The sequence below is a fragment of the Microbacterium sp. PF5 genome (genome assembly GCF_004794315.1).
In the GTDB taxonomy this organism is placed as follows: Bacteria; Actinomycetota; Actinomycetes; order Actinomycetales; family Microbacteriaceae; genus Microbacterium; species Microbacterium sufflavum.
On sequence record NZ_SSDQ01000106.1, the window covers coordinates 1 to 102127 of the forward strand.

Sequence of the window (102127 nt, forward strand, 5' to 3'; positions counted from 1 at the left end):
GAGGGCGGCTTCAACCGTGATGGCGGCGGTCAGCGTCGTGAGGGTGGCTACAGCCGTGATGGTGGTCAGCGTCGTGAGGGTGGGTACAGCCGTGACGGTGGTCAGCGTCGCGAGGGCGGCTACAGCCGTGACGGTGGCCAGCGTCGTGAGGGTGGGTTCAACCGTGATGGTGCTCCGCGTCGCGAAGGGGGCTTCAACCGTGACGCGGCTCCTCGTCGCGAGGGTGGGTACAGCCGTGATGGCGGTCAGCGTCGTGAGGGTGGCTTCAGCCGTGATGGTGGGCAGCGTCGCGAAGGGCGGACGGAGCGTGAGCGGGGGAGTGACCGGTCCCGGTCGTTCCCGCAGCGCGGCGGTGCCGGGCGTGAGCGTCCGGCCAACGCGTCGAACGAGCGTGCCCGGTTCGACGAGCCGACCGTTCCGGACGAGGTCACGGCCCGGGATCTGCACTCTTCCGCGCGCAACGAGCTGAAGACGCTCAGCAAGGAGAACGCGGAGCACGTCGCCCGACACCTGGCGATGGCCTCGCGTCTGATCGACGAAGACCCCGCGCTGGCACACGAGCATGCGCTGGCGGCGTCGCGCCGGGCCGGTCGCATTGCGATCGTCCGCGAGACGCTCGGCATCACGGCCTATGCGACAGGTCACTTCGCCCTGGCTCTTCGCGAGCTGCGCACCTATCGCAGGATCTCCGGGAAGGACGACCAGATCGCGCTCATGGTCGACAGCGAGCGCGGAATCGGCCGTCCTGACCGAGCACTCGAGACCGGTCGTGCCGTGGACCGCTCCACCCTCGACACCGCGGTGCGCGTGGCTCTTGCGATCGCGATGTCGGGCGCGAGGCTCGACCAGGGCGACCTGGAGCTGGCTCTCGGTGAGCTCGAGATTCCCGAGCTCGATCCCGATCGTGCGTTCGAGTGGAGCCCAGCACTGTTCTCCGCGCGGGCAGCGGTCCTGGAAGACCTCGGACGCACCGACGAGGCAGAATTCTGGGCCCACCGCGCCGACGTCGCGGCGGAGGCGCTCGGCGTCGACGAAGCCGGCGACGAGGAGATCTACGTCGAAGACGGCCTCATCGACGACGAGTTCCTCGACGATCACGGTGACGGCACTGCTACGCCTGACGGCGACGCCGTTGGCGGCGGTGACGGCACCCGCGACGGTGACGGCACCCGCGACGATGCCGCCCGCCTCGACGGTGACGCCGTGGACGGTGGCGTGGACGGTGGCGTGGATGCTGACGGTGGCGTGGATGCTGACGGTGTCGTGGATCGCGACGCGGACCTCGACGTCGAGGCGGGCCGAGACCTGGACAGCGACGACGATGCTGCCTCTGGACGCGACGGCGACAGCGATGGTGCCGGGACCGAGCTCTTCGGTGAGGACGGCGAGGCCGAGCCCACGATCGAGGACGAGGTTCGCGAGCTCCTCGGCGAAGACGTCGACGAGGTCGGCGAAGACGACGAGTCCGGTTCCTCGAAGCCGGAGGCGTGATGGCGCTCTTCACGCGCAGGCGTCAGACGCCCCGCACTCCGCTGGACGGCGTCGACACGATCCTCGCCGACCTCGACGGAGTCGTGTATGCCGGGCCCGGCGCCCTGCCGCACGCCGTGGAGAGCCTCAACGCCGCAGCCGCCACGGCGCGTCTGGGGTACATCACCAACAACGCGGCGCGGACCGACGCATCCGTCGCGGCGCACCTCACGAGCCTGGGCCTCACGGTCGCGCCGGACGACGTGGTCACGAGCCCGCAGGCGGCCATGCGACTGCTCTCGGGGATCGTTCCCCCTCCCGCGACGATCCTCGTCGTGGGAGGCGACGGTCTCGTCGATGAGGTGCAGAAGGCCGGGTACACGGTGACCCGCAGCGCTGACGCCGACCCACAGGCGGTCGTGCAGGGCTTCGCCCCCGAGGTCGCGTGGACCGACCTCGCCGAAGCGGCCTTCGCGCTCAAGGTCCCCGAGGAGGAGGGCGGCATCCCCTGGATCGCCACCAACACCGACTGGACGATCCCGCGCGAACGCGGCGTCGCCCCCGGCAACGGCACCCTCGTGTCCGCGGTGCACACCGCCGTCGGGCGGCTGGCCACGGTCGCGGGAAAGCCGGAGACCCCCATCTTCCAGGAGGCCCTGGACCGCTTCGGCGCGTCCAGGGCGCTGTTCATCGGCGACCGCCTCGACACCGACATCATGGGAGCGAGCCGAGCCGGCATCGACTCCGCCCTCGTGCTGACCGGGATCGACCGCCCCAAGCACGTGCTCGCGGCGCCCGAGGGGTCGCGCCCGACCTACATCCTCGGCGACCTCCGCGGGTTGCACGAGCCGTACCCGGTCCCGACGGTGACGGACGGCGTGTACGACGTCGGCGGCGCGGCGGTGCGGGTGCACGGCGCGGACGTGGAGATCGTCGCGGAGTCCGGGAACCAGCTCGACCTGCTGCGGGCCGGAGCTGCCGCGATCTGGGCCTCGGGCACTCCGGTGTTCGTGCTGCGCGTGCCCGAGCGGCTGTACGACGACCCGTTCCACCGCCCCTGACCACACGCGTGGCTCCGTCGGCTGTCCGAGGAGCCGCGTACAGTGGAACCCGTGAGCGATGAGACGACCGGTGCGCCGACGGACGGCCTGTGGAGCCGCCTGCGCCTGATCGAAGGGCAGCCGCTTCCGGCTCGTGCCGACGCTTACTCCGCGCTCCACGACGAGCTCTCGCGGCGGCTGGAGAGCGGATCACGGCTCGACCAGCGGGAGACCCCGGGAACACGATGACGCGACTCGACGCCGCCCTCGCCTCGCGGGGACTCGCCCGGTCGCGCAGCCATGCCGCCACCCTCATCGCGGAGGGCCTCGTGAGCGTCGACGGTCGCCCCGTCGTCAAGGCGTCCACGCCGGTCCAGGACGACAGTGAGCTCACCGTGGCCGGCGCCGACCACTACGTCGGGCGCGCCGCGCACAAGCTCGTCGCCGCCCTTGATGGCTTCGGCGTCGCGGTCGCCGACCGGCTCGCGCTCGACATGGGCGCCTCGACCGGCGGATTCACCCAGGTGCTGCGCGAGCGCGGTGCGCGGCGGGTGCTCGCGGTCGACGTCGGACACGGACAGCTGGCTCCCGTCATCGCCGCGGACGACGGGGTCGTGTCGGTCGAGGGCTTCAACGTGCGGTACATGACACCGCAGAGCCTCGCGGACGCGACGGGCGAGCCCGCGGCGCCCGACCTGATCGTCGGCGACCTGTCGTTCATCTCGCTCGAACTCGTCCTCCCGGCGATCGCCGCCGTTGCCGCGCCGGGCGCCGACGTGCTGCTGCTCGTGAAGCCGCAGTTCGAGGTCGGGCGCACCGCGGTGCGCGGGGGACTGGTCACCGATCCGGCCACCCGCGCCGACGCCGTGGCCCGCGTCGTCTGGAGCGCGTGGGACGCGGGGTTTGGGATGCTCGGCATCCTTCCCTCCCCGATCCTCGGCACGCACGGAAACGCGGAGTACCTCGTGCACCTCGCGCCGGGACGCGGCAGCAATCCGACAGAATGGATGGACACCATCAACCGGCTGGCAGGGGGACGATGAACGAGCGCTGGATCCTGGTGGTCGCGCACGCCGGCCGCGTCGAGACGGTGGAAGCGGCCCGTCGCGTGACCGATGCCCTGCGGGGAGCGGGTGCCCGCCCGGTCCTCGCGCCCGACGACCACGATGCGCTCTCCGCCGTCGACCCGTTCTTCGCCGACGTCGACGTCCTGGGCGTCTCCGCCGACCCGACCGCGCTCGAGTTGGCCATCGTCCTCGGCGGTGACGGCACGATCCTGCGCGCCGCGGAGCTCGTGCGCGACAGCGGTGCCCCCGTGCTCGGCATCAACATGGGCCACGTCGGCTTCCTCGCCGAGATCGACCCCGACGATATGGACGACGCGGTGCGCCGTGTCATCGCCCGCGACTACGACGTGGAGGAGCGCCTGGCGCTCTCGGTGCGGGTGAAGGACGCCGCCGGCGACGTCGTCTACGAGACCTGGGCCCTGAACGAGGCGACGGTCGAGAAGGCCAGCAGGGAGCGCATGATCGAGGTCGTGCTCGAGATCGACGGCCGGCCGCTGTCGAGCTTCGGCTGCGACGGCATGGTCGTGTCCACCCCGACGGGATCCACCGCCTACAACTTCTCCGCCGGCGGGCCCGTGATCTGGCCGACCGTGGAGGCCATCGCCGTGGTGCCGCTCTCCGCCCACGCGCTGTTCGCGAAGCCGCTCGTGGTGAGCCCCGACGCGGCGGTCGCGATTGAGATGCTCGAGCGCACGGACGGCTCCGGCATCCTCTGGTGCGACGGCCGACGCTCGCACGAGCTACCGCCCGGAGCGCGTGTGGTGGTGCGACGGTCCTCGCGGCCGGTGCGCCTCGCGCGCCTGCACCCGACCGCGTTCACGAACCGGCTGGTGCGCAAGTTCCAGCTGCCGGTCGAAGGGTGGCGCGGACAGGACCGGAGGAACCAGCCGTGATCGAGGAGATGCGCCTGCGGGGCCTCGGTGTGATCGCCGACGCCGTGCTCCCGCTCGGACCGGGGTTCACCGCCATCACCGGCGAGACCGGTGCGGGCAAGACGATGGTCGTCACGGGGCTCGGGCTGCTGCTCGGACAGCGCGCCGACTCGGGCGCCGTGCGCGCCGGAGCCGGCCAGGCCTCGGTGGCGGGAGTCTGGGTCGTGCCCGAGACCGGGGACGTGGCAGACATCGTCGCCGACGCCGGGGGCGAACTCGAACCGGTCGGTGGCGGCAGCGCCGAACTGTACGTGTCGCGCACCCTCAATGCCGAGGGCCGAAGCAGGGCGAGCGTGGGGGGTCGCGCCGCTCCGGCCGGCGTGCTGTCCGCCCTCGCCGACGAGCTGGTGGTCGTGCACGGCCAGTCCGAGCAGTTGCGGCTGCGGTCCGCCGCTGCGCAGCGCGACGCCCTCGACCGCTTCGGCGGTGACGCGATCGCCCGGGCGCTGGAGCACTACGGCACGGCCTTCGAGCGCTGGCGCGGCCTCGACGCGGAGATCGCCGAGATCACGGGCAACCGCGACCGCCGGGCGGAGGAGGCCGCGCGACTGCGGGAAGATCTCGCGCTGATCGAGGCGACCGCACCAGAGGCGGGTGAAGACGCCGAACTCGCGGCCCGCGCCGAACGGCTCGCGAACGCCGAGGAGCTGCGACTGGCCGCCTCGCTCGCGCACGGGGCGCTCTCGAACGAGGAGGGCGAGCCGGATGCGTCGGCACTGGTCGCGGAGGCGCGGCGGGCGCTCGAACGGGTCTCGGACGCGACGCTCGCGGAGGTCGCCGAGACGCTCGCCGACATCGGCTACCGTATCGCCGACGCCGCCGGGCAGCTGTCCGGCTTCCTCGCCGACCTCGACGAGTCGGGCCCGCACGAACTCGCCGCGGTCGAGGAGCGACGGGCGGCGCTGGGCGTGCTGATCCGTGCGCACGGGTCCCTCGACGACGCCATCCGACTGTGGCAGACGGGCTCGACGCGCCTCGCGGAGCTCGACGACGACGGCGAGCGATTGCAGCGTCTCACCGCCGAGCGGGAGGAGGCGCGTACCGCGCTCGACGCCGAGGCGGACGCCCTGACCGCCGTCCGCACGGAGGCCGCCGTCCGCCTGGGCGACGCCGTCACCGCGGAGCTCCACGCGCTCGCGATGCCCGATGCCCGCCTGGAGGTCTCGGTCACCCCCGGCGCCGAGAGCACGCACGGGCGCGACGACGTGGCGATCCTGCTGGCCCCGCACCCCGGAGCCGAACCGCGGTCGGTGGCCAAGGGTGCCTCGGGCGGCGAGCTGTCGCGCGTGATGCTCGCGATCGAGGTCGTCATCGCGGCGACCGACCCGGTGCCCACGTTCGTGTTCGACGAGGTGGACGCCGGCATCGGCGGGGCCGCGGCCATCGAGGTCGGCCGGCGACTCGCCCGGCTGGCGGAGAAGTCGCAGGTGATCGCGGTGACGCATCTGGCGCAGGTCGCCGCGTTCGCGAACAACCACCTCACGGTCGTCAAGTCCAACGACGGGGCCGTCACCGCCTCGAGCGTGCGGCGTCTGGAGGGGGAGGAGCGGGAGGCCGAGATGGCGCGGCTGCTGTCCGGCCTCGCCGATTCCGACGCCGCGCTCACCCATGCCCGCGAACTTCTCAGCCTCGGCGTCTGAGGGAACTGTTAGGATAGAAGCCCGTGATGAACTCTTCTTCTGCGGGGCCCAAGAACGACACGACCAAGCACATCTTCGTGACTGGTGGTGTCGTTTCGTCTTTGGGCAAGGGCCTCACCGCGGCCAGCCTGGGCAACCTGCTCACCGCCCGCGGACTCCGCGTGGTCATGCAGAAGCTCGACCCGTATCTGAACGTGGATCCGGGCACCATGAACCCGTTCCAGCACGGCGAGGTGTTCGTCACCGACGACGGCGCGGAGACCGATCTCGACATCGGCCACTACGAGCGCTTCCTCGACATCAACCTGTCGCAGGCGGCCAACGTGACCACCGGCCAGATCTACTCGCAGGTCATCGCGCGCGAGCGTCGCGGTGAGTACCTCGGCGACACCGTGCAGGTCATCCCGCACATCACCGACGAGATCAAGCGCCGCATGCGCCTGCAGGCGACCGAGGACCCGCGCCCCGACGTCATCATCACCGAGGTCGGCGGCACGGTGGGCGACATCGAGTCGCAGCCATTCCTGGAGGCCGCGCGTCAGCTGCGTCATGAGCTCGGCCGCGACAACGTGTTCTTCGTGCACGTGTCGCTCGTGCCGTTCATGGGCGCCTCCGGCGAGCAGAAGACCAAGCCGACGCAGCACTCCGTCGCAGCTCTCCGTCAGGTGGGCATCCAGCCCGACGCGCTGGTGCTGCGCAGCGACCGTCCCGTGAGCGCGAGCAACCGCAACAAGATCGCCCTGATGTGCGACGTGGACGTCGAGGGCGTCATCAACACGGTCGACCTCCCGAGCATCTACGACATCCCCTCCACGCTGAACGAGCAGGAGCTCGACTCGTACATCGTGCGGCGCCTCGGTCTGGACCAGAAGGCGGACGACGTCGACTGGACGCGGTGGAACAAGGTGCTGCACGCGGTGCACAACCCGAAGCACGAGGTCACGATCGGCCTCGTCGGCAAGTACATCGACCTCCCCGACGCGTACCTCTCGGTGACGGAGGCCCTCAAGGCCGGCGGTTTCGCGCAGGAGACCAAGGTGCACATCCGCTGGATCCCCTCCGACCTGTGCGAGACCCCGGAGGGCGCCCAGGAGCAGCTCGCCGAGCTCGACGGCATCTGCGTGCCGGGCGGCTTCGGCATCCGCGGCATCGAGGGCAAGCTCGGCGCGCTGAAGTTCGCGCGCGAGCAGGGCATCCCCACGCTCGGACTGTGCCTCGGCCTGCAGTGCATGGTGATCGAGTTCGCCCGCGATGTGGCCGGCATCGAGGGCGCATCGTCGAGCGAGTTCGACCCGGAGACGAAGGAGCCCGTGATCGCGACCATGGCCGAGCAGGTCGAGATCCTCGACGGCGGCGACCTGGGCGGCACCATGCGGCTGGGGCTCTACCAGGCCGCCCTCGCGGAGAGCTCGCTGGCGCGGGAGCTGTACGGCACCGCGGAGGCGTCGGAGCGGCACCGCCACCGCTACGAGGTCAACAACGCGTACCGCGACCGGCTGTCCGAGGCCGGACTGGTGTTCTCCGGCCTGAACCCCGAGCTGGACCTGGTCGAGTACGTGGAGCTGCCGCGCGACGTGCACCCGTACTACATCGCCACGCAGGCCCACCCCGAGCTGCGGTCGCGCCCGACCGACCCGCACCCGCTGTTCCGCGGACTGGTGGGTGCGGCGATCGAGCGGCACCGCGCGAGCGAGCTGTTCGACGTCAGCGCCGATGAGTGACATCGGCGCCCTGTCCGACGGCGGTCCGCTGCGCGACGAGCCGCTCGACCCCGAGGTCCTGTCCTCCGAGCTCGTGTACGAGGGGCGGGTGTGGGACGTGCGCTCCGACCGGGTGCGCTACGGCGACGGTGAGATCGTGCGCCAGTACGTCGCCCATCCCGGCGCGGTGGCGATCGTCGCGCTGGACGACGAGGGGCGGGTGCTGCTGATCCAGCAGTACCGGCACCCGATCCGGCACCGCGATTGGGAGCTGCCCGCCGGTCTGCTCGACGTGCCAGGGGAGGACCCTGCCGCGGCCGCGCAGCGCGAGCTCGCGGAGGAGGCCGACCTGGTCGCGGCGCACTGGGAGCCCCTGGTGTCGTCGTGGACCACACCGGGCGGGAACGACGAGCTGATCCAGCTGTTCCTCGCCACGGGGATCACGGCCGCCGACGCCGCACACTCCCGGGAGGACGAGGAGGCCGACATCCGGCTCGCCTGGGTGCCCCTCGACGACGCGGTGGCCGCGGTGCTCGACGGTCGCATGCGCAACGGCATCCTCGCGATCGGTGTGCTCGCGGCCGCGCAGAGGCTCCGCGACCGGGGCTGACATGCTGCTCGATCGCGCCCTCGACGCGTATCTGCGTCACGTCACGATCGAGCGCGGACTGAGCGCGCACACGATCGCGGCGTACCGGCGCGACCTCGACGGCTACCGGGGGTGGCTCGCCGCCGAGGGCATCACCGACACGACCGAGGTGACCCCCGCGGTGATCGACCGCTTCATCGCCGAGCGTGCGTCTGCCGAGCCCGCCCCCGCGGCCACGAGCCTTGCCCGGTTGCAGTCGTCCGTGCGCGGGTGGCACCGCTTCCTGGCGCGCGAGGGGATCGAGGCCGACGACCCGAGCGGCCGGCTGCGTCCGCCCAAGGCTCCGCGGAGGCTGCCGAAGGCGCTGACGATCGAGCAGGTCGAGCGCCTGCTCGCGGCGCCGTCGCCGGAGGAGCCGCTCGGCATCCGTGACCGCGCGCTGCTGGAACTGCTGTACGCCACGGGCGCCCGCGTGTCGGAGGCGGTCGGGCTCGACGTCGACGACCTCGCGCACGGGGAGGTGCTGCGGCTGCGCGGCAAGGGGTCGAAGGAGCGCATCGTGCCGGTGGGCTCGTACGCGCGTAACGCGGTCGACGCGTACCTGACGCGGGTGCGTCCCGGGCTCGCCGCGAAGGGCAGGGCCTCGGCGCGCCTGTTCCTCGGCGCCCGCGGTGCGCCGCTGTCCCGGCAGAGCGCGTGGCTGGTGATCCGGGCGGCGGCGGAGCGGGCGCAGATCACGGCCGAGGTGTCGCCGCACACCCTGCGGCACTCGTTCGCGACGCATCTGCTGCAGGGCGGCGCGGACGTACGCGTCGTGCAGGAGCTGCTCGGGCACTCGTCGGTCGCCACGACTCAGATCTACACGCACGTGTCGGTCGACGCGCTGCGCGACGTGTACGCCACGTCGCACCCGCGGGCCCGCTGACTCGCGCGGTCGCCTGGGTCCGCCGCCGCGCGCCGGGACGGCCCGTGACCGGCCCGGCCGCTACAATCGAGCAAGCACGAAGGAGCAGGAGAACCGGTGGCTGAGAACGCGGCGAAGTCCAGGGCGAAGGCGAAGAAGGCCGACGACACCCCCATGGGACCCACCGGCCGCCCCTACCGCGGCTTCCCGATCCCGGCGCCGCTGAAGTCGCACGGTCCCGCGCGCATCATCGCCCTCTGCAACCAGAAGGGCGGCGTCGGCAAGACGACCACCTCGATCAACCTCGCCGCGTCCCTCGCGGAGTACGGCCGCAAGGTGCTCGCCGTCGACTTCGACCCGCAGGGTGCGCTGTCCGCGGGCCTGGGCATCCAGACCCACGACGTCCCCACCGTGTACGACCTGCTGCTGGACACGAAGCGCGACGCGCACGAGGCGATCGTCCACTCCAACGTCGAGGGCCTCGACGTGCTGCCCGCGAACATCGACCTGTCGGCCGCCGAGGTGCACCTGGTCAACGAGGTGGCCCGCGAGACCATCCTCGCGCGGGTGCTCCGCCAGGTCGCGGGCGAGTACGACGTCATCCTGATCGACTGCCAGCCCTCGCTCGGCCTGCTCACGGTCAACGCCCTCACTGCCGCGCACGGCGTGATCATCCCGCTCGAGTGCGAGTTCTTCGCCCTGCGCGGGGTGGCGCTGCTGATCGAGACCATCGACAAGGTGCGCGACCGCCTGAATCCGTCGATCACGATGGACGGGCTGCTGGCGACCATGTACGACCCGCGCACGCTGCACTCGCGCGAGGTGCTGGAGCGGGTGGTGGAGGCCTTCGGCGACGACGTGCTGGAGACCGTGATCGGCCGCACGGTGAAGTTCCCCGACGCCTCGGTCTCCGGCGTGCCCATCACCGAGTTCGCGCCGGAGCACGCCGCCGCGCAGGCGTATCTGCGGCTGGCGCGGGAGCTGGTCGCCCGTGGCGCCGTCGCCTGAGCACGCCGAGACCGATCCGACCGCCGAGGCCGTCGCCCCCGCGGAGGGCGACACGGGGTTCCGGGTCTCGCTGTCGAACTTCGACGGACCGTTCGACCTGCTGCTGAATCTCATCTCGAAGCACGAGATGGACATCACCGAGGTGTCGCTGAGCGCGGTCACGAACGAGTTCATCGCCTACCTCGCCGAGCTGGAGGACGAGGAGGAGCTCGACCAGGCATCGGAGTTCCTCGTGGTGGCCGCGACGCTGCTCGACATGAAGGTCGCCGGCCTCCTGCCGCAGGGCGAGCTCGTCGACGCCGAGGCCGTGGCGCTGCTGGAGGCGCGCGACCTGCTGTTCGCGCGCCTGCTGCAGTACCGGGCGTTCAAGGAGGTGTCGGCGTGGTTCGCGCGGTGCCTGCAGCGGGAGGACCGCCGTCACGTGCGGGCGGTGCCGCTGGAGGAGAAGCACCGCCGCAAGACGCCGGAGCTGGTGTGGTCGCTGAGCGCGGACGACTTCGCGGCGCTGGCACTGCTGGCGTTCGCACCCAAGGAGATGCCGCACGTCGGGCTCGATCACCTGCACGCACCGCTGGTGAGCATCCGCGAGCAGGCGGCGATCGTCGTAACGCTGCTGCGCGGCACCGAGTCGATCAGCTTCCGCGAGCTGGTCGCCGGGGTCACCGAGCCGGGGATCGTGGTGGCGCGCTTCATCTCCGTCCTGGAGCTGTACCGCCACGCGGCGCTCTCCTTCGAACAACTGGAACCGCTCGGCGAGCTGACGCTCCGCTGGGCCGCCGACACCTGGTCGGACGAGACACTCGCGACCCTGGGGGCCGACTATGACCGATGACGTGACCGAGACCGAGACCGCGCCGGAGGTCGAGCCCGTGCCGGAGGTCGCACCCGGGCCGGAGGTCGAGCCCGGGGGTGACGACGCCGCGACGGTCGTGGGCTCCGAGCTGCCGCTGAGCGAGCGCGTCGAGGCGATCCTCTTCATCGTGGACGAGCCGATCGGCCTGGTCGCCCTCGCGGCCGCGGTCGGCGCGCCGGTGCCGGCCGTGCGGCAGACGCTGGAGGCGCTCGGGGACGACTACGACGGACGGGGCCGAGGACCGCGGCGCGGCTTCGAGCTGCGCGAGGTCGGTGGCGGGTGGCGGCTGTACGTGCGCGAAGACCTCGACCCCGTGGTGGCGGAGTTCGTGGGCGGGCAGGCGCCCGCGCGGCTGTCGCAGGCGGCCCTGGAGACGCTCGCGGTGATCGCCTACAAGCAGCCCGTCACCCGCAGCCAGGTCGCGTCGATCCGCGCCGTGAACGTGGACTCGGTCGTGCGCACGCTGCTCGCCCGCGGCCTCATCACCGAGCTCTTCGCCGACTCCGAGACCGGGGCGATCAACTACGGCACCACCGACGCGCTGCTGCAGCACCTCGGCATCAACTCGCTGGACGAGCTGCCGCCGATCTCGCCGTTGCTGGACGACGGCGCCGACGGCTTCGACGAAGGGACCCTCCGATGAACGCTGCCCACGACGACGCCACCGCGCCCGAGGGCGTGCGGCTGCAGAAGGTCCTCGCGGCGGCGGGCGTCGCCTCGCGCCGTGTCGTCGAGCAGTACATCGTCGAGGGGCGCATCCGGGTGAACGGGCAGACCGTGACCGAGCTCGGCCGTCGGATCGACCCCGAGCGCGACCTGGTCGACGTGGACGGCACCGCGGTGCAGCTCGACGTCACCAAGCGCTACGTGATGCTGAACAAGCCCACCGGAGTGGTCAGCAGCATGCGTGACGAGAGCGGGCGGCCCGACCTGCGTCGCTTCACGAAGGACTACGAGGAACGGCTCTACAACGTGGGGCGCCTCGACGCCGAGACCAGCGGGCTGCTGCTGCTCACGAACGACGGCGAGCTCGCGCACGTGCTGGCGCATCCGTCGTTCGGTGTGACCAAGGTGTACATCGCCAAGGTGGACGGCACGGTGACCCCGCAGACGATCTCCACGCTCACGAAGGGCATCGAGCTGGAGGACGGCCCCATCGCGGCGGACAAGGCGCGGCTGCTGGACACGTCGCGCGGCTCGAGCCTGGTGGAGCTCACGCTGCATTCGGGGCGCAACCGCATCGTGCGTCGGATGATGGCCGCGGTCGGCCACCCCGTGACCGAGCTCGTGCGCCGGCAGTTCGGCCCGCTGCACCTGGGAACCCTCCCGGCAGGGAAGACGCGTGACCTGAGTAAAATCGAACTCGGTGCGCTGTTGACCCTCGCGCGCCGTGAATCCGGTGTCGCCGCGGCGCCAGGCGAGCAGGAGACCGAATGACCGACACGACGAGTGCGCCCACGGCGCGGAAGACCGGTGCCGTCGCGCCGCGTCTGTCCGGCACCGTCCGCATCGTCGGTGCCGGCCTGCTCGGCGCGAGCGTCGGTCATGCGCTGCGGGCCAAGGGTGTCGACGTGGCGCTCACGGATGCCTCCCCGGCGCAGCTGCGACTGGCGGTGGACTACGGCGCCGGTCGACTCGCCGCCGCCGACGACGCCCCCGCGCTGATCGTGGTGGCCGTGCCGCCCGACGTCACGGCCGACGTGGTGCAGGCCGAGCTGGAGCGGTACCCGGACGCGGTCGTGACCGACGTCGCGAGCGTCAAGCTCGAACCGTTCCGGACGCTGCGCGACCGCGGCGTCGACCTCGCGCGCTACATCGGCTCGCACCCGCTCGCGGGGCGTGAGCGCGGCGGCGCCATCTCCGCCCGCGCCGACCTCTTCATCGGGCGGCCCTGGGTGGTGTGCCGCGACGAGGACACGAAGGCCACGGATCTCGCGCTGGTCGAGGCGCTCGCGCTCGACGTGGGCGCGATGCCGCTGGAGATGACGCCGGAGGAGCACGACCGTTCGGTCGCCCTCACCTCGCACGTGCCCCAGGTCGTCGCGAGTCTGCTGGCCGCGCGGCTCGCGGGAGCCGAGGAGGGCGCGCTGCGCCTGGCGGGTCAGGGCGTGCGCGACACGACGCGCATCGCCGCCTCCGCGCCCGAGCTGTGGGTGCAGATCCTCGGCGCGAACGCGGGGCCCGTCGTGGAGATCCTCGACGCGCTGGCGGCCGACCTGGGCGATGTCGCGGAGGCGCTGCGGGCGCCGGCGGCCCCCGGCGCGCGCCGTGTGATCGCGGAGACCATCCGGCAGGGCAACGACGGCGTGGAGCGTCTGCCGGGCAAGCACGGCCAGAACCGGCGCTTCGAGACGCTCGTGGTGATGGTCGACGACACCGCCGGACAGCTTGGCCGCCTGTTCGGCGAGCTCGGCGAACTCGGCGTCAACGTCGAGGACCTGCGTCTGGAGCACTCGCCCGGCGCACAGTTCGGTCTGGCCGAGATCAGTGTCGACCCCGCGGCGCTGCACGGCGCGATCACCGGGCTCCAGGAACGCGGCTGGCGCATTGCAGGGAACACGAATGACTGACACCTCCACCGTCTCCGCCACGAAGTTCATCGCCATCGACGGGCCGGCCGGTTCCGGCAAGTCCAGCGTCTCCAAGGCGGTCGCGCGCCAGCTCGGCTACGGCTACCTCGACACCGGCTCGGCGTACCGGGCGCTCGCCTGGCATGTGCTGGAGCAGGGCGCCGACACCGATGACGCGGCCGCCGTGCGCGCCGCCGCAGCCGACTTCCCGGTCCGTCTCGGCCTCGACCCCGACGACCGCACGGTCCGGGTGGGCGACACCGACGTGACCGACGCCATCCGCGAACCGCGGGTCTCCGGCGCGGTGAGCGGCGTCGCCCGCGTGCCCGAGGTGCGCGCGCAGGTGAACGAGCTGTTCCGCGCGCTGGTCGCCGACGCTCCGTACCCCGCCGTGGTCGTAGAGGGACGTGACATCACGACCGTGGTCGCACCGGATGCCCCCGTGCGCATCCTCCTGACCGCCGCGCCCGAGGTGCGCGCCGCACGCCGTGCCGGCGAGCTCGCGGGGGAGAACGCCGCCGCCGTCGCCGCGGCCCTGCACCGGCGCGACGCCTCCGACAGCGCCGTCGTCGACTTCCTCAACGCCGCCGAGGGCGTCGAGGTCGTCGACTCGACCGAACTCGACTACCCCCAGACCATCGACGCCGTCCTCACGGTGATCGAACGACTCCGAGGAGCACACCGTGGCTGACGACGAATACGAAGGCGGCCCCGACCAGCTCGCCGAGAAGATGGAGAACCTCGACGAGCACCTCGCCGAGCAGCGCGCCGAGACCCTGCGCGCCGGTCTCGCCGACTACGAGCTGGACGACGAGGATGCCGCGCTCCTCGCGGGCGTCTCGCTGGGCGAGGACGGCATCGAGTTCCTGCCCGCACTGCCGGTCGTCGCGATCGTCGGACGGCCGAACGTCGGCAAGTCGGCGCTCGTGAACCGCATCCTCGGTCGTCGTGAGGCCGTGGTGGAGGACACCCCCGGCGTCACGCGCGACCGCGTCACCTACAAGGCCGAATGGAACGACCGGCGCTTCACGCTCGTCGACACCGGCGGCTGGGAGCCCGACGCCCGCGGCATCGACCGCTCGGTCGCCGCGCAGGCGGAGGTCGCGATCGACCTCTCCGACGTGGTGCTGTTCGTGGTCGACGCGATGGTCGGCGCCACCTCGACAGACGAGCACGTGGTCAAGCTGCTGCGCAAGAGCGGCAAGCCCGTGTTCCTGGTCGCGAACAAGATCGACGACGCCCGGCAGGAGCCGGAGGCCGCCGCGCTGTGGAACCTCGGTCTCGGTGAGCCCCACCCGGTCTCGGCCATCCACGGCCGCGGCGTGGCGGATCTCCTGGATGCCGTGCTGAAGAAGCTTCCCGAAATCTCGGCGGTCGCGAAGCAGGAGATCGGCGGGCCGCGACGTGTCGCGATCCTCGGTCGCCCCAACGTGGGCAAGTCCTCGCTGCTGAACAAGGCCGCGGGGGAGGAGCGCGTCGTCGTGAACGACCTGGCGGGTACCACGCGCGACCCGGTCGACGAGGTCGTGGAGCTCGGCGGCAAGATGTGGCGTCTGGTCGACACGGCCGGTATCCGTCGCCGCGTGCACATGGCGCAGGGCGCGGACTTCTACGCCTCGCTGCGCACGTCGGCCGCGCTGGAGAAGGCCGAGGTCGCCGTCGTGGTCCTCGACGTGTCGGAGACGATCAGCGAGCAGGACGTGCGGATCATCGACCTCGTGCTGGAGTCGGGCCGCGCGCTCGTCCTCGCGTTCAACAAGTGGGACCGCCTGAACGACGACGACCTGGAGAACGCCGACCGCCGCCGGTACCTCGAGCGCGAGATCGAGCAGGACCTCGCGCACGTGGCGTGGGCTCCGCGGGTGAACATCTCCGCGAAGACCGGGCGACACCTCGACAAGCTGGTGCCCGCGCTGGAGACGGCGCTCGAGAACTGGGACCGCCGCATCCCGACCGGCAAGTTCAACGCCTTCCTCGCCGAGCTCGTGGCCGAGCACCCGCACCCGCTGCGCGGGGGCAAGCAGCCGCGCATCCTGTTCGGCACGCAGGCCTCGACGCGTCCGCCGACGTTCGTGCTGTTCACGACTGGGTTCCTCGACCCGGGCTACCGCCGGTTCATCCAGCGGCGCCTGCGCGAGCTCTACCCGTTCGAGGGGACGCCGATCGTCATCAACATGCGCGTGCGGGAGCGCCGCCAGCGCTGACGCGTTCCGGCGTGTGTCGCCGGGTGGCACCGCGACCCCGATGCTGTGAAAAGCTGAGGGGGTGACAGTCGTACCCCCCGCGCCCGGCGAACCGCGTCGCCCCGAAGGACCGCGCAACCCTGGCGACGCCTGGGTGGTCGCAGACACGGGGGAGCGCTACTGGGGGCGGTTCGGCGCGGCCGGTCTGCTCGCGGTCGACACGACGCGCGGGATCCTGCTGCAACACCGCGTGTCGTGGAGCCACTTCGGCGGCACGTGGGGGTTGCCCGGCGGTGCGCTGCACGAGGGCGAGTCGGCGATCGTCGGAGCGATCCGGGAGGCGCAGGAGGAGGCGGGCGTGCCGGACGGCGCCGTGCGTCCGCGCTTCACGAGCGTGCTCGACCTCGGCATCTGGTCGTACACGACGGTGGTCGCCGATGTGCGCAGCCCGTTCGACCCGGTGATCAGCGATCCGGAGAGCGTGGCGCTGGAGTGGGTCCCGGTCGACCGCGTGGACGAGCTGCCGCTGCACCCGGGGTTCGGGGCGGCGTGGCCGATGCTGCGTGCTCAGCTCGATGTGTTCCCGGCCGTGGTGGTCGACGGGGCGAACGTGGTCGGGTCGGTGCCCGACGGCTGGTGGAAGGACCGAGCCGGTGCGGCCGCGCGCTTGCGTGACCGGCTGGCCGGGCTGGCGGTGCCCGCGGACGACCTGGGGCTCGACGGAGACGACTGGTACCCGGAGGTGGCGCTCGTGGTCGAGGGTCGTGCCCGCGACATCGGGACCGAGGCCGCGGAGACCGGTGCCGCCGAGGCCGGAGTCGCGGAGCCGGCGCTGGCGGTCGTGCGGGCCGAGGCCGCGGGCGATGATGCGATCGTGGCCGAGGTCGAGCGTCGGGTCGCGGGGGCGCAGCGGGTGCTGGCGGTCACGAGCGACCGGGAGCTGCAGGCGCGGGTCGAGGCCGCGGGCGCGCAGGTGCGGTCGAGCGGGTGGCTGCGGAGGCTGCTGGACGCCTGACGCGTGCGGACGAGCGGATGCCGCGGGGTCAGTCGGACGGGGTGTCCCGGCCGCGGAGGCGGTCGATCTCGCGGCGCTCGCGTTTGGTCGGGCGACCGGCACCGCGGTCGCGCAGGCCGAGCGCGGCCTGCGGTTCGCGTTCGGGGGTGCGGTCTTCGTAGGCGAGGGCGGCGAGTGGGGCGCCGACGCGTTTGACGAGCAGCTGCCGGACGATGAGGATGCGGTCGAACCCCGAGATGCGGATGCGCAGCTCGTCGCCGATGCGGACCGTCTGGGCGGCCTTGGCCTTGTCGCCGTTCACGCGCACATGCCCCGCACGGCATGCGGTGGTCGCGGCCGACCGGGTCTTGTACACGCGGACGGCCCACAGCCAGCTGTCGACGCGGACGCTGTCGACCATCACGCGGCCTTCCGTGCGAGGACGACCAGGGTGCCCGCGATGAGGAGCCCCTGTCCGAGCGTGTAGGTCGCCATCACGGCGGGGCTGCTCCAGGCCGGGAGGGCATCGGGGAGGAAGAGCCGGAACGCGAGGATCGTGTCGCTGGCGAGGAAGAACGCGCCGCCCACCGCGACGAGGGGGTGGCAGCGGGCGGCCATCGCGGCCGTGCCGCCCAGCAGCAGCCCGTAGGCGGCGACGCCGATCAGCAGGGGGCCGGTGTGCGGCCCGAGCATGAGGATCATCGCGACCCACCACGCCGCGTACACCAGCGTCCACCAGGGCAGCCGACGCCGGGCGAGGTGCCGCGCGAACAACACGATGTACGCCACGTGCGCGAGGCCGAAGAACCCGAGCATGAGCGGAAGCTCGGGGGCGGCGGGGAACAGCGCCCCCGCGCCGTCGCCCAGCCAGGAGAACAGCAGCGCCGCGAGCACGAGCACGAGGGCGGAGCGCGGCCGGAGGCGTGGGGCGGCCACGAGCACCGGTACCGCGAGCAGCGGCATGAGCAGCAGCTTGGTCGGAGCGGCCAGGTCGTGGTCGAGCGCGAGCAGCACGACGTGCAGCAGCGACACCGCGACGTAGGGCGCGAATGCCCACACGATCGGGCGGGAGAGGGTGCGGCGGCGCATCCCCTCATCGTATGGCCGCGGCGGTATATCCGGGGGTGCGGGGGTGTGCCGCGGGGTGGCGGTCATGCGTCGGTGCGGGAGGACAGGTCGAGCGTCACGAGAACCCGCCCCGGCTTCATGACCGTCTGCTCCGTGAAGCCTGCGCCGAGGAAGGTGTTCAGCGTGCCGTGGAACAGGTCGTTCGCGCGCTGCTTCTCGCCGCGGGTGTCGACCGGGTACCCCTCGACCAGTCGCGCTCCGGAGGCCGCGGCGTAGTCGACCGCCGCCCGCAGCAGTGCCGCGTTGAGTCCGGTGCCCCGGTGCTCGCGGCGCACCACGAAGCACGTCACCGCCCACACGGACGGGTCGTCGAACGGCTCGGCGGACGACGCGGCGATGATGCGTGTGCGGGGGATGCGGGCCTGGGCGGTGCGTGGTCCGACGCGGATCCAGCCCGCGGCCTCGCCGTTGACGTAGGCCACGAGCCCGGGCGGCGGACCCTCGTCGATCTCGGCCCGGAACATGTCGGTGCGCTGCGGCGTGGTGGTCGTGTTCCAGTCCTTGTTGCTCAGCATCGGCCAGATGCACTGGCAGCTCGCCCCGTCCCCTCCGCCCGTGAGAGCGTGCTGCACGTCGTCCCAGCGGTCGGACGTGGCGAGTTCGGTGGTGATCGTCGGCATGACCGCGACGGTACGCGGTGGGTCCGACACCCCGCAACGCCCCGGTTCGCGAGAGGGCCCCGGGTACGGCTAAGATAGGGGAGTTGCCTGCGCGAGAGTGCAGAACAACGGGCTGTGGCGCAGCTTGGTAGCGCACTTGACTGGGGGTCAAGGGGTCGCAGGTTCAAATCCTGTCAGCCCGACAGAAAAGCCCCGGTGAGAGCATCCTTCTCACCGGGGCTTCGTCGTCTTCGCACGCGATCGCTGCGAGCTCTTCGTGCGCGGTGGCTCGGGCGTTGTGCTCGTGTTCGCGCTGTCAGCTCTTGCGACGGTTGCTCATCGTCTGGATGCCCCAGGCGATGAGCCCGCCGACGGCGCCGATCACCGTTCCGACGATCAGCCCGCTGGGGATGGCCGCGATGCGTGGGATCAGGCGCGCCCCGGCACCGTCACCGAGGGACGGCGGAGTGCCGCGATAAGCGAAGTCCCAGAGGAGTTGGTGCGTGATGACGAGCATCACCCCGAAGATCACCCCGATGACCAGCACCGTCAGGAACGGCTTGGGGACGCGCGCTACGACAGCGACGACGATCCACAGCACGACCGGGCCTATCGCGAGCACCCACGTGATCGGGCTGCCCTCTTCGATCACATGCAGGTCGTGGAGGATGACCCTGATGAGGGCGACGGCCGCGAGTCCGACGAGTGCCAGAGCCGACAGCCCGAGAGGGTTTCGTCGTGCGGTGGGAGAAGGAGGAGGTGGGTTCTCGGAGATCATGCGCCAACGGTAGGGGCGGGTGCCGCGGCGGATGGTCCGTACGGGGGCGACAATCGTGGTCGCATCAGGGCGACGTCCGGCGCGACGGACGGTTCCTCCGTCGCCGGCGACGGGCCCTCTGAATCGACTCGGCGACCAGGCCGCTGAGCGCACCGAACCCAGCGGATCGCCCGATCTCGATGGTGGCGGCGACGAGATTCAGGCCGATGCCGTGGTCGGGCCAGTCGCCGATGGCCACGGTGGTCGCCCCGAGGAGGAGGGCGAAGAGAACCCCGGACAGAGTGAGCGTCAGAACCGGTCGCGGAACATGGCCGAAGCCGGCGCCCAGGACCCAGATGACGAAGGTGGCGAGGAAGGCGACCATCACGGTCGTCACCCCGCCGACGACCGCTTCGAGACCGATCAGTCGCAGGAGCGGCCACAGAAGCCCCAGGACACCGAAGCCCATGACGGCAGGCCAGCTCAGTCGGGGACGTGGGCCGGGGATCTCTGGTGGCTGCGACGGCGTCGATGACTCGCTCATCCTGTCAAAGTAGGCAACGGGCCCCCGGGGTCGCGTGCGCTCTGGATCAGTTGTGCTGTCGCTCTCGGACGACCGGGTCCTGCTCCTCCTGTCGCGCATCGCGACGGCTATCACCTCGAGCGGCGCGGGGGATGCGGGTCACCGTGCGAGGACAGCGGGGTCGTCACGGGGCGATCCGAGAAGTCGATCGAGGCGAGCATTCGGCGACATCACCGTCGCGCCACCGTGGGGTGATGACCGCTCGATGACGAGGACTGCACCGATGAGACATCGCGAACCGTACCTTCACCTTCGTTCTCTCGACCGCGCCGATGTGGCGGAGGTCGCGGCGCTGCTCGGGCGTGGAATGGCCGACAACCCGCTCCACGTCGCGGTGTATGGCGGCGATGAAGCGAGGCGGACTCGTCGCCATGAGTCGCTGATGAGTGTGCTCCTCTCCGGTTCGCCCTCGATGCGGATCGACGGCGTCGAGCAGGGTGGGTCGCTGATCGGTGTCGCCGCGGCGGTACCCCCGGCGCGCTGCCGGCCCCCGGCGCAGACCCGGCTGCGGCTCCTCTCCCGTGCGCTGACCTTCGGCCCAGGCGCCGCTGCGCGCCTGCTGGCCTGGAACCGAGCATGGACAGCGCGGGACATCTCAGAACCGCACGTGCATCTCGGGCCGGTGTCGGTCGATCGGCACCTGCGCGGGCGGGGGATCGGCACTCTCCTGATGCTCAGACACACGAGCCATCTCGACTCCATAGGCGTGCCCGGCTACGCCGAAACGGATCGCCCGGAGGCAGTCGGCTTCTACCGGAGGCACGGATACGCGGTCATCGGAGAGGCAGATGTTCTCGGCGTTCCGAACTGGTTCCTGCGGCGCCCGCCTCGATGAGAGCTCACGACGTGACGAGCCCGGAACGGTGAGCGATCACCACGAGCTCTGGACGGTCACGCGCACCCACCTTCGCGAGGATCCGACTGACGTAGGTGCGCGCGGTCGCCGGGCTGAGGTGCAGGATGGCAGCGATCTCGTCGTTCGTGTCGCCGTGTCCGATCCGCGCAAGGACCTCGATCTCCCGGGCGCTGAGGACGGCGAGTCGAGGGTCCGGGGTCGCGGCGGCCCGACCGGACGCGACCATGCTCATCAGTCGTTCGACGATCGCCGGTGAAAGCAGTCTTTCTCCCTGGCCGGCCCGCGTCACGGCGTCACGCAGGTCATCCCGCGGCGTGTTCTTCAAGAGGTAGCCGACCGCCCCTGCGCGGATGGCCTGAACGACGTCCGTGTCGTCGTCGAACGTCGTCAGGACGACGACACTGGTGTCGTGCAGCCGGTGGTCCGCGCGGATCGCGCTCGTCGCCTCGATGCCGTCCATCACAGGCATCCGGAGGTCCATGAGGACGACATCTGGTCGGTACTTTCGGACCGCCTCCACGCCGCTCCTGCCGTCGGTGGCCTCGGCGACCACCCGGATGCTGCCATCCCGCGAGAGCAGCGTCCGCAGGCCGGCGCGGACGAGGTCCTGGTCATCGACGAGGACGACGGAGGTCATGCCCTCACCGCCAGGGGAAACGAGGCGTACACCGCGAAGCCGGCGTCGCGTGGACCTGCGGAGAACGTGCCGCCGAGCAGGTGAACGCGCTCTCGCATCCCCTCCAGCCCGCGCCCGGGCCGGACCGAGTCGTCGGACGGCTCCGTGGCGCGCGACCTGCCGTCGTTGACGATGCTGACGGCGACAGCATCGTCCGCCTGCCGTATGTCGACGTCGACGCGCGCCGCGTCGGCATGTCGCACGACGTTGGTGATGGACTCCTGCACGATCCGGAACACGGCGGCTTCGACGGTCGACGGCAGCGCGGCGGAGATGGAGACACTCGCGCGCACCGTCAAGCCGGCCTGCGTCGCCGGGAGGATCGCTGACTCGAGGTCGTCGATTCCGAGCGGGGGGCGCGTCGCGCCCTCCTCCCTCCGCAGGTTCGCGACAGTACGGCGCAGATCCTCGAACGTCGCCGAAGTGGTGCTCGCGATGATCGCCAGCGCCTCACGCGCCGCCGCGCTGTCCTCGTCAGAGGCAGTACCGGGATCCAGCGCTTCCTCCGCGATCTGCGCATGCAGAGTCACCACCGTCAGCGCGTGCCCCATCGAGTCGTGGAGTTCACGTGCGATCGAGAGTCGTTCGGACATCGCGCGTTTCTCCGCCTCCCGGGCGTACCGTTCGACGGTCAGGGCCGCGATCTGAGAGGACTTCTGTCGGAGCTCCCGCCGGGATCTCACGTTGTCCCCTAGGGCGATCGCCGCTGCGAGCAGGAGAGCGTGTCCAGGCAGTTCGTAACCCACGACCACGGCGGGGTCCTGTCCGATGGCGAGCCTGTACGCCACCGAGATGACCAGGACGGTCACGGAGGTGGCGATCGATGCCCCTGTGCGACCGTATTCGGCGGCCGAGAACACCGCGGCCGCGAGAGGCACCGCGATCCCGATCGCCGGGTAACCGGACGCGTAGTAGGCGACGACCCCTGCCGCGGAGAGTCCGACGACGACCACAGGGTGGCGTCGCCGGGCCAGCATCAATGCACCGAGGCCGACCGCCCACAGATAGGCCCACCCGTCCGGTTCTGCCCCGTCGATATCCGCGGCGATGAAGAGCGAGACGACGAGAGCCACGCCGATGCCGAGGAGGCCGTCGAGCACCCAGGGAGCAGGGCGCGAACCTGCCTCCGCCGCGGGTGCGTTGTCGGTCATGCTGTCATGGTAGGTCGGTCCGTGCTGGTGTGTGAGTCGTTGGAAAGCGACATCTCGGCGACCGCGGAAGTGCGAGTCCGGTGCGGAGAACCTCGGTGTCGCCCGGAAGCGACTCGATGTGTCGACGGGGGAGGGACGGCTTCCTCTGCACGGATTCCTAGCTTTACTGGCATGACCAGGATCGCCCGTGGGGCCGAGCATGTCGCACGACGCTCTGCATCGAGCCGGGGACGGCTCCTCGGTCCGGCGATCCTCTTCGGCGCTCTGCTCCTGACCGCTGCCGTGACGTTCACCGCCTGCGTGTTCGACTCGGGGTTCGGCCAGGACACGTCCGTCTTCACGCCGACGAAGCCACCCGCGTTCGAGACTCCGTTACCGATCCCCCCGCTGGCGGAGTCGGAGGTCGTCGACGGTGTTCGAGTGTTCTCGCTCACCGCCCAGGAGGGTCAGATGCAGTTCCTGGAGGGGATGACCACCCCGACCTGGGGTTTCGACGGCGACTACCTGGGCCCCACACTCCGGGCGCAGCGCGGGGAGAAGGTGGCCGTCGAGGTCACCAACGCGCTCCCGGAGACCACGACGGTCCACTGGCATGGCATGCATCTGCCGGCTGCCATGGATGGCGGGCCGCACCAGCCGATCGAATCCGGCGGGCGCTGGCGGCCCGAGTGGCGGGTCGACCAGCCCGCCGCCACGCTGTGGTACCACCCGCACCCGCACGGCGAAACCGAAGAGCACGTCCTCCGCGGGCTTTCGGGCATGTTCATCCTCGACGATGAGCACAGCCAGAGCTTCGGGCTGCCCACGGAATACGGAGTCGATGACGTTCCGCTCATCGTGCAGGACAAGAAGTTCCGTTCCGACGGCGAGTTCCAGTTCGACTCTCAGGGCAATGAGGTCGGCCTTCTGGGGAACGTGCTGTTGACGAACGGAGCATGGGGCGCGGTCCTCGACGTCTCCACCGAGCTCGTCCGATTGCGGATCCTCAACGGATCCAGCGCGCGAACCTACGACTTCGCGTTCGACGACCAGCGCGACTTCTCGCTGGTCGCCACGGACGGCGGACTGCTCGAGGCGCCGCACATCACCGATCATGTGCGTCTGTCGCCCGGCGAGCGTGCCGAGATCGTGGTGGCGATCGCCCCGGGGACGGAGACGATGCTGCGCTCGCTGCCGCCTGATCTCGGTGATGTCGCCGTGCCCGGTGCGTACGGAGGGTTGGACGAGTTCGACGTCCTCCTCCTGCGTGCTGCTGATCAGCTCCGGGCGTCCCCGCCACTGGCGGAGCGGTTCGGCGACATCTCCCGCTTCACCGCGGTCGACGCCGACAACGCGCGCATCTTCGACGTGCAGAACCGCGAGATCAACGGCCGCCGCATGGACATGAATCGTATCGACGAGGTCATGCAGGTCGACTCGACCGAGCTGTGGGAGGTCACCAATCGAGACCTGTTCCCGCACAACTGGCATGTTCACGACGTGCAGTTCCAGGTCCTCGACATCGACGGGGAGACGCCGGGGCCAGAGCTCTCGGGATGGAAGGACACCATCTATCTGGAACCTCGTCGCGTCTACCGGATCATGATGCGATTCGAGGACTACGTCGATGACGAGAACCCGTACATGATCCACTGTCACCTTCTCCTTCACGAGGACGAGGGCCTGATGTCGCAGTTCGTGGTCAGCCGAGATGAAGCCAGCCGCAATGCGGGACCCGTCGATCCGAACGGAGGACACGGACATTGAGCACCCAGGAAGCCAGTGATGACCCGTCGGAGAGGGAGGCGGTGGTCTCACCGGGATGGCGGGACGGACGCACGGAGGGCGGGCCGAGGCGTGTGGCGATGTCTCGCCGCGCCCTCCTGGGCTCAGCGCTGGCAACCGCAGGCGGGGCGGCCGCGATGGGGTTCGCGACCGGGCGTCTCACGCTGCCGAACGCGGAGACTGCACGCCTCTCCGCAGATCCCGGGGCCGGGACGACGATCTCGCCGTTCGGTGCACACCAGGCGGGAGTCGCCACCGCGCAGCAGCAGTATGTCACTCTTGTCGCGGCCGATCTGGCCGTGACGGACGCGGTGTCGCTTCGCCGCTTCTTGGCTGACGTCTCGCGCACGATCGTCGCCATCGTGCGTGGTGAGGACACTCCGCCCTCGTCGATGTATCCCGACGGCGCGGTGACCCCCACCGACTTCGCGACCGGGCTGTCTCCTGCGGGTCTGACGGTCACGGTGGGCGTCGGCCCTGGCGTCTTCGCCCTGCCCGGGGTCGCCGGCGAAGCTCCCCGACGGCTGCGGCCACTTCCCGAGTTCACCGGCGATCACCTCGACCCGCGCTGGGGAGGGGGTGACCTGCTGTTTCAGATCTGCGCCGACGATCCACAGGTCGTCAGTGCCGCGACGCGAGCTCTGCGCGCCCGAATGCCCGGCTCTGCGGTCATCCGCTGGACGCAGTCCGGATTCCTCAGTTCCCCGCACGACGGGGGCACTCCGCGGAACATGTTCGGTCACAAGGACGGAACGTCCAATCCCCGCATCGGAACCCGAGAGTTCGAGGACGTCGTCTGGGCGCTTCCCGACGAGCCATCGTGGTTTCGCGGGGGCACCTACCTCGTGTTCCGGAAGATCCGGATGCTGACGGCGAGCTGGGATCTCACAGCGCGCGACGAGCAGGATGCGGTGATCGGGCGCCGCCGCGGGGATGGCGCTCCGCTGACGGGGAAGGGCGAGTTCGACGCCCCCGACCTGGACGCCGTGGGGGCAGACGGCACCCCGGTGATCGCAGCGGACGGGCACATCCGCCGCGCTCATGGCTTTCCGATGCTGCGCCGCAGCTACACCTATGACTACGGATTCCTCACGGCGATGGCCGGCGGCAGCCCGGATCCGCTCGAGCATCCCGAGGACCATCCTCATGCTCCGGGAACGAAGGACCACCATCATGGCGGGCACGGAAAGCTCGACGTCGGGCTGCTGTTCTGCGCCTACGGCAACGACCCCGATCGTCAGTTCATCGCCGCGCAGACGCGTCTCGCCGAGAACGATCGGCTCAACCGGTTCATCCAGCACACAGGCAGCGCGATCTTCGCCGTCCTGCCCGGGTTCGGCGAAGACGGATACGTTGGCGACACGCTGGTGTGACGTCGTCACCCCCTTCCCGACCAAGGATCTGAGGAACGAGATGAAAGAGGAGATCGTCACGACATCCGCGGTGACCCCGTCGGATCGCGCCCACCTCGCCGAGTTGGGGCGGCGATCGCGACTGTGGTCGCCCGGCGACGAGCCGACGCTCGTGACTCGGGGAGCCGAGAATACGACGTTCGCTGTCGGGGACTACATCGTCCGACGTTCCGCGGACCTCGAAGCCGTCGATCGCGAGGTCGAGCTGCTCACGACGCTCGCCCGTGCGACGTCGGTGCCGACGCCGACACCGGAGTTGCATGAAGCAGAGCGCGGGACGTTCGCCTACCGACGGCTTCGAGGTACTCCGTTGATCCATCGGCGCGAACGGGACTCGAAGAACGTGCAACGGGCCCTCATAGACGTGTTGTCCGCGTTCCGGGAGGCTCTTCCGGTCACGCGGCTGCCCGTCGATCGGTACCCGAATGACGAGTGGCATCGGGACGCTGTGCAGACCTACCGGTCCGTGCGGAGTCACCTGAGCGCCGAGCAGGTTCGTCTCGTGCGCGCCTTCCTGGATGAGTCGCCGCCGCCCACACGATCGCTCACCATCGCTCAGCATAATGACCTGGGAGCTGAGCACATCCTCGTCGACGACCGGGGGCACGTGACCGGTGTCATCGACTGGACTGATGCGGCGCTGACGGACCCGGCACGCGACATCGGGTCGATCTACCGAGACCTGGGGCCCGACGCGGCGGTCCGGGTCGGAGAGGGACTCGACGGCACTCCGGCTGACGACGAGCTCCGTCGCATCCGCTTCCATGCCCGCTGCCGATGGCTCGAGGATGTCGCCTTCGGCATCGGAGACCCGCTGAGGCGCCGGCCCTATCTCGACAACGCCTGGAGCACCTTCGACCACACGTTCGCGGGCGGATCATGAGGGGCTCGGATCGACCGGCCGGCCCGTTCCGGCCGCGGCCGCGACCGAAGGAGTACACATGGAACCGCAGACTGTCCGCTTCGACACACGGATCGCGGTACTGATCCACGACGGCCTGATGCCCTGGCAGGAGCTCAACGTCACGGCGTTCCTGATCAGCGGCATCGCCACCAGCGCCCCGGGTCTGATCGGCGATATCTACGCGGACGCGGACGGAAACGAGTACCTCCCCATGCTCCGCCAACCCGTGCTCGTGTTCACGGCGGACTCGGAGCAGCTCGCACGAGCTCGCGAGCGAGCCATCGAACGAGGCTTCGCGACGAGCATCTACACCCGTGACCTCTTCGCTACCGGAGACGATGCGTCCAACCGAAGAGCCGTGGCCGGGGTGTCCGCCGCAGATCTCGATCTGGTCGGTGTCGCGCTGCGCGGCCCCAAGAACCCGATCGACCGCATTACCAAAGGTCTGGGCAGACACATCTAGCCGCCTGATCGACGAAGCGAGAGATCCGAAGGGTGGTCGACGAAGCCGAGCGTGCGCCGGGTCAGGGGAGGAGCGAGTGCGCGCCCAGGGCGTGCCACGTGCGGTCGTGGTAGACGAGGGCGCGCTCGGCGTCCCGGGCGATGTGCGCCTGCAGGCCGTGCGCGGCGATGACGGTCGAGCCGCCCGCCTCCATCCGGCTCACGACGGCGCAGCGCACCCAGGCGCGGGCTCCCGCGAACACGGGCTCCCCGGTGGCGAGCGGGGCCCAGGCGTTCGTATCGGCGAAGCGGTCGATGCCGCTGGTCGCCCCTAGGCGCGCGAGCTCGATGTCGTCCGCATCCAGGAGGTGCACCACGACCGTCGCGGCCGAGGTCAGGGTCTCCGCCGCCGACGACAGCGCCGACACCGAGAACACCAGCAGCGGAGGATCCACGCTCACCGACGACACCGACGACGCCGTGAGCGCCACGGGGCCGTCCGCCCCCTGCGCGGTGATCACGGCCACGCCTCCCGGGTGCCCGCGGAACACGGCCTTGAATGTGTCGGCGCCGACCGACAGCCGGTCCAGCACGTCGGAGGCGGCACGCTCGCGGGCGGGGGACGAGGACGAAGCGGCGGGGGCGGTCATGCCACGACGGTACGCACGGCCCCCGCGACCGCGCACCCGGACTGCAACACGGCGACATGCGCCGCCACATACCGTCGCTCCGGCTCTCACACGGAAGACCGCTCCTTACATGGGCGTCTGCGTCGATCGTCCTCTCGGACCGTCCCTCGACCGCGGCACTCGCGTTCCGCTCGCGTCACCCGCCCCTGGTCAGTGCGCGAGCAGCGATTCCAGCGCCCGGCGGTGCGGGGCGAGCCACGCGGACACGAGGCGCGTGCGGTCGTCGACCTCGGCGGCCGGGAACGCGAGGCCGCGCACGGGTACCGTCGCGCCGAGCTCGACCAGCAGGGGGCGCAGCGTGTGCTCGACGGCGAGGGTGTGCGCGGGGGAGCCGATCGTGAGGACGGGCACGGCGACCACTCCGTCCAGCCCGCCCGTGTCGACGCGGTCGAGGAACGCCTTCAGCAGCCCGGTGTAGGCGGCCTTGTACGTGGGGCTCGCCACGACCACGACATCCGCCGTCGACACCTCTTCGACCAGGGCGTCGATCTCGGGGTCGGGCACGACGAAGACCCGGTCCGCATACGCCGCGAGCTCGATGGTGGGCAGCACCTCGGCGCCCGTGAGGTCGGCGAGCTGCGCCGCGACCTCCTCCGCGACGCTCGTGGTGCGGGAGGACGGGTGGGGGTTCCCCACGAGGACCGCGATCGACGTCATGAGTCGATTTCAGCCCGGCGGGCCTGGCCCGGGCAAGCGCGGCGACGCGTAGCGTCACGAAACCCGAGGACGCGCCCAGGTCCCGGGCGCGGGTCAGCGGTCGCGGGCGTCGTCCGTCGTGAAGCCCTCGCGCGCCGCGCGCTCCTCCAGCGTCTCCAGCTCCTGGAACAGGGTGATCTGCCACCCCGCTGGGCCCTGGATGCGCGCGTTGAGGCTCCGGAACGGCGTCTGCACGGGTGGCGCGATCACGGCGGCACCACCCTCCTCGGCGGCCGCGACGGCCTGGGCCGTGTCGTCGACCTCCAGGGCGATGCGCAGCGCTCCGGGCGTGTGTGGTGCGCCCTCCACCTCGTCGATGTTCGCGGCGTGCGTCGGCGTCGCGAGCTCGATGGTGGCGATGCCTGCGTGCAGGATCGCCACGCGGTCGTCGCCGTCGGTCGCGTAGGCGAGCTGCTCGGGCATGCCCAGCACGTCGCGGTAGAACCGGAGGGCGGTGTCGAAATCGTCGGTCTCGATGATCAGCCGCAGCTGCGTCGGGGTGGGGGCGGGAGTGGTCGCTGTCATGCCCTCATCCTGCCCCCGTCCGCGCGCGCCGTCACGGGTTCCGACGCCGCCGGAACCTACCCGCTGTGGTCGGCCCGCTCAACCCCCTCGGCACCGGGAACCCCGGGCGGCACACTGGGCGGACCGATCGAAGGAGGAGACATGGCATCGACACCCGACGACGTCGGCGGTCAGCCGCTGCGCGACGGCGACGCGACCACCGAAGCAGACCCGCGGGACGATCCGGCGCAGGCGGAATGGGAGCGCACGGAGGCCCTCGACGATGGCGCCTCCGCCGACGAGCTCGACACGGCGACCGCGACCGGGCGCGACCCGGACGAGATCCCCGATCCCGACGACGAGGTCCCCGCGGACGACCTGCCCGGCTCCGGCCCGCAGCCCGAGAGCCAGGGCGAGGACCCGGTGCTCGCCGACCTCGGCGACGAGGGACAGGGCGACCTGGGCCCCGGTGACGTGTGATGGCCGTCACCGCCGTGGTCACGCGGTCGAAGAACGGCCAGTGGGTGAACGAGGCCGAGGGTGCCCCCGAGCTCTCGCGCAGCTACGCCAGCCGGGATGAGGCGATCGAGGAGGGCGAGGCGCTGGCGTCGGAGCACGGCGTGCGCCACACGGTCGAGATCAGCGAACCGACCGGCACCATCGTCGACCAGGACGACAGCGTCTGAGCCCTCAGCGCAGGCGGCCGAGGTCCTCGCGGTCCCGCGGCTCCTCGCCGTCCTGCGGCTGCTGGAGGTGCCCGCACTCCGGGCACCTCCAGCCGCCGGGCACCGCGAGCATCACCACGTCGTCCTCGGGACAGTGCGGTGCCGTGCGCGCGGCGTTCGTCATCGTCTCAGGGTAGAACCGCCGGCCCGCGGCGGATAGCGACCTTCGTCCGGGATCACCCGAGCAGGATGAGCTCCCGCGTGCTCCGGGTCATCGCGACGTAGCGGTCCACCGCGCCGGTCAAGTCGTCGCCGAACCGCTCGGGGTGCACCAGCACCACGAGGTCGAACTCCAGTCCCTTGGCCGAGGTCGGCGTGAGCGAGCGCACGCGGGCGGTCGGGGCGAACGAGGAGTCCCCGATCACGCAGGCCACACCGTCGGGGTTCGCCGCGAGCCAGTCGTCGAGCACGGCGGGCAGCTCGGCCACGGCACCGGTCCGCACCGGGATGCCGCTCTCGCGCACCGAGGTCGGGACGTTCGCGTCGGGCAGCGCCGCGAGGATTCCGGGGGCCGCGACCGCCATCACCTCCGCGGGGGTGCGGTAGTTCACCCCGAGGTGGGCCACGCTCACCTCCCGTACGCCGACCCGGGCGAGCCGCTGCTGCCAGGTCTCGGTGAAGCCGTGTCTCGCCTGGGCGCGATCCCCGACGATCGTGATGCTGCGCGAGGGGCACCGGGCGAGCAGCATCCGCCACTGCGCATCCGTGAGCTCCTGCGCCTCGTCGACCACGATGTGCCCGAACGGCCCGGCGAGCTCGTCCGGCGGCAGCACGGGCGGTGCGTCCACGCCCACGAGCACGTTGCGGGCGTCCTGGCCACGCAGGATCGACATCACCTTCATCTCGCTGTCGTCGTCCTCGATCAGGTGGTCGACCACGTGCGACATCTGCTCCTGCGCCGAGGCGATCACGGCGTCGCGGCGGTGGGCGGCTCGCACGGCCTCCGGGTCGCCGATGCGCCGGTGTGCCGCGTCGAGCAGCGGGAGGTCGGCGTCGGTCCAGGCATCCGGACGGTCGCGCTGCAGCAGCGTCACCTCGTCGGGGGTCAGCGTAGGGGCACACGCCCGCAGGAACTCGGGGGAGCTCCACAGCCGAGCCACCACCTCGCCCGGTGTCAGCAGGGGCCACGCGCGCACGAACGTGCCGGTCAGCTCGTCGTCCTGCCGCAGCCACCGTCGCACCGCGTGGGGCGGCACCTCGTCGTCGTCGACCTGTTCCACCAGCAGTTCCAGCAGCTCTTCCCACACCTCGTCGCGCGCCTCGTTGTGAGTCGCGGCGGGGTCGGCACCCGCGAGCACCTCCGCCCACTCCTCGCGGCTGAGCCACAGGTCGGCCCACGGGGAGTCGAGGCGCGTCGCGTGGCCGGGCGGCCGCTCGAACGCGGCGGCCGCGGCGGCGAGCACCGCCTCGGGGTCGAGCGCGGCCTTGAGCGCGGCGATCCTCTGGTCGGCTTCGGGCGGGGCCGTCGTGCCTTCCGGGGTGAGGTCGCGGAGGGTGCACAGCCGCACGGTGTCCTCGCCGAGGCTCGGCAGCACGTCTTCCACGTAGGCGAGGTAGTGCGGGTTCGGGCCCACCAGCAGCATCCCGCCCGCGCTCGCGGTGAGGTGCGGCTCGGCGTAGAGCAGGTGGGCCGCGCGGTGCAGTGCCACCACGGTCTTGCCGGTGCCCGGACCGCCGTCCACCACGAGGGCGCCGCGGGACGGGGTGCGGATGATCGCGTCCTGGTCGGCCTGGATGGTCGCCAGCACGTCGCGCATGCGGGCGGTGCGGTGCGTGCCGAGGCTCGCGATGAACGCGGACTGGTCGTCGAGGGAGGCCGCGCCGTCGAAGCCGTCGGCGGTCAGGGCCTCGTCCCAGTAGTCGCTGATGCGGCCGTCCGTCCACCGGTATCGGCGGCGGGAGATCAGACCGCGGGGGTCCTCCAGCGTCGCGGCGAAGTAGGGCTCGGCGGCGGGCGCACGCCAGTCGATCAGCAGCCGGGTGCCGTCGGACGCGGCGAGCCCGGTGCGGCCGATGTAGACGGGCTCGCCGTCGGCGGGGGTCATGCGGCCGAGGCACACGTCGATGTCGAAGCGTTCGAGCACGCGCAGGCGCGACGACAGCCGCCGGATCTCGAGGTCGCGGTCCACGGCGGCGCCCCCGGAGCCGGCGCGCACGCGACGGACGTCGTCGAGCCGTCGGGCGACGTCGGCGCGCTGACCGTCGAGTTCGGCCGCGATGCGCTGGAGGTGTCGGCGATCGGCGTCGATGAGGGCGGGGGCGGTCTTGGCCTGTTTCTCGGGGGAGAGGTGGAAGGGGTCGATGGGCATGAATCTCCTTCGCGTTCCACGCGCCGGAGCGCGCGCAGACCGTCGATTCTGCCCGCGGGGTGGGGCCTTGCGGCAAGCCCCCACCGCGGAGATATCCTGGAAATGCAGGGAGAGACGGGGGACTCACCATGGCCCATCGGATCGGCTACCTCATCGGCAGCCTGGCGTCGGACTCGATCAATCGCACCCTCGCGAGGGCGCTGGTGCGCCTCGCGCCGCCCAGCCTGGAGCTGGAAGAGATCCCCATCCGCGGCCTTCCCCTCTACAACCGCGACGACGAGCTCGAGCCGGTCGAGGCGGTCACGGAGTTCAAGCGCGCGGTGGAGAGTGCCGAGGGCCTGTTGTTCGTGTCGCCCGAGTACAACCGGTCGATCCCCGGCGCGCTGAAGAACGCGATCGACTGGGGCTCGCGCCCGTGGGGTCACAACTCGTTCGCCCGCAAGCCGAGCGGCATCATCGGTGCGTCGACCGGGGCGATCGGCACGGCCGTCATGCAGTCGTCCATGCGCAGCGTGCTGAGCTTCCTCAACGCCCCGCAGCTGAACGCGCCGGAGGCGTACATCACGTTCCGGCCCGAGGTGTTCGGTGCGGACGGCGAGGTGCACGACGAGGGCACGAGAGACTTCCTCGCGCACTACATGGAGGAGTACGGGGCGTTCGTCGAGCGGGTACTGTCGCTTACCGCGCCGGGACACGTCGGCGACCGCTGACGCCTCGCCGTCACGCCGGTGGGGCGTCCACGAGGGCGCGCAACGCCAGGGCGTCGTGCGGGGCGTGACCGCGGGCGTCGTTGTCGAAGTACACGAACACGTCGCGCGGGCGGCCGTCCGCGGCGCCCGTCCCGTCGGCCCAGGCCCGGATGAGCGTCGCCCACTCGCGCAGCTCGGCGCCGGTGTACCCGCTGTGGTACAGCATGCGCGCGCCGTGGAGCCGGATGTACACGTGGTCCGCGGTCAGCGCGTCGAACCTCGGCCATCGCCCCGCGGTGTCCGCGACCACCAGCGCGGTGCCGTGCGCCTGCAGCAGCGTCAGGCTTGCGGGGTCGGCGAAGGTGGCGGAGCGCGGTTCGAGCGCATAGCGCAGCGGCCGGTCGGCGTCGATGTCGAGCCACGCGCGGTCACGGAGGCGTTCGTCGTGGCCGCGGGCGAGTTCGAGCGCCTCCCCGGTGGTGCGGGGGAGCGTGTCGAGGAATGACTCCAGGAGCGCCGGCACGAACTTCTGGCGCTCCGGCAGCTGCCACAGGATCGGCCCGAGCCGTTCGCCGAGCGCCAGCACGCCCGAGGCGAAGAAGTTCGCGAGGGCCTGGTCGACCGCGCGCAGGCGCAGCATGTGCGTGACGTAGCGCGACCCCTTCACGGCGAACACGAAGTCGTCCGGCACGCTCGACGCCCACGTGCGGTAGCTCTCCGGCCGTTGCAGCGAGTAGAACGAGCCGTTGAGCTCGACCGAGGGGAACTGCTCCCCGATGTACTCGAGCTCGCGGCGCTGTGGCAGGCCGCGGGGGTAGAAGTCGCCCCGCCAGCGGGCGTAGCGCCAGCCCGAGACGCCGATGCGGACGCGCCCGGTGACGGGTCCCGCGGTCACGGTGCCGCCTCCGCGAGGGCGTGCGTGGCCGTCAAGCCCCTTGCCGCTGGCCGACGGGCGTTACAGGGTGGGAGCATCCGCCGAACGAGAGGAGACGCGATGTCCCTGAGCGACCAGCCGATCGACGAGGTCAAGCCGGAAGCCGACCTGCAGGAGCAGGAGCGGCCCGATCTGGAGGTGCCGGACGACCCGGAGGTGACGACGACCGGTGAGCCGGACGTGCACTCGGTCGAGGCCGACCCGGCCGATGCGGCCGAGCAGCGGCACGAGGTGCCACTGGACGACGACGATCTCGACGACGCCGACGCCGACGACGACGTGCTGTAGGGCGATGCGGCACGCGCGGCGTCCCCCGGGTGCGCGCGGTGAGCGGGCGCCGAGTCTGTGGAACGCGCCGGTGGGACGAGAGGCGCCGCGGGAGCGGTGAAGGCCCCGCGGGTGCCTCCCGTCCGACGCGGGGTGCGAGTCGTTCGGAACACGGTCGTCATGGGGGTGACGCTAGCCCCGCGGTGGCGTGTGCGGGCCGGGGTTGACCGCGGCCATGCCGACGGCTAGTCGGGGACGGCTGACGGGCGAGGATGTGGGGTGCCGTGGCGCGGGGTATGCCCTCTCGACCGGACCGCCCCAGCACGGTGCTGTCGAGAGGGCTCACCGTCCTTCCCGGACGGTTGGGGAGGCGGCGAAACTTCCGCTGCTCTCGACGGCTGATTCCCCAGTTCCTCAGCCTGTAGCCCCCGCTACGAAGAGCAGAATATCGCTTAATCGCCGTGTCCGCCATTTGGGGGACAAAGAAAGTTGCGAAGAGGTTTTCGCCCGGGGTGTCTGTCGGGTCCGGTGGCGGTTTCGTAGGGTGGGGGAATGGACAGGATGCTCGTGTTCGCCGGTCAGGTCGCGCTCCCGCTCGGGCATCGGATCGAGGTGACCGAGCACGATGAGGGAGAGGGCCGAGAGCCGATCGTGCTGGCGGTGGTCGACCTCGACACGGGGATCCGGTACCGGCGCGGCGAGGCGGCGCGCGGCGCGCTCTCGCGCTGGATCGGACGGGTTCTGGAGTGCACGGTCACGGTCAGCGGCGGCGTGACGCGCACGGCGCTGCTCGTGGACCCCGTCGGGCCTGCGGCGAGCGAGGCCGGGGTCGCGCTGCGGGGAGCGGATGCGGCGGTGGAGGCGGCGAAGGCGGAGGCCGACCGCTGGGGTGGCACCGACCGCCCGCCGGCCGAGGAGCCCGAGCGCTTCTGGTGACGCACGCGGGCCGCGCGGGGCCGGGGCGGGTGCCTGGTGCGGTCGGCGGACGTCCTTCGCTTCTGAGGGGCCTGCGCTGTCGGTGCCCGGGTCATCGGAAGTCCCGCGATCGGTGGGCCACGCCGGTCTGCAGATCCTCGAAGGCGTCGGCGAGCACGTTGACCACACCCTCGGGTGAGCGTTCGAGGATGCCGCGGATGATGAGTGCCGGCGACTCGCGGGCGATCCGGCCGAAGCGGCCCCAGACACCGGTGGAGCAGATCACGTTCACCAGACCGCTCTCGTCTTCGAGGTTCACGAAGGTGACCCCGGCCGCTGTCGCCGGTCGCTGTCGGTGGGTGACCAGCCCGGCGACCTCGATGCGTCGTCCCGTCTCGTGCTTCTGCAGATCGGCCGCGGTCAGCACCCCGCGGGTCTGGAGGGCTGCGCGGAAGTGTGCCATGGGGTGGTCGTCCGTCGAGATGCCCGTGGCCCAGAGATCGGCCGAGAGCCGTTCGTAACTCGTCTGGTCGGCGAACAGGGGAGGCTGCACAGCCACGGTCGTCCCCGGCAGGAAGCGGGAGCGGTCGTCGGCCGCGGCCCCGGCGAGCCAGATCGCCTCCCGCCGTTCGAGGCCGAGGCACGCGAAGGCGCCGGCGGTGGCGAGGGCTTCCAGCTGCGCCGCCGTCGCATCGGTCCGCCGCACCAGGTCGTGGAGATCGCGATAGGGGCCGTGGGCCTCACGCTCGGCGACGATCCGTTCCGCCAGCGGCACGCCGATGCCGCGGATGCCGCTGAGCCCGAGTCGCACCGCGAACCGCCCGTCCCTGCGGTGTGCCGCCGACTCGTCCGGCGCGCTCCGGTCGAAGCGCAGGACTTCCGGTTGCGGATCCGCCAGGCAGCTCTCCCTGCCCGTGGGCCCGGTGCCGCCGTCCGCGGCGACGGGTTCGAGCAGCTCGGTGGCCCCGGACAGGTGCAGATCGGGGCGGCGCACCTCCACCCCGTGCCGGCGGGCATCCGCCGTGAGTGTCGCGGGGGAGTAGAACCCCATCGGCTGCGACCGCAGCAGCCCGGCGAGGAAGGCCGCCGGGTAGTGCAGCTTCAGCCAGGAGCTCGCGTAGACGAGGAGCGCGAACGACAGCGAGTGCGACTCGGCGAAACCGAAGTTCGAGAACGCCTGGATCTGCGCGTAGATGCGGTCGGCGTCGTCGTCCACGAGTCCTCGCCTGGCCATCCCTGCGTAGAGCTTGCCCCGCACCTTCTCGATCTTCTCCAGCCCTCGTTTGGACCCCATCGCCCGCCGCAGCAGGTCCGCCTCGTCGGCCGTGCAGTCGCCCACCGCCGTGGCCATCTGGATCAGCTGCTCCTGGAAGATGGGGATCCCCAGGGTGCGCTTCAGGATGTCCTCCAGGTCGCTGTGCGGGTAGGGGATCGGGAAGTCCACCGGCGCCTCGCCCCTGGCCTCCCGCTCCCTGTTCTCCTCGTCCGTCCGGTCCTTCGCCATCTTGCGCCGCACGAACGGATGCACCGCGCCACCCTGGATGGGTCCGGGGCGGATCAGGGCGATCTGGATCGCGAGGTCGTAGAAGCGGCGGGGCTGCAGGCGGGGCAGCAGGCCGATCTGCGCTCGGGACTCGACCTGGAAGACGCCGATCGAGTCGGCGCGGCACAGCATGTCGTACACCCCGGCCTCCTCCTTCGGCAGGGTCTCCAGCGTCCATTCCTCGCCGGTGGCCTCGCGCACGAGGTCGAAGCAGTGCTGCAGGGCCGCGAGCATGCCGAGGCCGAGCAGGTCGAACTTCACCAGCCCCATGAAGGCGGCGTCGTCCTTGTCCCACTGGATGACCGTCCTGTCCTCCATGCGGGCGTGCTCCACCGGGACCACCTCGCCGACCGGGCGCGCGGTGAGCACCATGCCGCCGGAATGGATCCCCAGGTGACGGGGGGCCTTGAGCAGCTCGGCGGCGTAGTCGAGCACGGTGTCCGGGATGTCGTGGCCCTCGACGGGCTCGAGCCCCGACCCCCACCCGTCGACCTGCCGAGACCACGAGTCCTGCTGGCCCGGTGAGTACCCCAGGGCCCTGGCCATGTCGCGGACCGCGTTCTTCGGCCGGTACTGGATGACGTTCGCCACCTGGGCCGCCCGCTCTCTTCCGTACTCGCGATACACCCACTGGATGATCTCCTCCCGGCGCCGCGAGTCGAAGTCCACGTCGATGTCGGGCTCCTCCGTGCGCGTGGTGGCGAGGAACCGCTCGAACGGCAGCCGGTAGAGGATCGGGTCGACCGCGGTGATGCCCAGCAGGTAGCACACCGCGCTCGCCGCAGCGGAGCCTCGCCCCTGGCAGAGGATCCCGCGGCGACGGGCCTCGGCGACGATGCCGTGCACGATCAGGAAGTAGCCGGGGAAGTCCTTCTCCTCGATCACGTCGAGCTCGCGCTCGATGCGGCGGTGGCCGTCGGCGTCCAGCCGGGGGTACTTCGTCGGCACCGCCGCCCACACCAGGTGTCGCAGCCAGCTCATGGGCGTGTGGCCCGGCGGCACGTCCTGCCGAGGGAGGGCCGGGCGTGCCATGCGCAGCGGGAAGGCGGAGGCGGCGGCGATCTCCAGCCCGTGTGAGATCGCTCCGGGGTAGCGCGCGAAACGTGCCGTCATCTCGGCCCCGCTGCGCAGGTGTGCTCCGCCGTGCGCGGGCAGCCAGCCGTCGAGCTCGTCCATGCTGCGCACCGCCCTGACCGCGGCCACGGCCTCCGCGAGGGGAGCCTGCATCGGCCTGGCGTAGTGCACGTTGTTGGTCGCCACGACCGGCAGGCGCATCCGCCGCGCGAGGTCGGCGAGAGCGTCGTTGCGCCGTGTGTCCAGGGGCTCTCCGTGGTCGAAGAGCTCGACGGCCACGCTGTCGCTGCCGAACAGGTCGACGAGTCGTCGGAGCGGGGTGGCGGCGTCGCCGGCGTCGAGCCCTCGCCGGACCGCGCCCTTGCGGCAGCCGGTCAGGATCGTCCAGTGTCCGTCCGCGCGGGCGGCCAGGTCGTCGAGGTCGTACACGGGGCGTCCCTTCTCCCCGCCCCGCAGCTGGGCGGCGGTGATCGCCCCGGACAGCCGGTGGTAGCCCTCCATGCCGCGGGCGAGCACGAGCAGATGCTCGCCGGGCGGGTCGGCGGCGCCCTGCGGGGCGAGCGGCAGGTCGAGCGACAGTTCGGCTCCGAACACGGTCTGCAGCTGCACCTCCATGTGCTCCGCGAGCTCGGCGAAGCGCGCGGCGCCGTAGAACCCGTCGTGGTCCGTGAGGGCGAGTGCGCTCAGGCCCAGGCGTTCGGCTTCGGCCAGAAGGTCTTCGGGGGAGGAGGCGCCGTCGAGGAAGGAGTAGGAGGAGTGCGCGTGCAGCTCGGCATAGGGCACGGCGTCCTCCGGCCGCTTCGGCAGGGCGGGAGGGAGGCGCTTGCGGCGTCGGCTCACGGGTCCGGGGTCCGCTCGTCGCCCGGGGGTCGCGGACGGCGGGGCCGGATCGCCGCTGAGGGTGCGCTCCAGTTGATCCCAGCTCAGCGGCGGGTTGTGCCATCCCATCAGCGATACCTCCCTTCAGCCCACCAGCGCTCGCCGGCGTGGAAGACGAGCCAGGCGCGGTCGCGGTCGTCGACGATCTGGAGCCGATGCCCCCGCTTGCCGCCCCCCGGAGCCCACCGGCGTTCCTGCACCGGCCACGGCCCCGCCCAGGCCTGCACCCCGGCACCGTCGATGCGGGCGGGGTCGTTCGACAGCGCCCCGCGGTCGTCCACCGTGAGGACGCTCCCGTCGACCCCGACGACGCCGACCGGGCGGGGAGGGCGGAAGACCTCGGACGGCAGCGGATCGGGGAGGCTGCCCGGCCAGGGCGACCCGGGGTCCCGCGGGGGCACCACTCGTTCGCCCCACGGGGTGAGCACCTGACGGTCGGCCAGCCAGCGCCCACCCGACACGGCCGCCGTGACCACGCCCTGATGTCCGAGCATGGTCTGCACCCGGGAGACCGCGTGGTGCAGGCGCTCGTCGGTGCCCGATCCGAAGAGGCCGGGCTGATGGTGTGCCGCGTCGTCCACGGCGACGGGGAGGATGCGGACCGCCGCGATGCCGCCGAACGCCCTCGCCTCGTCCACGGGTTCCTTCGCGGTCAGCGCCGCCAGGGACTCCAGCTGCCAGCGCACCCGGTCGACGAGGTCGGAGGCGTCGAAGCACGTCGGGTGCAGCCAGGTGCGGGAGAAGACCTCGCCGCCATCGTCCGTCAGATCGATCCGCACCTCGGTGCAGACGACGGAGGCATCGGCGAGGGCGAGCAGTACGGCGTCGGCCGTCTGCCGCACGGCGAAGGCCACCTGGTCGGCGCCGCCCAGGGGGGTGTCGAACTCGATGCTCCGCGCCAGCTCGGGGTCGGGCGGGCGCGGGGTCAGCGGGCGGGAGTCGGCGCCGGAGGCGAGGGCGTGCATCCGGGCTCCCTGTTCGCCGAAACGGTCGCGCACGTCGAGCGGGTCGAGGGCGGTGAACGCGCCGAGGGTGCGCACCCCGAGTCGCAGGAGGAGCCCGCTGAGCTGCTCGTCGCGGAGCACCTGGACGGGGTACGGTGCCAGGAAATCCCGGGAGGCGCCGGGCGGGACGACCGTGCAGGGGGCCGTTCCCCGTGCGGCGATCTCGGCCGTGAAGGGACCGTCGGCGACCCCGACGCGCACCTCGGGGTAGCCGGCGTCGGCCAGGATCGCGGAGAGCGCCGCCGCCGCCTCCGCCTCGCCCCCGTGGTAGCGCGAGATGCCCCTGGCTCGCAGGATCGCGAGGCCCGGGCGCAGGAGCGTGACCCCGGGGGCGTGTCTCTCGATGACCTGCAGCACCGGGGCGAAGGCCCGTTCGTCCTTCCCCGGGTCGTGCGGGAGGACCCGGAGCGAGGAGAGGAGTCCCTGGGCGACGCGGCGACGTTGGCCGATGCGGACGCCGTGCGCTCGGGCCGAGGCGGTGCACGCGACGACCGTGTTCGCCTGCACCAGGGCCGTGGGCGGATGCGGCTGCCCGCCACCCAGGGCCGCCCGCAGGGGCCAGTCCGGGAACCACAGCACGAGGACGCGGAGGGGAGCGTTCATCCTGCCTCCGCCCAGAAGAGGAGCTCCGACGGGGCGGAGGTGCCCGACGCCTCCGGTTCGACGGAGAGCGGGGGCAGTGCGGTCAGCTCGGCCACCGCCGTCTCGACGGCACCGTGTCCGCCGGGGAGCCGCACCCGCACACTCGAGGCGCGCGGGCTGTGCCTGGTCCGGGCGGTGACCGTCACCGTGCAATCGGAGAGCAGGCCCCACCCCTCTCCGAGCCCGTGCCAGTCGGGGTCGTGCAGGCGGATGGTGCCCTCGCTCTGCGCCCACCGCCCCGCGCCCGGTTCCTCGGCGACCAGCAGGGTGGAGCCGCGGTCGCGCAGTCGAGCACTCAGCCGTGCGACATCCGCATCCCGGGCCCTCGACTCCGGCTGGACGACGATCAGCGGCACCACTTCGGCGAGGGCGGAGGTCACTGCGAGCCAGCGGTCTCCGGGAGACGGGACGAGGATGAGCCTGGTCAGGTCGATGCCGTAGGCGGCGGCGGCCTCCACCCCGAGGGTCGGCATGCCGATCACCGCGCACCAGTGCCCTTTGCCCGAGGCGGCACTGAGCAGCGCCAGCACGAGGGCCGGGGAGGGGGAGACCGTGTAGGAGGTGCCGGTCTGGAGTCCCTCATCGGGCAGCAGCGCAGCGAAGGCGGGGTCGAGGGGGAGCAGGGTGTGCTCGCTGCGCCGCCGCTGCATCCGGCTGATCTCGCGGCGCAGCCGCAGCACCTCTCCGGCGCGGTTGTCGCTGGTCGGAGAGAGCGCGGTCATCGCATCGAGCCCGATCCCCATGCATCCATCCTCGAAGATATGTACGAATAAAGCAAGTGACGTGAACGACGCTAATTCGTACATCGGACATCCGCGAAACCCTGTCCACAGGGGGTCATCGGCGCGCATGCTGCTCGCCTAGCCTGCCCGGATGGATCTCCGACTCGCCCTCATCGGCCTGGTGCACGGCGCCCTCCTCGGCGTCGGCGGATGGCTGGTCGTGATCGACGCCCGCACGCACCGTCTCCCCAACCGCATCGTGCTGCCCACGCTCGCCGCCCTGCTCCTGCTCGTCACCGTGGATGCCGTCGCGACGGGTCGGCCCGAGCCGATGATCCGTGCCCTGCTCGGCGGCGTCCTGCTCGGTGGCTTCTACCTGGTGCTGCGCGCGATCAGTCGCGCCGGCATGGGCGGGGGAGACGTCAAGCTCGCGGCGGTCATCGGGCTGCTGCTTGCGTGGCACGGCTGGACGGCGCTCGCGCTCGGCGCGGCGTCCGCATTCGTCCTCGGAGCCCTGTACGCGCTCGTGCTGATGGCGCTGCGGCGCGCCGACCGGGCGACCAGGATCGCGTTCGGACCGTGGATGATCGCGGGAGCCGTCCTCGGTGTCCTGCTCGGCTGAGCGGCCGGGCGCCGCGCGGATGGGGGAGGTCGGGTCTACTCTGGGCACATGGCACTCGCACGACTCCACGGCGGCCCGCTGGACGGGCAGATCATCCCCCTCGGCGATGCGGACGACAAGCTGATCGTCCCCTACAGCGAGACGCAGGTGGTGTACAACCGCCGCGGCGAGCCGCAGAACACGGGCGAGGGCGACGGCCCGACCGAGGTCGACTACTGGTTCGAGGAGTCGCTCGAAGACCTCACGCTCGAGGATGACTGAGCCCTCCCGCACGGTCGAGGTCGAGCGCACGTACGACGTCGACGACGACACTCCGCTCCCGCGGTGGGAGGCGATCCCGGGGGTCGATGCCGTGTCGTCCGGTGAGCACCGTGCCCTGGACGCGCACTATCTCGACACCGACGACGGCGCCCTCGCGCGCTCGGGCGTCGCGCTGCGTCGCCGCACGGGCGGCCCGGACGAGGGCTGGCACGTGAAGGGGCCGCGGCAGGGCGACGGACGCCTGGAGCTGGGATGGCCGCTCGGTGACACCGGCGAGACCGTTCCCGCCGTGGTCGTCGAGGCGATCTCCGGCTGGACGACGGCGCCGCTGACCCCCCTCGCGCGCATCGAGAACGACCGCACGGCCTACCTGCTCACGGGGCCGCGCGGCGTCGTGGCGGAGTTCGTGGACGATCGCGTCCGTGCGACCGACGTCCGCCGTGGCACGCGCCGCGCGTGGCGTGAGTGGGAGGTGGAGCTCGGTCCCGCCGCTCCCGCCGATGAGGCAGGACGCGCAGCCCTGTTCGCCGCGGTCGAGGGCGTGGTGCGTGCGGCCGGCGCCCGTGAGGCGTCCTCCGAGTCGAAGCTCGCCAGAGCGCTCGGGTTCTAGGCGCGCGACGGCCACGACGCAACCCCTTTTCCCCGGAGCTCGCCGGGTGGTTGAGTGGGCCCATGAGCCGACCGCCTGTGCTTCGATCGCTGCAGACGATCGTCCCCGAGACCGTTCTCGTGCAGGAGCAGGTGCGTGAGGTCTTCGCCGCCCAGCCCGGTCTCGGTCGGCTGGCTCAGCGCATCGTGTCGACCTCCTTCCGCGTGTCGGGGATCGACACACGGCACACCGTGATCGATGAACTCGCCGAGGGGGCGGAGCCGGACGAGCCGCTGTTCTACGACCGTCGCTCCGGTCGACTGCTCGCCCCGGGCACGAAAGCACGCAACGACTACTACACGCGGGAGGCCTCGCGGCTCTTCGTCGAGGCCGCCCGTCGCGCGCTCGACGCGGATCCCGACGTGACCGCCGCCGATGTCACGCACGTGATCACGGTGTCCTGCACGGGCTTCCACGCACCGGGACCGGAGTACGAGATCGTGCGGGGGCTCGGTCTGTCCGATGCGGTCCAGCGCTATCACCTGGGCTTCATGGGCTGTTACGCCTCCATGCCGGCGCTGCGGGCCGCTGCTCAGTTCTGCGCGGCCGATGAGAACGCGGTCGTGCTGGTCGTGAGCGTGGAGCTCTGCACCCTGCACCTGCGCTCCTCGGAGGATCCGGACACGATCGTGGCCTCCTCGCTCTTCGCCGACGGCGCTGCAGCGGGCGTCGTCACCGCGCGTGACCTCCCCTCGTCCGTTCCCGCGCTCCGCCTCGACGGCTTCCACACCGCGATCGTCCCGGAGGGCGTGGACGACATGGCCTGGACGATCGGCGACTCGGGGTTCGAGATGATCCTGTCGACCGCGGTGCCGCAGATCATCGGCGCGTCCATCATCGGGGCGCTGGGCCCGCTCTACTCCCGGGAGGACGGCCTCGCGGAGGCGTTCGCCGCCGGACGGGTGGGTGAACAGGTGCGGCACTGGGCGATCCATCCCGGCGGGCGGAGCATCCTCGACAGGGTGCAGGAGCGGATGGCGCTGAGCCACGCACAGCTGCGACCGGCGCGCGAGACGCTGCGCGAGTACGGCAACATGTCGAGTGCGACCGTGCTGTTCGTGCTGAAGCGGATCCTGGAGCGCGAGGGGGCCGAGCCGGGCGACCGCGTGGCTGCGATGGCGTTCGGCCCCGGTCTCACGGCGGAGAGCGCGCTGCTGACCGTGGTCGCCCCGGCGGCTTCATGAGTGTGGATCTCCGGGTCCGCGCGACCCACGTGCGGGAGCTGATGGACGACCCGCAGGCCGATGAGGAGATGCTCGGTCGCACGTACCAGCGGTTCGGTGCCGTGAACGCGGTGGTCTCCCGGCCCGGACGCCTCTACCGTCAGGACATCCGCCCGCGCGCGGCCGCCCGCCGGATCCGCATCCTGGACATCGGCGCGGGCGGTGGAGATCTGTGCCGCCTTCTCGTGCGGCGGCTGCGGCGGGACGGGCTCGAGGCCGACGTCACGGCGCTGGATGCGGATGAGCGCGCGATTCGGTGGGCGTCAGCGCACGACGCGGGGCTGGGCATCCGCTACCGGTGTGCGCTGTCGTCCGAGCTGGTCGAGGAGGGCGATCGGTACGACGTGGTGCTGTCGAATCACGTGCTGCATCACCTGGATGCCGGGGAGTTCGACGCGGTGCTGCGCGACTCGCAGGCCCTCACCGCTCCGGGCGGGCTGGTCTCGCATCACGACATCGCGCGCGGCCGCCTGGCGTACACGGCTTTCGCGGGTGCCACGTGGCCGCTCTCTCGCACGCTGCTCGCCGGTTCCTTCATCCGCGTGGACGGTCTGCGCAGTATCCGGCGCTCGTACACCGCGCGGGAGCTCGCCGCACTGGCGCCGTCGGGATGGAGCGTGCGCAGTCGTCTTCCCGCGCGACTGGAGCTGCGGTGGGAGGCGCCGCGTGCCGGAACATGACGTGCTCGTGGTCGGCGGCGGCCCCGTCGGGCTGCTCGTGGCGTGCCTGCTGGCACAGGACGGTCGGCGGGTGCGCGTGCACGAGCAGCGCGCGGAGCCCGGACGGCGCACGCGCGCGATCGGCATCCACCGTCCGGGGCTCGATGCCCTCGACGCGGCAGGGGTGGGCACAGCAGCGCGAGCGGAGGCGCTGCGACTGACGGGCGGCGAGGTGCGCAGCAGGGGGCGGCGCCTCGCGTCACTGGACTTCACCGCGGAGCGACCCGTCTACACACTGCCGCAGCCGCGGACGGAGGGGCTGCTGCGGGAGCGGTTGCAGCGTCTGCAGGGGGATGCGCTGGGCCTGGGCTCGACCGTCCGCTCTGTGCGCGACGACGGCACGGTCGTGCGGGTGGGCGTCGACGGGACCGACGGGCGGCTCGAGGAGACGGCGTCGATGGTCGTGGTCGCCGACGGTGTGCGCAGCCGTCTGCGTCGCGCGTTCGGGGTGGGCTGGGCGCGCCGACCGGGGCGGGCGCGCTACGCGATGCTCGACGTGGAGGCGCCGACGACTGACGACCGCGCGGTGCTGTTCTTCGAGCCGGACGGCCTCGTGGAGTCGTTCCCCCTCCCGGGCGGCCGTCGGCGGTGGGTGGTGCGCGAGGGCCGGGGTGGTCCGGTGGCGTCCGCGGCCGAGCTCGCGGCGGTCGTCGCGGCGCGCACCGGGCAGCGGCTGGTCGTGGACGACCGCGCCACGGTGTCGTCCTTCGTCGCCGCGCAGCATGCGGCGGAGCGGGTGCACCGGGGGCGCGTGGTGCTCCTGGGCGATGCGGCGCACGAGGTGAGCCCGATCGGGGGTCAGGGCATGAACCTCGGCTGGACGGCTGCCCTCCGGCTCGCCGCCGTCCTGCGCGACACCGAGCCGGGCGACAGGCCCGACCTCGACGCCTTCGCCCGTCGCACGCGGACGGCCGCCGCGCGGGCCCAGCGGCGCTCGGCGTTCTTCATGGCGATGGGCGCCCCCGCGCCGGTGCCGGTCGTCGCAGGCCGGGAGTCCCTGGTCCGCACGCTCGGCTCACCGGCGCTGCGCGCACGGACGACCGGCCTCCTCACGATGCACGGTCTCTGACGCACGAAGGCCCGGTCCGTGAGAGCGGACCGGGCCTTCGTGTGCGTGCGATCAGAAGTTGATCATGTGGCCGGCGAGGCCGTGGAAGCCCTCCTGCAGGGCCTCCGACAGCGTCGGGTGCGTGTGCACGTTGCGTGCCAGCTCGAGCGCCGTGAGGTCCCACTTCTGGGCGAGCGTGAGCTCGGGCAGAAGCTCCGACACGTCGGGGCCGATCATGTGCGCACCGATGAGCTCGAGGTGCTCGGCGTCGGCGATGAGCTTGACGAAGCCGACCGGCTCGCCGAGGCCGTGCGCCTTGCCGTTGGCCATGAACGGGAACGTCGCGACCTTGATCTCGCGCCCCTCGTCCTTCGCCTGCTGCTCGGTGAGCCCGAACGACGCGACCTGCGGCGAGCAGAACGTCGCGCGCGGCATCATCCGGTAGTCGCCCAGGGTCATCGTCTCCGCGCCGCCGATGGTCTCGGCCGCGACCACGCCCTGCGCCTCGGCCACGTGGGCGAGCTGCAGCTTGGCCGTCACGTCGCCGATGGCGTAGATGCCCTCGACGTTGGTGCGCATGTGGTCGTCGATGTCGATCGCGCCGCGCTCGGTGAGCTTCACGCCCGTGTTCTCGAGCCCGAAGCCCTCGACGTTCGGGGCGAACCCGACCGACATGAGCACCTTGTCGGCCTCGATCGAGCTCTGCTGGCCGTCCTTGCCCGTGTACGACACGGTGACGGACGAGCCGTTGTCGACGACCGACTCGACCTTGGTGGAGGTGAGGATGTCGACGCCGTAGTTCTTGTACTGCTTCGTGATCTCCTTCGACACATCGGCGTCCTCGTTGGGGAGCGCACGGTCGAGGAACTCGATGATCGTGACCTTCACGCCGTAGTTCGTCATCACGTAGGCGAACTCCATGCCGATCGCGCCGGCGCCGACGATCACGATGGACTTCGGCAGCTCACGGGAGAGGATCTGCTCCTCGTACGTCACCACGTTGTCGCTCAGCTGCACGCCCGGAAGCAGACGCACCTTGGAGCCCGTCGCGATGATCGCGTTGTCGAACGTGACCTCTTCGGTCGTGCCGTCGGCCTTGGCCACCGAGATGGCCTTCGGGCCGGTGAACGTGCCGCGCCCGTCGTACTCGGTCACCTTGTTCTTCTTCATGAGGAAGTGGATGCCCTTGACGCGCCCGTCGGCCACGACGCGGCTGCGGTCGAACGCCTTGCCGTAGTCGATGGTGAAGTCGCCGGAGATGCCGAAGAAGTCGGCCTTGTGCTTCAGAGTGTGCGCGAGCTCCGCGTTCTTCAGGAGCGCCTTGGAGGGGATGCAGCCGACGTTGAGGCACACACCACCCCAGTACTTCTCCTCGATGATCGCGGTGGACAGGCCGAGCTGTGCGCTGCGAACCGCAGCGACGTATCCGCCAGGACCTGCACCAAGGATGACGACGTCGTAGTGTGGCATGCCTTAAGCCTATCGCTCGGTGGGGGCGTCGGAATCGGACGGAGCGGTGCCGCCGCGACGGCGCATCGTCAGCCACACGGCGACGCCGATCACGATCAGGACGGCGAGGACCACGAGCACCCAGATCCACGCCGATGCGCCCGCGTCGTCGGGTGCCGTCGGGGCGGGGGATGCGGGCGTCGGGGTCTGCTCGGTCGGGGCCGCGGTGGCGGGAGCGGTGGTCGCGGGGGCGGTGGTCGGCGCGTCGGTCGCTGCCTCGTCGCCGGCGGTGACCGTGAAGGAGAACTCGCCGGAGGTGGGGTGACCGTCGCTGGACACGACCTTCCACACCACGTGATAGGCGCCGGCGGGGCCGCTGCCGCTGAGCGGCTGCGTGACGATCGCGCCGTCCACGGTCGCCGGCCCTTCGGTGACCGTCGCGCCGGAGGGGTCGGTCACGACCACCTCGGTCGCGCCCTCGCCGTCGATCAGCTTCGCGCTGAAGGTGAGGGTGAGCTCGGAGGGAACCGTCTCGACCGAGGAGTCCGCTGCGGGCGACGACGACACCAGGGCGTCGTGTGCCGAGGCGGAGAGGGGGGAGAAGAGCACGAGGAAGGCGGCGAGGAGGGCCGCGGCGAGGGCGATCGGGGTGGCCGGGTGGCGCAGGGCTTTGGTCTTCACCCCTCCACCCTATGGATCACCGGTATGCGACGGCTGAGTGCGAAAGCGACCTCCCCGGGGGCCTGCGGCATCCGTTAGTCTGGACAGTCAGGAGGGCACAGTGACAGACAGCGACAGCCGACCGGCCGGTGAAGCCGCCATCCATCGCTCCGGCGACCAGAAGCACGATGTGACGCAGACGTTCGGACACGACTCCGACCTGTCGTTCGTGCCGTTCGGCGTGGAGTTGACAGATGTCGAGCAGTCGGCCATCTCGGCGCTGCCCTCCGGCTCGGCTTTGCTGCTGGTCCGTTCGGGCGCCCTGGCCGGGGCACGCTACCTGCTCGACACCGACGTGACCACCGTCGGCCGCCACCCCGAGGCCGACATCTTCTTCGATGACGTGACCGTGTCTCGTCGGCACGCGGAGATCACGCGCAACGGCGCCGCGTTCGAGATCATCGACCAGCGGTCGCTCAACGGCACCTACGTGAACGGGGAGCGCGTCGACCGCAGCACGCTCACCGACGGCGCCGAGCTCCGTGTCGGCAAGTTCCGGCTGAACTTCTTCGCCTCGCCCCTCGATCGTCCGGCGGCGAACGCCTGATGGCGGCGACTTCCGCCCGCGAACGCTCGTCGTCCGCGGGCCTGCTGAGTATCGGTCAGGTGCTCGCTCGCCTCACGCCGGAGTTCCCCGACCTGACCTCCAGCAAGCTGCGGTTCCTCGAGGTGCAGGGCATCGTGCGCCCGTCGCGCACCGAGTCGGGGTACCGCAAGTTCTCCACCGCCGACATTGAGCGGCTGCGCCTCGGGCTCACGCTCCAGCGTGACCACTACCTTCCACTGAGCGTGATCCGCGAGCAGCTCGATCAGGCCGAGGCGACCGGCGATGCCGCTGCCCTCGTCCCGCCGCCGTCGATCTCACCCGCGCCGCGTCGCTACCGCCGCGATGAGCTCCTCGCTGCCGCCGGCGCCGGGCCGCAGCTGCTCAACGACGCCATCAGCACCGGCGTCATCACCGCGCAGGAGACCTATCCGGAGAACACGGTGGCGCTCCTGCGGGGACTCGTGGCGCTCGACCGGCACGGCATCGAGCCGCGTCACCTGCGTTCGCTGCGCCAAGGGGCGGAGCGGGAGGTGTCGCTGATCGAGTCGGCACTGTCGACACTGCTCCGACGCACGGACGCGCCGTCGCGCGCGCGAGCGAGCGAACTGGCTCCGGAGCTCGCGTCACGGATCGACGACGTGCGGGCGCTGTTCGTGAAGGACGCGCTGTCGCGCATCCTTTCGTAACGAACTGATTGCGACACACCTTCGGCCCCGCGCGGATGTCGTTGCCGGTGCCGGGGCACTGCTCTACCGTGGAGATAACCGTTCCAGGGAGGATTTCAGATGAATGCGGATGAGCTCGCAGGCGACCCGCGGTTCGTGACCGAACTCCTCTTCACCGACGGTCTCCCGGCCATGGATGACGAGGTCGGCTACCGCGGCGCCGTGGCCGCTCGCGCCGCCGGCATCACGTATCGCCAGCTCGACTACTGGGCCCGCACCGAGCTCGTCGTGCCCACCGTCCGTGGCGCCAGTGGCTCCGGATCGCAGCGTCTGTACGGCTTCCGTGACATCCTCGTCCTCAAGCTCGTCAAGAGCCTGCTCGACACCGGCATCTCCCTGCAGCAGATCCGCACCGCGGTGGAGGAGCTGCGCCGGGCCGGTATCCGCGACCTCGCGGGAACCACCCTCATGAGCGACGGCGCCTCGGTCTACCTCTGCACGTCCAACGACGAGGTCATCGACCTGGTTAGTCGCGGGCAGGGCGTGTTCGGCATCGCCGTCGGCAAGGTGCTCCGCGAGGTGGAGTCGACACTGGTCGCATTCGACCCGACGGCACCGGACCCCGTCGACGAACTGTCGGCCCGCCGGGCGAAGCGCACCGCCTGAGCGGCGCCCCCGCACACAAACGAAGAACGGCCACCCTCGAAGAGGATGGCCGTTTCGTCGTTCGTGCGTGTGTCAGCTCTGCGGACCGCTCTCCGGGACGGGGATCCGTCCGGTGCGGATGATGCGGTCGAGCAGCTGATCGAAGTCGGCCGCAAGCTCCTGTGCGGAATCGCCCGGCCAGATGTGCAGCGGCTTCGCCGCGCCCTGCGCCTGCTGCAGCGACGTGCGCTCGGGAAGCTGGGGGGAGAGCACGAGGGGACCGAACATGTCGCGCAGCTCCTTGATGCGGAACTGGTGCTCGATGGACTGCGGGCGCACGCGGTTCACCACGATGCCGAGCGGCTGGAGGCGAGGCGACAGGCCGCGACGGATCTCTTCGATGGCGCGCAGCGCGCGGTCGGCCGCCGCCACGGAGAAGAGCCCGGGCTCGGTCACCACCATCACGCGGTCGCTCGCCGCCCACGCGGTACGGGTCAGCGCGTTCAGCGACGGGGCGCAGTCGATGAGCACGAGGTCGTAGTCGGCCTCCACGGCCGCCAGCGCCTCCTCGAGCTTCCAGACGTCGCGGACGCTCGGGTGCGGTCCGTCGAAGTTGATGGCGGACGGGCTGCCGATCAGCACGTCGATGGTCCCGGGGTGGACCTTGGCCCAGCCGCTGGAGGTGATCGCCTGACGGACGGTCTTCTCCTTAGGGTTGGCCAGAACGTCGGCGACGTTGAGTCGCCCGGCGACCTGGATGTCCATCCCGGTGGAGACGTCGGACTGCGGATCGAGGTCGACGACGAGCGTCCGGACGCCCCGAGCGAAAGCCGCGGAGGCCAGCCCGAGTGTCACGGTCGTCTTGCCGACGCCCCCCTTGAGAGAGCTGACGCTGAGTACGTGCACGGACACCACGTTACCTTCCCCTAGGCTGGGGGAACACTCAGCCCCGCCCATGCGTGTGCGTCGACGCCGCGCATCGAGCTCTCAGAGGTGTGCATGTTCCAGAAGATCCTTGTGGCGAATCGCGGCGAGATCGCGATCCGGGCATTCCGAGCGGCAGTGGAGGTCGGGGCCCGCACCGTCGCGGTCTTCCCCCATGAAGATCGCGGTTCGGTGCACCGGCTGAAGGCCGACGAGGCGTACGAGATCGGTGAACGCGGCCACCCCGTCCGCGCCTACCTGGACGTCGACGAGATCATCCGCGTCGCCCGCGAGTCGGGCGCCGACGCGATCTACCCCGGCTACGGCTTCCTGTCCGAGAACCCGGAGCTGGCGGAGAAGGCTGCCGCGAACGGCATCGTCTTCATCGGGCCGCCCGCGAAGGTCCTGGAGATGGCGGGCAACAAGGTCGAGGCCAAGCGCCACGCGATCGAGGCCGGGGTGCCGGTGCTCCGATCGACCGAGGCCTCCGACGACGTCGACGCCCTGGTGGCGCAGGCGGAGGACATCGGGTTCCCGCTGTTCGCCAAGGCGGTCGCGGGTGGCGGCGGTCGTGGCATGCGGCGCGTCGAGACCCTGGGTGACCTCGCTCCGGCGCTGGCCGAGGCGATGCGCGAGGCCGGCAGTGCCTTCGGCGACCCCCGCATGTTCCTGGAGCAGGCCGTCGTGCGGCCACGCCACATCGAGGTGCAGATCCTGGCGGACAAGACGGGCGAGACCGTGCATCTGTTCGAGCGCGACTGCTCGGTGCAGCGACGCCATCAGAAGGTCGTCGAGATCGCCCCCGCGCCGAACCTCGACGACGACGTCCGGCACGCTCTGCACGGGTACGCCGTGGCCTTCGCACGCTCGATCGGCTATGAGAACGCCGGCACGGTGGAGTTCCTTCTGGAGACCGCGGGGGAGCGGGCCGGGGAGGTCGTGTTCATCGAGATGAACCCGCGCATCCAGGTCGAGCACACCGTGACGGAGGAGGTCACCGACGTCGACCTCGTGCAGAGCCAGCTGCGCATCGCCGCCGGCCAGACCCTGGCCGAGCTCGGTCTGCAGCAGGAGAACCTGCACCTGCGCGGTGCGGCGCTCCAGTGCCGCATCACGACGGAGGACCCGACGCAGGGCTTCCGTCCCGACACCGGGAAGATCACCACCTACCGTTCGCCCGGTGGCGCGGGGATCCGGCTCGACGGGGGAACCGTGCACCAGGGCGCGCAGATCAGCCCGCACTTCGACTCGATGCTGGCGAAGCTCACCTGCCGCGGCCGCGACTTCCCCGCGGCGGTGGCCCGTGCCCGTCGCGCGCTCGCGGAGTTCCGCATCCGCGGGGTGTCGACCAACATCCCGTTCCTGCAGGCGCTGCTCGACGACGCCGCGTTCGTGCGTGGCGACGTCAGTACCTCCTTCATCGACGAGCGCCCCGAGCTCCTGCGCGGACGCGTGTCGAAGGACCGTGGCACCAAGATCCTCAACTGGCTCGTCGACGTCACGGTCAACAAGCCGCACGGCGCGCATCCCGGGGTCGTCGACCCGGTGACGAAGCTCCCCGTGATCGACCTCGCCGCGACGCCGCCGTCCGGGTCGAGACAGCGTCTGCTCGACCTCGGCCCCGAGGGGTTCGCCCGCAGCCTCCGTGCACAGACGGCGCTCGCGATCACCGACACCACCTTCCGTGACGCGCACCAGTCGCTGCTGGCCACCCGGGTGCGCACGAAGGACCTGGTCGCCGCGGCGCCCTACCTCGCCCGGCTCACGCCCGAGCTGCTGTCGGTCGAGGCCTGGGGCGGTGCGACCTACGACGTCGCGCTGCGGTTCCTCGGCGAAGACCCGTGGGAGCGCCTCGACAAGCTGCGTGCCGCCCTGCCCAACGTGGCGATCCAGATGCTGTTGCGAGGACGCAACACGGTCGGCTACACCCCGTACCCGACCGCGGTGACACAGGCGTTCGTGGCGGAGGCGGCGGCGAGCGGCGTCGACATCTTCCGCATCTTCGACGCCCTGAACGACGTCGAGCAGATGCGTCCGGCGATCGAGGCGGTACGCAGCACGGGCACGGCCGTCGCGGAGGTCGCGCTGTGCTACACCGGCGACCTGCTCGACCCGGCGGAGGAGCTCTACACCCTCGACTACTACCTCGGCCTGGCGGATCAGATCGTCGCCGCGGGTGCCCACATCCTCGCGATCAAGGACATGGCGGGCCTGCTCCGACCGGCGGCCGCGGCGAAGCTCGTGACGGCGCTGCGCGATCGGTTCGACCTCCCCGTGCACCTGCACACCCACGACACCCCGGGCGGGCAGCTGGCGACGCTCCTCGCGGCCAGCGCGGCGGGCGTCGATGCGGTCGATGCGGCTTCCGCACCGCTGTCGGGAACCACGAGCCAGCCGTCGCTGTCGTCGCTGGTGGCCGCGCTCGCGCACACCGAGCGCGACAGCGGGCTGTCGCTCGCGGCGGTGTCCGACCTCGAGCCGTACTGGGAGGCCGTGCGGCGGCAGTATGCGCCGTTCGAGTCCGGGCTGCCGGGACCCACGGGGCGGGTCTACCACCACGAGATCCCGGGCGGTCAGCTGTCGAACCTGCGACAGCAGGCGAAGGCTCTGGGGCTGGCGGACGATTTCGAGCTCATCGAGGACATGTATGCCGCCGCCGACCGGATCCTCGGACGCGTGCCGAAGGTGACCCCCTCCTCGAAGGTCGTCGGAGATCTCGCTCTGCATCTCGCCGCGGTGAAGGCCGATCCCGCCGACTTCGAAGCGAACCCGGAGAAGTACGACGTGCCGGACTCCGTCGTCGGCTTCATGGCAGGCGAGCTCGGTGACCTGCCGGGCGGGTGGCCCGAGCCGTTCCGTTCCAAGGTGCTCGCCGGGCGATCGGTGCGTGCGGGGCTGACGGCCCTCACCGCCGAGGACGAGGCGGATCTCGCCGGATCGAGCGAGCAGCGCCGTTCGCGACTGAACACGCTGCTGTTCCCGGCGCCGACCGCCGAATTCCGTGAGCGCCGCGAGCTGTTCGGCGATCTGTCCGTGCTCGACACGAGCGACTACCTGTACGGGCTCGTTCCCGGGCAGGAGCACCTGATCGAGATCGACCGCGGTGTGCAGTTGTACGTCGGGCTCGAGGCGATCGGCGACGCCGACGACAGAGGCATGCGCACCGTGATGACGACGCTGAACGGTCAGCTCCGTCCGGTGTTCGTCCGCGACCGCTCCGTGGCGGTCGACGCGCACGAGGTGGAGAAGGCCGACACGTCCGTCCCCGGTCAGGTCGCGGCGCCGTTCTCCGGAGTGGTCACGCTCAAGGTCGAGGTCGGTGCGGCCGTCAGGGCCGGGGAACCGGTGGCATCGATCGAGGCGATGAAGATGGAGGCGGCCATCACCGCCCCCGTCGACGGCGTGATCGAGCGGCTTGCCATCGCCGAGACCCAGCAGGTCGACGCGGGTGATCTTTTGGTCGTCATCCGTCCGTCGCACTAATCTTGTGCGGGCGAGGCCGCGCACTGCGTTGCGCACCCGAGGCCCCGCACAGGCTTGGAGTGACACGTGACCACGAAGAAGACAGGCGACCCCGACGAGAATCCGCTGGGGGTGCTGGACGACACCGGGTCGATCGACACGGCGGGCATGGGCATCCTCGGCGGGACCGCCCAGGTGCGGGTGACGCTGCCGATCGAGGAGGACGACGACCTCGTCGATGACGGTGTCGTGGACGGCGAGGTGGTGGGCGACCTCATCATCGACGACGTCGCGGTCGAGGGCGCCCCTGTCCCGATCGCCGCTGCGGCGATCACGATCAGCTCGACGCCCGTGACTCCGCCGGTGGAAGAGGCGACGACGGCATCGCCGGTGTCGTCCGATACGCCGCCGCCCGCCCCGGCGCCGGAGAAGCCGATCGTGAAGGCCGCGATCGACGAGGGGGCTCAGCGACCCGCCGGGTCCGAGACCGATGCGGTGCGGGAGGCGATCGTGCTTGACGACTCGTCTGCGGGCGACGAGCCCGGCTCGGACGACGTCTCCTCCCCGCACGCCGAGGAGGAGGCGGCCGCCGCCCGCTTCCTCGCGAAGGCTGGTGCGGATGCGGGGGCTGCTGCCTCTTCATCCTCCGTCTCGCCAGGTCCATCGCCCCGGAAGGAGCCACGGATGTCCACGTCCGACAGCCGATCCGTCACCCCGTCGCCGGTGCAGCCCGCACCCGCCGCCGAGGTCACCCTCGCCTCGAAGCGCCTCGGGGAGCTCAGCGAGTCCGCGCGTGAGTCCGCCGATCTGCTGACGGCCGACCGTCTGCTCGACCCGCACCACGTCACCAAGCCCGAGCCGGAGGGCGGCTGGAGCCACTTCCTCTATACGGTGTCCGGTCGACGGATCAACATCGGTGACAGCCGACGGGCCCGCGAACGCAAGGCGCTCACGGCGCGCATCGGCGCGCCGCTGACGGGCGGTGCGCGCTTCATCCCCGTGCTGTCCCGCAAGGGAGGCGTGGGCAAGACCACCATCACCGCGCTTCTCGGTATGGCTCTCGCCGATGCCCGTGAGGACCGCGTGATCGCCGTGGACGCGAACCCGGATCGCGGCACCCTCGCCGACCGGGTCGTCCGTCCGCAGCACGGCAAGTCCGTGCGCGATCTCGTCCGTATCCGTGACGAGGTGCGCGGCTACCACGACATCTCCGCGATCGTGGCTCGTGACGCGACCAGGCTCGACGTGCTCGCGTCCGACGCCGACCCGCACGTGGCCGAGGCCTTCAGCGACACCGACTACCGCGATGTCGCCGCGGTCGCCGCGCACTACTACTCGCTCGTCCTCACCGACACCGGCACCGGCATCGTGCACTCGGTGATGTCGGCCACGCTCGATCTCGCCGATCAGCTCGTGATCGTGTCGGGTCTCAGCGTCGACGAGGCACGCCTCGCGTCCGAGACGCTCACGTGGCTGGAGACCAACGGCTACACCGAGCAGGCGCGCAACGCGATCGTGGTGCTCAACCAGTCCACGCCGGGCAGTCCGCTCGTGCGTCTCAACGAGCTGCAGGCCCACTTCGCCACCCGGGTGCGCAGCGTGGTGCGGGTCCCGTACGACCCGCAGATCGCGGGCGGAGGGAGCATCGTGTTCGCGAACCTGCAGCCGGAGACCCGTACGGCCGCGCGGGAGCTCGCCGCCCTGCTCGTCGAGGGCCTGCGGGCGAAGGCCGCCTGATGGCCGTCCGCGAGATCCGCATCTTCGGCGACCCGGTCCTGCGAACGGTGTGCGCTCCGATCGATGAGATCGACGACGGCGTCCGCGCCCTGGTGGCCGACCTCGTCGACACGGTCGCGCTCCCCGGACGGGCCGGTGTGGCCGCGAACCAGATCGGCGTCGCCGTCCGGGCGTTCAGCTACAACATCGACGGCGACATCGGCTACGTCCTCAATCCCGTGCTGACCGAGGTCCGCGGGCAACCCCAGCCCACGGGCGAGGGGTGCCTGTCCGTGCCGGGCTTGTGGCACGACGCGCAGCGCTATCCGTGGGCCAGGGTCGAGGGCATCGATCTCGACGGGCAGCCTGTGGTGCTCGAGGGGGAAGGGCTGTTGGCCCAGGCGCTCCAGCACGAGACGGACCACCTCGACGGCAAGCTCTTCCTCACCCGGCTCGACCCGGAGACGCGCAAGGTCGCGATGCGGCAGGTGCGTGAGAGCTCCTGGTTCTAGCCGCATGAAGAAGGGCCCCGCCGCGGCGGGGCTCTTCTGTGACTGAGGTGCCGCTCAGCCGCCGATGGCGACGTTGGTGGTGGCGACCGGCTCGTCGTAGATCGCGGAGATCTCGTCGGCGAAGTCGTTCATGATGACGTTGCGCTTGATGGAGAGCTTCGGGGTGAGGTGGCCGGAAGCCTCCGTCCACTCCGAGTCGAGGATCGTGAACTTGCGGATCGACTCGGCCCGCGAGACCCGCTGGTTGGCCGCGTCCACCGCGCGCTGCACCTCGGCGCGCACCGCCGGGTTGGTGGAGGCGTCGGCGAGCGACATCTTCTCGTCCAGTCCGTTGTTGGCGAGCCAGGTGGGCAGCATCTCGGGGTCGAGGGTCACGAGCGCGGAGATGAACGGGCGCTGATCGCCGACGACGACCACCTGGCCGACGATCGGGTTCGCGCGGATGGGATCCTCGAGTGCGGCGGGTGCGACGTTCTTGCCGCCGGCGGTGACGATGATCTCCTTCTTCCGGCCGGTGATGGTGAGGAAGCCCTCGGAGTCGAAGCTGCCGATGTCGCCGGTGTGGAACCAGCCGCCCTCGCTGAAGGCTTCGGCGGTGGCCTCGGGGTTGTTCCAGTACTCCTTGAAGACGTTGATGCCGCGGACCTCGATCTCGCCGTCGTCCGCGAGCCGGATGCCAACGCCGGGAAGGGCGGGGCCGACGGTGCCGATCTTGGACTTGTCCGCGAGGTTCACGGTGGCCGGTGCCGTGGTCTCGGTGAGGCCGTAGCCCTCGAGGATGACGACGCCGAGGCTGTGGAAGAAGTGGCCGAGGCGGGCGCCGAGGGGAGCCGAGCCCGACACCGCGTAGACCACGTTGCCGCCCATGGCCTCGCGCAGCTTGCTGTAGACCAGCTTGTTGAAGAGCGCGAACTTGAGCTTCATGCCGAACGGGATCTTCTTGCCCTCTTCGAGGAGGCGCGAGTGCTCGATCGCGACGTCGGCGGCTGCGCGGAAGATCTTGCCCTTGCCGCCTGCTTCGGCCTTCTGCTCCGCCGAGTTGTAGACCTTCTCGAACACGCGCGGGACGGCGAGGAGGAACGTGGGCTTGAACGAGCCGAGTGCCGGCAGCAGCTGGCGCGTGTCCGGCTGATGACCCGTGCGCACGCCGGCGTGGATGTTGAGGATCGAGATGAAGCGTGCGAACACGTGCGCGGTGGTGATGAACAGCAGCGTGGAGGAGCCGGGCGTCTGCACGACCTCGTCGAGAGCCTTCGCGGCGTTGCGGGACAGCTCGACGAAGTTGCTGTGCGTGAGCACACACCCCTTGGGGCGCCCGGTCGAGCCGGAGGTGTAGATGAGGGTGGCGATGTCCGAGGCGACGGCGAGGTTGCGGCGGCGGTCGATCTCCTCGTCGGAGACGGACGCTCCCTGCGCGGTGAGGGTGTCGATCGCGCCGAGGTGCAGCTGCCAGACCTCGCGCAGCAGGGGGAGGTCGCTGCGCACCTCGTCGACGCGTGCGAAGTGCTCGGGAGACTCGACGATGAGCGCGATCGCACCGGAGTCCTCCAGGATCCACTGGATCTGGGAGGGGGAGCTGGTCTCGTAGATGGGGACCATCACCGCGCCCGCGTAGAACAGGGCGAAGTCGACCAGCGTCCACTCGTAGGTCGTCCTGGCGAGGAAGCCGACCTTCTCGCCGGGCTGGATGCCGGCGGCCGCGAAGCCCTTCGCCAGGGCGATGACCGCGGTCTGGAAGTCGGCGGCCGAGATGTCGCGCCACCCGTCGCCCTGGGGGACGGAGAAGAGGGGGCGGTCGGGCGTGGCGCGCACGCGCTCCGCGAGAAGGTCGGCGACGTTCGCGTCGGGATCGGCGGGGACGATCGCGGGGACTTCAAACTGGACCACGGCAGCTCCTTCGGTACCGGTCGGGCACGGGCGTTGGTCCGAGTCTAGGGCATGGCACCCGGTCGCGCTCAGGGTGAAACTGAGTCGCGCACGGCCTGTGCGAGCGGGGCTGGGGCGGACACCGGAGCGGCGCTAGACTTCACCTCGATGTTCTACTGGCTGATGAAGTACGTCGTGATCGGCCCCGTGGTCAAGGCGGTGTTCCGCCCCTGGATCGTGGGCCGGAAGAACGTGCCCGCGAGCGGTGCGGCGATCCTCGCCAGCAATCACCTCTCGTTCGCCGACTCCATCTTCCTTCCCCTCGTGATCGATCGGCCGATGTCGTTCCTCGCCAAGAGCGACTACTTCACCGGTCGCGGCCTCAAGGGCTGGTCGACGAAGTTCTTCATGAAGGCGACAGGACAGCTGCCCATCGACCGCTCGGGCGGCAAGGCCTCGGAGGCTTCGCTCAACACGGGACTGCAGGTGCTCGGCGGCGGCGAGCTGCTCGGCATCTATCCGGAGGGGACGCGCAGCCCCGACGGCAAGCTCTACCGCGGACGCACCGGCATCGCGCGGATGGCGCTCGAGGCGAAGGTCCCCGTGGTCCCCGTGATCATGGTCGACACCGACACCGCGATGCCGATCGGTCGACGCATTCCCCGCATCATGCGGGTCGGGATCGTGATCGGCGAGCCCCTCGACTTCTCTCGCTACGCGGGCATGGAGAACGACCGCTACATCCTGCGCTCCGTCACCGACGAGATCATGGTGGAGCTGCAGCGACTGGGTCAGCAGGAGTACGAAGACGTCTACGCTTCGACCGTAAAGGACCGCCTGCCCACCCGCGTCACATAGCCTCCGCAGCGCATCTCGGCACCGTCGCCGACCAGTAGGCTTGACGCATGCTCCCGCACCACATCGATGCCCTTGATGCCTGGCGCTCGCTTCCCATCAAGCAGCAGCCGCAGTGGCCGGACGCCGACCGCGTCGCCGACGTCTCCCGGCAGATTGCCGCTCTCCCGCCGCTGGTCTTCGCGGGCGAGGTCGACAATCTTCGCGACCGCCTCGCGCGTGCCGCCTCCGGCCAGGCTTTCCTGCTCCAGGGCGGCGACTGCGCCGAGACCTTCGCGGGCGCGACCGCGGAGCAGATCCGCAACCGCATCAAGACGGTGCTGCAGATGGCGGTGGTGCTCACCTACGGGGCGTCGATGCCGATCGTGAAGATGGGGCGCATGGCCGGGCAGTTCGCCAAGCCGCGCTCGAGCGACACCGAGACCCGTGGCGAGGTCACTCTGCCGGCGTACCGTGGCGACATCGTCAACGGCTACGACTTCACGGAGGGCTCGCGCCAGGCCGACCCCGGTCGTCTGCTGCAGGGCTACCACACGGCCGCGTCGACGCTGAACCTGATCCGCGCGTTCACGCAGGGTGGTTTCGCCGATCTGCGCGAGGTGCACTCGTGGAACAAGGGGTTCGCGCAGAACCCGGCCAACCAGCGCTACGAGCGCATGGCCGCCGAGATCGACCGGGCCATCAAGTTCATGGAGGCTGCGGGCGCCGACTTCGACGAGCTGAAGCGCGTCGAGTTCTTCACCGGCCACGAGGGCCTCCTGATGGATTACGAGCGGCCGATGACGCGCATCGACTCGCGCACGGACACCCCGTACAACACGTCCGCCCACTTCCTGTGGATCGGGGAGCGCACGCGCGAGCTCGACGGCGCGCACGTCGACTACTTCTCGAAGATCCGCAACCCGATCGGCGTCAAGCTCGGCCCGACGACGACGCCGGAGACGGCTCTCGCGCTGATCGACAAGCTCGACCCCGAGCGCGAGCCCGGACGACTGACCTTCATCACGCGCATGGGTGCCGGCAAGATCCGCGATGCGCTGCCTCCGCTGCTCGAGGCGGTCCGCGAGTCCGGCGCGCAGCCGCTGTGGGTCACCGACCCCATGCACGGCAACGGCATCACGACGCCCACGGGATACAAGACGCGGCGCTTCGATGACGTGGTCGACGAGGTGCGTGGGTTCTTCGAGGCGCACCGCTCCGTGGGCACGTTCCCGGGCGGCATCCACGTCGAGCTCACGGGCGACGACGTGACCGAGTGCCTCGGCGGCTCGGAGCAGATCGACGAGGCCGCCCTCGCGACGCGTTACGAGAGCCTGTGCGACCCGCGCCTGAACCACATGCAGTCCCTGGAGCTGGCGTTCCTCGTGGCCGAGGAGCTCGAGAAGCGCTGACGCCGCGGACACTGCATGACGAAGGGGCCGGAACATCGTTCCGGCCCCTTCGTCATGCGCCGACTCAGCCGGCGAAGCCCATCGTGAGCGTGATCGTCGCGCCCTTCCGCTGCGGGTCCGTCGGACTGTACGACTCGACGCGCGTGTTCTGATTGGCCAGCAGATCCCACACCGAGTCCGGGAGACCGGTGCCGCTCGTGTACACCCACTTGAAGCCGGCGTCACGCAGTGCCTTCGTCGCCTCGTCGCGGGAGAGCCCGGACACGTCGGGGACGTCGAAGAGCGGCGGACCCTGGGAGACGATGAGCTGCACGGTCTCGCCCGGACGCCAGGACCCCTCCTCGCCGCGCTCGGCGATACCGATGACGCGGTCCTTCCCGATCGTGTCGCTGGGCTGGTACTGGCTCTCGGCGTTGACCTTGAGGCCCTTGCTGGTGAGGGCGTCGGTCGCCTGGCTCACGGTCATGTCGCTCACATCCGGCACGGGGCCGCGCGAGATCTGGATGGTGGCGGTGTCCTTCTCGAAGACCGTGCAGCCCTCGTCGCAGCCGTAGGCGTCGCCACCCGCGCGGGGGGTGATGCGCACGTTGATGACCGAGCCGTCGGCGACGTCGGTGAAGTACTCCTCGTCGTCGGTGATCTCCAGGTTCGCCCCCTCCAGGGCCGCGCGCACCTCGTCGGCAGGCACCCCGGCCACGGCGGCGATGTCGTGCGACGCGGGTCCGGCGGAGACGACGACCGCGACCGTCGCCCCCTTGTCGAGGCGTGAGCCCTCGCCCGGATCGGTCTCGATCACGGTGCCCTTGTCGACATCGACCGAGAACTCATCGCGCTGCGTCGGCACGAATCCGGCATCGGTGAGCTCGGCGGCGGCCTGGTCGTACGTCTGACCCGCGACGGCGGGTACGGCGATGAGCGAGCCGGGGCCGGAGCCGAACCACCAGCCGACGCCGCCGGCGAGCACGGCCAGCAGCAGCACGAGGGACAGGAGGAAGGCTCCGCGGGCGCGGCGCTTGGACGCACGGCGCCGCAGGATCGTGGCGTTGTCGACCGTGCCGGCGGTGGGCGCGACAGCGTCGGGGATCACCATCGTGCCCGGCATCACCTTGGTCAGGTCGCCCGAGTCGGCGGCGCTCTGCGGGGGAACGGTCGCCCTGGTCACCGCGGGGGAGATGCCGAGCTCGCGCTCGATGTCGCGAAGGCGCTCGAGCATCTGCTGCGCATCGTCCGGTCGCTCGTCCGGTGACTTCTCGGTCGCCCACAGCACGAGCTCGTCCAGCTGCTCGGGAACGGCGGGATTGCGCACGCTGGGGCGCGGCACCGACTCCGTGGCGTGCTGGAACGCGATCTGCATCGGCTGCTCGCCCTTGTAGGGCTGCTCGCCCACGAGCATCTCGTACAGCATGATGCCGAGCGCATAGATGTCGCTGCGTGCGTCGGCCGTTCCGCGGGTGACGAGCTCCGGCGCGAGGTAGGCGATGGTGCCGAGGAGCTGCTGTCCGGTCGCGGTGTTCGCGGTCGTCGCGCGGGCCAGTCCGAAGTCGCCGATCTTGATGCGGCCGTCCTCGGCGAGCAGCACGTTCTCGGGCTTCACGTCGCGGTGCACGATCCCGGCACGGTGCGCCGCGGAGAGCCCGGCGAGCACGGCGTCCATGATCGTGATGGTCTGCGCGACCGTGAGGCGTTTCTGCTCCCGGAGGAGTTCGCGCAGGGTGATGCCGGGCAGGTACTCCATCACCAGGTAGGCGAGCTCGCCGTCCTGGCCCTGGTCGAAGACGTTCACGACGTGCGGATCGGCCAGTCGTGCCGCGGCGCGCGCCTCCTGGATGAAGCGGCTCTGGAACGCGGAGTCGTCGCTGAGGTGCGCGTGCATGACCTTGAGGGCGATGCGGCGTTCGAGGCGGAGGTCCGTGGCGACGTATACCGTGGCCATCCCGCCGCGCGCGATTCGAGCTCGGACTCGGTACCGACCGTCGACGAGCCGCCCGATGAGGGGGTCGGCCTGCTGATTGGTCGTCACGTCAGAATTCTAGGGAGGATTGCCTGAAAGCCCCGGGAGCGCCTCACCCCTGGACCCCGTATTCCCCGGACATCTCAGCCGTACAGCGCGAGCCAGGCGTAGGCCTGAGTCTCCCACTGCCCGTACTTGTCGGGGTAGGCGGAGATCTGCACGGCCTGCGCTGCCGCGGTGAACGACAGGCTCTCCCACCCGGGGATGTCGAGCAGGCCTCGGGTGACCGTGCCGTTCGGATCGCTCGGGCCGCCATAGAACACGCGGGTGCTGCGGTCGGCGTCCATGATCTGCTCCGGCGTGCCCCACCCGGTGCTCGGGCGCTGCTGGAAGATGCCGAGCGAATCCCGATCGCCCCAGTCCAGGTTGCGCAGCCCGGACTCGACCATGCCGGTCGCGAGCGCCGTCGCGATGGCGCGATCGGACACGCCGAGCTCGCGACCGATGCGGATGATGAGGGCGGCGGTGCCGGCCTGCTCCGCGGTGAGAGCGGCGCTGAGCTGACCTCCCGGTGCGGGAGCGGCCGCCGGGGCTGTGGCCGGCGCAGGAGCGGCGGCCGCCTGCACGGCGATCTTCTGCCCGGGGTAGATGATCGACGACGGCCCGAGACCGTTCAGTGCGAAGAGAGCCTGCGTCGTGGTGCCGTAGGACTGGGCGATCCCGTACAGCGTGTCACCGGCAGCGACCGTGTGCGTCGTCGCCGCGGGAGCGGGCGCCGAAGCCGGAGCCGGAGCGGGAGCGGGTGCCGCGGCGGGCGCAGCCGCGGGCGCGCCGATGGCGAGGCTCTGCCCCGGGTAGATGATCGAGGCGCGGGTGAGCCCGTTCGCGGACAGGACCGCATCGACGCTCGTGCCGTAGCGCTGCGCGATGGCGTAGACCGTGTCTCCCGCGACGACGGCGTGCACGGTGGTGGCGGCCGGTGCGGGCGCCGGTGCCGGAGCAGGCGCCGGAGCGGCGGCAGGATGGAGCACGAGCGTCTGCCCCGGGTAGATCACGGAGCGCCAGGACAGGCTGTTCCAGGTCAGGACATCGACCGTGCGCAGCCCGAAGCGACCGGCGATCGCCGCCACGGTGTCGCCCGGCTGGACGACATAGGTCGCCGGCGCCACCTGGGCGGGCACGCCGCGCGGGGGAGCGGTGCGCTGCCGTTCGAGCGGCGCGACCGAGGCGTCGGTCACGGCGACGGCCGGCGCGGCTGTCAGCGTTGCGGCGAGAGCGCCGGCGATCGCGGCGGGCAGCCCCAGCTGCAGGGTTCGAGCGCGGCGAGCAGCGGTCTGAAGGTTCACGACGGGCCCCCTTTTCGAGCACTTCACGCTGACACGGATGTATAGAGATGTCAACAGAAGTGACACATGTGAACAGTGTGACGCGAGTGCTGAAATGCGTCAGGGACGCCGAGGTGAGATAGTGGGCATCGTGTCTGAGAACGTTGCCGCCTCACCCGAAGCCGCCCCCGTCGAGTGGTTGACGCTGCCCGACCTCGTCGAGGTCCTCGGTGAGCCGCTGGGACGCGTGCGCCGACTGATCGACGACCATCACCTGGTCGGATCGCGTCGTACCGGTGTCTTCGCCGTGCCGTCCGTGTTCATCGTCGACGGGCACCCGCTGAGTTCGCTGCGCGGCACGGTCATCGTGCTGCAGGATGCGGGCTTCAGCGATGACGAGCTCATCGACTGGCTTCTGGCGGAGGAGGAGAGCCTCGGCCGTTCGCCCATCGCGTCGCTGCTCGCCGGCCACAAGAGCGAGGTCCGCCGACTCGCGCGCACCCTGGCCTGAGCGGGCTTCAGGCAGAGCGCACTGTCGCGGCTCGCCCGAGGTCGCGGAGCTCGCCCACGGCGGCGTTGTCGAGCGGCGCTCCGGTCAGCGCCCTGTCCGCCTCGCGGGCGTAGGCGGAGATCATGTCCTCCACCCGTGCGAGCGCGCCGGAGTCCGCGATGGTCGACTGCAGAGCGGCCACCTGCTGCGCACTCAGGGCCGGGTCGCCGAGCAGCTCATCGAGGATGGTGCGTGCGGGCGCGTCGAGCGCCTCGCGGGTCAGCGCGACCAGAACCGTCCGCTTGCCCTCTCGCAGATCGTCGCCGGTGGGCTTGCCCGTCACGGTGCTGTCGCCGAAGACGCCCAGCACGTCGTCTCGGAGTTGGAACGCCATCCCGACCGGGTGACCGAAGCGCCGCAGCGCTGCGAGCTGCTCGTGGTCTGCGCCGGCGAAGGCGGCACCGAGGACGAGCGGCTGCTCGATGCTGTACCTGGCCGACTTGAGCGAGGCGATGCGCAACGCGCGTTCCGCGTGCTCCTCCGCCGGGTTGACGCTCCAGGCGGACTCCTCTGCGATGTCCAGGAACTGGCCCGTGGTCACATCGCGTCGCATGCGGGCGTACTCCGCGCGCACGGCGCTCGCGTGCGGATGGCCGTCGAGGGCGGCTTCGAGCAGGTCGTCGCTCCACGCCACCAGGAGGTCGCCGAGCAGAACGGCCGCCGCGCGACCGAAAGCCTCCGCGTCTCCGCTCCAGCGGGCGCCGCGGTGCGACGCCTCGAGGGCGCGATGGGCCGCGGGGCGACCGCGCCTGGTGTCGGAATTGTCGATCAGGTCGTCGTGCACGAGGGCGGCGGATTGGAAGATCTCGAGGGCCGCGCACAGATCCCACAGGCGGTCGTCCTCGGTGGCCGTGCGCTCGTGGAAACGGGCGACGGCACGCCACCCGGCATGACAGAAGCGCGCGCGCAGTCGCTTGCCGCCCGCTAGCGTGCTCGCCGCCATGTCGAGGAACGCGCCCGCATCCGGCCCGTAGGTCGATGACTCCTCCCGCATGCGTGCGAGGAAGCCGTCCAGTCGGGCGGCGACGGCGTCGGGGACGGGAGAGGCTGACGGCACGACTCCCAGCATACGTAAAGGAAGGGAGGGGCCTGACGCTGGCCCCGGACGCCCGTCGAGCGTAGACTGGAGTGCACCATACCCGAGGGGGACGAGATGCCACTCTCCGAACAGGAGCAACGTCTGCTCGACGAGATGGAACGCCATCTCCTTCACAATGACGCCGATGTGGTGAGCGCGCCGTCCGGTGACCGCGCACTCAGCTATCGCAACCTCGTCTACGGGGCGCTCCTGCTGCTCGCGGGCGTCGGCGGTCTCGTCGTCGGTGTCATCCTCGGCGATGTCTGGGGTGTGGTGGTCGGGGTCATCGGATTCGCGGCCATGCTTGCCGGCGTCATGCTCGCGGTCACCCCCGTGCGTCGCTCGGCGCCGGCCGAGCCGCGTCAGCGTTCGACCGCGAAGCGACAGGACTCCTCCTCCTTCATGGATCGCATGAACGATCGCTGGGATCGCCGCCAAGACGGACGGTGACCCGCCCCACCTTCTCTGAGAAGCCCGGATGCTCTGCATCCGGGCTTTTTCCGTGTGTGGACTCTTTCCTCCACTGGGCCTCCACGGCCCTCCACTGACGCTCCACCCCGCTCCATCGCGTAATCACGCGGTTCTCTGGCGCGCCCGGAGCCCTTCGGGCAGAATCTACGGGCATTCGTCATAGGAAAGTGGAGCAAAGTGGAGTAAAGTGGGGCGCACCTCGAGTTGGCCGGACGGAGAGGGGGTGAAGGCCGATGCTGCTGGGCACGCACTCACCGAAGCTGGACGACAAGGGACGGGTCATCCTTCCCGCGAAGTTCCGCGAGGACCTGGGCGGCGGCATCGTCGTCACCCGCGGTCAGGAGCGCTGCCTCTACGTCTTCAGCACGGCCGAGTTCGAGGCGATGCACGAGCGGATCCGTCAGGCGCCGCTCGCGAACAAGCAGGCACGAGACTTCATGCGCCTGTTCCTCTCCGGAGCAAGCGCGGAGATGCCCGACAGCCAGAACCGCATCACCATCCCCGCCCACCTGCGTCAGTACGCCGGTCTTCAGAAGGAGCTCATCGTGACCGGAGTCGGTGCTCACGCCGAGATCTGGGACGCCGAGAGCTGGAACGCCTACCTCGCCGCTGGTGAGGAGTCCTACGCCGAACTGGAGCAGGAGGTGATTCCGGGACTGTTCTGACCACGGCTGTGATGCCCCGCCGCTCCCGCCCCGACACACTTCCCCGGTGCCGGGTCGCGAAGCGGAGGGGAATCAGAGCCGAAGGTCGGACCCGAGAGAGATCATGAGCCTCCGCGACATCCACACCCCCGTCCTGCTCGACCGCTGCGTCGAGCTGCTCGCGCCCGCCCTGCAGGAGGACGGCGCCGTCCTGGTCGACGCGACCCTCGGAATGGGCGGCCACTCCGAGGCGCTGCTGGAGCGGTTCCCCGGCATCCGTCTGATCGGGCTCGACCGCGACACCGACGCGCTGCGGATCGCGGGGGAGCGGCTCGCCCGGTTCCGCGATCGCCTCACCCTGGTGCACGCCGTCTACGACGAGATCGGCCTGCACGCTCAGGGCGCCGCGGGCATCCTGTTCGACCTCGGGGTCTCCTCGCTGCAACTCGACGAGGCCGAGCGCGGTTTCGCGTACGCCAAGGATGCTCCGCTGGACATGCGGATGGACCAGACGAAGGGCGTCACCGCCGCCGACGTCATCGCCACCTACAGCGAGGGCAACCTGCGGCGCATCTTCGAGCGCTACGGCGAGGAGAAGCTCGCGGGCCGCTACGCCCGATTCATCATCGAGGCACGGCAGAAGCAGCCGATCCTGCGGTCGGGCGAACTCGTCGACATCCTCGTCGCCGCCACGCCCGCGGCCGCCCAGCGCGCTGGACACCCCGCCAAGCGGGTGTTCCAGGCGCTGCGCATCGAGGTCAACGCGGAGCTGAACGTGCTCGCCGACGCGATCCCGGCCGCGATGGACGCCCTCGCCGTCGGCGGGCGCATCGTCGTGATGTCGTACCAGTCGCTGGAAGACCGCCTGGTCAAGCAGGCGTTCGCGGCCGCGTCGGCGTCCACGGCCCCGGCGGGGCTGCCCGTCGAGCTCCCGGAGCACGCCCCCCGCTTCCGCATCCTGACCAAGGGCGCGGAGCTCGCCGACGACGAAGAGCGCGCCCGCAACCCGCGGGCGATCCCGGTGCGCCTGCGCGCCGCTGAGAAGGTGCGGGAGAGCGCATGAGCATGAACGCAGTACGCACGGCGGCCCGTCCGCTGCCCTCCGAGGCGCCGCAGCGCGCACCGAAGCGGCGACTGCAGCCGGTTACCACCCCCGCGGTCCGCCGCAAGCCGAAGCTGGCCTATGCGCTCGTGGCCCTGGCCGGCGCCCTCGCCATCGGCGCGGCGCAGGTCGGATTGTCCCTCGCGATCACGCAGGACTCGTTCACCCTCGCGGGCCTGTCGTCCCAGCAGCGGGAGCTGGATCTGCACACGCACGCCCTGCAGGAGGAGCTCACCGGTCTGAGCTCGCCGCAGGTGCTCGCCAGCAGCGCGGCCGCCCTCGGGATGGTCGTCGCCGGTTCCCCCTCGTACCTCCGGCTCAGCGACGGCGCGGTCTTCGGCACGGGGTCGGGAGCCGACTGGACCTCGACCGTCGACCCGAACGGCGCGGCGGCCGTCGGGAACGTGCTGATCACCGAGAACGCACCGCCCGCGGAGCAGACCGCGCAGGGCGAGGACGGCGTCGCGCCGCCCGCGCAGGATCTTCCGCCGGCCATCACCGACGGCCTGCCCAGCCCCACCACCCACTGATCGCAACGACCACGGAGAGATCCCATGACGACACGAGCCACGCGCGGACCGCGGCGACGCACTGTCGTCGCTCTGGCGGTCATCCTCTCGGTCCTGGTGGCGTTCGTCGTCCGCCTCGTCGACATCCAGGTCGTGAGCGCCGATGAGCACGTCTCGCAGTCGCTCGAGCACATCGGGGCGGGTTCCGCCATCCCCGGCCAGCGCGGCTCGATCGTCGACTCCGGGGGCACCGTGCTCGCATCGAGCGTCATGGTCTACGACGCCCAGCTGAGCCCGCAGGTGATCATGCTCGTCGAGGAGAAGAACCCGAAGCTGCCGTGGGCCGAGGCCTCGGACAAGATCGCCGCGATCACCGGTCAGACCGGCGAGGAGGTGCGGGCGCTGGTCTCCAACGCCCTCGCCGAGAACCCGAACAGCCAGTACGCGCCGCTCAAGAAGGGCCTGAACACCGAGCAGTACATCGCTCTGCGCGACCTCGGCATCGGCTCCTACCTGTCGCTCAAGCCGCGGGAGACGCGGGTCTACCCGAACGGTGCGGTCGCCGGGAACATCCTCGGCTTCCTCGACAACACGGGGGAGGCGAAGGCCGGCGTCGAGCAGCTCGAGGAGACGTGCCTCGCGCCGGTCGACGGTGAGGAGACGTACCGCAAGGGCAAGGACGGCGTCGTCATCCCGGGCAGCGAGAAGGTCGTCGACGCCGTGGACGGCGGCACCGTGCAGCTCACGATCAACAGCGACCTGCAGTGGTACCTCCAGCAGATGATCGGCGAGGAGGCGCAGAAGCAGGGCGCGAAGGGCGGCACCGTGACGGTCGTCGAGGTGGCGACGGGCAAGATCCGCGCTGCGGCCGAGTGGCCGGCGATGGACCCCAACGACCTCGACTCCTCCACGCCCGAGACGCGCTACAGCCAGATCTTCCACCGAGACTTCGAGCCGGGATCCACGTTCAAGGCGATCACCGCCGCGGCCGCGATCGAGGGCGCGGGTCTCACGCCCCTGAGCACGGTGACCGCCTCGTCGCGCGAGACGTTCCCGAACGGTGCCGTCATCAACGACGCCTTCTCGCACCCGGCCTACAACTACACGCTCGCGGGCGGCCTGATCGACTCGTCGAACGTCGCACTGTCCAAGTTCGGCACCATGGTGTCGCCCGAAGTGCGCTACGACTACCTGCAGCGGTTCGGCGTCGGCCAGAAGACGCTCGACTTCCCGTCCGAGGTGTCCGGCCTGCTGCACCCCGTCTCCGACTGGGACAGCCAGTCGCTGTACACGACCACGTTCGGCCAGTACTTCACGGTCACCGCGCCGCAGCTCGCCGGCGCATACCAGGCGATCGCGAACGGCGGCGAGAAGATCGACCTGTCGCTGGTCGAGTCCTGCACCGGTGCGGACGGCACGGTCTCCGAGGTGAAGAAGCCCGAGCACGAGCAGATCGTCGCACCGCAGACCGCGGCCGACCTCACCCGCATGCTCGAGAACGTCGCGGTCCAGGGCGGCAACGCCGATCGCATCCAGGTTCCCGGCTACCGCGTGACGAGCAAGACGGGTACCGCACAGGTCTCCGACGGCAACGGCGGATACAAGGCCGGCGTGTACTACACGAGCATGGTGGGCTTCGCTCCGGTCGACGATCCGCAGTACGTCGTCGTGGTCACTCTCGACGAGCCGACTAAGGTTGTATCGTCCGCGGCCACCGCATCCGCCTTCCAGAAGGCGATGACGCAGGTGATGAAGACCTATCGCGTGATGCCGTCCTCTGTCCCGATGGACGCGCTCCTCCCCAAGTTCGGATAGTCGGCGAGAGCCGCGCATGGAGATGACATGATCGCCCTGACGCTCGCTGAGATCACCGCCGCTGTCGGCGGTGATCTGCGTGTGGCCGGAGAGCACACCCCCGAGACCGTCGTCGACGGCCTGGTCGACACCGACTCGCGCACCATGCGGCCGGGATCGATCTTCGTGGCGAAGCCCGGCGCGGAGACCGATGGACACCGTTTCGTCGGTGCGGCGGTCGAGGCCGGGGCCGTGCTCGCGATCGTGGAGCATCCGGTCGACGTGCCCGTCAGCCAGATCGTCGTCTCCAACGCCGTGGTCGCCCTCGGCGAGCTGGCGCGCGAGGTCGTGGGCCGCGTGCGCGCGGGTGGGGGGCTGCGTATCGTCGGCATCACCGGGTCCAACGGCAAGACCACGACCAAGAACTTCCTCGCACGCATCCTCGCCGACGAGGGGGAGACCGTCGCCCCGATCAACTCCTTCAACAACGAGGTCGGTGCCCCCGTCACGATGCTCCGCGTGACCCACGACACCCGGTACCTCGTGAGCGAGTTCGGGGCGGCCGGCCCAGGGAGCATCGCCCGCCTCGCCGGACTCGTCGAACCCGACCTCGTCGTCGTGCTCATGGTGGGGCTCGCGCACGCGGGCGGCTTCGGCGGCATCGAGGCCACGGCCAAGGCGAAGTCCGAGCTCGTGTCGGCGGCGCGGGTTCCGGGCACCGCCGTGCTCAACGCGGACGACCCCCGGGTGTGGGCGATGCGCGAGCTCGCCGAGCACCGCGGCCTCCGCGTCGTCGGCTTCGGTCAGTCCGACGCGGCCGAGGTTCGCGCCCACGACATCGTCGTGTCCGCCTCCGGGACGACCTGCACGATCGAGGTCGCGGGGGAGCGCCGCCCGCTGCGGCTCCGCGTGCTCGGCGCTCACCACGTGACCAACGCGCTGGCCGCCCTCACCGCGGCCGTGCAGCTCGGCGTGGCTCCGGCCGACGCGATCGCCCGCCTGGAGACCGTCGAGATCGCCGAGCGATGGCGCATGCAGCCGATGGGCAACGATCGCGTGCGCATCATCAACGACGCCTACAACGCGAGCCCCGACTCGATGGCCGCCGCTCTGCGCACGCTCGCGCAGATCACCGGCCCGGACGAGCGCACGGTCGCCGTCCTGGGGGCCATGAGCGAGCTGGGCGACAGCGCGGGCGAGGAGCACGACCGCATCGGCCTGCTCGCGGTGCGTCTCAACATCCGCCGCATCGTGGTGGTGGGCCCTGAGGCGCGCCGCCTCTACCTGGCCGCGGTCGGCGAAGGCTCCTGGGACAGCGAGGCCGTGCATCTGCCCGACCAGGATGCGGCGTTCGAGTACCTGCGCACCGAGCTGCGCGACGGCGACCGCGTGCTGGTGAAGTCATCCAACTCCGTGGGCCTGCGGCATCTCGGCGATCGTCTGGGAGAATTGTTCTCGTGAGGTCACTCATCATGGCGGCGGCGATCTCGCTCGCCTTCACCCTGTTCCTGACCCCCGTCTTCCTCCGGCTCTTCCGGAAGTGGGGCTGGGGGCAGGTCATCCGCACCCCCGAGTCCGTGCACAACCCCAGCCACGAGGCCAAGCGCGGGACCCCGACCATGGGCGGCGTGATCTTCATCCTCGGCTCCATCGTCGGCTACTTCACGGGCGTCCTGGTGAGCGGGGAGACGCCCGCGCTGTCGGCGATCCTGGTGATCTGGCTCATGGTGGGCTTCGGCGCGGTGGGCTTCATCGACGACTACATGAAGGTGCGCAGCCAGCGCAGCCTCGGCCTCTCCGGGTGGCGGAAGGTGATCGGCCAGCTCCTGGTCGTCATCCCGTTCGGCATCGTGGCGTTGAACTTCCCGAACCGCTGGGGTCAGACGCCCGCGAGCGCCTCGATCTCGCTGTTCCGCGACATCACCTGGCTCAACCTCTTCGCCTTCGGTGTGGTCCTCGGCTGGATCCTGTACCTGGCGTGGATCGCGATCATCGGCGTGGCCACGTCCAACAGCGTCAACCTCACCGACGGCCTCGACGGGCTCGCGGCCGGTGCCGGCGTGCTCGTCGTCGGCGCCTACAGCGTGATCGCGTTCTGGCAGTTCAAGCAGCCCTGCATCGGCGGCGACCCCGGCGCGCTCGGCGGATGCTACGAGGTGCGCGACCCCTTCAACCTGGCGATCATCTCGGCCTCGTTCGCCGCGAGCCTCATCGGCTTCCTGTGGTGGAACGCCCCGAAGGCGAAGGTGTTCATGGGCGACGTGGGCTCGATGGCGATCGGCGGCGTCGTGACCGCAATGGCGATCCTGACGCGCACCGAGCTGCTGCTCCTCGTGATCGCGGGCGTCTTCGTCCTCTCGTCCGGCTCGGTCATCCTGCAGCGGGCGTACTTCAAGGTCACGCGCGGCAAGCGGCTGTTCCTCATGAGCCCGTTCCACCACCACCTCGAGATGCGCGGCTGGTCGGAGGTCACGATCGTCGTGCGCATGTGGATCATCGCCGGCCTGCTCGCGGTCTCGGCGATCGGACTGTTCTACGTGGAGTGGCTGACCCGTGTCGGCTGAGCGTCTGGCCGGACTGACCAGCTGGAACGCGGACTGGTCGGGGCTGCGCGTCGCCGTGCTCGGACTGTCGATGACCGGCTTCTCGGTCGCGGACACCCTGGCGGAACTGGGCGCCGACGTGCTCGTGCTCAGCGAGTCGGCGGACGAGGAGTACGCGCGCCTGCTGCCCGTGATCGGCGCGACCCTCGAGCTGGGGTCGCTCGCCGAGGTGCCGGAGGCCCTGCGCGCGTTCGAGCCGGAGGTGGTGATCGCGTCGCCGGGCTTCTCGCCGTCGCACCCCGTGATCCGCTGGGCGCAGGACGCCGGCATCGCGCTCTGGGGGGACGTCGAGCTCGCGTGGCGGGTGCGGGACAAGGTGCTCCGCGCCGACGGGACTCCGGCCGACTGGGTGCTCATCACCGGCACCAACGGCAAGACCACGACCACGCAGCTCACCGCGACGCTGCTGGTCGAGGGCGGCCTGCGTGCGGCCCCATGCGGCAACATCGGGGTGCCCGTGCTCGACGCGGTGCGCGACCCGGCCGGCTTCGACGTGCTCGTGGTGGAGCTGTCGAGTCATCAGCTCTGGTACCTCGGGCTGTCGCAGCCGGAGGGGGAGCTGTTCCCGTACTCCGCCGTGTGTCTGAACCTCGCCGACGATCACCTCGTGTGGCACGGCAGCGCGGAGGCCTACCGCGACGCGAAGGCCCTGGTGTATCGCAACACGCGCGTGGCCTGCGTCTACAACAAGGCCGACGTGGCCACGCGCCGCATGGTCGAGGAGGCCGAGGTCGTCGACGGCGCCCGCGCGATCGGCTTCGACCTGGGCATCCCCGGCCCGAGCGACCTCGGCGTGGTGGAGGGGCTGCTCGTCGACCGGGCGTTCCTCGATGACCGCGCCCGCAGCGCCCTCGAGCTCACCACCGTCGCCGAGCTCGAGTCCGCTGGACTCTCGGCGCCGCACATCGTGCAGAACATCCTCGCCGCAAGCGCACTCGCCCGGTCGCTCGGCGTCGAGCCGGAGGCGATCCACTCGGCCCTGCAGGGCTTCCACCTCGACGCTCACCGCATCCAGGTGGTCGCGCGCCACGCCGGCATCACCTGGGTCGACGACTCCAAGGCGACGAACCCGCACGCGGCAGCCTCCTCGCTGCGGGCGTACCCCGGAGCGGTGTGGGTCGTTGGCGGTGATCTGAAGGGTGTGGACATCTCCGAGCTCGTGGCCGATGCCGGGGCGTCCGCCCGCGCGGCGGTCGTGATCGGTGTGGAGCGCGGCGATGTCGTGGCGGCATTCGGGCGACACGCGCCGGCGGTGCCGGTGTTCGAGGTCGACGCTGGCGACACTGGACAGGTCATGAACCGCGTGGTGGAGATCGCCGCGGGGATCGTCGAAGACGGGGGCACCGTGCTGTTGGCCCCGGCCGCGGCGTCCTTCGACCAGTTCTCCGGCTATGCGGAACGTGGCCGCCGCTTCGCCGAGGCGGTACGTGAGTGGATCGAGCGGGGGAGCGCCGATGACGCAGGTGGCTCGCCCTCCGCGCTCTGAGTCGGGCGGCCTCGCGGCCCGGGTGTCTCTGGGGCGCCGGTTCACGCCGGTGTCGACCGAGTTCCTCCTGATCGCGTCGACCGCGCTGCTCCTCACGATCTTCGGCCTGGTGATGGTGCTGTCGGCCACCAGCGCGACCGCCGTCGCGAACGACCAGAACCCGATGGACGGCGTGCTGCGCCAGGGCGTCTTCGCCCTGCTGGGCATCCCGCTGATGTTCCTCATCAGCCGTCTGCCGATCGCCTTCCTGAAGCGCATGGCCTGGCCCGCGCTGTTCGGGGCGGTCGCCCTGCAGCTGCTGGTGTTCACGCCTCTGGGCATCGCGGACGGCGGCAACCGGAACTGGATCCAGATCGCCGGGTTCCAGATGCAGCCGTCCGAGTTCCTCAAGCTCGCGCTGGCCCTGTGGATCGCCGCGGTGCTGCTGCGCAAGCAGACCATGCTGGGCACCTGGCACCACGTGTTCATCCCGGTCGTGCCGGTGGGCGCTCTCGCGATCGGGACCGTGCTGGCGGGCAAGGACCTGGGCACCGCGATGGTGATGGTCCTGATCCTGCTCGGCTGTCTGTTCTTCTCGGGCGTCAAACTCCGGCTCTTCATCATCCCGATGATCCTCGGCGTGGTCGCGGTGCTCGCGTACGCACTGTCCAGCGAGGATCGGATGCGGCGCATCACCGCGACGTGCGACGACATGGCGCTCTACTACACCGACTGCTATCAGTCGATCCACGGCATCTGGGGCATGGCCTCTGGCGGCATCTTCGGGCTCGGCCTGGGCAACTCGCAGGAGAAGTACGGCTGGCTGCCCGCCGCGGGCAACGACTTCATCTTCGCGATCGTCGGCGAGGAGCTCGGCCTGATCGGCTGCATCGTGGTGCTGGCGCTGTTCACGTTCTTCACGGTCGGCGCGTTCCACATCATCCGCAAGACGCCGGACCCCTTCATCCGGGTCGCCGCGGGCGGCATCACGGTGTGGATCGTGGGCCAGGCGGTGCTGAACATCGGTGTGGTGATCGGTGTCTTCCCCGTGATGGGCGTGCCGCTGCCGTTCATGTCGCAGGGCGGGACGGCGCTGTTCGCGGTGCTCGTGGCCTGCGGTGTGCTGCTCGCCTTCGCCCGGACGATCCCCGTCTCGGAGAAGCAGTCAGGTGCGCGGGGTAGGGTCGCTCGGTGACCTCGTATCTTCTCGCCGGCGGTGGCACCGCCGGCCATGTCAACCCGCTGCTCGCGGTCGCCGATGCGTTGCGCGAGCGTGACCCCGAGGCCACAGTCCTGGTGCTCGGGACGGCCGAAGGCCTGGAGTCGCGGCTGGTGCCGGAGCGCGGGTACGAGCTGCTGATCGTCGACAAGGTGCCGTTCCCGCGGCGTCCGAACGCGCAGGCAGCGGCGTTTCCCGGTCGCTTCCGTCGTGCGATCGCTCAGGTGCGTCAGCACATCCGCCGTCACCGCATCGACGTGGTGGTCGGCTTCGGCGGGTACGCCTCGGCTCCCGCGTACGTGGCGGCGCGCCGCGAACGGGTGCCGTTCGTGGTGCACGAGGCGAACGCCAAGCCGGGTCTCGCGAATGTGCTCGGCGCCCGGGCTGCCGCAGGGGTGGGCGTCGCGTTCGAGGGCACACCGCTTCGCCGTGGCGAGGTCGTCGGCATGCCGCTGCGACGTGAGGTGATCGCGCTCGACCGTGCCGCGACGCGTGCCGAGGCGGCGGAGCACTTCGGCCTCGACCCCGCACGACCCGTCCTGCTCGTGTTCGGCGGTTCCCTCGGAGCCCAGCGGCTGAACGACGCGATCGCCGATTCCTGGCGCGACATCCTCGACGCCGGGTGGCAGCTGCTGCACGTGACGGGGGAGCGCAGCGACCTCGAGGATCCCCGCGTGCCTGGCTATACGATGCGCCGCTACGTGGACCGCATGGACCTCGCGTTCGCGCTGGCCGATCTGATCGTGTCGCGGTCGGGTTCGGCCACCGTGAGCGAGGTCAGTGCTCTGGGCATCCCCGCGCTCTACGTCCCGTACTCGGTGGGCAACGGCGAGCAGCGGCTCAACGCCGGCTCGGCGGTGGCAGCGGGAGCAGCCGAGCTGCTCAACGACGCCACCTTCGACGGCGACGCGGTGCGGCGGCTCGTCGTGCCCCTGCTCGGCGATCCGGAGCGCATCGCGCGCATGGCGGCGGCCGCGGAGAACGTCGGTACCAGGAACGGTACGGAGAACATGATCCAGCTGATCGACCGTGCCCTCGGTGCGGCGTGACTCCGGCGTCCCGACCGGAACGAAAAGTAGACTGAAGCGGACATGATCAGACCCGACCTCTCCCTCCCCCTTCCCGAGACGATCACCTCCGCGCACTTCATCGGCATCGGCGGCTCCGGCATGAGCGGGCTCGCCAAGATGTTCCTCGACGCCGGCATCCGGGTGTCCGGAAGCGACCGCGCCGACAGCGACAACCTGCGTGCCCTGGCCGCCGCGGGCGCGACCGTGCACGTCGGTCACGACGCCGCGCACCTGGGCGACGCCGACACCGTGGTGCACACCGGTGCCATCTGGCCGGAGAACCCGGAGTTCGTGACGGCGAAGGATCGCGGTCTCCACGTCATCCACCGCTCGCAGGCGCTGCACTGGCTGATCGGATCGCGACGTCTGGTGTCGGTCGCGGGGGCCCACGGCAAGACCACCTCGACCGGGATGATCGTGACCGCGCTGCGCGAGCTCGGGGCGGAACCGCACTTCGTCAACGGCGGCGTGATCGAGCAGCTCGGAGTGTCCAGCGCCACCGGGAGCGGTGACCTGTTCGTGATCGAGGCCGACGAGTCGGACGGCACGTTCCTGCTGTACGACACCGCGGTCGCGCTCATCACGAACGTCGACCCCGATCACCTGGACCACTACGGGTCGGACGAAGCGTTCCACGACGCGTTCGTGCGGTTCGCCGACGCGGCCTCGGAAGCCGTCGTGATCTCCAGCGACGACCCCGGTGCGCTGCGGGTCGGGGCGGGGCTGTCCCACCCCCACGTGCTCACGTTCGGTGAGGCGGAGGACGCGGATGTGCGCCTGACCGACATCGTCACGGACGGACCGGTCGCGGCGACTCTGGTGTACGCGGGGGAGCAGGTGCGCATGCAGCTCGCCGTCCCTGGGGCCCACAACGCGATCAATGCGACCGGTGCCGTCGCGGTGCTCGTCGCGCTCGGCTTTCCGTTCGCCGACGCGGTGCACGCGATGGAGGGCTTCGCGGGGACCGTGCGTCGGCTCGAACGCCACGGGGAAGAGCGCGGCGTCACGGTGTACGACGACTACTCGCATCACCCGACCGAGGTCAGGGCGGCGCTGGAGGCGATGCGCACTCTCGCCGGCGACGGCCGACTGATCGCGATCCAGCAGCCGCACACGTACTCCCGCACGCAGCACATGTATCAGGAGTTCGCCGATGTGCTCGAGCAGCTGGCCGACCACACCGTGATGCTCGACGTCTACGGCGCCAGGGAGGATCCGGTTCCCGGTGTCACCGGTGAACTCGTGAGCGGTGCGTTCCACGACCCCTCGCGCGTGCACTTCGTGGCGGACTGGCAGCAGGCCGCCGACTACACGGCCTCGGTCGCGCGCGCGGGCGACGTGGTCGTCACGCTCGGCTGCGGCAACGTGTACCAGATCATCCCGCAGGTGCTGGAGTCGCTGCGTCGGACCGACGGGGCGTAGCGCATGCGCCGGCCCGCACCGCTTCCGAGCGCTCCGGATGCCCCGGAGCAGGCGCCCGCCGCGCCGGAACGGACTGCGCGTGCGCGTCGCCGTGATCCGGAGCCGCCGATCCCGCTCGTCGATGAGCCTGCGGGCGAGGCCGTGCAGGATGACGACGCGGAGCGTCCCACGTCGACGCGGGAGGTGTGGCGGGCGGCTCGCGCTCGTCGCAAGGCGCTGCGCGCGGAGATCCGCCGCTTCACGCAGCGGTCACGTCGGCGCCGGATCGTCTGGCTCAGCAGCCTGGGTGCCCTCGTGCTGCTGGTGGGCGGGAGCGTCGCGGCGGCATACAGCCCGCTGTTCGCGGTCGAGCGGATCACGGTCGCGGGGGCGACGACGATCGATCCTGCCGTGATCGAGGCGGCGCTGAGCGACCAGGTCGGCACCCCCCTCGCGCTCGTGGACACGAGTGAGGTGAAGGCCGCTCTCCTGGCGTTCCCGCTGATCGAGACGTACTCCCTGGAGGCGCGCCCTCCGCACGACCTGACCGTGCGCATCGTCGAGCGGACGCCCATCGGGGTGATCTCGTCGTCGGCGGGCTACACGCTGGTGGATGCGGCGGGTGTGGCGCTGTCGACGACGGCGGAGCAGCCCGCGGGTCAGCCGCTCGTGGAGACCGAGGGCGGGGTGGATTCGGCCGCGTTCCGCAGCGCCGGCCTGGTGGTGCGTGCACTGCCGGAGGGGATCCGCACGGCGCTGACGGAGGTGAGGGCGTCGACCGCGGACGATGTGACGCTCACCCTCAGCACCGGCCTCACGGTCGTGTGGGGGAGTTCGGAGGAGTCGGGTCTGAAGGCGCTCGCGCTGTCGGCGGCGCTCACCGCGAACCCCGAGGCGTCGTCGATCGATGTGACCTCGCCGGACGTCGCGGTCGTCGGCTGACGGCTTTCGGCGGGAATGGGGCGACACGCCCGTGTCGCTGCGCGCGCGCGGCCGGGCGGCGCTTACCTTCGATCTGAGAGAACGCAATACCGGGAAATACTTTACACCTCTAGTTGAGGTTTAAGGTTCCCATCCAAGGCTCGACTAATCGGAGGCCGGCCATGAGCCAGAACCAGAACTACCTCGCCGTGATCAAGGTCGTCGGCGTCGGCGGTGGCGGCGTCAACGCCGTCAACCGCATGATCGAGCTCGGGCTCCGCGGAGTCGAGTTCATCGCCGTGAACACCGATGCGCAGGCGCTGCTCATGAGCGACGCCGACGTCAAGCTCGACGTCGGCCGCGAGCTCACGCGCGGCCTCGGGGCGGGTGCCGACCCGGAGGTCGGTCGCCGTGCTGCGGAAGACCACGCGGAGGAGATCGAGCAGGCGCTGACCGGCGCCGACATGGTGTTCGTCACCGCCGGTGAGGGCGGTGGCACCGGAACCGGTGGCGCGCCCGTCGTCGCCCGCATCGCCAAGTCGATCGGCGCCCTGACGATCGGTGTCGTCACCAAGCCGTTCTCGTTCGAGGGTCGCCGCCGCCAGAGCCAGGCGGAGGCCGGCGTCGCCAAGCTCAAGGAAGAGGTCGACACCCTCATCGTGGTGCCCAACGACCGCCTCCTGGAGATCAGCGACCGCGGCATCTCGATGATCGAGGCCTTCGCGACCGCCGACCAGGTGCTCCTCGCCGGTGTCCAGGGCATCACGGACCTCATCACCACCCCCGGTCTGATCAACCTCGACTTCGCCGACGTCAAGTCGGTCATGCAGGGTGCGGGATCCGCGCTCATGGGCATCGGGTCGGCGCGCGGCGCCGACCGGGCCATCAAGGCCGCCGAGCTCGCGGTCGAGTCTCCGCTGCTGGAAGCCTCGATCGAGGGTGCGCACGGCGTGCTCCTCTCGATCCAGGGTGGCTCGAACCTGGGTATCTTCGAGATCCACGACGCCGCGGACCTGGTGAAGGAGGCGGCGCACCCGGAGGCGAACATCATCTTCGGTACCGTCATCGACGACACGCTCGGCGACGAGGTGCGCGTCACGGTCATCGCCGCGGGCTTCGACGGCGGGGAGCCGTCGCTGCGCCTGGACCCGATGGTCGTCTCCCGGCCGTCCACCGCATCGCTGCCGGAGGTCGCCCTCTCGGACGAGGCCGAGAAGCCCGCGGAGACGCCCGCCACCGAGTCGGCCCCGGCACCGCAGCGCACGCCGGCCACCAGCATCGAGCCGGCATTCGCCGACGACGACATCGACATCCCCGAATTCCTGAAGTGACGGCTCCGATGGGTGCTCCGGCGCCATCGGAGCTCGCGGCGCGGCTGTCGGCGATCGACGAACGGATCGCCGACGCCGCGCACGCGGCCGGTCGCGCACCGGAGGAGATCACCCGGATCGTCGTGACGAAGTTCCACCCGGCGGCTCTCGTGCGCGAGCTGCACGCCCTCGGCGTCTCGGCGGTGGGGGAGAACCGCCAGCAGGAGCTGACCGCGAAGGCCACGGAGCTCGCCGACCTCGACCTGCAGTGGCACTTCATCGGCCAGGGGCAGACCAACAAGGCGGGGGCCATCCGGCGCAGCGCCGACGTGGTGCACTCCGTCGACCGCGACCGCTTCGCCGACGCGTTGCATCGAGCGGCCGACGGCGACGATGTGGTCGACGTGCTCGTGCAGATCAATTTGACCGACGACCCGGGTCGCGGCGGTGTCGCACCCGACGCGGCGACCGCTCTGGCCGAGCACGTGCTGTCGCTGCCGTCGCTGCGGCTGCGCGGCGTCATGGCCGTCGCGCCGCTGGACGAGGAGCCCGCCTCCGCGTTCGCGCGGCTCCGGGGCATCGCCGACGGCATCCGCACGATCGAGCCGACGGCCACGTGGATCTCGGCCGGTATGACCGGCGACTTCGTCGAAGCCATCGCCGCCGGCGCGACACACCTGCGCATCGGTTCCGCAATCACGGGACCGCGCCCCGACCGGGGTTAACCTGTGACAAGACCAGCCCGAGACGTTCGAACCGGAGGACACGATGGGTAACCCGCTGAAGAAGACCATGGTGTATCTCGGCCTCGCCGACGAGGAAGAGGTCTACGAGGAGGAGACGCAGGCACCCGCCCGCGCCCACCGTGAGCGCGAGCGCGAGCGTGAGGAGCCGACCCCGGCCCCCGTCACGCCCCTCCGTCGTCCCGTCGCCGTCCGTCAGCCCGCAGCAGGAGCCGTGAACGAGATCCTCACCGTCCACCCGAAGCAGTACCGCGACGCGCAGCTCATCGCGGAGAACTTCCGCGAGGGCGTCCCGGTCATCATCAACCTCTCCCAGATGAGCGACGCCGACGCGCGTCGCCTCATCGACTTCGCGAGCGGTCTCTCCCTCGGCCTGTACGGCCGTATCGAGCGCGTCACCTCCAAGGTGTTCCTGCTCTCGCCGGAGAACATCGCGGTGTCCGGGCACGGGGGAATCGCGCACGCGGACGCCGAGTCCGCGGGCTTCGACCACTCCTAACCCGTGCAGCTGGTCTCGGTCCTCGCCAGCATCGTCCACCTGGTGCTGCTGCTGTACATCTTCGTGCTCTTCGCGCGGCTCATCCTGGACTACATCCCCCTGTTCAACCGGGAGTGGCGTCCGAAGGGATTCGGCCTCGTCGCCGCGGAGGCCGTCTACACGGTCACCGATCCGCCGATCCGGTTCTTCCGGCGGATCATCCCGCCGCTGCGCATCGGGCAGCTGTCGCTCGATTTCGGGTTCGCGCTCACCCTGCTGGTGGTGCTGATCCTGATGAACATCGTCCGGCTCTTCATCCGCTGACGCCGTGGCGTGTCGCGCCTCAGGGCGCCGGTGAGTTCGCCGAGCCTGGGTGTCGCGGCGTCGCGAGGCCAAGGCTCGGGGGCTATGCTGGCACCCAGGTGCGCGCCCCGGGTTCGCGCCACATCACGAACACGCCATACATCGGTACTGGCAATCGAACTCATCGAAAGAGGAGCCACCCATGGCACTTACCCCGGATGACGTCGTCACCAAGCAGTTCCAGCACGTCCGCTTCAAGGACGGCTTCGACCCGGACGAGGTCGACGACTTCCTCGACGAGATCGTCATCGAGTGGCGCAAGGCCCTCGAGGAGAATGCCGAGCTGAAGGCCAAGCTGGCCGCGTACGAGTCCGGTGCCGCGCCCGCCGCCGCCGAGACCCCCGCCCCGAAGCCGGTGGCCGCGCCCGCCGCCGAGGCCACGCCCGCCGAGCCCGCTCCGACCGGTTCTGCCACGGCGACCGCCGGGATCATCGAGCTCGCCCAGCGTCTGCACGACGAGCACGTCGCCGAGGGTGAGGCCAAGCGCAACGCGCTCATCGCGGAGGCGGAGACCGAGGTCGCTCGCATCCGCACCGAGGCCGAGGCCAAGCAGCGCGAGGAGTCGGCGCGTCTGGAGCGCGAGCGCAACACGCTCGAGGCCCGCATCACCGAGCTCCGCAACTTCGAGCGCGACTACCGTGCTCAGTTGCGTGGCTACATCGAGGGTCAGCTCCGCGACCTCGACGAGAAGTCGGCTTCCACGGACTCCACGCCCGTCTCCGCGATCGGCTTGTAAGGCGTCGCGTTGACAGGACGTCGTCCCCTTCGTCGGTCGGCGGCCGGCGCGCTCGTTGCGATTCTCGCAGCGGTCGTGCTGGCCGCCGATCAGTTTGTGAAGTACCTCACCATCGAGCACCTTCCGCTGCACGAGGTCGTCCCCGTGCTCGGGGAGTTCCTGCAGCTGTATTACATCCGCAACCCCGGAGCGGCGTTCTCGCTCGGGTCCGAGGTCACGTGGATCTTCACGATCGCCCTCGCGGTCGTCGCGGGAGTGATCGTCTGGAAGGCCTTCGGCCTGAGGTCCCGGTTGTGGGCCGTCGTCCTCGGCTGCCTGCTCGGCGGTGTGCTCGGCAACCTCAGCGACCGGCTGTTCCGCGAGCCCGGGTTCCCGGTCGGCCACGTGGTCGACATGATCTCCATGCCGTGGATGATGCCCGCGATCTTCAACGTCGCCGACATCTTCATCGTCACCGGCATGATCTCGGTGGCACTGCTGGTGGTGTTCGGCCTGCGCTTCGACGGCACCCGCGAGCGCGACCACGCGCCGGTGGAGACCGATGAGGACGCGGAGGCCGTCGCGGCCGAGCACGAGGCTGCGGTGAGTGAGAGCGACCGCGTCGTCGACGGACGCGCGTCGGCCGAGGCGGGGTCGTCGTCTCCCGAGGAGCGCTGAGCGTGGAGTCGCGCTCTCTCCCCGTCCCGGACGGGCTCGACGGCACGCGCGTCGACGCGGCCCTCGCGAAGCTGCTCGGCTTCTCGCGGACGTTCGCGGCGGAGGTCGCGGCGAGCGGCGGTGTGCGGCAGGACGGCGCGACGCTCGACAAGTCGGACCGTCTGCACGGCGGGGCCTGGCTCGAGGTGGAGTGGCAGCCCAGGGAGGCGCCGAGGATCGAGCCGATCGCGGTGCCCGAGCTGGGCATCGTGTATGACGACGACGACATCGTGGTGGTCGACAAGCCCACCGGGGTCGCCGCCCATCCCTCGCTGGGCTGGGAAGGGCCCACGGTCGTCGGGGCTCTGGCCGCCGCGGGTTTCCGGATCGCCACGAGCGGGGCTCCGGAACGGCAGGGCGTGGTGCATCGGCTCGATGTGGGCACGAGCGGGCTCATGGTCGTCGCCAAGAGCGAGAGCGCGTACACCGCGCTCAAGCGCGCGTTCAAGGAGCGGACGGTCGAGAAGATCTATCACGCGGTCGTCCAGGGACACCCCGACCCGCTCGTCGGCACGATCGACGCGCCCATCGGGCGCCACCCGAATCACTCGTGGAAGTTCGCGGTCGTGCCGGACGGCAAGCCATCGGTCACGCACTACGAGACGCTCGAGGCGTTTCCCGGAGCCTCGCTGCTGGAGATCCACCTGGAGACCGGGCGCACGCATCAGATCCGCGTGCACATGGCCGCGCATCGTCACCCCTGCGTCGGGGACCCGCTGTACGGCGCCGACCCCACGCTGTCCGCACGGCTCGGGTTGACGCGACAGTGGCTGCACGCCCACCAGCTCGCGTTCGCGCACCCGACCACCGGCGAGTGGGTGCAGTTCGAGTCGCCGTATCCGGCCGACTTCCGGCACGCGCTGGACGTGCTGCGCGGGGAGTAGCGGCTGCCCCGGGGTGCCGCGCGCGCGGTGTCGGTGGTGTGCGCCACACTGACCGCATGAGCATCGTGGTGCGCCCCGCGACCGTCTTCGACGACGTCGCGACACTGGTGGGTCCGAAGAAGCCGACGTCGAACGTCTGCTTCTGCCTCAGCTATCGGATCGGCAACAAGGAGAACGTGTCCCTGCGCGGGCAGGCTCGTGCGGATCGCGTGCGCGAGCTGTGCCACCAGGACCCCCCGCCGGGCGTCATCGCGTATCTCGACGATGAGCCCGTGGGGTGGGCGGCTCTGCATCCCCGGCGTGACACCAGCTTCGCGCGCAATCGCCTCATCCCGCACGTCGACGATCTGGACGTCTGGTCGCTGTGGTGTTTCCGCGTGCGCCCGGGATTCCGCAAGCAGGGTGTCTCGCACGCGCTGATCGACGGCGCGGTCGCGTACGCCAGGGAACGCGGGGCTCCAGCGATCGAGGGATATCCGGTCGACAACGCGGGGGAGAAGGTGAACCTCACGATGGCGTACGTGGGAACCCGGTCCCTGTTCGAGGGTGCCGGCTTCACGAAGGCCGCCGACACCGGGTCCGTGCTCGACGGGTTCCCCCGGGTGCTCATGCGTCTCGACCTGCGGTGACGGGCCGTCGTGGAGTGACCGACCGGGTGAGTGAGGACCGGGGAACGCGCGGCGGATCGGTCGTCGACGGGGCGCCGCGACGAGTTTCGAACCGGATCGTGCTTCTGAGGCAATACATAGTGTGAGCACAGACAGCGAGATCATTCAGCGGTCGCTCGGGCACCCCCGGGCGTTCGCCGAACTGTTCGACAGACACGCCGGCGCGGTGGGTGGCTATGCCGCCCGCCGCCTCGGGATGGATGCCGGAGAGGACGTCCTCAGCGAGACGTTCCTCGTCGCCTTCGCGCGGCGGTCGTCGTTCGACACGTCCTGGGACTCCGCACTCCCGTGGTTGTACGGCATCGCGTCGCGGCTGATCAAGAAGCACAGGGCGCGCGAGGCGAAGCACCTGCGCTCGGCGGCGCAGTCGGCGGCGCGTGAGGAGCACATCGCTCACGGCGACCTCGACGGGACGATCGCCCGGCTCGACGCCGAGCTCTCGACCCGTCAGCTCGCCCCGCTGATCGCCGCGCTGTCGGCGAAAGACCGCGAGACTCTTCTGCTCTACGCCTGGGGCGACCTGAGCTACGAGGAGATCGCGCTCGCCCTCGGCGTTCCCGTGGGAACGGTGAGGTCCCGCATGAACCGGGTGCGGACACGGTTGGATCCGGCGCGCGCCCGCGGTCGGAACACGATGGTCACGGAGAAGAAGGGAGAAGTCGATGGACGTTTTCGAGCGCGTGCGTGAGGTCAACCGGGGGGCCGGCCTCAGCGAGGAGCACCTGACGTCGGCCAGGGCGCGGCTTCTCACGGGGATCGACGCGGGGGTGGCGGCCGAGCGGTCACGGAGGGTGCGCCGGCCGCTGTTCCTCGTCGCCGGGGCGGTCGCGGGGGTCGCGGCCGCCACGGCCGGGGTCGTGATGCTGAGCCAGCTGACGGCACCGGAGCCGCGCGTGGAGGCCGTGCCGGTGCAGACGCTCGATCCGCGCCCGCACGGCGACCCGCTGCCGCGTCCGTCGGCGACGTCGGGGACGGGTGCGACCGAGCCGTTCCCCGGTACGACCCCGCAGGCGGGGCAGTATCTGCAGATCCGCTACACCAGCGACGCGCTCTACTTCCGGGATGGTGTGGGGGGCGTGTTCCGCTGGCCGCGGAGCGGCGACCCGCAGACCATCTCGGCCGCCGTGATGCGCTCGCACGCAGTGGACTACGTGCCGGCCGACCGCGCCGGCACGTGGGTCAGCCGCTATGGGCCCTCGATGGAGCGCGTCGAGCTGTTCGGCACCGATACCGAGGTGATGCGATGGACGTGGGACAGCCTCGCGCCGTACCGGCCAGAAGTTTCTGAGCTGCAGTCGGTCGGCGGGCGGCAGTACGGTGACCTGCCTCCGGTCGGTGGCCCCGGCTACTACGACGCCGCGCCCCGGGATCCGCAGGGGCTGCTCGACTACTGGTCGAGTTTCTTCGCCGAGGCCGGCGGTGCGCGCGATGACTCGGTGCTCATGGAGATCCTCAGCCAGCTGAAGCAGAACATCGCGCCCCCGGACGTGCGGTCGGCGTATCTGTCCGCTCTGCAGCTCACGGGACGTGCCACGGTCGACTCGACGGCGGGTTCGGAGGTGACGTATCGCGTCGAGTTCACCGATATCGACGCGCGGACCGAGACGATCACGATCGACAGCACCACGGGATGGGTCGTCGAGTCCGCGATCTGGTACGTGAAGCAGTCCGGGCACGATCTCGTGCCGTCGGGTGTGCCGGACGAACGAACCACCTACGACGTGTCGATCGTCGACGCGATCCCCTGACAGCCACGGCGGCCCGGACACGGGCCCCGGCACCGATCTCGGTGTCGGGGCCCCGCCGTAGACTCGGAACATGGCATCCGATTCCTTCGTCCACCTGCATGTGCACAGCGAATACTCGATGCTGGACGGCGCAGCGAAGATCAATGCCATGACGCAGGCGGCGGCCGACTACGGCATGCCGGCGATCGCCGTGACCGACCACGGCAACACGTTCGCGGCGTTCGAGTTCTACCGGGCGGCGCAGGCCGCGGGCATCAAGCCGATCGTCGGGCTGGAGGCGTACGTCACCCCCGGCACGCACCGCAGCGACAAGACCCGCGTGCAGTGGGGCTCGCCCGATCAGAAGAGCGACGACGTCTCGGGGTCCGGCGCGTACACCCACATGACCATGTGGAGTCAGAGCACCGAGGGGATGCACAACCTCTTCCGGCTCAGCTCGCTCTCGAGCATGGAGGGCTACTACTTCAAGCCCCGCATGGACCGCGAGCTGCTGCAGACCTACGGCAAGGGCCTCATCGCGACGACCGGGTGCCCCTCGGGCGAGGTGCAGACGCGTCTTCGTCTTGGGCAGTACGACGCGGCGCGGGCGGCGGCGGCGGAGTTCCAGGACATCTTCGGCAAGGAGAACTACTTCGCCGAGATCATGGACCACGGCCTGTCGATCGAGCGCCGGGTGATGACCGACCTGCTGCGGCTGGCCAAAGACCTGGGCATCCCGCTGGTGGCCACGAACGACTCGCACTACACGCACCAGCACGAGGCCGACGCGCACGAGGCGCTGTTGTGCGTGCAGTCGGGGTCAACGCTCGACGACCCGAACCGCTTCAAGTTCGACGGCGACGGGTACTACATCAAGACCGCGGCCGAGATGCGGCAGCTGTTCCGCGATCACCCGGAGGCGTGCGACAACACGCTGCTGATCGCCGAGCGCTGCGAGGTGGAGTTCAACACCTCCGCCAACTACATGCCCCGCTTCCCCGTGCCGGACGGCGAGACCGAAGACAGCTGGCTCATCAAGGAGGTCGAGAAGGGCCTCCACTACCGCTACCCGAGCGGTATCCCCGACCGGGTGCGCAAGCAGGCGGAGTACGAGACCGGCATCATCCTGCAGATGGGGTTCCCTGGCTACTTCCTCGTCGTCGCCGACTTCATCAACTGGGCCAAGGACAACGGCATCCGCGTCGGTCCCGGCCGAGGCTCCGGCGCCGGATCGATGGTGGCGTACGCGATGCGGATCACCGACCTCGACCCCCTGGAGCACGGTCTCATCTTCGAGCGCTTCCTCAACCCGGACCGCGTCTCGATGCCCGACTTCGACGTCGACTTCGACGACCGCCGCCGTGGCGAGGTCATCGAGTACGTGACGGAGAAGTACGGCTCCGAGCGCGTGGCGCAGATCGTGACCTACGGCACGATCAAGTCCAAGCAGGCGCTCAAGGATGCCGGCCGCGTGCTCGGGTTCCCGTTCAGCATGGGGGAGCGTCTGACCAAGGCCATGCCCCCCGCCGTCATGGGCAAGGACATGCCCCTCGACGGCATGTTCGACTCCGCGCACCCGCGCTACAAGGAGGCGAGCGAGTTCCGGGCGCTGATCGAGACCGACCCCGAGGCGAAGACGGTGTTCGATCGCGCGCTCGGGCTCGAGGGCCTCAAGCGCCAGTGGGGCGTTCACGCTGCCGGTGTGATCATGTCGTCGGAGCCGCTGCTCGACATCATCCCCATCATGCGCCGCGAGCAGGACGGGCAGATCGTCACGCAGTTCGACTACCCGTCGTGCGAGACGCTCGGCCTGATCAAGATGGACTTCCTGGGGTTGCGCAACCTCACGATCATCTCGGACGCGCTCGACAACATCCGCATGAACCGAGGCGAGGAGCTCGACCTCGAGCACCTCGGACTCGACGACCCCGCGGTGTACGAGCTCCTCGCGCGCGGCGACACCCTGGGCGTGTTCCAGCTCGACAGCCCTCCGCTGCGGTCGCTCATGCGCCTGATGAAGCCGGACAACTTCGGTGACATCTCGGCCCTCATCGCGCTGTACCGCCCGGGCCCGATGGGCGCGAACTCGCACACGAACTACGCGCTGCGCAAGAACGGCCAGCAGCAGATCACGCCGATCCACCCGGAGCTCGAAGAACCCCTGGCCGAGATCCTGGAGGAGTCGTACGGCCTCATCATCTACCAGGAGCAGGTGATGGCCATCGCGCAGAAGGTCGCCGGGTTCAGCCTCGGTCAGGCCGACATCCTCCGTCGCGCGATGGGAAAGAAGAAGAAGTCCGAGCTGGACAAGCAGTACGAGGGCTTCGCCGGCGGTATGAAAGAGCGCGGCTTCGGCGAGGGCGCGATCAAGGCGCTGTGGGACATCCTCCTGCCCTTCTCCGACTACGCGTTCAACAAAGCGCACTCCGCCGCGTACGGTCTCGTGTCCTACTGGACCGCGTACCTGAAGGCGCACTACCCGGCCGAGTACATGGCGGCGCTGCTGACGAGCGTCGGCGACTCGAAGGACAAGATGGCGCTGTACCTGAACGAGTGCCGCCGCATGGGTATCCGGGTGCTGCCGCCCGACGTCTCGGAGTCGATCAACTTCTTCGCCGCCGTCGGCGACGACATCCGCTTCGGTCTGGGAGCGGTGCGCAACGTGGGCACCAACGTCGTCGACGGGATCGTGCAGGCCAGGAAGGATGAGCGCTTCACGTCGTTCCACCACTTCCTCGATAAGGTCCCGCTGCATGTCGCCAACAAGCGCACCGTGGAGTCACTCATCAAGGCGGGCGCGTTCGACTCGATGGGCGACACGAGGCGTGCGCTGCTGGAGGTGCACGAGGACGCCGTGGAGGCCGCGGTCGACCGGAAGCGCAACGAGGCTCAGGGCGCGATCGGGTTCGACTTCGACAGCCTGTACGACGGGCTGGAGGAGGTCGCGCCGGCCAAGGTCCCCGCTCGACCCGAGTGGATCAAGAAGGACAAGCTGGCGTTCGAGCGGGAGATGCTCGGGCTGTACGTGTCCGACCATCCGCTCGCGGGCCTCGAGGTGCCTTTGGCGAAGCACGCGTCGATCTCGATCCATGACCTCAACAACTCGGAGGACCTGCAGGACGGCGACCAGGTGACGGTCGCGGGCCTGGTCACGAGCGTGCAGCACCGGGTGGCGAAGGCCAGCGGAAACCCGTACGGCATGATCACGGTCGAGGACTTCAACGGCGAGGTCACCGTGATGTTCATGGGCAAGACGTACACGGAGTTCCAGCACACCCTCCAGCAGGACGCGATCCTGGCCGTGCGGGGGAGGGTGTCGCGCCGCGACGACGGCCTCAACCTGCATGCCCAGTCGGCCTTCGCACCCGATGTGGGCTCGTTCGACGCCGCAGGCCCGCTGTCGCTCGTGCTCGCGGAGCAGCGCGCCACCGAGCGCGTGATGCACGAGCTCGCCGAGGTGCTGCGACGGCACAACGGCGAGACCGAGGTGCTGCTTCGGGTGCACCGCGGCGGGACCGCGAAGGTGTTCGAGGTCCCGATGCCGGTGAAGGTGTCGGCCGACCTCTTCGGCGACCTCAAGTCACTGCTCGGCCCGACCTGTCTGGGGTGAACGGGTAGGATCGGGAGCCGTCGACAGCACCGCCACGGCCAGAGTGCGCCGGTGATGAAAGGACCACTATGAGCACGGAACTTCCCGAGCCGGATGCCGCCGACGCGGTGTTCAGCGACGAGGACGGCGTCCTCTACGACGACGAAGTGACCCCGGAGTACGGCATCCTCGGCTTCACACTGCGTGAGCTGTTGATCGTCGGCGTCTGGCTGGTGTCGTTCCTCGTCTCCTTCTTCCCCCTCAGCGGCGGCGTCTCGCTGTGGGGCATCGGCATCCAGTGGATCCTGCCGATCGGCGTCCCGACGGTGGCCGTGTTCCTGCTGGTGCTGCGCCGGTTCTCTCCCGACGGCATCCGCCGCGTGGGCTCGTTGGGCATCGATCAGTTCGCCTCCGTCGCCTTCGCCGTATCCGCGTGCGTGTGGGCGGGCAACCTCTGGCTGGCGGTGTCCGCCGCGATCGCCACGGGTCAGTGGGGTCTGCCGTGGAACGCGCTCGTGCAGGTCATCACGTCGGTGGCGCTGGTCGTCCTGACCGTTTTCGCACCGCTGATCCCGGGGCTGCGTGAAGACTTCCAGGGTCGGCTGGTGACTCTCGCCCACCGGAACGCGAATCCCGTCCGGCCGGTGATCGCCCGTCCGCGCCCGGAGTCGACGTCCGGGAAGACTCAGGACGAGGCGGCGGTAGGGTCGCGGGAGGAGTCCGACGCGGACGCGGTCATCGACACCGGACCCCCCACCAGCCCGGACACCGCAACCGACGCCGTCACCGACGTGGTACCCGATGCGGGCGATGGAGATCGGCGTCACGACGACACCGACTCGTACCCGGCCGACTACTCGGACCGGATCCCGCTCACTGCGCACGCGTCGGGCGGAGGCACGGGGACGATACCCGTGACCGACGAGGAGGAGTACACGCCGAGCTACTCCCGGCGTTCCCGGGCCGAGCAGCCCGAGATCGTCTCCGACACCGGGAGCATCGAGTCGCTCCTCGGCACGACCGCTCGGGAGGAGACAGGAGCGGTCGATGTCCCCGACGATGCCACGGCCGTCCATCCGATCGTCGCGGACGAGCAGGACGACGACGTCGAGGCTACGATCCCCCGCCAGTACACGGAGGCGGCGCAACCGTTCTGGATCCTGGCGCCCACCGAGCGCGATGTGCACGACGAGCGCGGCGAGCCGATCTTCCGGGTGGGGCCGACCGCGTGGGCGCTGGTGATCGAGGATCGCGGAGGGGCCTACGTCGTTCGCCATGACGACGGCCGCATCGGATACCTCCACGACATCACCGACATCACGAAGGGCTGACATGCGCACGATCGATCTGCGGGGGCGCGAGCTCTCGCCCGCGGACATGCTCGCGGCCGTCCCCCGCGCCACGCAGGCGCGCGCGGAGGCGCTCGACACCGCGGCACGCCTCGTCGAGGAGGTGCGGGAGCGCGGTGAGGGTGCGCTGCGGGAGCAGGCGGAGCGGTTCGACCGGGTCGTCGGGCACGAGGTTCGCGTGCCTGAGGCGCACATGACGCAGGCCCTCGACTCGCTCGATCCGGCAGTGCGGGCGGCGCTCGACGAGGCGATCCAGCGCGTGCGCTTGGCCTCAGCCGCTCAGGTCCCGGCCTCGCAGGTCACGACCATCGGCGCGGGTGCCACGATCACTCAGCGGTGGCAGCCCGTGCACAGGGTCGGTGTCTACATCCCCGGCGGAAAGGCCGTCTACCCGTCGAGCGTCGTCATGAATGTCGTCCCCGCGCAGGTCGCCGGGGTGCAGCAGATCGCCCTGGCCTCGCCGCCGCAGGCGGATCAGGACGGTCGTGTCCACCCGACGATCCTGGCGGCCGCGGCTCTGCTCGGAGTGACCGAGGTGTACGCCATGGGAGGTGCGGGAGCGATCGGTGCCTTCGCGCACGGTGTCCCCGGTCTCGGCCTCGATCCCGTCGATGTGGTGTCGGGCCCCGGCAACAACTACGTCGCCTCGGCCAAGCGGGCCGTGGCGGGTGTCGTCGGAACGGACTCCGAGGCTGGAGCGACCGAGATCCTCGTGGTCGCGGATTCCACCGCCGATCCGCGTCTCGTCGCCGCCGACCTGGTCAGCCAGGCCGAGCACGACGAGCAGGCGTCGGCCGTGCTCGTCACCGATGCGGAGGGACTCGCGGACCGGGTCGTCGCCGAGGTCGAGCGGCTCACCGCGGCGACGCGCCACAGCGCACGTGTCGCTGCCGCATTGGCTGGTCCGCAGTCCGCGGTCGTCCTGGTCGACGACCGCGCGATGGCGGTGGCGTTCAGCAACGCGTACGCGCCGGAGCACCTGGAACTGCACCTGTCCGACGCCGAGCAGGCAGCGGCGGCGTTCACCAGTGCCGGCGCGGTGTTCGTGGGCGACCACACCCCGGTGAGCCTCGGCGACTACATGGCGGGGAGCAACCACGTGCTGCCGACCGGCGGCCAGGCGCGCTATGCACCGGGCCTCGGCGCCTATACCTTCCTCCGTCCGCAGCAGGTCGTCTCCTACGATCGCGCCGCCTTGGCCGCGGTTCGCGAGGGGGTCGTCGCCCTGGCGAACAGCGAAGCGCTGCCCGCGCACGGCGAGGCGATCGAGGCGCGGTTCACCGCGTAGGATCGGTCAGATGCACTGCCCCTTCTGCCGTCACCCCGACTCCAGGGTCATCGATTCCCGCACCAGCGACGACGGACTCTCGATCCGCCGTCGCCGACAGTGTCCGGAGTGCGGAGGACGGTTCTCGACGACGGAGACGGCCAGCCTCAACGTGATCAAGCGCTCGGGCGTGATGGAGCCGTTCAGCCGGGAGAAAGTGATCTCCGGCGTGCGAAAGGCCTGTCAGGGGCGTCCGGTGACGGAGGCCGACCTGGCGATCCTCGCGCAGCGCGTGGAAGAGGCGGTGCGTCAGACCGGGGTGTCCCAGCTCGATACCAACGAAATCGGCCTGGCAATCCTGGGTCCGCTGCGTGAGCTCGATGAGGTCGCGTTCCTTCGATTCGCGAGCGTCTATCAGGCGTTCGACTCTCTGGAGGACTTCGAGGCGGCCATCGTCGATCTCCGCGCTGACCACGCGAAGGCGGAGGCGGGCGACCGGTAATCTGGCAGGGATGTATCCCCTCCTCTTCCGCGCCGTCCTGTCGCGCTTCGATCCCGAGTTCGCCCACCACGCCGGCATGGCCGTCATCCGTGCCGTCGGTGTCCCGCCGCTGTCCTGGGCGACCCGCGCGATGACCAGGCCGGATCCGTCACTGCGTGTGGAGGCGCTGGGCCTCACGTTCCCGTCGCCGTTCGGTATCGCCGCGGGCTTCGACAAGAACGCGGTCGGCGTACGAGGTCTCGCCGCGCTCGGCTTCGGACACGTCGAGGTGGGCACGATCACGGCGATCCCGCAGGACGGGAATCCGAAGCCCCGGCTCTTCCGCCTGATCGCCGACCGTGCCGTGATCAACCGGATGGGCTTCAACAACAGGGGAGCGGACGCCGCGGCCCGTCGTCTGGCCCGGCTCCGGCGGGGCGCGCCGGACACGGTCATCGGGGTCAACATCGGCAAGAGCCGCGTGGTCGATGTCGAGGACGCGATCGCCGACTACGTCGCGTCAGCCACCCGGCTCGCGCCTCTCGCCGACTACCTCGCGGTGAACGTCTCCTCTCCGAACACTCCGGGCCTTCGCGGGCTTCAGGCGGTGGAGACGCTGGCGCCACTGCTGCGCGCCGTCCGCGACGCTTCGGGCTCGACCCCGCTGCTGGTCAAGATCGCGCCCGACCTCGCCGATGATGAGATCACCGCGATCGCGCAGCTCGCCGTGTCGGAGGGACTCGCGGGGATCATCGCCCACAACACCACGATCAGCAGGGACGGGCTCGTCACCGATGCCGCGACGGTCGAGGCTGCGGGTGCCGGCGGGCTCTCCGGTGCTCCGCTCAAGCGGCGCTCTCTCGAGGTGTTGAGGGTCGTCCGTTCCGCGGTGCCCGAGGACTTCTGCGTGATCGCGGTCGGCGGAGTGGAGACGGCCGCCGACGTGCAGGAGCGTCTGGACGCTGGAGCGACCCTGGTGCAGGGGTATACGGCGTTCCTCTACCGCGGCCCGTTCTGGGGTCGCGAGATCAACCGCGGGTTGGTCAGTCGGGGTACTGCCCGCGCTTGACCTGCGGCTTCGGCAGGCGCATGAACCGCATCTGCAGTGCGCGCATGCCGGCGTACCATCCGAGGCCCTTCTCGACGCGGTCGGCGCCGAACTTCGCGGCCGCCTTGCGCTTGACCCGAAGGCCGAGCAGGATCATGCCGCCGATCGCGATGACGAGGTACGCCATCATGAACAGGTACGCGTAGAACGAGATCATGAGGTTCGTCGGCAGGAGTGACGCCAGGATCACCAGCACCATGACGCCCATGACGAACTCCGCCGGGTGCCAGCCCGCGTCGACGTAGTCGCGCACCCAGCGCCGCTGCGGGCCCTTGTCGCGCACCGGGAGGTACTTCTCCTCCCCGGCGGCCATCCCCGCCTGGGCGCGTGCGCGCCGCTCGTTCAGCTCGGCCCGGGCGGCCGCCTTCGCCTCCTTGGTGTTGGCCACCAGCGGCCGACGTCGCGCGGCCTCCTGCTCGGCGCGGGTCGGCGTGGCGCGCCCCTTGCCGACGGCGGGCGTCTGCGGGGCGTCGTCGTTCGTCGAAGGGGAGACGGGGGTAGTGGCCACGGGTTTCCTCGGTTCGCTGAAGATGGTCACCTTAAGATTACCCGCATGACCTCACCTGCACTTCCCAGCGAGTCCGACGCCGCCGTCCTCGAGGCCGTGGCCACCGGCATCCCGTCCGCGCTGTCCGATCTGGGGCACCTGGTCCGCATCCCCGGCATGGCCTGGCCCGCGTTCGATCAGACGCAGCTGGAGCGCAGTGCGGACGCCGTCGCGACGCTGGCCAGGGACACGGGGGTGTTCGACGAGGTGCGTGTGCTGCGTGCCGCGATCCCGGGCACCGATGAGCACGGACAGCCCGCGGTGCTCGCGACCCGCGCTGCTCGCAACGGCAAGCCGACGATCCTCCTCTACGCCCACCACGATGTGCAGCCCCCCGGCGACGACGCCCTCTGGGAGACCCCGCCGTTCGAGCCGACGGTGCGCGACGGCCGCCTCTACGGACGCGGGGCCGCCGATGACAAGGCGGGGATCATGGCCCACATCGGTGCGATCCGCGCGGTGTCGTCGGTTCTCGGTGCCGACCTCGACCTCGGGATCGCGATGTTCATCGAGGGGGAGGAGGAGTACGGCTCCCGCTCGTTCGCCCAGTTCCTCGCCGACAACAAAGACGCCCTCCGCGCCGACGCCATCGTCGTGGCGGACTCCGGCAACTGGGATTCGGTGACGCCCGGGCTTACCGTGTCGCTCCGGGGGAACGCCCGGTTCACGATGAAGGTCCGCACGCTCGACCACGCGTCCCACTCCGGGATGTTCGGTGGCGCGGTGCCCGACGCGATGATGGCCACCGTCCGGCTGCTCTCGACGCTTTGGAACGCCGACGGATCGGTCGCCGTCGAGGGTATGACGAGCCGCGAGGCGGAGACGCCGGAGTACGCGGAGGCGACCCTGCGCGACGAAGCGGGTCTCCTTCCCGGCACGATGCCGATCGGCGACGGGACGATTCTGAGCCGCATCTGGAACAAGCCGTCGGTGACCGTCATCGGCATCGACGCGACGAGCGTTTCGGCCGCGTCGAACACGCTGCTGCCGGAGGTCACCGTCGTGATCAGCGCGCGGGTGGCACCCGGGCAGACGGGGCAGGAGGCGTATGACGCGCTGGAGCGGCATCTGCGTGCCCACGCCCCGTTCGGCGCCGAACTGTCGTTCTCCGACGTCGACCTGGGCAACCCGTTCCTCGTCGACACCAGCGGCTGGGCGGTCTCGCTCACCCGCGACGCGATGCGCGACGGCTACGGCGTGGCGCCGGTCGACCTGGGAGTCGGCGGGTCCATCCCGTTCATCGCCGACCTCGTCCGCGAGTTCCCCGACGCGCAGATCCTCGTGACGGGAGTGGAAGACCCGCATTCCCGCGCGCACAGCCCGAACGAGTCGCTGCACCTGGACACCTTCCGTCATGCGGTCGCGACCGAGGCGCTGCTGCTGGCACGGATGAACGCCGTCGAGCTCTGAGCCCGTCGCGGGAAGCGGCGGTAGAATCGTCACAGAAGCCGTGTATCGCGGCCCGTCCCAAGGAGTGACATGACCGACACCACCCTGTCCGCAGAGACCACCCGCGCACACGGCGTCAGCCTGACGGACGCCGCGGCCACCAAGGTCAAGAACCTTCTCGAGCAGGAGGGCCGCGACGATCTGCGTCTGCGCGTGGCCGTCCAGCCCGGAGGCTGCTCCGGCCTGATCTACCAGCTCTACTTCGACGAGCGCTTCCTCGAGGGCGACGAGACGGTCGACTTCGACGGCGTCGAGGTCATCGTCGACAACATGAGCGTCCCGTACCTCGACGGCGCGTCGATCGACTTCAAGGACACGATCTCCGAGCAGGGCTTCACGATCGACAACCCGAACGCCGCGGGAAGCTGCGCCTGTGGAGACAGCTTCCACTGATCGGCGGATTTCCGGACCACGGCCGTCGTCACCTCGCGTGACGGCGGCCGTTTCGCGTGCGGAACCTGCGTGGATGGCATGAATCGGGTGTGAGGTTGCTCTAGACTTGAACGTGCCCTGTCCGCAATCTGAAAGGTGCATCGTGCCCTCGAAACGCCGCCTTCGTTGGGCCGCACTCCCTGTGGGAGTCGTGGCAGCTGTGGCTCTGGCGGGATGTACTCCCACCGAGCTGAACGGCTTTCTTCCGGGCTTCGTGGAGGGTGGCCCGGCAGCGACCAACCAGACGGAGCGCGTGTCGTCGCTCTGGGTGAACTCCTGGATCGTTCTTCTCGCCGTCGGCGTCATCACCTGGAGCCTCATGGCGTGGGCCGCGATCGCGTACCGCCGGCGCAAGGGGCAGACCGGTCTCCCGGTGCAGATGCGCTACAACATGCCGATCGAGATCTTCTACACGATCGTGCCGCTCATCCTCGTGCTGGGCATGTTCTTCTTCACGGCGCGCGACCAGACCGAGATCGAGACCAAGTGGGACAACCCCGACGTCGAGATCACCGCGATCGCCAAGCAGTGGGCGTGGGACTTCCAGTACAACGGCGACACCGAAGACGACACGGTCTGGACGATGGGCATCCAGGCCCAGCCCGATGCCGAGGGCAACATCGACAAGGCCGAGCTCCCGACGCTGGTGCTCCCCGTCGACAAGAAGGTCACGATCAACCTTCAGTCGCGCGATGTGATCCACTCCTTCTGGATCATCGACTTCCTGTACAAGAAGGACATGTTCATCGGCAAGGACAACTCCTGGTCCTTCATCCCGACGCGCGAGGGCGAGTACGCCGGCAAGTGCGCCGAGCTCTGCGGTGAGTACCACTCGATGATGCTGTTCAACGTGAAGGTCGTCTCCCAGGAGGAGTACGACGCCTACCTCGAGTCGCTCGAGGAGAAGGGCAACACGGGCGACATCACCGACGCGTACGACCGTCTCTCGAACCTCCCCGGCACCTCCGGGAAGACCGACACCGAGGAAGGAGAGGAGTAAGTCATGTCGACCACTGAAGCTCCTCGCACCGACGAGGCACCCCGCTCCCGTCCCACCACTCTGCCCGCACGTCAGGCGGCTCTCATGAGCTCCTCGCGTGTGGAGCAGAAGGGCAACATCGTCGTCAAGTGGATCACCTCCACCGACCACAAGACGATCGGGTACATGTACCTGATCGCGTCTGTGCTGTTCTTCCTCCTCGGCGGCGTGATGGCCCTGGTCATCCGCGCCGAGCTCTTCGCGCCGGGCATGCAGATCATCCCGACGAAGGAGCAGTACAACCAGCTGTTCACGATGCACGGCACGATCATGCTGCTGATGTTCGCGACGCCGCTGTTCGCCGGTTTCGCCAACGCGATCCTGCCGCTGCAGATCGGTGCGCCCGACGTCGCCTTCCCGCGTCTCAACGCCTTCGCGTTCTGGCTGTTCCTCTTCGGGTCGACGATCGCCGTCGCCGGCTTCCTCACCCCGCAGGGTGCCGCGTCCTTCGGCTGGTTCGCTTATCAGCCGCTGGCCAACGCCTCGTTCTCGCCGGGTGCCGGTGGAAACCTCTGGATGCTCGGTCTGGGCATCTCCGGCTTCGGAACGATTCTCGGTGCGGTGAACTTCATCACCACGATCATCACGATGCGTGCCCCGGGTATGACCATGTGGCGCATGCCGATCTTCTCGTGGAACACGCTGATCACCAGCCTGCTCATCCTGATGGCGTTCCCGGTGCTCGCGGCCGCGATCTTCGCCGCCGCCGCCGACCGCGTCCTCGGCGCTCACGTCTACGACCCGGCCAACGGCGGTGTGCTCCTGTGGCAGCACCTGTTCTGGTTCTTCGGCCACCCCGAGGTGTACATCATCGCGCTGCCGTTCTTCGGCATCGTCTCGGAGATCTTCCCGGTCTTCAGCCGGAAGCCGATCTTCGGCTACAAGACGCTGGTGTACGCGACGATCGCGATCGCCGCGCTGTCGGTCGCCGTGTGGGCGCACCACATGTACGTCACCGGTTCGGTGCTGCTGCCGTTCTTCGCGCTGATGACGATGCTCATCGCCGTCCCGACCGGTGTGAAGATCTTCAACTGGATCGGCACGCTCTGGCGAGGGTCGGTCACGTTCGAGACCCCGATGGTCTTCGCGCTCGGCTTCCTGGTGTCGTTCGTCTTCGGTGGTCTGACCGGTGTCATCCTCGCGGCCCCGCCGCTGGACTTCCACCTCAGCGACTCGTACTTCGTGGTGGCGCACTTCCACTACGTGGTGTTCGGCACGGTCGTGTTCGCGATGTTCGCGGGCTTCTACTTCTGGTGGCCCAAGTGGACGGGACGCATGCTCAACGAGCGTCTGGGCTACGTGCACTTCTGGATGCTGTTCGTCGGCTTCCACATGACCTTCCTGATCCAGCACTGGCTGGGTGTGGACGGCATGGTGCGTCGCTACGCGGACTACTCGGCGGCCGATGGTTGGACCTGGCAGAACCAGGTCTCCACGATCGGCGCGATCATCCTCGGCGCCTCGATGCTGCCGTTCTTCCTGAACGTCTGGATCACCGCGCGCAAGGCGCCCAAGGTGACGGTGAACGACCCGTGGGGTTACGGCGCCTCGCTCGAGTGGGCGACCTCGTGCCCGCCGCCGCGGCACAACTTCACGTCGATCCCGCGTATCCGCAGCGAGCGTCCCGCGTTCGACCTGAACCACCCGGAGGCGGCCGAGTTCGCGACCACCGCACCCGGCGAGCGAGAGGGCCACTGAGTCATGCGCGATAACGTCATCATCTGGTGGGTCCTGACCGCGTTCTTCGCCCTTGTGGGCGTCGTCTACACGGGCTGGAACATCCTCGCCCACCCCGGCCTGCCGCTCGTGAATCAGATCGAGTGGGTCGGCACCGTGGCGCTGTTCTTCTCCGCCTTCATGGGAGCGATGGTCGCGTTCTACCTCGACCGCACCCACAAGGCGCAGAACGGTGAGCTGCCGGAAGACATCCTGACCTCCGACATCGACGACGGTGACCCCGAGCTCGGAGAGTTCAGCCCGTGGTCGTGGTGGCCGCTCGTGCTCGCCGCTTCGGCAGGCGTGTTCGTTGTCGGGCTCGCGGTGGGTCACTTCCTCCTGCCGATCGGTCTCGCGATCTTCGTGGTCGCGATCGTCGGCTGGGTCTACGAGTACTACCGCGGGAACTTCGCCCGCTGAGCGCTGTACCTGCGAAAGGCCCCCCGGATCGTTCCGGGGGGCCTTTCCCGTGTGTGTGAGCGCGGCGTTCAGGCGCGCGTGCGGATCCGTGGAATCCCGGTGAGGGGATCGACGGGGCGGTGGTGCACGCCATCGGCATCTTCGACCGGGTAGCCCTCTCGCACCCAGTACTCGAATCCGCCGATCATCTCGCGGACCCGATACCCGAGGCGGGCGAACTCGGCCGCGCCCCGCGTACCGCCGTTGCAGCCGGGGCTCCAGCAGTACACGACGACCTCGGCGTCGGGGGAGATCTCCAGCGGCGCCCGGGCGGCGATCTCACTGTGGCGCATGTGAACCGCGCCCGTCACGCGCCCCTGGGTCCACGCCTCCGAGGACCGGACATCGACCACGACGAGCTGTTCGCCCGTGGTGCGCGCGGCGTGCACGTCGGCGGGATCCGTTTCATAGGCGAGCTTGGCGGCGAAGTAGTCGGAGCGCGAGATCATGTCTCCACGCTAGTTCCCGCTCTGGCCGCGTGGCGCAGTGAGACGGACGTCGGTCGTGCGGATTCTGCCGTTGGCCCCCGCAGTCAGTGGCGCCGCGTCATCTGCACGCGCGTTCCGTATGCGTCCAGCCCGAGGGCGTGCTCGATGCTCACGAGGGACTCGAGGAACGGCGTATCGGGAGTGCTCACGGCGAACCCGCACCTGGCGTAGAACGGGGCGTTCCAGGGAACCTCGACGTAGGTGCGCAGGGTGATGCGCTGATTCCCCCGTCGAACGCTCTCGTCCAGCGCGGCATGCACCAGCTGCCGACCGATACCCCGGCGACCGTGATCGGGGTGGACCGACAGTTGCTCGAGATGCCCATCTCCGTCGATCTGCAGGACGTGGGCGAAGCCGACGACGGTGAGCGCAGAGCGGGCGGGATGCGCGGCACGGCGCGAATCGACCACCTCGGCGACCAGGACGTAGCCATCATGGGCGGCGCGCTCGGCCGCCGTCGCCGGGGGCGGCCAGTCCTGCGCTCGGAAGCGTTGGACCAGGAGACGATCGGCCGCGAGCTCGATCTCCTCCAGAGCAGCGATGTCCTGCGGCTCCGCCGGCCGGATACGCACGCGTGTCATAGCGACGCCGCCGAGCCGATGACCGCGGGGGTGCTCCGTGTCGTTTCGTCCTGGGCCGCGTGCCCCATGTCCAGCGTGATCGGGAACGTGTCGGTCGTGGCCGATGCAGGGGTCGATGGGTTCGGCATGGACCGCGTGACAGACGCGAACCAGGGGTGCACGTCACGGGCTCCATGTCCAACGATGTGGATGTCGGTACGGGCTTCGGCGATGGGCTCAGCAGCGCCGGCGTGAGTGCCGTCAGGGGGAGCGGCGGGGGCAAGGGGGCCGGCGGCGGGGGGACCGGCGAGGGGTCCAGGAGCGACGACGTGAGTGCTGCCAGTGGGAGCTGCGGCTGTAGAGGAGGCGGTGCCGGGTCCGCCGGCGTCGTTGAGATCGTCGAGGGACAGGGATCCAGCAGCGGCGTGGGGACCGGCGAGGGGGCCAGCAGCGGCGTGGGGACCGGCGGCAGACTCAGCGGCGAGATGGAGGGCGCGTCGGGGCGAAAGCGCACGCGAGCGAGCTGGCCGAGCACTGGATGACATGAAGTGATCCTCTCATCGGTGAGACGACGAAGGCCCCGTCCGACGGGACGGGGCCTTCAGCGGGGGAGTGGCGACTACTCGTCGTCCTCCGACTTCTTCTTGCGCGGACGCTTCACGGGCTCGGTCGAGATCACCGTGCTGGGCGTGTTCGGCGTCTCGTCGACGTGAGTCTCGTCCACCGTGAGCGGGGCGTCGGGGAAGCCGGCGCGCTCGTGAGCGCCCTGGATCTCCGCGGCCTCGGCCGCCTCGTTGTCCGCCGTGACGTGGTGCTGGTGTGCATCGGCGGCGTCCACCTCGGCCTGCGTGAGCGGAGCCAGACGGTCCTCGAAGAACCAGCGCGACATCGCCGAACGAAGGTTCTCCGTCCACGGGATGCGGCCCTTGGCGTTCGGGCGCACCACGAGGGGCTCGTAGCCGTCGATGTCGATGAGCTTCCAGCGGTCGTACTTGTCGACCGGCTGGTGCACCTCGATGTACTCGCCACCGGGGAGGCGGACGATGCGGCCCGACTCGAAGCCGTGCAGCACGATCTCGCGGTCCTTCTTCTGCAGCGCGATGCAGATGCGCTTGGTGACGAAGTAGCCGATGATCGGGCCGAGGAACAGCAGCACCTGGAGCGTGTGGATCACGCCCTCCATCGTGAGCATGAAGTGCGTCGCGATGAGGTCGGACGATGCCGCCGCCCACAGCACGGCGTAGAAGATGACGCCCGCGACACCGATCGCCGTGCGCGTGGCCGCGTTGCGGGGACGCTGGGCGATGTGGTGCTCGCGCTTGTCGCCCGTGACCCACGCCTCGATGAACGGGTAGATCGCCACGATCACGATGAACAGGCCGAGCACTGCGACCGGAGCCAGGATGCCGAACGACCACGTGTGGTTCAGGAACACGATGTCCCAGTTCGACGGGGCGAGGCGCAGCGCGCCGTCCGCGAACCCGATGTACCAGTCGGGCTGCGTACCCGCCGAGACGGGGGACGGGTCGTACGGGCCGTAGTTCCAGATCGGGTTGATCTGGAAGAACGTCGCGATCAGCACGATGGTGCCGAAGACGATGAACAGGTAGCCGCCCATCTTGGACATGTACACCGGCATCATCGGGTAGCCCACGACGTTGTCGTTCGAGCGGCCGGGGCCGGCGAACTGCGTGTGCTTGTTGATGACCATGAGCATCAGGTGCAGGACGATGAAGGCGATCACCAGCATCGGGAGCAGCAGGATGTGCAGGGTGTAGAGACGGCCGACGATGTCGGTGCCGGGGAACTCGCCGCCGAAGAGGAGGAACGAGGTCCAGGTGCCGATCA

The 102127-nt window shown here is 70.3% G+C and carries 101 protein-coding genes and 1 tRNA gene; 75 read left to right on the plus strand and 27 right to left on the minus strand.

What is annotated here, in order from left to right; genetic code table 11:
* The 17 genes from DW297_RS19220 to DW297_RS08205 all read left to right on the plus strand — a co-directional run.
* Window positions 1–1491, plus strand: a 1491-nt coding sequence (locus DW297_RS19220; protein ID WP_240744559.1) for a hypothetical protein, incomplete at its 5' end; no start/stop codon positions are given.
* Window positions 1491–2531: an HAD-IIA family hydrolase gene (locus DW297_RS08135; protein ID WP_136031197.1), complete on the plus strand. Its 1041-nt coding sequence runs from the start codon at window positions 1491–1493 to the stop codon at window positions 2529–2531. The genes DW297_RS19220 and DW297_RS08135, both read left to right, overlap by 1 nt.
* A gap of 51 nt (window positions 2532–2582) precedes the next feature.
* Window positions 2583–2759: a hypothetical protein gene (locus tag DW297_RS18885; protein ID WP_168387201.1), complete on the plus strand. Its 177-nt coding sequence runs from the start codon at window positions 2583–2585 to the stop codon at window positions 2757–2759.
* Window positions 2756–3553, plus strand: a complete 798-nt coding sequence (locus tag DW297_RS08140) for a TlyA family RNA methyltransferase (RefSeq protein WP_136031199.1) — start codon at window positions 2756–2758, stop codon at window positions 3551–3553. The genes DW297_RS18885 and DW297_RS08140 overlap by 4 nt, the downstream gene beginning before the upstream one ends.
* Complete coding sequence (locus DW297_RS08145; protein WP_136031201.1) at window positions 3550–4470, plus strand: NAD kinase; 921 nt, start codon at window positions 3550–3552, stop codon at window positions 4468–4470. Before DW297_RS08140 ends, DW297_RS08145 begins: the two co-directional genes overlap by 4 nt.
* Window positions 4467–6149, plus strand: a complete 1683-nt coding sequence (gene recN, locus DW297_RS08150; RefSeq protein WP_136031203.1) for a DNA repair protein RecN — start codon at window positions 4467–4469, stop codon at window positions 6147–6149. Before DW297_RS08145 ends, recN begins: the two co-directional genes overlap by 4 nt.
* Window positions 6150–6175: 26 nt before the next feature.
* Complete coding sequence (locus DW297_RS08155; protein WP_136031205.1) at window positions 6176–7870, plus strand: CTP synthase; 1695 nt, start codon at window positions 6176–6178, stop codon at window positions 7868–7870.
* Window positions 7863–8459 (plus strand): NUDIX domain-containing protein, encoded by a 597-nt coding sequence (locus DW297_RS08160; protein ID WP_136031207.1) that lies wholly within the window; start codon window positions 7863–7865, stop codon window positions 8457–8459. The genes DW297_RS08155 and DW297_RS08160 overlap by 8 nt, the downstream gene beginning before the upstream one ends.
* A gap of 1 nt (window position 8460) precedes the next feature.
* Entirely contained in the window at window positions 8461–9363 is a 903-nt protein-coding gene (gene xerD / locus DW297_RS08165) for a site-specific tyrosine recombinase XerD (RefSeq protein ID WP_136031209.1), read from the plus strand.
* A 153-nt stretch (window positions 9364–9516) separates the two neighbouring features.
* A complete protein-coding gene (locus DW297_RS08170; protein WP_136031369.1) occupies window positions 9517–10350 on the plus strand; it encodes a ParA family protein in 834 nt (277 codons plus the stop codon).
* Complete coding sequence (locus DW297_RS08175) at window positions 10334–11182, plus strand: segregation and condensation protein A (protein WP_136031211.1); 849 nt, start codon at window positions 10334–10336, stop codon at window positions 11180–11182. Before DW297_RS08170 ends, DW297_RS08175 begins: the two co-directional genes overlap by 17 nt.
* On the plus strand, window positions 11172–11846 hold the full coding sequence (gene scpB, locus DW297_RS08180) for an SMC-Scp complex subunit ScpB (protein WP_240744560.1): 675 nt from the start codon (window positions 11172–11174) through the stop codon (window positions 11844–11846). Before DW297_RS08175 ends, scpB begins: the two co-directional genes overlap by 11 nt.
* A complete protein-coding gene (locus tag DW297_RS08185) occupies window positions 11843–12640 on the plus strand; it encodes a pseudouridine synthase (protein WP_136031213.1) in 798 nt (265 codons plus the stop codon). Before scpB ends, DW297_RS08185 begins: the two co-directional genes overlap by 4 nt.
* Window positions 12637–13773 carry a prephenate dehydrogenase gene (locus DW297_RS08190; RefSeq protein ID WP_136031215.1) on the plus strand — a complete coding sequence of 379 codons (1137 nt, stop codon included), beginning with the start codon at window positions 12637–12639 and terminating at the stop codon, window positions 13771–13773. The genes DW297_RS08185 and DW297_RS08190 overlap by 4 nt, the downstream gene beginning before the upstream one ends.
* The gene (cmk, locus tag DW297_RS08195) at window positions 13766–14464 is read left to right on the plus strand and encodes a (d)CMP kinase (protein ID WP_136031217.1); all 699 of its coding nucleotides are present in this window, start codon (window positions 13766–13768) and stop codon (window positions 14462–14464) included. Before DW297_RS08190 ends, cmk begins: the two co-directional genes overlap by 8 nt.
* 40 nt (window positions 14465–14504) lie before the next feature.
* Window positions 14505–15977, plus strand: coding sequence for a ribosome biogenesis GTPase Der (der, locus tag DW297_RS08200; protein WP_206253550.1), 1473 nt, complete (start codon window positions 14505–14507; stop codon window positions 15975–15977).
* A 61-nt stretch (window positions 15978–16038) separates the two neighbouring features.
* Window positions 16039–16971, plus strand: coding sequence for an NUDIX domain-containing protein (locus tag DW297_RS08205; protein ID WP_136031220.1), 933 nt, complete (start codon window positions 16039–16041; stop codon window positions 16969–16971).
* A 28-nt stretch (window positions 16972–16999) separates the two neighbouring features.
* Here DW297_RS08205 and DW297_RS08210 read toward each other — a convergent pair whose 3' ends face one another.
* From DW297_RS08210 to DW297_RS08220, 3 genes are all read right to left on the minus strand, one after another.
* Window positions 17000–17371 (minus strand): RNA-binding S4 domain-containing protein, encoded by a 372-nt coding sequence (locus DW297_RS08210; protein WP_136031223.1) that lies wholly within the window; start codon window positions 17369–17371, stop codon window positions 17000–17002.
* Window positions 17371–18039, minus strand: coding sequence for a lysoplasmalogenase family protein (locus DW297_RS08215; protein WP_136031225.1), 669 nt, complete (start codon window positions 18037–18039; stop codon window positions 17371–17373). Before DW297_RS08215 ends, DW297_RS08210 begins: the two co-directional genes overlap by 1 nt.
* Before the next feature lie 62 nt (window positions 18040–18101).
* Window positions 18102–18698 carry a GNAT family N-acetyltransferase gene (locus DW297_RS08220; protein ID WP_136031228.1) on the minus strand — a complete coding sequence of 199 codons (597 nt, stop codon included), beginning with the start codon at window positions 18696–18698 and terminating at the stop codon, window positions 18102–18104.
* A 108-nt stretch (window positions 18699–18806) separates the two neighbouring features.
* Between DW297_RS08220 and DW297_RS08225 the strand changes: the two genes are divergently transcribed.
* Window positions 18807–18880, plus strand: a tRNA-Pro gene (locus tag DW297_RS08225).
* A 113-nt stretch (window positions 18881–18993) separates the two neighbouring features.
* Here the strand turns inward: DW297_RS08225 and DW297_RS08230 are convergent.
* Together DW297_RS08230 and DW297_RS08235 are read right to left on the minus strand one after the other, a co-directional pair.
* The gene (locus DW297_RS08230; RefSeq protein ID WP_136031230.1) at window positions 18994–19455 is read right to left on the minus strand and encodes a hypothetical protein; all 462 of its coding nucleotides are present in this window, start codon (window positions 19453–19455) and stop codon (window positions 18994–18996) included.
* A 64-nt stretch (window positions 19456–19519) separates the two neighbouring features.
* Window positions 19520–19978 (minus strand): hypothetical protein, encoded by a 459-nt coding sequence (locus DW297_RS08235; RefSeq protein ID WP_136031232.1) that lies wholly within the window; start codon window positions 19976–19978, stop codon window positions 19520–19522.
* Between the two features lie 262 nt (window positions 19979–20240).
* Here DW297_RS08235 and DW297_RS08240 point away from each other — a divergent pair, with 262 nt between their 5' ends.
* Window positions 20241–20852, plus strand: coding sequence for a GNAT family N-acetyltransferase (locus DW297_RS08240; protein WP_168442821.1), 612 nt, complete (start codon window positions 20241–20243; stop codon window positions 20850–20852).
* 4 nt (window positions 20853–20856) lie between these two features.
* Here the strand turns inward: DW297_RS08240 and DW297_RS08245 are convergent, their stop codons facing one another.
* Entirely contained in the window at window positions 20857–21510 is a 654-nt protein-coding gene (locus DW297_RS08245; RefSeq protein ID WP_136031235.1) for a response regulator transcription factor, read from the minus strand.
* A complete protein-coding gene (locus DW297_RS08250; protein ID WP_446724360.1) occupies window positions 21507–22901 on the minus strand; it encodes a sensor histidine kinase in 1395 nt (464 codons plus the stop codon). The genes DW297_RS08245 and DW297_RS08250 overlap by 4 nt, the downstream gene beginning before the upstream one ends.
* Window positions 22902–23000: 99 nt before the next feature.
* On the opposite strand from DW297_RS08250, the gene DW297_RS08255 reads away from it, so the two are divergent.
* The 4 genes from DW297_RS08255 (at window position 23001) to DW297_RS08270 (ending at window position 27243) form a co-directional block, all read left to right on the plus strand.
* Window positions 23001–24446, plus strand: a complete 1446-nt coding sequence (locus DW297_RS08255) for a multicopper oxidase family protein (RefSeq protein WP_446724361.1) — start codon at window positions 23001–23003, stop codon at window positions 24444–24446.
* 98 nt (window positions 24447–24544) lie between these two features.
* On the plus strand, window positions 24545–25837 hold the full coding sequence (locus tag DW297_RS08260) for a Dyp-type peroxidase (protein WP_136031239.1): 1293 nt from the start codon (window positions 24545–24547) through the stop codon (window positions 25835–25837).
* A gap of 40 nt (window positions 25838–25877) precedes the next feature.
* Window positions 25878–26759, plus strand: a complete 882-nt coding sequence (locus tag DW297_RS08265; RefSeq protein ID WP_136031241.1) for a phosphotransferase family protein — start codon at window positions 25878–25880, stop codon at window positions 26757–26759.
* Between the two features lie 58 nt (window positions 26760–26817).
* Window positions 26818–27243 carry a DUF2000 domain-containing protein gene (locus tag DW297_RS08270; RefSeq protein ID WP_136031244.1) on the plus strand — a complete coding sequence of 142 codons (426 nt, stop codon included), beginning with the start codon at window positions 26818–26820 and terminating at the stop codon, window positions 27241–27243.
* Window positions 27244–27304: 61 nt separating this feature from the next.
* Here the strand turns inward: DW297_RS08270 and DW297_RS08275 are convergent, their stop codons facing one another.
* The 3 genes from DW297_RS08275 to DW297_RS08285 form a co-directional block, all read right to left on the minus strand.
* Entirely contained in the window at window positions 27305–27871 is a 567-nt protein-coding gene (locus tag DW297_RS08275; RefSeq protein WP_136031245.1) for a flavin reductase family protein, read from the minus strand.
* Window positions 27872–28060: 189 nt separating this feature from the next.
* Window positions 28061–28567 carry an NADPH-dependent FMN reductase gene (locus tag DW297_RS08280; protein WP_136031247.1) on the minus strand — a complete coding sequence of 169 codons (507 nt, stop codon included), beginning with the start codon at window positions 28565–28567 and terminating at the stop codon, window positions 28061–28063.
* 93 nt (window positions 28568–28660) lie between these two features.
* On the minus strand, window positions 28661–29131 hold the full coding sequence (locus DW297_RS08285) for a VOC family protein (protein WP_136031248.1): 471 nt from the start codon (window positions 29129–29131) through the stop codon (window positions 28661–28663).
* Window positions 29132–29272: 141 nt separating this feature from the next.
* Here DW297_RS08285 and DW297_RS08290 point away from each other — a divergent pair, with 141 nt between their 5' ends.
* On the plus strand, window positions 29273–29590 hold the full coding sequence (locus DW297_RS08290) for a sugar ABC transporter ATPase (RefSeq protein ID WP_136031249.1): 318 nt from the start codon (window positions 29273–29275) through the stop codon (window positions 29588–29590).
* Window positions 29590–29796 (plus strand): DUF2188 domain-containing protein, encoded by a 207-nt coding sequence (locus DW297_RS08295; RefSeq protein WP_136031250.1) that lies wholly within the window; start codon window positions 29590–29592, stop codon window positions 29794–29796. Before DW297_RS08290 ends, DW297_RS08295 begins: the two co-directional genes overlap by 1 nt.
* A gap of 4 nt (window positions 29797–29800) precedes the next feature.
* Here DW297_RS08295 and DW297_RS18890 read toward each other — a convergent pair whose 3' ends face one another.
* Together DW297_RS18890 and helR are read right to left on the minus strand one after the other, a co-directional pair.
* Complete coding sequence (locus DW297_RS18890; RefSeq protein ID WP_168442822.1) at window positions 29801–29959, minus strand: hypothetical protein; 159 nt, start codon at window positions 29957–29959, stop codon at window positions 29801–29803.
* A gap of 52 nt (window positions 29960–30011) precedes the next feature.
* The gene (gene helR, locus DW297_RS08300) at window positions 30012–32144 is read right to left on the minus strand and encodes an RNA polymerase recycling motor ATPase HelR (protein ID WP_136031251.1); all 2133 of its coding nucleotides are present in this window, start codon (window positions 32142–32144) and stop codon (window positions 30012–30014) included.
* A gap of 128 nt (window positions 32145–32272) precedes the next feature.
* On the opposite strand from helR, the gene DW297_RS08305 reads away from it, so the two are divergent.
* Window positions 32273–32854: an NADPH-dependent FMN reductase gene (locus DW297_RS08305; protein WP_136031252.1), complete on the plus strand. Its 582-nt coding sequence runs from the start codon at window positions 32273–32275 to the stop codon at window positions 32852–32854.
* Window positions 32855–32864: 10 nt separating this feature from the next.
* Here the strand turns inward: DW297_RS08305 and DW297_RS08310 are convergent, their stop codons facing one another.
* Window positions 32865–33728, minus strand: coding sequence for a DUF72 domain-containing protein (locus DW297_RS08310; RefSeq protein WP_136031253.1), 864 nt, complete (start codon window positions 33726–33728; stop codon window positions 32865–32867).
* Between the two features lie 99 nt (window positions 33729–33827).
* Between DW297_RS08310 and DW297_RS08315 the strand changes: the two genes are divergently transcribed.
* Both DW297_RS08315 and DW297_RS08320 read left to right on the plus strand, forming a co-directional pair.
* Window positions 33828–34055, plus strand: coding sequence for a hypothetical protein (locus DW297_RS08315; RefSeq protein ID WP_136031254.1), 228 nt, complete (start codon window positions 33828–33830; stop codon window positions 34053–34055).
* 531 nt (window positions 34056–34586) lie between these two features.
* Complete coding sequence (locus DW297_RS08320; protein WP_136031255.1) at window positions 34587–34970, plus strand: hypothetical protein; 384 nt, start codon at window positions 34587–34589, stop codon at window positions 34968–34970.
* Between the two features lie 91 nt (window positions 34971–35061).
* Here the strand turns inward: DW297_RS08320 and DW297_RS08325 are convergent, their stop codons facing one another.
* From DW297_RS08325 to DW297_RS08335, 3 genes are read right to left on the minus strand one after another with little or no spacing between them, the layout of a single operon-like run.
* Window positions 35062–38514 carry an error-prone DNA polymerase gene (locus tag DW297_RS08325; RefSeq protein WP_136031256.1) on the minus strand — a complete coding sequence of 1151 codons (3453 nt, stop codon included), beginning with the start codon at window positions 38512–38514 and terminating at the stop codon, window positions 35062–35064.
* The gene (locus tag DW297_RS08330) at window positions 38514–40052 is read right to left on the minus strand and encodes a DNA polymerase Y family protein (RefSeq protein WP_136031258.1); all 1539 of its coding nucleotides are present in this window, start codon (window positions 40050–40052) and stop codon (window positions 38514–38516) included. Before DW297_RS08330 ends, DW297_RS08325 begins: the two co-directional genes overlap by 1 nt.
* Window positions 40049–40834 (minus strand): hypothetical protein, encoded by a 786-nt coding sequence (locus DW297_RS08335; RefSeq protein ID WP_136031260.1) that lies wholly within the window; start codon window positions 40832–40834, stop codon window positions 40049–40051. Before DW297_RS08335 ends, DW297_RS08330 begins: the two co-directional genes overlap by 4 nt.
* Before the next feature lie 130 nt (window positions 40835–40964).
* Between DW297_RS08335 and DW297_RS08340 the strand changes: the two genes are divergently transcribed.
* The 6 genes from DW297_RS08340 to DW297_RS08365 all read left to right on the plus strand — a co-directional run bounded on the left by DW297_RS08340 (window position 40965) and on the right by DW297_RS08365 (window position 45356).
* The gene (locus DW297_RS08340) at window positions 40965–41435 is read left to right on the plus strand and encodes a prepilin peptidase (protein WP_136031262.1); all 471 of its coding nucleotides are present in this window, start codon (window positions 40965–40967) and stop codon (window positions 41433–41435) included.
* Between the two features lie 48 nt (window positions 41436–41483).
* Entirely contained in the window at window positions 41484–41696 is a 213-nt protein-coding gene (locus DW297_RS08345) for a hypothetical protein (RefSeq protein ID WP_046749348.1), read from the plus strand.
* Complete coding sequence (locus tag DW297_RS08350) at window positions 41689–42306, plus strand: CYTH domain-containing protein (RefSeq protein WP_136031264.1); 618 nt, start codon at window positions 41689–41691, stop codon at window positions 42304–42306. The genes DW297_RS08345 and DW297_RS08350 overlap by 8 nt, the downstream gene beginning before the upstream one ends.
* Before the next feature lie 62 nt (window positions 42307–42368).
* Window positions 42369–43529 carry a type III polyketide synthase gene (locus DW297_RS08355; RefSeq protein ID WP_136031266.1) on the plus strand — a complete coding sequence of 387 codons (1161 nt, stop codon included), beginning with the start codon at window positions 42369–42371 and terminating at the stop codon, window positions 43527–43529.
* Window positions 43526–44248 (plus strand): methyltransferase domain-containing protein, encoded by a 723-nt coding sequence (locus tag DW297_RS08360; RefSeq protein ID WP_136031269.1) that lies wholly within the window; start codon window positions 43526–43528, stop codon window positions 44246–44248. The genes DW297_RS08355 and DW297_RS08360 overlap by 4 nt, the downstream gene beginning before the upstream one ends.
* A complete protein-coding gene (locus DW297_RS08365; RefSeq protein ID WP_136031271.1) occupies window positions 44235–45356 on the plus strand; it encodes an FAD-dependent oxidoreductase in 1122 nt (373 codons plus the stop codon). The genes DW297_RS08360 and DW297_RS08365 overlap by 14 nt, the downstream gene beginning before the upstream one ends.
* 51 nt (window positions 45357–45407) lie before the next feature.
* Here the strand turns inward: DW297_RS08365 and lpdA are convergent, their stop codons facing one another.
* Entirely contained in the window at window positions 45408–46805 is a 1398-nt protein-coding gene (gene lpdA, locus DW297_RS08370) for a dihydrolipoyl dehydrogenase (RefSeq protein WP_136031272.1), read from the minus strand.
* 9 nt (window positions 46806–46814) lie between these two features.
* Window positions 46815–47465 (minus strand): copper resistance CopC family protein, encoded by a 651-nt coding sequence (locus tag DW297_RS08375; protein WP_136031274.1) that lies wholly within the window; start codon window positions 47463–47465, stop codon window positions 46815–46817.
* Between the two features lie 100 nt (window positions 47466–47565).
* On the opposite strand from DW297_RS08375, the gene DW297_RS08380 reads away from it, so the two are divergent.
* The 3 genes from DW297_RS08380 to DW297_RS08390 all read left to right on the plus strand — a co-directional run bounded on the left by DW297_RS08380 (window position 47566) and on the right by DW297_RS08390 (window position 49382).
* The gene (locus tag DW297_RS08380) at window positions 47566–48051 is read left to right on the plus strand and encodes an FHA domain-containing protein (RefSeq protein WP_136031276.1); all 486 of its coding nucleotides are present in this window, start codon (window positions 47566–47568) and stop codon (window positions 48049–48051) included.
* Window positions 48051–48737, plus strand: a complete 687-nt coding sequence (ftsR, locus tag DW297_RS08385; protein WP_136031278.1) for a transcriptional regulator FtsR — start codon at window positions 48051–48053, stop codon at window positions 48735–48737. Before DW297_RS08380 ends, ftsR begins: the two co-directional genes overlap by 1 nt.
* 99 nt (window positions 48738–48836) lie before the next feature.
* Window positions 48837–49382, plus strand: a complete 546-nt coding sequence (locus tag DW297_RS08390) for a MerR family transcriptional regulator (protein WP_136031281.1) — start codon at window positions 48837–48839, stop codon at window positions 49380–49382.
* Window positions 49383–49454: 72 nt separating this feature from the next.
* Here the strand turns inward: DW297_RS08390 and DW297_RS08395 are convergent, their stop codons facing one another.
* On the minus strand, window positions 49455–50267 hold the full coding sequence (locus DW297_RS08395; RefSeq protein WP_136031283.1) for a ParA family protein: 813 nt from the start codon (window positions 50265–50267) through the stop codon (window positions 49455–49457).
* A gap of 93 nt (window positions 50268–50360) precedes the next feature.
* Here DW297_RS08395 and DW297_RS08400 point away from each other — a divergent pair, with 93 nt between their 5' ends.
* The 3 genes from DW297_RS08400 (at window position 50361) to DW297_RS08410 (ending at window position 55975) form a co-directional block, all read left to right on the plus strand.
* Window positions 50361–53768: a pyruvate carboxylase gene (locus DW297_RS08400; protein WP_136031285.1), complete on the plus strand. Its 3408-nt coding sequence runs from the start codon at window positions 50361–50363 to the stop codon at window positions 53766–53768.
* Window positions 53769–53834: 66 nt separating this feature from the next.
* Window positions 53835–55484 (plus strand): MinD/ParA family ATP-binding protein, encoded by a 1650-nt coding sequence (locus DW297_RS08405; protein WP_240744561.1) that lies wholly within the window; start codon window positions 53835–53837, stop codon window positions 55482–55484.
* Window positions 55484–55975 (plus strand): peptide deformylase, encoded by a 492-nt coding sequence (locus DW297_RS08410; RefSeq protein ID WP_136031287.1) that lies wholly within the window; start codon window positions 55484–55486, stop codon window positions 55973–55975. The genes DW297_RS08405 and DW297_RS08410 overlap by 1 nt, the downstream gene beginning before the upstream one ends.
* Window positions 55976–56029: 54 nt before the next feature.
* Here DW297_RS08410 and DW297_RS08415 read toward each other — a convergent pair whose 3' ends face one another.
* A complete protein-coding gene (locus tag DW297_RS08415; protein ID WP_136031289.1) occupies window positions 56030–57862 on the minus strand; it encodes an AMP-dependent synthetase/ligase in 1833 nt (610 codons plus the stop codon).
* A gap of 147 nt (window positions 57863–58009) precedes the next feature.
* On the opposite strand from DW297_RS08415, the gene DW297_RS08420 reads away from it, so the two are divergent.
* Both DW297_RS08420 and DW297_RS08425 read left to right on the plus strand, forming a co-directional pair.
* A complete protein-coding gene (locus DW297_RS08420; RefSeq protein ID WP_136031292.1) occupies window positions 58010–58699 on the plus strand; it encodes a lysophospholipid acyltransferase family protein in 690 nt (229 codons plus the stop codon).
* Between the two features lie 47 nt (window positions 58700–58746).
* A complete protein-coding gene (locus DW297_RS08425) occupies window positions 58747–60087 on the plus strand; it encodes a class II 3-deoxy-7-phosphoheptulonate synthase (protein ID WP_136031294.1) in 1341 nt (446 codons plus the stop codon).
* A 64-nt stretch (window positions 60088–60151) separates the two neighbouring features.
* Here the strand turns inward: DW297_RS08425 and pknB are convergent, their stop codons facing one another.
* The gene (gene pknB / locus DW297_RS08430; protein WP_136031296.1) at window positions 60152–62107 is read right to left on the minus strand and encodes a Stk1 family PASTA domain-containing Ser/Thr kinase; all 1956 of its coding nucleotides are present in this window, start codon (window positions 62105–62107) and stop codon (window positions 60152–60154) included.
* 74 nt (window positions 62108–62181) lie between these two features.
* Window positions 62182–63384, minus strand: a complete 1203-nt coding sequence (locus DW297_RS08435) for a LysM peptidoglycan-binding domain-containing protein (protein WP_136031298.1) — start codon at window positions 63382–63384, stop codon at window positions 62182–62184.
* A gap of 121 nt (window positions 63385–63505) precedes the next feature.
* Here DW297_RS08435 and DW297_RS08440 point away from each other — a divergent pair, with 121 nt between their 5' ends.
* Window positions 63506–63874, plus strand: coding sequence for an Rv2175c family DNA-binding protein (locus tag DW297_RS08440; RefSeq protein ID WP_205812765.1), 369 nt, complete (start codon window positions 63506–63508; stop codon window positions 63872–63874).
* A gap of 7 nt (window positions 63875–63881) precedes the next feature.
* Here DW297_RS08440 and DW297_RS08445 read toward each other — a convergent pair whose 3' ends face one another.
* Complete coding sequence (locus DW297_RS08445; protein WP_240744562.1) at window positions 63882–64970, minus strand: polyprenyl synthetase family protein; 1089 nt, start codon at window positions 64968–64970, stop codon at window positions 63882–63884.
* Between the two features lie 96 nt (window positions 64971–65066).
* Here DW297_RS08445 and DW297_RS08450 point away from each other — a divergent pair, with 96 nt between their 5' ends.
* The 27 genes from DW297_RS08450 (at window position 65067) to DW297_RS08580 (ending at window position 93550) form a co-directional block, all read left to right on the plus strand.
* Window positions 65067–65441, plus strand: coding sequence for a DUF3040 domain-containing protein (locus tag DW297_RS08450; protein ID WP_136031304.1), 375 nt, complete (start codon window positions 65067–65069; stop codon window positions 65439–65441).
* 254 nt (window positions 65442–65695) lie between these two features.
* Window positions 65696–66127, plus strand: a complete 432-nt coding sequence (gene mraZ / locus DW297_RS08455) for a division/cell wall cluster transcriptional repressor MraZ (RefSeq protein ID WP_136031306.1) — start codon at window positions 65696–65698, stop codon at window positions 66125–66127.
* A 103-nt stretch (window positions 66128–66230) separates the two neighbouring features.
* Entirely contained in the window at window positions 66231–67169 is a 939-nt protein-coding gene (gene rsmH / locus DW297_RS08460) for a 16S rRNA (cytosine(1402)-N(4))-methyltransferase RsmH (protein WP_136031308.1), read from the plus strand.
* On the plus strand, window positions 67166–67738 hold the full coding sequence (locus DW297_RS08465; protein ID WP_136031310.1) for a hypothetical protein: 573 nt from the start codon (window positions 67166–67168) through the stop codon (window positions 67736–67738). Before rsmH ends, DW297_RS08465 begins: the two co-directional genes overlap by 4 nt.
* Before the next feature lie 24 nt (window positions 67739–67762).
* Window positions 67763–69532, plus strand: coding sequence for a peptidoglycan D,D-transpeptidase FtsI family protein (locus DW297_RS08470; RefSeq protein ID WP_136031312.1), 1770 nt, complete (start codon window positions 67763–67765; stop codon window positions 69530–69532).
* A gap of 27 nt (window positions 69533–69559) precedes the next feature.
* On the plus strand, window positions 69560–70972 hold the full coding sequence (locus DW297_RS08475) for a UDP-N-acetylmuramoyl-tripeptide--D-alanyl-D-alanine ligase (protein WP_136031314.1): 1413 nt from the start codon (window positions 69560–69562) through the stop codon (window positions 70970–70972).
* Complete coding sequence (gene mraY, locus DW297_RS08480; protein WP_136031316.1) at window positions 70969–72075, plus strand: phospho-N-acetylmuramoyl-pentapeptide-transferase; 1107 nt, start codon at window positions 70969–70971, stop codon at window positions 72073–72075. The genes DW297_RS08475 and mraY overlap by 4 nt, the downstream gene beginning before the upstream one ends.
* Complete coding sequence (gene murD, locus DW297_RS08485; RefSeq protein ID WP_136031318.1) at window positions 72065–73600, plus strand: UDP-N-acetylmuramoyl-L-alanine--D-glutamate ligase; 1536 nt, start codon at window positions 72065–72067, stop codon at window positions 73598–73600. Before mraY ends, murD begins: the two co-directional genes overlap by 11 nt.
* Complete coding sequence (gene ftsW / locus DW297_RS08490; protein WP_136031320.1) at window positions 73569–74774, plus strand: putative lipid II flippase FtsW; 1206 nt, start codon at window positions 73569–73571, stop codon at window positions 74772–74774. Before murD ends, ftsW begins: the two co-directional genes overlap by 32 nt.
* Window positions 74771–75847 carry a UDP-N-acetylglucosamine--N-acetylmuramyl-(pentapeptide) pyrophosphoryl-undecaprenol N-acetylglucosamine transferase gene (locus tag DW297_RS08495; protein WP_136031322.1) on the plus strand — a complete coding sequence of 359 codons (1077 nt, stop codon included), beginning with the start codon at window positions 74771–74773 and terminating at the stop codon, window positions 75845–75847. The genes ftsW and DW297_RS08495 overlap by 4 nt, the downstream gene beginning before the upstream one ends.
* A gap of 42 nt (window positions 75848–75889) precedes the next feature.
* Window positions 75890–77290 carry a UDP-N-acetylmuramate--L-alanine ligase gene (gene murC / locus DW297_RS08500; protein ID WP_136031324.1) on the plus strand — a complete coding sequence of 467 codons (1401 nt, stop codon included), beginning with the start codon at window positions 75890–75892 and terminating at the stop codon, window positions 77288–77290.
* A 3-nt stretch (window positions 77291–77293) separates the two neighbouring features.
* A complete protein-coding gene (locus DW297_RS08505; protein WP_136031326.1) occupies window positions 77294–78211 on the plus strand; it encodes an FtsQ-type POTRA domain-containing protein in 918 nt (305 codons plus the stop codon).
* Window positions 78212–78372: 161 nt separating this feature from the next.
* On the plus strand, window positions 78373–79521 hold the full coding sequence (gene ftsZ / locus DW297_RS08510; RefSeq protein WP_136031329.1) for a cell division protein FtsZ: 1149 nt from the start codon (window positions 78373–78375) through the stop codon (window positions 79519–79521).
* Between the two features lie 8 nt (window positions 79522–79529).
* Window positions 79530–80225 carry a YggS family pyridoxal phosphate-dependent enzyme gene (locus DW297_RS08515; protein WP_136031377.1) on the plus strand — a complete coding sequence of 232 codons (696 nt, stop codon included), beginning with the start codon at window positions 79530–79532 and terminating at the stop codon, window positions 80223–80225.
* A 43-nt stretch (window positions 80226–80268) separates the two neighbouring features.
* Entirely contained in the window at window positions 80269–80742 is a 474-nt protein-coding gene (locus DW297_RS08520; RefSeq protein WP_136031331.1) for a cell division protein SepF, read from the plus strand.
* A 3-nt stretch (window positions 80743–80745) separates the two neighbouring features.
* The gene (locus tag DW297_RS08525; protein ID WP_136031333.1) at window positions 80746–81045 is read left to right on the plus strand and encodes a YggT family protein; all 300 of its coding nucleotides are present in this window, start codon (window positions 80746–80748) and stop codon (window positions 81043–81045) included.
* 181 nt (window positions 81046–81226) lie between these two features.
* Complete coding sequence (locus DW297_RS08530; protein ID WP_136031335.1) at window positions 81227–81820, plus strand: DivIVA domain-containing protein; 594 nt, start codon at window positions 81227–81229, stop codon at window positions 81818–81820.
* Between the two features lie 96 nt (window positions 81821–81916).
* Entirely contained in the window at window positions 81917–82477 is a 561-nt protein-coding gene (gene lspA / locus DW297_RS08535) for a signal peptidase II (RefSeq protein ID WP_240744563.1), read from the plus strand.
* A gap of 2 nt (window positions 82478–82479) precedes the next feature.
* Complete coding sequence (locus tag DW297_RS08540; protein WP_136031337.1) at window positions 82480–83400, plus strand: RluA family pseudouridine synthase; 921 nt, start codon at window positions 82480–82482, stop codon at window positions 83398–83400.
* 56 nt (window positions 83401–83456) lie between these two features.
* Window positions 83457–84029, plus strand: a complete 573-nt coding sequence (locus DW297_RS08545) for a GNAT family N-acetyltransferase (protein WP_136031339.1) — start codon at window positions 83457–83459, stop codon at window positions 84027–84029.
* Between the two features lie 121 nt (window positions 84030–84150).
* Window positions 84151–84756 (plus strand): RNA polymerase sigma factor, encoded by a 606-nt coding sequence (locus tag DW297_RS08550; protein ID WP_136031341.1) that lies wholly within the window; start codon window positions 84151–84153, stop codon window positions 84754–84756.
* A complete protein-coding gene (locus DW297_RS08555; protein WP_136031343.1) occupies window positions 84731–85816 on the plus strand; it encodes a hypothetical protein in 1086 nt (361 codons plus the stop codon). The genes DW297_RS08550 and DW297_RS08555 overlap by 26 nt, the downstream gene beginning before the upstream one ends.
* Window positions 85817–85886: 70 nt before the next feature.
* Window positions 85887–89405 (plus strand): DNA polymerase III subunit alpha, encoded by a 3519-nt coding sequence (gene dnaE / locus DW297_RS08560; RefSeq protein ID WP_136031345.1) that lies wholly within the window; start codon window positions 85887–85889, stop codon window positions 89403–89405.
* Window positions 89406–89473: 68 nt separating this feature from the next.
* Window positions 89474–90715, plus strand: coding sequence for a hypothetical protein (locus tag DW297_RS08565; protein WP_136031347.1), 1242 nt, complete (start codon window positions 89474–89476; stop codon window positions 90713–90715).
* Between the two features lies 1 nt (window position 90716).
* Window positions 90717–92021 (plus strand): histidinol dehydrogenase, encoded by a 1305-nt coding sequence (gene hisD / locus DW297_RS08570; protein ID WP_136031349.1) that lies wholly within the window; start codon window positions 90717–90719, stop codon window positions 92019–92021.
* Between the two features lie 10 nt (window positions 92022–92031).
* Window positions 92032–92502: a transcriptional regulator NrdR gene (nrdR, locus tag DW297_RS08575; protein ID WP_136031351.1), complete on the plus strand. Its 471-nt coding sequence runs from the start codon at window positions 92032–92034 to the stop codon at window positions 92500–92502.
* Between the two features lie 10 nt (window positions 92503–92512).
* Window positions 92513–93550 carry a quinone-dependent dihydroorotate dehydrogenase gene (locus DW297_RS08580; protein ID WP_136031352.1) on the plus strand — a complete coding sequence of 346 codons (1038 nt, stop codon included), beginning with the start codon at window positions 92513–92515 and terminating at the stop codon, window positions 93548–93550.
* Here the strand turns inward: DW297_RS08580 and DW297_RS08585 are convergent.
* Window positions 93525–94097, minus strand: coding sequence for a DUF3043 domain-containing protein (locus DW297_RS08585; RefSeq protein ID WP_136031354.1), 573 nt, complete (start codon window positions 94095–94097; stop codon window positions 93525–93527). The two genes, DW297_RS08580 and DW297_RS08585, sit on opposite strands and share 26 nt — an antisense overlap.
* A gap of 45 nt (window positions 94098–94142) precedes the next feature.
* Between DW297_RS08585 and DW297_RS08590 the strand changes: the two genes are divergently transcribed.
* From DW297_RS08590 to DW297_RS08610, 5 genes are all read left to right on the plus strand, one after another.
* A complete protein-coding gene (locus DW297_RS08590; protein ID WP_136031356.1) occupies window positions 94143–95546 on the plus strand; it encodes a dipeptidase in 1404 nt (467 codons plus the stop codon).
* 69 nt (window positions 95547–95615) lie between these two features.
* Entirely contained in the window at window positions 95616–95978 is a 363-nt protein-coding gene (gene erpA, locus DW297_RS08595) for an iron-sulfur cluster insertion protein ErpA (protein WP_136031358.1), read from the plus strand.
* 142 nt (window positions 95979–96120) lie between these two features.
* Entirely contained in the window at window positions 96121–97017 is an 897-nt protein-coding gene (gene ctaC, locus DW297_RS08600) for an aa3-type cytochrome oxidase subunit II (protein ID WP_136031360.1), read from the plus strand.
* Between the two features lie 3 nt (window positions 97018–97020).
* Window positions 97021–98754 carry an aa3-type cytochrome oxidase subunit I gene (gene ctaD, locus DW297_RS08605; RefSeq protein ID WP_205812734.1) on the plus strand — a complete coding sequence of 578 codons (1734 nt, stop codon included), beginning with the start codon at window positions 97021–97023 and terminating at the stop codon, window positions 98752–98754.
* Window positions 98755–98757: 3 nt separating this feature from the next.
* Window positions 98758–99192, plus strand: coding sequence for a cytochrome c oxidase subunit 4 (locus DW297_RS08610; protein ID WP_025105064.1), 435 nt, complete (start codon window positions 98758–98760; stop codon window positions 99190–99192).
* Between the two features lie 68 nt (window positions 99193–99260).
* Here DW297_RS08610 and DW297_RS08615 read toward each other — a convergent pair whose 3' ends face one another.
* The 3 genes from DW297_RS08615 to DW297_RS08625 all read right to left on the minus strand — a co-directional run.
* Window positions 99261–99680 carry a rhodanese-like domain-containing protein gene (locus DW297_RS08615; RefSeq protein WP_136031363.1) on the minus strand — a complete coding sequence of 140 codons (420 nt, stop codon included), beginning with the start codon at window positions 99678–99680 and terminating at the stop codon, window positions 99261–99263.
* A gap of 83 nt (window positions 99681–99763) precedes the next feature.
* Window positions 99764–100300: a GNAT family N-acetyltransferase gene (locus DW297_RS08620; protein ID WP_136031365.1), complete on the minus strand. Its 537-nt coding sequence runs from the start codon at window positions 100298–100300 to the stop codon at window positions 99764–99766.
* Window positions 100301–100898: 598 nt separating this feature from the next.
* On the minus strand, window positions 100899–102127 hold a 1229-nt coding region (locus DW297_RS08625; RefSeq protein WP_136031367.1), incomplete at its 5' end, for a cytochrome b.

Coding starts and splice junctions, on each gene's coding strand:
- DW297_RS08580 (WP_136031352.1), top strand. CDS start 92,513: ATGTATCCCCTCCTCTTCCGCGCCGTCCTGTCGCGCTTCGATCCCGAG.
- dnaE (WP_136031345.1), top strand. CDS start 85,887: ATGGCATCCGATTCCTTCGTCCACCTGCATGTGCACAGCGAATACTCG.
- DW297_RS08190 (WP_136031215.1), top strand. CDS start 12,637: ATGACCGACACGACGAGTGCGCCCACGGCGCGGAAGACCGGTGCCGTC.
- ftsR (WP_136031278.1), top strand. CDS start 48,051: ATGGCGGCGACTTCCGCCCGCGAACGCTCGTCGTCCGCGGGCCTGCTG.
- DW297_RS08135 (WP_136031197.1), top strand. CDS start 1,491: ATGGCGCTCTTCACGCGCAGGCGTCAGACGCCCCGCACTCCGCTGGAC.
- DW297_RS08465 (WP_136031310.1), top strand. CDS start 67,166: ATGAGCATGAACGCAGTACGCACGGCGGCCCGTCCGCTGCCCTCCGAG.
- DW297_RS08515 (WP_136031377.1), top strand. CDS start 79,530: ATGGGTGCTCCGGCGCCATCGGAGCTCGCGGCGCGGCTGTCGGCGATC.
- DW297_RS08155 (WP_136031205.1), top strand. CDS start 6,176: ATGAACTCTTCTTCTGCGGGGCCCAAGAACGACACGACCAAGCACATC.
- DW297_RS08420 (WP_136031292.1), top strand. CDS start 58,010: ATGTTCTACTGGCTGATGAAGTACGTCGTGATCGGCCCCGTGGTCAAG.
- DW297_RS08620 (WP_136031365.1), bottom strand. CDS start 100,300: ATGACACGCGTGCGTATCCGGCCGGCGGAGCCGCAGGACATCGCTGCT.
- DW297_RS08350 (WP_136031264.1), top strand. CDS start 41,689: ATGACTGAGCCCTCCCGCACGGTCGAGGTCGAGCGCACGTACGACGTC.
- DW297_RS08170 (WP_136031369.1), top strand. CDS start 9,517: ATGGGACCCACCGGCCGCCCCTACCGCGGCTTCCCGATCCCGGCGCCG.
- DW297_RS08610 (WP_025105064.1), top strand. CDS start 98,758: ATGCGCGATAACGTCATCATCTGGTGGGTCCTGACCGCGTTCTTCGCC.
- DW297_RS08215 (WP_136031225.1), bottom strand. CDS start 18,039: ATGCGCCGCCGCACCCTCTCCCGCCCGATCGTGTGGGCATTCGCGCCC.
- DW297_RS08425 (WP_136031294.1), top strand. CDS start 58,747: ATGCTCCCGCACCACATCGATGCCCTTGATGCCTGGCGCTCGCTTCCC.
- lpdA (WP_136031272.1), bottom strand. CDS start 46,805: ATGCCACACTACGACGTCGTCATCCTTGGTGCAGGTCCTGGCGGATAC.
- DW297_RS08475 (WP_136031314.1), top strand. CDS start 69,560: ATGATCGCCCTGACGCTCGCTGAGATCACCGCCGCTGTCGGCGGTGAT.
- DW297_RS08325 (WP_136031256.1), bottom strand. CDS start 38,514: ATGGGATGGCACAACCCGCCGCTGAGCTGGGATCAACTGGAGCGCACC.
- DW297_RS08220 (WP_136031228.1), bottom strand. CDS start 18,698: ATGCCGACGATCACCACCGAACTCGCCACGTCCGACCGCTGGGACGAC.
- DW297_RS08140 (WP_136031199.1), top strand. CDS start 2,756: ATGACGCGACTCGACGCCGCCCTCGCCTCGCGGGGACTCGCCCGGTCG.
- rsmH (WP_136031308.1), top strand. CDS start 66,231: ATGAGCCTCCGCGACATCCACACCCCCGTCCTGCTCGACCGCTGCGTC.
- DW297_RS08185 (WP_136031213.1), top strand. CDS start 11,843: ATGAACGCTGCCCACGACGACGCCACCGCGCCCGAGGGCGTGCGGCTG.
- DW297_RS08280 (WP_136031247.1), bottom strand. CDS start 28,567: ATGACGTCGATCGCGGTCCTCGTGGGGAACCCCCACCCGTCCTCCCGC.
- DW297_RS08615 (WP_136031363.1), bottom strand. CDS start 99,680: ATGATCTCGCGCTCCGACTACTTCGCCGCCAAGCTCGCCTATGAAACG.
- DW297_RS08295 (WP_136031250.1), top strand. CDS start 29,590: ATGGCCGTCACCGCCGTGGTCACGCGGTCGAAGAACGGCCAGTGGGTG.
- DW297_RS08470 (WP_136031312.1), top strand. CDS start 67,763: ATGACGACACGAGCCACGCGCGGACCGCGGCGACGCACTGTCGTCGCT.
- DW297_RS08360 (WP_136031269.1), top strand. CDS start 43,526: ATGAGTGTGGATCTCCGGGTCCGCGCGACCCACGTGCGGGAGCTGATG.
- DW297_RS08565 (WP_136031347.1), top strand. CDS start 89,474: ATGAGCACGGAACTTCCCGAGCCGGATGCCGCCGACGCGGTGTTCAGC.
- ftsZ (WP_136031329.1), top strand. CDS start 78,373: ATGAGCCAGAACCAGAACTACCTCGCCGTGATCAAGGTCGTCGGCGTC.
- erpA (WP_136031358.1), top strand. CDS start 95,616: ATGACCGACACCACCCTGTCCGCAGAGACCACCCGCGCACACGGCGTC.
- DW297_RS08265 (WP_136031241.1), top strand. CDS start 25,878: ATGAAAGAGGAGATCGTCACGACATCCGCGGTGACCCCGTCGGATCGC.
- DW297_RS08160 (WP_136031207.1), top strand. CDS start 7,863: ATGAGTGACATCGGCGCCCTGTCCGACGGCGGTCCGCTGCGCGACGAG.
- nrdR (WP_136031351.1), top strand. CDS start 92,032: ATGCACTGCCCCTTCTGCCGTCACCCCGACTCCAGGGTCATCGATTCC.
- DW297_RS18890 (WP_168442822.1), bottom strand. CDS start 29,959: ATGACGAACGCCGCGCGCACGGCACCGCACTGTCCCGAGGACGACGTG.
- DW297_RS08505 (WP_136031326.1), top strand. CDS start 77,294: ATGCGCCGGCCCGCACCGCTTCCGAGCGCTCCGGATGCCCCGGAGCAG.
- DW297_RS08545 (WP_136031339.1), top strand. CDS start 83,457: ATGAGCATCGTGGTGCGCCCCGCGACCGTCTTCGACGACGTCGCGACA.
- cmk (WP_136031217.1), top strand. CDS start 13,766: ATGACTGACACCTCCACCGTCTCCGCCACGAAGTTCATCGCCATCGAC.
- DW297_RS08450 (WP_136031304.1), top strand. CDS start 65,067: ATGCCACTCTCCGAACAGGAGCAACGTCTGCTCGACGAGATGGAACGC.
- DW297_RS08330 (WP_136031258.1), bottom strand. CDS start 40,052: ATGAACGCTCCCCTCCGCGTCCTCGTGCTGTGGTTCCCGGACTGGCCC.
- DW297_RS08390 (WP_136031281.1), top strand. CDS start 48,837: ATGAATGCGGATGAGCTCGCAGGCGACCCGCGGTTCGTGACCGAACTC.
- ftsW (WP_136031320.1), top strand. CDS start 73,569: ATGACGCAGGTGGCTCGCCCTCCGCGCTCTGAGTCGGGCGGCCTCGCG.
- DW297_RS08345 (WP_046749348.1), top strand. CDS start 41,484: ATGGCACTCGCACGACTCCACGGCGGCCCGCTGGACGGGCAGATCATC.
- der (WP_206253550.1), top strand. CDS start 14,505: ATGGAGAACCTCGACGAGCACCTCGCCGAGCAGCGCGCCGAGACCCTG.
- DW297_RS08530 (WP_136031335.1), top strand. CDS start 81,227: ATGGCACTTACCCCGGATGACGTCGTCACCAAGCAGTTCCAGCACGTC.
- DW297_RS08355 (WP_136031266.1), top strand. CDS start 42,369: ATGAGCCGACCGCCTGTGCTTCGATCGCTGCAGACGATCGTCCCCGAG.
- scpB (WP_240744560.1), top strand. CDS start 11,172: ATGACCGATGACGTGACCGAGACCGAGACCGCGCCGGAGGTCGAGCCC.
- DW297_RS08260 (WP_136031239.1), top strand. CDS start 24,545: ATGTCTCGCCGCGCCCTCCTGGGCTCAGCGCTGGCAACCGCAGGCGGG.
- mraZ (WP_136031306.1), top strand. CDS start 65,696: ATGCTGCTGGGCACGCACTCACCGAAGCTGGACGACAAGGGACGGGTC.
- DW297_RS08590 (WP_136031356.1), top strand. CDS start 94,143: ATGACCTCACCTGCACTTCCCAGCGAGTCCGACGCCGCCGTCCTCGAG.
- hisD (WP_136031349.1), top strand. CDS start 90,717: ATGCGCACGATCGATCTGCGGGGGCGCGAGCTCTCGCCCGCGGACATG.
- DW297_RS08210 (WP_136031223.1), bottom strand. CDS start 17,371: ATGGTCGACAGCGTCCGCGTCGACAGCTGGCTGTGGGCCGTCCGCGTG.
- DW297_RS08320 (WP_136031255.1), top strand. CDS start 34,587: ATGGACAGGATGCTCGTGTTCGCCGGTCAGGTCGCGCTCCCGCTCGGG.
- helR (WP_136031251.1), bottom strand. CDS start 32,144: ATGCCCATCGACCCCTTCCACCTCTCCCCCGAGAAACAGGCCAAGACC.
- DW297_RS08230 (WP_136031230.1), bottom strand. CDS start 19,455: ATGATCTCCGAGAACCCACCTCCTCCTTCTCCCACCGCACGACGAAAC.
- DW297_RS08520 (WP_136031331.1), top strand. CDS start 80,269: ATGGGTAACCCGCTGAAGAAGACCATGGTGTATCTCGGCCTCGCCGAC.
- DW297_RS08335 (WP_136031260.1), bottom strand. CDS start 40,834: ATGGGGATCGGGCTCGATGCGATGACCGCGCTCTCTCCGACCAGCGAC.
- DW297_RS08305 (WP_136031252.1), top strand. CDS start 32,273: ATGGCCCATCGGATCGGCTACCTCATCGGCAGCCTGGCGTCGGACTCG.
- DW297_RS08290 (WP_136031249.1), top strand. CDS start 29,273: ATGGCATCGACACCCGACGACGTCGGCGGTCAGCCGCTGCGCGACGGC.
- murC (WP_136031324.1), top strand. CDS start 75,890: ATGATCAGACCCGACCTCTCCCTCCCCCTTCCCGAGACGATCACCTCC.
- DW297_RS08340 (WP_136031262.1), top strand. CDS start 40,965: ATGGATCTCCGACTCGCCCTCATCGGCCTGGTGCACGGCGCCCTCCTC.
- xerD (WP_136031209.1), top strand. CDS start 8,461: ATGCTGCTCGATCGCGCCCTCGACGCGTATCTGCGTCACGTCACGATC.
- DW297_RS08275 (WP_136031245.1), bottom strand. CDS start 27,871: ATGACCGCCCCCGCCGCTTCGTCCTCGTCCCCCGCCCGCGAGCGTGCC.
- DW297_RS08555 (WP_136031343.1), top strand. CDS start 84,731: ATGGACGTTTTCGAGCGCGTGCGTGAGGTCAACCGGGGGGCCGGCCTC.
- DW297_RS08285 (WP_136031248.1), bottom strand. CDS start 29,131: ATGACAGCGACCACTCCCGCCCCCACCCCGACGCAGCTGCGGCTGATC.
- DW297_RS08240 (WP_168442821.1), top strand. CDS start 20,241: ATGAGACATCGCGAACCGTACCTTCACCTTCGTTCTCTCGACCGCGCC.
- ctaD (WP_205812734.1), top strand. CDS start 97,021: ATGTCGACCACTGAAGCTCCTCGCACCGACGAGGCACCCCGCTCCCGT.
- DW297_RS08250 (WP_446724360.1), bottom strand. CDS start 22,901: ATGCTCGGCCCCACGGGCGATCCTGGTCATGCCAGTAAAGCTAGGAAT.
- DW297_RS08400 (WP_136031285.1), top strand. CDS start 50,361: ATGTTCCAGAAGATCCTTGTGGCGAATCGCGGCGAGATCGCGATCCGG.
- DW297_RS08245 (WP_136031235.1), bottom strand. CDS start 21,510: ATGACCTCCGTCGTCCTCGTCGATGACCAGGACCTCGTCCGCGCCGGC.
- DW297_RS08410 (WP_136031287.1), top strand. CDS start 55,484: ATGGCCGTCCGCGAGATCCGCATCTTCGGCGACCCGGTCCTGCGAACG.
- DW297_RS08270 (WP_136031244.1), top strand. CDS start 26,818: ATGGAACCGCAGACTGTCCGCTTCGACACACGGATCGCGGTACTGATC.
- DW297_RS08315 (WP_136031254.1), top strand. CDS start 33,828: ATGTCCCTGAGCGACCAGCCGATCGACGAGGTCAAGCCGGAAGCCGAC.
- DW297_RS08145 (WP_136031201.1), top strand. CDS start 3,550: ATGAACGAGCGCTGGATCCTGGTGGTCGCGCACGCCGGCCGCGTCGAG.
- DW297_RS08235 (WP_136031232.1), bottom strand. CDS start 19,978: ATGAGCGAGTCATCGACGCCGTCGCAGCCACCAGAGATCCCCGGCCCA.